The following is a 111864-nucleotide window of genomic DNA, read 5'->3' as shown; positions in this document are numbered from 1 at the left end:
TCGGGAGCGGGCCGAAGCTGACCGAGAACTCCTGGTAGTCGGTGGCCTTGAGCTCGCTGCCCGCCTGGGCGGTCCACGTCACCGCCGTGACGGCTTCGGTGATCTGAGTGCCGTTGTCCTTCGTGATCGGCGTCGGCAGCTTCGACTTGACGACGTCGGCGGTCCAGCCGGGGACCGGCTTGGTCCGCACCGAGCCGATGCCGTAGTCCGCCTTGAAGTCGACGGTGACCTTCGTGGTGGTGAGCGGGGCCTTCTCTTCGCTCGGCACGCGGAACACGATCGCCGCGTAGCCGCCCTTGGTCGGCTGCGGGCCGTAGACGTTCGCGGTGACGTGCGCGGAGGCGACGCCCGCGCCGAGGAGACCGGCGACACCGATGGTGGCGGCGAGGAAACCGGCGCGCTTGATGACGTGCTGGGACATGGGTTCACTCCTGATGAACTCAAGAAAGGGCAGCGAACTCGGGGGTCCGCTGTTCGGGGATGAGCCGGGGTTCAGGAGTGGAGAGGCGGGCCGCGGCGCCCGCGGATCCGGCGCAGGTCGACGCCGACGAGGTGGCCCGGCGAAGTGGTGCGGGCCGGGACGAGCGCGGGAGCTCGGAGTTCCCCCACCGGCAGCGGGGTGAGCAGCCGCGGCAGGATCGCGCGCAGCACGTTGAGCACCGTCAGCAGCGTCGCGTCCGCGCGGGCGAGCAGGAGCGCGGTGACCAGGGTCGCGAACGCGTGCGCGAGCACCATGCCGGGTCCGGTGCCGCCGGCCGTCGTGTGCATGTCCTGGTGGCCGGCGAGCGTGGTGAGCAGCAGGTGCATCACGAGCTGGGCGGCGCCGAGCAGCGTGATCGTGGCGACCGTTCCGCGCGCCTTGCGGGCCAGTGCGCTCGCGGTCCAGCCGAAGAGACCGGTGAGCAGCACGGTCATCGCCGGGTCGGGCAGGCCGCCGTCGGCGAGCCGGTGCGCGGTCACGGAAAGCGCCGCGGCGCACACGGCGAGCAACGCACCACGGGTAGCACCGAGCACGGCGGGACGCCGTGCCGGAACGCTCATGAGGAGCAGCCTAAGGGACCTGCTCCGGCGTGAGCGTGTGATCCCGTGAAGTGAGCACACACCGAGTTCACGGACCGCGCCACGCCGTGGTTCAGGTCATTTCTTGCCGATCACGTCCGGAAAGGCCAAGGTGGGCGGAACCGTAGGCCGAAACGGGGGTTTGGTCCGCCGTCGCGCTGGGTACTGAGCCGTCGGTCAGGAACTAGCCCGATCGGGTGAAGGCCTGCACAAAGGCGGGAGAGCGGACACGGATGAACCTCTTCGACTACATCTCCGACCGGGCGAGCAAGCTCTGGCTGGAGGCCTACCTGCACACCAGCATGGTGGTGCAGTGCACGATCCTCGCGGCGATCCTGGGCGTGCTGATCGGCGTCGCGGTCTACCGCAGCCCGATCGGTTCGGCGGTGGCCACGGCGCTGGCGAGCACGATCCTGACGGTCCCGTCGTTCGCCCTCCTGGGCCTGCTGATCCCGATCTCGGGGCTCGGTCCGACGACGGCCGTGATCGCGCTGGTGCTCTACGGCCTCCTGCCGATCGTCCGGAACACCATCGTCGGGCTCGACGGGGTCGACCCGGCGATCACGGACGCCGCGCGCGGCATCGGGATGAGCCGCTTCGGCGTGCTCACCCGGGTCGAGCTGCGGCTGGCCTGGCCGGCGATCCTCACCGGCATGCGGGTGGCCACCCAGATGCTGATGGGCATCGCCGTGATCGCCGCCTACGCGAAGGGTCCCGGCTTCGGTGCCGAGGTCTTCTCCGGGCTCACGAACGCGGGGAGCACGAACTCCCTGAACCAGGCCGTCACCGGCACGGTCGGGGTGGTCATCCTCGCCCTGCTGCTCGACGGCGTTTACGTCCTGATCAAGCGTTTCACCATTTCTAGGGGTGTCCGTGGCTGAGAACGAGGAAGTCTCCGGCGTCGAGATCGAGCTGGAGCACGTGACCAAGCGGTACCCCGGCACCCGCGAAGCGGCGGTCGACGACTTCTCCATGGTCGTGCCCGCCGGCAAGATCGTGGTCTTCGTCGGCCCGTCCGGCTGTGGCAAGACCACCACGATGCGGATGATCAACCGGCTGGTCCAGCCGTCCTCCGGCAAGATCACCATCGGCGGCGACGACGCGCTGAGCCTCGACGTCGACACGCTGCGCCGCCGGATCGGCTACGCGATCCAGCAGGCCGGCCTGTTCCCGCACTTCACCGTCGCGCAGAACATCGGCGTGGTGCCCGGCCTGCTCGGCTGGGACAAGAAGAAGGTCAACGACCGGGTCGAGGAGATGATGGACCTGGTCGGCCTCGACCCGTCCGACTTCCGCGACCGCTTCCCGCGGCAGCTCTCCGGTGGCCAGCAGCAGCGCGTCGGCGTCGCGCGGGCGCTCGCCGCGGACCCGCCGGTGCTGCTCATGGACGAGCCGTTCGGCGCGGTCGACCCGATCACCCGCGGCAACCTGCAGGACGAGCTCCTGCGGCTGCAGACCGAGCTGAAGAAGACGATCGTCTTCGTCACCCACGACTTCGACGAGGCCGTGAAGCTCGGCGACAAGATCGCGGTGCTCGGCAACCAGTCGTCGATCCTGCAGTACGACACGCCCGAGGCGATCCTGGCCAACCCGGCCGACGACACGGTCGCCGGCTTCGTCGGCGCCGGCGCGTCGCTGAAGCAGCTGACGCTGCTGCGGGTCCGCGACGTCGAGCTGCAGCAGGACGCGCTGACGGCGACGCTCTCCGACGACCCGGCCGAGGTCCGCAAGAAGCTCGAAGACCAGCGCAAGCACTTCGCGCTGGTGCTCGACCAGCGCAACCGGCCGATCCGTTGGGCGCACGTGCGCGACCTGACGTCGGGGTCGTCGCTGGCGACCGTCGGCAGGCCGCTGCGCGACATCGTCAGCCTGCAGTCGACGCTGCAGGACGCGCTCGAGGCGATGCTCGCCGAGGGCGGCTCGGTGCCGGTGACCGGCGCGCGCGGCGAGTACGCGGGCACCATCCAGCTCGACACCGTGATCGCGACCATCCAGCAGCTGCGTCAGGAGCACACCAACGGCGAGGAGGTGTCCGCATGACGGCTGCCGTCGATACCGGTTTCAGTACCGAGTCCGGCTCCAAACGCGCGGAACGCGTCCGGCTGTTCGCGCAGCCCGTCGTGGTGCTGGTGATCGTCGCCGTCACGCTGATCTGGGTGTTCTCGAGCGGGCTGACCGCGACCGAGAAGGCGACGCTCAACGCGACGTCCTTGTTCACGGCGTTGTGGGACCACGTGCTGATGACGCTCGTGGTGACCGCGATCGTCGTGCTGGTCGCCGTGCCGCTCGGGGTGATCGTCACGCGGCCGTGGGCCCGCTTCCTCGCGCCGGTCTTCCTGGCGATCGCGAACATCGGCCAGGCCGCGCCCGCGCTCGGCGTGCTGGTGCTGTGGTTCATCGTCACCGGCGCGGTCGGCGGGCTGTGGGTGGCGGCGCTGCCGCTGGCCTTCTACTCGCTGCTGCCGGTGCTGCGGAACACGATGGTCGGCATCCAGCAGGTCGACGAGTCGCTGATCGACGCGGGCCGCGGCATCGGGATGTCGGCGACGGCGGTGCTGTTCCGCGTCGAGATGCCGCTGGCCGTCCCGCTGATCCTGGCCGGTCTGCGCACCTCCCTGGTGCTGGCGGTCGGCACCGCGACGTTCGGCATGTTCGTCAACGCCGGCGGGTTCGGGCTGCTGATCGACACCGGCTACAAGCTGAACCTGACCTCGGTGCTGGTGACCGGCTCGGTGCTGGCCGTCGCGCTGGCCCTGCTGGTGGACTGGCTGGGCGCGGTCGCCGAACAGTTCTTCGGACCGAAGGGGCTGCGATGAAACTCCGGCGCATTACGGCAGTCCTCGGGGCGGCGGTGCTGGGCGCGACGCTCTCCGCGTGCGGCCTGACGGTCAACCAGGCGGTGCCGTACGACATCCAGCCGGGCTCGATCCAGCCGATCCCGTCGCTGCAGGGCCTGAAGGTGACGGTGGGGTCGAAGGACTTCACCGAGAACATCATCCTGGCGTACTTGTCCGAGATGGCGTTGTCCGCGGCCGGCGCGGACGTCGTCGACCTGTCGGACATCAAGGGGTCCAACTCGTCGCGGCAGGCGCTGCTGTCCGGGCAGACCGACGTCACCTGGGAGTACACCGGCACGGGCTGGATCAACTACCAGGGCAACGAGCTGCCGGTGCCCGGCGGTGAGAAGGCCCAGTACGACGCGACGGCCAAGGCGGACGAAGAGAAGTTCGGCGTCACGTGGCTGAACTACTCGCCGCTCAACGACCAGTACGCGTTCGCCGTCACCGAGGCGTACGGCGCGCAGAACAACCTGAAGACGACGTCGGACCTCGCGGCGTTCATCAAGCAGAAGCCGGACCAGGCGGTGTTCTGCCTGGAGACGGAGTTCACCAGCCGCCAGGACGGCTTCCCGGCCGCGGTGAAGGCCTACGGCTTCCAGAACCCGAAGATCGAGAACTTCGGCATCGGCACGATCTACTCGGCGGTCGCGGGCGGCACGTGCCCGGTCGGCGAGGTGTTCACCACCGACGGCCGGATCTCCGGGCTGAACCTGCGGGTGCTCGAGGACGACAAGAAGGCGTTCCCGCAGTACAACGCGGTCCCGACGCTGCGCACAGAGTTCGTCAAGGCGCACCCGGACATCCGCGGCCCGCTGGAGAAGGTCGGCGCGGCGCTCGACAACGAGCAGATGGTCCAGCTCTGCAAGCAGGTCGACGTCGACGGCCAGGACGCGGGCAAGGTCGCCCACGACTGGATGGTCAAGAAGGGCTTCGTGAAGTAGGCAGGCGCAGAGCGGCCCCCGGTGCGCGCACCGGGGGCCGCTCTCGTTTCCGGGTCAGATCCCGAGCCGGTTGAGCAGCAGGCCTTCCAGCCGCTCCAGCTCGCCGGCCACCGCGCGGTGCACGGCCTTGCGCCGCGCCGCCGGCATCCGCTCCGCCGCCCGCACTGACGCCGACAGCTGCTCCAGCGTGCTCAGCGACTCGCTCACGAACGTCTTGTCCGCCGCCGACGCCTTGTCCGACTTCTCCAGGTCCCGGCAGCCGTCGGCGAGCCCCGCGATCCGGGCGTGCAGCGCCGCACCGCGACCGGTGTACGTGCCCAGCTGGTCGACCGCGACGCCGAGCTTGCGTGCCTGGTAGCGGTCGTACAGCTCCCGGGCGGAGCCCGCCGCGCGCACCGCGAACGGCGCGACCACCGGGATCACGACCGGCCCGAGCACCTTCGCCACCGCGACCGCGTTCTTCGCCTTCTTGGGGGTGAATCGGCCTTCACCCTCGACCTTGGCCTTGCGCGCCATGGCACCTCCTGCGACGTGTGAGGTCGAACTTACTGGTCGCCCGGGTGGCGGGCATGTCGGCTCGGCGGTGGGAATCTAGAGTGATCTCCATGAAGGGCGAGGTGGTACTCGACGCGGGAGCGGTCAGCCGCTGCCGCCGCCGCGTGCACCTGGAGCACGACCCGGCGATGCGCGAGGTCCCGCTGTCCCCGCCGGACCCCACCGCGCAGCAGCGGATCGACGACGCCACCGCCCACCGCGAGGACATCGTCAGCCGGCTGATGGCGGCCAACCCCGGCGACTGGGTCAAGATCGGCCGCGACCTCCCGGCCCACGAGCGCGTCGAGCTCACCGAACGAGCTTTCGCCGCCGAAGCGCCCTACATCTGGGGCGCGCTGCTGCCGGTCGACCCGGCCGGGCACCGGCGCGGCGGCATCGACCTGCTGGTGCGCACCGGCCGCGGGTACGTCCCGGTGCTCGTCGTGCGCCACCGCATCACCGACCGCGGCACCGGCGCGATCGTCACCGCGCCGACCGACCTCGACCCGGCGCACCGCGGCGCCGACGAGAGCCGCAAGGTCCGATCGCAGCCGCGCGACCAGCTCCGGCTCGTGCACATCCGCCGCATGCTGCAGACGCTCGGGCAGGCCGACGAGAGCCTCGCCCTCGGTGGCGTCATCGGCCTCGACGCCGACGTCGTCGTCTGGCACGACCTCACCGCGGGTACCTGGCCGGGCGGCCGCAGCGCGCTCACCGAGTACCAGGTGCGGTTCGCCGACCGGCTCGCCATCGCCACGGCGGCCGCGAACGGCGAGGAGCCGCTGGCCGAGCCGTCGCGCGTGCTGGAGTGCCGCCGCTGCCCGTGGTGGCCGACGTGCGAGGCGGTGCTCACCGAGTCCCGCGACGTCAGCCTGGTGGTCCGCGGCGAGGACGCGCTGGAGCTGCGCCGCGCCGGCGTGTCCACTGTGGACAAGCTGGCCGCGCTCGACCCGGCCGGCGAGGCGCCGGAGGTGAACTGGACCGGCGTGACGTTCCCGGACGCCGTCGTGCTCGCCCGCGCCTGGCTGGCCGACCTGACCCTGGTCCGCCGCGTCGACGAGGTCGACGTGCCGCGCGGCGACGTCGAGGTCGACGTCGACATGGAGAGCTTCGGCGACGCCGGCGCGTACCTCTGGGGCTGCCTGCTGACCGGTGCCGACATCGGGCTGGAGCCCGGCTACCGCGCTTTCGCGACGTGGGACCCGCTGCCGACCGACGACGAGGCCCGGTCCTTCGCCGAGTTCTGGGCCTGGCTCACCGACGTCCGCGAGCGCACCGAAGCGGCCGGGCTGACCTTCCGCGCGTACTGCTACAACGCCCTCGCCGAGAACCGCTGGCTCTTCGGTTCGGTCGAGCGCTTCGGCGACCACCCCGGCATTCCGGCCAAGAAGGAAATCCAGTCCTTTGTGGACTCCGAGGAGTGGGTCGACCTCTTCCGCAGCGTCACCGACCAGTTCCTGTGCTCCCACGGCAAGGGCCTGAAGGTGATCGCCCCGGTCGCCGGGTTCGCCTGGCGGGATCCGGAGGCGGGCGGCGAGGCGTCGATGCGCTGGTACCGCGACGCCGTCGGGATGGACGGCGAGACGCCGGACGGTGAGCAGCGCGAGCGGCTGCTGCGCTACAACGAGGACGACGTCCTGGCGACCCACGCGCTGCGGGAGTGGATCGACGCGCGGGCGCAGGCCGAAGTCCCGTACATGTTCGATCTCTGAGTAGTTCGTCGACTAAGACACTTGCCTACTGGCACGTCTTCCGTATACTCGTCTACGAGTACTCGTGAACGAGGAGTCGACGTGAAGAAGCGGAAGGTCGGCAGCATGCTGGGCCTGGCCGTGCTGTCCGTCGCGCTGGAACGCGCGATGCACCCGTACGAAATGGCGTCCGTGCTGAAGGAACGCGGCAAGGACGCCGACCTGCCGATCAAGTGGGGCTCGCTCTACACGGTCGTCGCGAACCTGGAAAAGCACGGCTTCCTGGAGGCCGTCGAGAGCGTCAAGGACGGCGGACGGCCCGAGCGGACCGTCTACCGGATCACGCCGGCCGGGCGCGAGGAGTTCGAGGACTGGGTCCGCGAGCTCGTCGGCACGGTCGAGAAGGAGCCGCCGCGGTTCCGGTCCGGGCTGTCGATGATCGGCGTGCTCGGCCCCGACCAGGCGATCAGCCTGCTGCGACAGCGGCTCGGGCAGCTCGATGACCACGTCGAGCAGCAGCGGGCGGTCCTGGACCAGCTGCGGCCGCTGATGCCGCGGCTGTTCCTGGTCGAGGTCGAGTACGACATCGCGATGACGGAGGCCGAGGCGCGCTGGGCGCGCGGCTTCCTCGAAGAACTGACCACCGGCGCCCTGCCGGGCATCGATGCCTGGCGGCGCTTTCACGAAACCGGCGAATTCCCGGACGACCTGGGGGAGTTCGTGGAGAGGTAGGAACCGATGGAGACGACCCGCAAGCACCGCGTGCCCGAGATGGAAGGTTTCCAGGCGCGCTGGTACGCCAAGAACCGCGGCACCGAGCCACAGCTCGCGCAGTACCGCCGGCAGGCGGTCGAGGTCACGTCCGGGCTGAAGGAGGGCGCCGACGTCCTGGAGGTGGCGCCCGGGCCGGGCTTCTTCGCCGTGGAGCTGGCGAAGCGCGGCTTCCACGTCACCGGGCTCGACATCAGCCACACGATGGTGGAGATCGCCCTGGGGGAGGCTCAGAAAGCCGGGGTGGACGTCGACTTCAAGCAGGGCGACGTCACGCACGCGCCGTTCGCGGACGAGTCGTTCGACTTCCTGGTCTGCCAAGCCGCGTTCAAGAACTTCCGGCAGCCGGTGGCCGCGCTGAACGAAATGCACCGGGTGCTGCGCCCGGGCGGGTTCGCGGTGATCCACGACCTGAACCACGAGGCCACCGGCGCGGAGATCGGGCGCGAGGTCGCCGGGATGAACGTCGGCGCGGTCAGCGGGTTCACCGTCCGGCAGACGCTGGCGTGGCTGCGGCGCCGGGCGTTCACGCGCGAGCAGTTCGAGGCGCTGGCCGCGGAGAGCGCTTTCGGCGGCTGCTCGGTCACCACCGACGGCATCGGCCTGGAGGTCCGCCTCACCCGCTGACGGCCCAGGGGCGGCACTTCCGGAGGGGAAGTGCCGCCCTCGGCGTCAGCGCGGGGCCATCCGCAGCGAGCCGTCCATGCGGACGACCTCGCCGTTCAGGTAGTCGTGGTCGATGAGCGACAGCGCGAGCTTCGCGTACTCGTCCGGCCGCGCGAGGCGCTTCGGGAACGGGATGCCGGCGGCGAGCGTCGCGCGGAACTCGTCGCTGACCGTGGCGAGCATCGGGGTGTCGACGATGCCGGGGGCGATGGTCAGCACGCGGATGCCGTGCGAGGCCAAATCCCGCGCGGCCGGCAGCGTCATGCCGACGACGCCGCCCTTGGACGACGCGTAGGCGACCTGCCCGATCTGGCCGTCGAAGGCGGCGATGGACGCGGTGTTGATGATGACGCCGCGGGCGTTGTCCTCGAGCGGCTCGGTCTTCGCGATCGCTTCGGACGCAACGGTCAGGACGTTGAAGGTGCCGATCAGGTTGATCTGGATGACCTTCGCGTACAGCGCGAGGTCGTGGCGGCCCTTCTTGGACAGGATCCGCGCGGACGGCCCGATGCCGGCGCAGTTCACCACGGTCCGCAGCGGCACCCCGGAGCCGGCCGCGGTCGCGACGGCCGCCTCGACCTGCTCGACGTCGGTCACGTCGGCCTCGACGTAGGTGATGCCGTCGACCTGCTCGGCCTTCTCGATGGACGGCGCCAGGTCGAGCGCGAACACGCGCGCGCCCTGGGCCGCGAGGGCCTTCGCCGTCGCCCCGCCGAGGCCGGACGCGCCCCCGGTGACGAGCGCCGCGGTGTCGGTGATCTGCATCTGTGCGGTTCCCTTCGCTGCTCTGACTCCGGACCAGGTTAACGCTCGTTCGCAGTGGCGATTCGTGTCTTCGCTCACCGCTTTCGGGTAGGACTGTTTCCGTTAGCGCGGTGGTCACGTCCGGCTGTCACCTTCAGCGGCATGACACCAGCTCGGATCGTGGTGGTAGGTACCGGTTACGTAGGCTTGACCACGGGGGCTTGCCTGGCCAGTCTGGGTCATTACGTCACCTGCGTGGACGTCGACCGCGCGAAGGTGTCCCGGCTGAGCGCGGGGCGCGTCGACATCCTCGAACCGGGGCTGACCGACCTGGTCGCCCGCGGGATTTCGACCGGCCGTCTCCAGTTCGTCGTCGGCGCGCGCGACGCGGTCCGTGACGCTCAGGCGGTGTTCCTCTGTGTACCGACGCCGATGGGGGCGGGCGGTTCCGCGGACCTGCGCGCGGTCGAGGCGGTGGCCGCCGAGATCGGCGACGTCCTGCCCGTCGGCTGCGCGCTGGTCACCAAGTCGACCGTGCCGGTCGGCACGTCGAAGCGGATCGAGGAGATGCTCGGCCGGACCGACGTGCCGGTGGTGTCCAACCCCGAGTTCCTCCGCGAGGGCACCGCGGTCGCGGACTTCCTGGGCCCGGACCGGATCGTCGTCGGCTCGGACGACCGCGCCGCCGCGCACTGGGTCGGCGAGCTGTACGCCGAGCTGGACGCGCCGGTCGTCGTCGCCGATGCCGCCAGCGCCGAATTGGTCAAGTACGCCGCGAACTGCTACCTCGCGCTGAAGCTTTCGTACGTCAACTCGATCGCCGAGCTGTGCGAGCGGCTGGGCGCGGACATCGACCTCGTCACCGAGGGCATGGGCCACGACCGGCGGATCGGCCGGACGTTCCTCAAGCCGGGCCCGGGCTGGGGCGGCTCGTGCCTGCCGAAGGACACCAGCGCGCTGGTCAAGGTCGCCGAGTCGGTCAACTACGACTTCAAGATGCTGACCTCGGCGATCGACGAGAACATCGCCCAGCGCGACCGGATCGTCGCGAAGATCGCCGGCGCGGTCGGCGGCACGCTGGCCGGCGCGCGGATCGGCGTGCTGGGCCTGGCGTTCAAGGCCGGCACGAACGACCTGCGCGACTCGCCCGCGCTCGCCGTGTCGTCGGTGCTGTGCGCGCTGGGCGCCGAGCTGACCGCCTACGACCCGGCCGTCGACGGCGGGCTCGCCGGGATGACCGTCGTCGACGACGCCTACCAGGTCGCGAAGGACGCGGACGCCGTCGTCGTGCTGACCGAATGGGCCGAGTTCAAGCACCTCGACTGGGCGGCGATGGCCGAGCTCATGGACGGCATCGACGTCGTCGACACGCGCAACCTGCTCGACCCGCGGGTGATCGTCGACGCCGGGCTGTCCTGGCAGGGCGTCGGGCGGCCGCGGGCGGCGGCGCGAATCAAGGTTTCCTGACGGCGTCCGGCTGGCTAAGATCGTCGGCACGGCATCGCGTGTCGGTCACCGGCTGGGTGAGACATGGAGGTGGCGGGAGTGCCCCGGAGGCATTTCACTCGTGTCAGTTTCCGTTTCCGTTGAATTGAACCATCTGATCGTCCCGTCCCGGAACAACCGGGAATCCGCCGAATTCCTGGCGAACCTGCTCGGCCTCGAGGTCGGGGAGGAATGGGGTCCGTTCATCCCCGTCGAGACCCGCAACGGCGTCCGGCTGGACTTCGCGACCATCCCTGAGCAGGACCTTCGCCTGCAGCACTACTGCTTCCTGATCCCGGAGGACGACTTCGACGCCGTGTTCGCGCGGCTCGTCGAAACGGGCGTGACCCATCACGCCGATCCGATGGGGAAGCAGGTCGGCGAAATCAACCACAACCACGGCGGCCGTGGCGTCTACTTCCTCGACCCCGGTGGGAACGGGATGGAGATCATCACGCAGCCGTACGAGCCGGAACGGCGTCGCCCGACGTCTTGGTAAAGCGCAGCCTGGTAGAAGTTCCTTAGCAATGCGTACTATCGGGGCATGTTCACGACGAGGCCCGAGCTGGCCGGCACCTTCGGGATGGTGGCATCGACGCACTGGCTGGCTTCGGCCACCGGGATGGCGGTGCTGGAAGACGGCGGCAACGCGTTCGACGCGGCGGTCGCCGCCGGATTCGTCCTGCAGGTCGCCGAGCCGCACCTGTGCGGACCGGCGGGCCAGGTGCCCGGCCTCTTCGTGACGGCGGACGACCCGACCCCGCGGGCACTGGCCAGCCAAGGCCCGTCGCCCGCGGGGGCTACGCCCGAGCACTTCGCGTCGCTGGGCCTGGACCTCATCCCGGGCAGCGGTTTGCTGCCGGCGACCGTCCCGGGCGCTTGGGACGGTTGGCTGTTGCTGCTTCGCGACTACGGCACGAAGTCCCTTCGCGCGGTGCTGTCCTACGCGATCGGCTACGCGCGCAACGGCGTCCCGCTGGTGTCGCGGGTCGGGGACACGATCCGCGCCGTCGAGCGGCTGTTCGTCGAGCACTGGCCGACGTCGGCGTCGCTCTGGCTGCCGGACGGCAAGCCCGCGGCCGGCCTGCACCGGAACCCGACGCTGGCGGACACGTGGGAACGTCTCCTGCGGGAGGCGGAGTCCGTCTCGGGTCGGGAAGCGCAGATCGACGCCGGACGTCGTGCCTGGTCACAGGGCTTCGTCGCCGAAGCGATCGAGAAGTTCAGCCGGACCGCGTTCCGCGACGACTCCGGTCGCGACCACGCGGGCCTCCTCACCGGCGAAGACTTGGCGTCCTGGTCGGCGTCGTACGAAGAACCGGCCTCGGTGGACGTCGGCGACTGGCGCCTGGTCAAGATGGGCGGCTGGACGCAGGGGCCGGCCCTGCTGCAGCAGGCCCTGCTGATGCACGGCTTCCGCGACGAAGTGTCCTTTGTGGACGGCGTGGCGTCGGAGCGCACGGTGCACTTGGCGGTCGAGGCGGCGAAGCTGGCCTTCGCGGACCGCGAGGCGTGGTACGGCGACACCGACGTCCCGCTGGACGTGCTGCTTTCTGCCGGCTACACCGATGCCCGACGTGCTCTGATCACCGACACGGCGTCCGCCGAGCTTCGGCCCGGGGACGCGCGGGGTCCGGCCCGGCTCCCGGCGATCCTGAACTCGCTGCAGGGCGTCCAGGCGGAAGGTGGCGCGACGGGCGAGCCGACCGTCGGCCCCCAGGGCGAGACGCGCGGCGACACGGTCCACCTCGACGTCGTCGACGCGGCGGGCAACCTGGTGTCGCTGACCCCGTCGGGCGGCTGGCTGCAGTCGAGCCCGGCGATCCCGTCGCTGGGCTTCTGCCTCGACTCGCGCGGGCAGATGTTCTGGCTGGAGCAGGGCCTGCCGAACTCCCTGGCCCCGCGCAAGCGCCCGCGCATCACGCTGTCGCCGTCGCTGGCCCTGCGCGACGGCGTCCCGACGCTGGCCTTCGGCACGCCGGGCGGCGACCAGCAGGACCAGTGGCAGCTGTGCTTCTGGCTCGCGCACGTGTACGGCGGCCTGAACCTCCAGGAGTCGATCGACGCCCCGGCCTGGCACACGACGGCGTTCCCGAGCTCGTTCTACCCGCGCTCGTGGAACCCGCGCGAGCTGGTGGTGGAGTCCCGGCTGGGTGCGTCCACTTTGGACGCCCTGCGCGCCCGCGGCCACTCGCTGGTGGACGCGGGAGACTGGGCCCTGGGCCGCTTGGCGGCGGTTTCCCGAGACGGCTCGTTGCTGCGCGCGGCAGCCAACGCCCGAGGCATGCAGGGCTACGCGGCGGGACGTTAGAGCTTCAGCGACGCCCAGCCGCCGCCTTCGGCGAGAAGTGTGCGGATGCCGTCGGCGTGCTCGGCGAAGCCGGCGAGATCGCTGTGCAGCAGGGCAAGCCGCTCCGCGTCGAGCGGTGCGGTATCGCCCTGCCACAGCTCACGGACCCAGCTGGCCGACATGTGCATCGACCCGATGAGCCCGGCGACCGCGGCTTCCTTGTCCCCACCGGCGGTGAGGTAGTCGGCGAGGATCCGGTCGCCGGCCCCGACGAGCTCCCGCAGTCCCCGCACGGCTTCGTCGGGGCTGCCGTCCCAGTCCGGCCGGGGCCAGGCCGACGAGCTGAGTTCGAGCCACAACCGCCAGCCCGCGGTCAGCTCGTCGTGGTCACGTGGCGTCCAGTGCCCGGCCATGCCTTCGAGTGTGCGCCTGCCCGCCCGTCCCGGCGGATGGGATTGCTCACTTCGCGGGCTGCTGCCACAGCCAGAACTCGATGCCCTGGTTGTCCGTGCAGTCGGCCGTCGTGCCGTAGGGGTGGTTTTCGATCTCGCCCGGCCGGCCACCCTGCTCACGGACGCGCGTCAGTGCGGCGTCGAGGTCGTCGACCGCGAACATCAGCTTCCAACCGACCTGGCGGCCCGGACCGCCCCAGAGCCCGCCCGGCTGACCGTCGCCTTCGATGCTCCACGCGCCTTCGACCGAGCCGGGGGAGAACTGCCAGCCGAGCACCGCGCCGTAGAACGTCTTCGCGGGCTCGTCTTCCGGGACCTGGAACGTGAAGTACATGGCCTCGCCCTGCTTCGGCGCCGGCTCCGGCTTCGGTGTCGCCTGCGAAACCAGCCAGCGCTGGCCGTACGGGTCGCGGAACGAGCCGCCCCGCCCGTACGGCGAATCGCTCACCGCGCGGATCAGCGTCCCGCCCAGCTCCAGCGCCCGGGCCACGCTGACGTCCGCGTCCGGCACCTCCACCCGCACCGACGCGCCCCCGCCCTGGGCCGCGACGTGCCCGATCTCCGGGTACTCCTCGGCGAGCATCAGCACCGCATCGCCGATGGCCAGCTCGGCGTGCCCGATGCGGCCGTCGTCCATGAGGATCGGCTCACCGCGGCGGGTCGCGCCGAAGACGTCGACGTAGAAGTCGAGCGCGGCCCGCGCGTCGGACACGGCGAGGTAAGGCGTCAGCGAGCGCAGTTCGGCAGTGCTCGTGGGGGCTTCGGTGGTGGTCATATCGGCTCCGTTCAAGATGACGCGACGCAGGTTGTCGCGCAGTTCGGCGGCGAAGTCCGGGTCGGGCGCGACCCGCTCGGAGGGCCGGCGAAGCGCGTCGAAAGGCTCAGGCATCGCGACCCTCCTTCTCCTCGTAGGCGCGCCGGAACGCGGCGCGGGCCCGCACGAGCAACGCCTCGGTGGCGTGCACGCTGCGCCCCAGGTGGCCGGCGACCTCGGGCACGCCCAAGCCGTCGACGTACCGGAGGGTCAGGGCCGCGCGGTGGTGCGACCCGAGGGATTCGAGCACCTGTCTCGCGCGCAGGGCGTCGAGCTGCTCGTCCCACGGGTCGTCGACGTCCGGCGCGCTGTCGTGCACCAGCCGCAGCCCGCGTTCCTCTCGTTCTTTGCGCCGCCAGTGGTCGGCGAGCTTGTGCCGGGCGACGCCGATCAGCCACCCGGTGCTCACTGGAGGTGCGTATTCCTTGCGACAGGCGGCGACCGCCCCGAGGAAGGTCTCGGAAGTGAGCTCCTCGGCGAGCGTGCGGTCACCACACCGGGACAGCAGGTACCCGTAGACCTCCGGCAGCGCGGTCTCGTAGAGCCCGAGCAGCGCGAAGGCCGGGTCCGGTCGTACCCGAGGTTCCGTCACACCCCCATAGTCGTCCGGCGCGCGACTTTTCCGACGGGTGAACTTTCGTTTTTTTCGGCGGCCAGGTCACCCGGATGGTGACAACGTGGTCTCGCCGTGCCCGGCCGTCACACCCGGGGGTCCGGCAACCGCCGCGCGGTGACGGCCACGATCGCCGCCAGCACCGCCACCAGCCCGATCACCAGCGCGAACGCGTCCCGGCTCCCCAGCGAGCTCGAAAGCGCCGCGTACAGACTCCCCAGCGTCGCCACGCCCAGCGCCAGCGCCGTCTGCTGGTTGGTCGTCATCACGCCCGAACCGACCCCGGCCAGGTCCGTCGGCACGTGCGACAGCACGATCCGGAACAACGTCGTCATCGCCAGCGCGTTCCCCACACCGATCGCCACCATCGACGGCGCCAGATCGAGAATGGTCACGTGCGGCCAGGCCGCCAGCGTCGTGCAGAGCAGTGCCACCATCCCGACCGCCGTGATCGCGCCCCCGATCGGCACCACCTTCTGCCCGTAGCGCGTCACCAGGCGGCTGCTCAGCATCGACACCGTGAAGTACGCGACCGCCAGCGGGGTCAGCGCGCCGCCCGCGCCGAGCGGGCCGAAGTGCAGGCCCTCCTGCAGCGTCATCGCGAACACGAACATGAACGAGCCGAACGCCGCGAAGAACGGCGCCGCCACCATCAACCCGCGTCGCACACTCGGCAGGCGCATCACCGACGGCGGCAGCAACGGCGTTCCGCCGAGCCGCTCCAAGCGCCGTTCGACGTGCACCAAAGCCGCGGCCGAGAACGGCGACAGCGCCAGCAGCACGATCGACCACGCCGGCCAGCCCAAGGCTCGGCCTTCCATCAGCGGGACCAGCAACGACAGCAAGGTGGTCGCCAGCAACAGCGTCCCCAGCCGGTCGACGCCCAGGGGATTGTGCGCGCGGCTCTCCGGCAGGCGGCGGGCCATCAGCAGCACCACCAGGCCGATCGGCACGTTCACCAGGAAGATCGGCCGCCAGCCGGTGCCGAAGAGGTCCGCCGCCACCAGGCCGCCGCCCAGCAACTGGCCGACGACCGTCGACAGGCCGCCCGTCGCTCCGAAGAGCCCCAGCGCTCGCGAACGCTCTTCGCCGGACGTCGCCGCCTGGATGATCGAGAGCACCTGTGGCAGCAGCATCGCCGACGCCGCCCCCTGCGCGGCGCGAGCGATCACCAGCGTCGTCGCCGTCGGGGCGATTCCGCAGGCCAGGGACGTCAGCGTGAACAGCCACAGACCCGCGAAGAACAGCCGCCGCCTGCCGAACGAGTCGCCGAGGCGGCCGCCGACCACCAGCAACACCGCGTACGCGATGCCGTATGCGGCCACCACCAGTTCCAGCGTCGCCGTGGACGCGTGGAGGTCGGCATTGATCGTCGGCAGCGCGACGTTGACGATGAAGAAGTCGATGATGGGCAGCGCCGCCCCCAGCAGCACCGTGACCAGGCCGGCGGGGGTCAATCCCGGCCGAAGTTGGGCGCCGGGGGTGATCGGCGCGAGTTGAGTCGTGGTCATGAGTACTACGATCGACCCACTTCTAAACTGGTACCAGTTGCTGTTCATCCGGGTACCGCCACTACCTGGTACCAGGTTCGGGCGCGTGCGATCCTGGCACCATGACCACCGCCGTCGAATCCGAGCTCCGCCGCCAGGAGCTGGCGAGGTTCCTGCGCAGCCGGCGTGAGCGGATCACGCCCGAGCAGCTCGGCCTCCCGATCATGGGCCGCCGCCGGACGCCGGGGCTGCGCCGCGAAGAGGTCGCGCAGCTCGCCGGGGTCGGGGTCACCTGGTACACGTGGCTCGAGCAGGGCCGCGACATCAACGCGTCCGAGCAGGTGCTGCAGGCGATCGCCCGCACCCTGCGGCTCGACCCGCACGAGCACACCCACCTCTTCCGCCTGGCCGGCGCGCCCGAGCCGGAGAGCGAGAAGGACTGCCAGGTCGTCTCGCCGCAGATGGAACTCATGCTGAAGAAGCTGGAGCCGTACCCGGTCGCGGTGCGCAACGCCCGCTGCGACCTCCTCGGCTACAACCGCGGCTACACCTGGCTGATGGGCGAAGTCGACGCGATCCCGTTCGAGGACCGCAACACCCTGGTCCAGTGCCTGCTCAACCCGCAGTGGCGCGAGCGCATGCTGGACTGGGAGACGAACATCCCCCGCGTGATCGCGTCCTTCCGCGCGGCGATGGCCGAGCACGTCGCGGAGCCGGCGTGGAAGAACCTGGTCAAGCGCCTGAAGGCGGAGTCGCCGCTGTTCGCCGAGCTCTGGCCGCACCACGACGTCAACTCCGAGCCGATCCGCACGAAGCGGTACATGCACCCCGACGTCGGGCTGCTGCGGTTCAACTTCACGTACCTCTACTACGGCCGCCGCTCCGAGATCACGGTCTCGACGTACACCCCGGCCGACGAGGAGACGGCGGCGAAGCTGCCCCGCATGGTCGACTGACGACGTACGCGGACTGTCGCTCTGTGACGGACGCGCGGACCCGCCATGACCGGTAGTTTTCGCGGCATGAGATGGCAACTGGGCTGGTCCCCGTGGGTGGGGCGCGTGGTGCGCACCATCGTGGTCTCGGGGTTCGTGCTCGGGGCGACCAGCGGGGCGTCGCGGTGGGATCCCGGCTCGCCGCAGATGACGGCGGGCGCCGGGCTGTGGCTCGTCGCCACCACGCTGACGCTGCTCGTCGTGCACCGCTTCCCGCTGACGCTGTTCCTGGCGACGGCGGCGTCCGCGTTCGGCTACTACGCCTCGGGGCTGCCCGGCGGACCGATCATCATCGTGCCGACCATCGCGTTGTTCCTGCTCACCCGGCAGCGCGGCCCCCTCACCGCCGGGATCACCGGGGCCGCCGCGCTCACCGTGGCCTACCTCGCGCACGTGGTGCTGTCGGGGTCGTTCGCGCTGGAAGCGGGGGCCGGGTTCGTCGTCGTGTGGCTGGTCGCCGTCATCGGGGTCGGCACCGCCGTCCGCTACCAGCTCGACGCGCTCGCCGCCCGCCGCGAGCAGGCCGACGAGCACCGCCACCGGGTCGCCGAGCAGGAACGGCTGCGGATCGCCCGCGAGGTGCACGACGTCGTCGCGCACAGCCTCGCCATGATCAACGTCCAGGCGGGCGTCGCCGCGCACGTCGCCGATCGGCGGCCGGAGCAGGCGAAAGAGGCGCTGCTCAACATCAAGGCGGCCAGCGCGTCCGCGCTCAAGGACCTGCGCGCGACCCTGGCCGTGCTCCGCTCGGGCGAGGACAAGGCGCCCGCGCCGAGCCTCGCCCAGGCCGCCGAGCTGCTGGAACACGCGCGCGACGCCGGGCTCACGGTCGACGTCCACGGCGAGCCCGGCGACCTCCCGGCCCCGGTGGACGCGGCGGCCTACCGGATCCTGCAGGAGTCGCTGACGAACGTCGTCCGGCACGCCGACCAGCCGAACCACGTCGACGTCCGGTTCGAACGGCAAAGAGGCACCTTCACGCTCCGGGTGCGCGACGACGGCCGCGGCACCACCCAGCCGACGCCGGGCCACGGCCTGCGGGGCATGTGCGAACGCGCCGCCGCGCTCGGCGGGCGGTGCACCGCCGGGCCGGTCGACGGCGGTTTCGAAGTGTGCGTAGCGCTACCGATCGAGGGGGAAGCATGATCCGCGTCCTGCTGGCCGACGACCAGGTCCTGGTCCGCGCCGGGTTCCGCGTGCTGCTGGAGACCGAAGACGGCTTCGACGTCTGCGGCGAGGCGGGCGACGGCGAACAGGCCGTCACGCTGGCGATCGAGCACAAGCCGGACATCGTGGTGATGGACGTCCGGATGCCCGGTGTCGACGGCCTCGAAGCGACTCGCCGGATCACCGCGAACCCCGACCTCGCCGGGACGAAGGTGCTGGTCCTGACCACCTTCGACATCGACGAGTACGTCTACGAAGCCCTGCGTTCGGGCGCCAGCGGGTTCCTGCTCAAGGACACCGAGCCGGTCGAGCTGCTGCGCGCGCTGCGGGTCGTGGTGAGCGGCGAGGCGTTGCTGGCGCCGACCGTGACGCGGCGGCTGATCCAGGAGTTCGTCGGCCGCCCGGAGAACCGGCGCATCGACACGAACGCCGTCCGCGAGATCACCGACCGCGAGCGCGAGGTGCTGGGCCTGGTGGCGGGCGGCATGTCGAACGACGAGATCGCGGCCCACCTGGTGATCTCGACGGCGACGGCGCGCACCCACGTCAGCCGCATCATGACGAAGATCGGCGCCCGCGACCGGGCGCAGCTGGTGGTGCTCGCCTACGAGTCGGGGCTGGTCACCCCACGCCACTCCGCCTGACCCGGCGCACCACGCGGAACGCCCGGACCAGGAACACGACGGCGAGGACGGCGACCAGGCAGATCCAGATCATGGCGCCTCCTTCCCGGGCCGATGCTCTGCTCAGAGGGCGTCCGGGAGGGGGACGGCGTTCATCGACACGGCGGAAGTCACACCTTCGGGCTAAGTGAAGGAGACCTCCCGGCTAAGCTCACCGCGTGCGACGTGCGTTGATCACCGGTATCACCGGTCAGGATGGCCAATATCTCGCCGAGCTGCTCCACGAGCAGCAGTACGAGGTCTTCGGCCTGGTCAAGGGGCAGAACAACCCTCGGATCGACATGGTCCGCACGGAGTACCCCTTCGTCGAGATCGTCGAGGGCGACCTGCAGGACCTGTCGAGCCTGGTCGGGGTGCTGGAGCAGGTGCAGCCGGACGAGGTCTACAACCTCGGCGCGATCTCCTTCGTCGCCCTGAGCTTCAAGCAGGCCGAGCTCACCGCGAACGTCACCGGGCTCGGGGTGCTGCGGCTGCTCGACGCCGTCCGGATGGTCGGCGGGAGCCAGAACAACCCGATCCGCTTCTACCAGGCGTCCAGCTCGGAGATGTTCGGCAAGGTCCGGCAGTCGCCGCAGACCGAGGACACGCCGTTCTACCCGCGCTCGCCCTACGGCGTGGCGAAGGTGTTCGGCCACGACATCACCGTGAACTACCGGGACAGCTACGGCCTCTACGCCTGCTCGGGCATCCTCTTCAACCACGAGAGCCCGCGCCGCGGCATCGAGTTCGTCACGCGCAAGGTGACCAACGCCGTCGCGCGGATCAAGCTCGGGCTGCAGGAAAAGCTGATGCTGGGCAACCTCGACCCGCAGCGCGACTGGGGCTTCGCCGGCGACTACGTCCGCGCGATGTGGCAGATGCTGCAGCAGGACGAGCCGGGCGACTACGTCGTCGCGACCGGGCGCACGCACAGCGTCCGCAACTTCGTGGACCTCGCGTTCAAGCACGCCGGCCTCGACGACTGGGAGCGGTTCGTCGAGCAGGACCAGCGGTTCTTCCGGCCCGCCGAGGTCGACCTCCTGGTCGGCGACGCCACCAAGGCCCACACCGAGCTGGGCTGGAAGCCCGAGGTCGGCTTCGAGGACCTGGTCGCCATGATGGTCGACCACGACCTGCAGCTGGAGGCGCGGAAGGCCGGCATCTCGCTGCCATGATCTCCTACGCGCAGCAGGCCGAGGACGTGGTGCTCGCGCGCGTCTTCGCCGGTCAGGACACCGGTCGCTATGTCGACATCGGTGCGGGTGACCCGCTCGTCGCCTCGGTGACGAAGCACTTCTACGACCTCGGCTGGCGCGGGATCAACATCGAGCCGATCCCGGCGAAGGCCCGTGAGCTGCGCGCGGCCCGGCCGGACGACCTGACCCTGGACGTCGCCGTCGGCGCCCGCCCGGGGACGGCGAAGCTGCACGTCGTCGAGAACGAGTGGGGCTGGTCGACGCTCGACGACGGCCTCGCCGGCCGGTACCGCGAGGACCGCGGCTGGCGCGTGAACACCGTCGAGGTCGAGCTGACGACGCTGGCCGCGATCCTGGACGAACACCCGGGCCCGGTCGACTTCCTCAAGATCGACGTCGAAGGCGCCGAGCGCGTGGTGATCGAGGGCGGCGACTGGACCCGGCACCGCCCGCGGGTGCTCGTCGTCGAGGCCACCGAACCCGGTGCGCAGACGCCGACCCACGCGGAGTGGGAGCCGATGCTGCTCGACGCGGGCTACGAGTGCGGGCTCTTCGACGGCTTGAACCGCTTCTACGCGCAGTCCGACGACGCCGAAGCGCTGTCACGGCTCGGCGCGCCCGCGAACGTCTTCGACGACTTCGAGCGCTACGACGTCCTCCAGCAGGGCAAGGCGCTGGAGGAGCTGCGGACCGGCCGCGCGGCCGAAATCGGCTACGCCCGCCGCATGGAAGCCGAGCTGCGAGAGCTGCAGGAGACGCACCGGCGGGCCGCCGACTACCTCGAGCAGCTCGAACAGACTCGCGTCGAGCAGGAACGGCAGCGGACGAAGTCGGTCCGCTACACGGCGGGGCTGGAGGCGCGGGTCGCCGAGCTCGAGGCGCAGCTCGCCGCCGCGTCGGGCCGCATCGCCGAGCTGGAAGCCCGGCGGGGCTGAGCCCTCACTGTGCCGATCGGTACCAATCCGACCATAGTCACGGCCGAATGGCTTCGTAGCAACGGTTACGTGCCGTGAGGGCGTCGGCCTGCTTTTGGCCGGATTAGTACTTCGGGAGGGCCGCCAGCCTCCTGGTCACGACGTCCGCGACGGCGTCCGGCCCGCACACGGCCTCGACGGCGGCCGCCGCCCGCTCACCCATCGACGTCCGCAGCCCGGGGTTCCCGGCGAGCTTGCGCAACCACTGCGCGGCCTGGTCCACGTCGGGTTCCGCCCACGGGTGCCCGAGCGGGTACGACGTGGTGAAACCGTTGGTGAAGCCGGGTTCGGCGTCCTTCGCGACGTACGTCTCGTAGCCCACGAGCGCGGCCGCGCCCGGCGGCATGAAGTCGAGGTTGCCGCCGTGGCCGGTGGCGACCACCGGCTTGCGCCGGGCCATCGCCTCGGCCAGGTCGAGCCCGAACGTCTCGAACCGGTGCAGCGAAAGGTAGATGTCGCAGGACGCCAGCAGCAGCCCGCGGTCCACTTCGGACAGTTTCCCGCCGAGCAGCGTCCCGCCGGCGGCGGTGACCTCCCGGCCGAGCCACCCGGCCGCCTCGGATTCCGGGTCCAGGTCGATCGCGGCGACGGCCAGGTGTGCGCCGCCTGCCGGGAACGCCCGCCGGAACGCCGTGATCGCGCCCCGGACGTTCTTCCGCTCGGCGTCCGAGGACGCGTGGAACGTCGTGAGCACGACCAGTTCGTCTTCGGGGAGCCGGAACCGCGCGCGGTCGCCGGTGCCGTCGGCGGCCGGGACCACCTTGGGCACCACGGTGATCGGGAGGTCCGTACCGCCGCGCAGCAGGCCGGCGGCGAGCGTCGAGGGCACCCACAGTTCGTCCACATCGGACAGCTGGGGGAGCCCGGTCGCGGGCAGGTCCGGCAGCTCGCCGGTCCACCGCGCGATGGTGTAGCGGTCGAACGAGTGCTTCGGGATCAGCGGGAATCCGGCGGCGTCGACCAGCCACAGGTCGGTCGCGTAGTCCTTGCCGCGGCGCAGGTCGGCCAGCTCCGGTGGCACTTCGTACGGCCGGTCCGGCACGCGGGTGTTGAACTCGGTGAACGTCGTCCGGGGCAGCCTCGCCGCCAGCACGGTCGCCAGGCGCCGGTTCGCTTCGGCCGTCACGCCGGCCGCGCGGACGTCGCCGAACATGTTGACGCCCGGCCGGTCCTTCGACGGCTTCACCGGCGGCGGCAGCGGCCCCCGCACGGCTTCGGCGGCATCGTGGTAGGCCGCGGCGACGACCGGCCAGGAAGCGTGCTGCCGGACGTATTCGCGCGCCTTGCGGCCCGCCTCACGAGCCTCCTCCGGCCAGGACACGATCCGCTCGAGGTGCGCGACGAGCTCCACCGCCTCGCGCCGCGGGTCGATCGGGACCAGCCGGCAGAACTCCCGGTCGTAGTGCCGGTGCTGGGGCAGGTCGCTGGTGACGAACAGCCGGCCGAGGCCGAACGCGCGCATCATCACCGCGCTCGTCTCGCCCGCCGTCGGCCAGCGCAGGCCGATCAGCGCGTCGGTCGCGACGATCAGGTCCTGGAACTCCTCGATGTCCGGGCTCGGGATGATCCGCACCGCGTCGCCGACGCCGAGCTCCGCGATCGTGCGGTGGACGTCGGCCTCGATGTCCTTCTCCCGCGCGTGCCCGACGATCAGCAGCTTCGCCTGCGGCCAGCGCCGCCGGACCTGCGCGAAGGCCAATACGGCGACGCGGATCCGCTTGATCGCGGTGAACCCGCCGAAGACGCCGAACACGACGTCGTCGTCGTTCCAGCCGAGCTGGGCGCGGACCGCCGGGCGCTTGGCGTCGTCCTCGACGACCGGCGCGGCCGACGGCACGGCGAACACCGGCACCTCGGGGTAGCGCTCCCGCAGGTGCCGCGCGCGGAACGGGTCGTGCACCAGCACGCCCCGGCTGGCCGAGACGATCCGCCGTTCCAGGCTCATCGTCTGGCGGTCGAGGTGCTTGACGCCGTCGACGTCGACCGCGGGCCAGCCGAGCACCAGCGCCGGGTCCGCCGGATCGCCCCAGATCGGGCCGTGCGCGTGGGCCAGCTCGTCCTTGAAGGCCGGTGACTCGATCCCGCCGTAGTAGCTCAGCGAGAAGTCCAGCAGCGACGGGTCGTGCAACACCACCAGCCCGGGCACCGCGAGCGCCCGGTGGTAGATCCACTCGTGGAACTCGGTGTTGTTGCCCATCTGGTAGGTGTCGACGGCGTCGCCGGAGTCCTCGACGTCGTCCGGGGTGAGCAGCGGCACCCCGGCGGGGGTGCGGGCTTCGGCCGGGTACCGGCCGACCGCGGACACGTCCGCGAGGCCGGCCATGGTCTCCAGCAGTTCGAAGCTGTAGTCGGCGATGCCGCTGCGCTCGGGCGGCAGCGGCGTCCACATCCGGTGGCGCACGGCCGTCACCGCCACGCGAGCAGGCAGTACCGCTCCCGCCCGCCGGGTGCGCTGACCGGGATGCCGGCCTCGCCCGGCAGGCGGACCTCGACGTGGGAGAACCCGGCCGCCTCGGTGAGGAAGCGGAGGAAGTCCGGGTGCACCGGGCGCAACGCGAAGGGGTCCAGGTGGAAGTCCGCGGACGCGAGCGGCGTCTCGACGACCAGGGGCCCGCCAGGCTGCAGCGCGGCGGCCGCGAGCTCGGCGAACCGGGCCAGCGCCGCCGGTTCGAGCCGTTCGGCGAAGCGGAACGCGGTGATCGCGCCCAGCGAACCGGGAGTCGCCTCTTCGAGCAGCCGCATCGGGTCGGCGTCGGCCACCTGGACGTCCACGGCTTCGCATTGCTTGCGCACCAACGCGTTCCGCGACGCCGTGCGGTACCGGACGCCCGCGGCCGCGAGCACCTCCGGCCAGCCGCCGCGGCCCGGGGCCATGTCCAGCACCGCGCCGGTGGCACCCGACTTCCGGGCGTCTTCGATGATCGGCAGGTACGCGCGCACGGCGTCCCGCGCGCGCTCGGCGGACCCGTCGAGCAGGGCTTCCACAGCGATCTCGAGGAACGAATCGCGGCCCGGCACCGCGTCGGCCGAGGCCGGCTCGTCCGACGTACCGGACTCTCGCCGGGCGCGGTCGAGGAACAGGTCGACCTGCACGTTCCGCAGCCGGACCTGCTCGGCCGCGGCCAGCACCCGGTCGAGCTGCGCTTCCAGCTCCTTGAGCCGGGCCTCGGCGCCGCCGGAACGCTCCGCGGACTCGGTGACCTGCAGCGCCAGGCCGGACAGCTGGGCCTGCAGCCCGCCGACCGCGCTGTAGAGCCGCTGGTTGAGCCCGGCCGAGAGGTTCTGGTCGTTGCGGTAGAGCGATTCCAGCTCCCGGTGCAGCGACTCGGCGCGCACCAGCTCCCCGCGTTCGTCCAGCCAGCGCTGGAAGTGCCCTTCGGCGGCCCGGAGCTCGTCGGACAGCGCGCTGACGGCGTCCCGCGTCGCCAGGTTCGTCTCGACCTGCCACTTCGCCTGGCGCCGCCAGAGGAACCGCAGCGCGAGCCGGCCGAGCAGGTCACCGCGGCGCAGCGGGAGGTGCAGGTTGGCGTGCTGCTCCAGGCGGTCGAGAGCGTCCGCGACACGTGCGTGAGACATGCGGTGGTCCATCGGGTCAGGGGTGGCGAGCCACCCGGTCAGCGGATCGGGCGGGCCGCGAGCTCGGCCAGGATGTTGTCGACGACCTGCGGGGCCAGCAGGCCGAAGTTGCCGGACGCCAGGGTGCGCTCGGCGACCTCGATCGCCACCACGCGGTTGTCGGCGAACAGCTTGCCGACGGACTTGCCGGTGTCGATGAGCAGGGCGCTGTGGTGCTGGGCGGTCATCTCGCCGAAGGTCGCGGCGAGGTAGGGGAGCGCGCGGTAGGTGAAGGAGTCGCCGAGCAGGGCGACCGGGCCCTGGTAGGTGCCGGTGCCGGTGGCCGACTGCAGTTTCAGCGGGGCCTTGAGGTCGCTGAGGACTTCGCGCGTCTGGTCGCGCTTGCCGTCGGTCAGCACTTCGTAGTGCCGGCCGCTGGTCTGCCCGGTGTGGCCGATCAGCGGCGGCAGGTCGGCCGCCATCTGCCACGGGTCGCTCGGCTTGATCACCCAGGACGCCGTGCTGCCCGGGCTCATCGCCTCGGCCAGCGAGCGGGCCATCAGCATGCCGCCCTCGTCGGACCAGTGCGCGTCCTGCGGCCCGTACACCGGCGCCCCGACCGCCCGGCCCTGCGCCTCCAGCCCGCTGCGCAGGTCGATCACGGCGTTGTCGGCGTCGGCGCGCTGCCAGAACTCGGCCGCGGTCCGCTGGCGGCAGTCCTTGCCCACGTAGTTCGCCGGCAGGTACTCCGGCGCGATCGTTGCCTTGTCCGGCGCCACGACCACGACGAACTGGCGGCCGGACGCGCGCACGCCGTCCCGCAGCCGGTCGAGCTCCGCCATGGTCTGGTCCAGCGGCTTGCTGAGGTTGCAGTGGCTGGCGATCTCGTCGCCGAGGTACAGCCAGCCGCTCTTGCCTTCGAGGACCTTCGGGTAGCTGACGACCGGCGCGGGCGTGGAGGGCTGCGCCGGGATCGGGCCCTCGGGCGCCTGCGGCTGCCCGCCCAGCGGCGGGGCTTCGCCGAACAACCCGCGGCTGAGGCCGTCGGCCGCGTGCACGGCCTGCTCGCGGAAGGCCAGGTGGTCGGTCGCCCACTGGCCCAGCTGCGGCAAGAACGACCAGCCCTGCCCGAGGCTCGGGAACTCGGTCAGCGCGCGGTTTTCGAACTGGCCGGGGTGCACCCCGGCGATCGAAGCGAGCACCGGCGTCGCGAAGAACACCGCGGCGCACGCCAGCGCGACGGCTTGGCGGCGGCCGTGGCGCGGCCGGTGCAGGGCGTGTTCGCGGGGCAGGAAGGCCTCGTGCACCGGGGGCAGCGAGCGCGGGGCCGGGGAAGTGTTCTGCTGGGTCATGCCGGCGGCCGGGGGTCGTCGGAACGCCGCGCCTCGAGCCGTTCGATGCGCGCGTTCTGCTGGGCGAACTCGGCCTCGAGGATACCGAGCCGCCGGTCCTGGGCGGTGGCTTTCTCGTCGATGGTGCCGGCCAGCCCGGTGATCGCCTCGCCGGTGCTTTCGGTCAGCGTCCGCAGGATCCGGCGCTGGGTGCCGTCGTAGTGGCTCAGCGCCCGCCGGACCGCGCGGCGGAACACCGGCGCCAGCGGGAACCGGTGCGGGCTGTCCGGGTCGGGCTGCCAGCCCAGCGCGGCTTCGGCCCTGGCCAGCGGGGAGTCCGGGCCTCGCCCGGCCTCGCCGGGATCCCGGCGGCGCCAGGTCGCGTAGGCGGCGCGCAGCTCCGTCTCGACCCAGGCGGCCGCGACGTCCATCGAGCGGCCGCGCAGCACGTGGGTGCGGGCGGCTTCGCCCCGGCGCCGGGCCTCGGCGGGGTTGTCCGCGACCTCTCGCATGGCCTTCGCGGCGGCGTCGACGTCGGGATCGGCCCACCTCCCCTCGGGCTGGTACGGCGGCCAGCCCTCGCCGACCTCGACCAGCCGGTAGGGGATCGGCCAGCCGGTGCCGTCGTGGAAGAACTCCGTGGTGCTGGAGTAGTCGGTCGCGATCACGGCCAGCCCGCGCACCATCGCTTCGGCGACGGTCAGCCCGAAACCCTCGCTGCGGTGCAGGGAGACGTAGGCGTCGCTGGTCGCGTACAGGTTGTTCAGCTCTTCGAGGCTGAGGTAGGTCTCCAGCAGGTCGATGCGCTTGTCGTCCGCGATGACGTACCGCAGCCGCTCGACGGCGGCGGCGTGCAGGTGGCCGTTGGTCGCCTTGATGACCAGGCGGACGTCGTCGCGGCCGGCGAACGCGCGGCGGAACGCCGTCACCACGCCCCACGGGTTCTTGCGCTGGCCGGTGCTGTTGAAGTCGAAGGCGAACAGGAACCGCACGGGGTCGCCCGGCCGGCGCGGGACCCGCTCCGGCGCGCCGGGGTCGAGCACCGGCATCGGGAACGTCTTCACCGGCACCGGCGAGTGCGGCTCGATCGCCCGGCGGGTGAAGTCGCTGATCGCCCACACCTCGTCGACCAGGTCGAAGCCACCCCGCATCGACTTCGGGAAGTCCTCGAGCTCCCAGGCCCACAGCCCGATCCGGTACCGCCGGTGGCCCAGCTCGGGGTGGCTGTCCAGCAGCAGCCCGGTGTAGTCGGAGTTGACGGCGAGGATGCTGACCGGGAACCGCGGCCGGCTCACCGTGTCCGGCGCGGCCAGGCCGGTGCGGACCGCCGCGGACAGCGACCGCGCTTCGACGACCGACACCACGGGGATCCCCGCGGCGGCGACCGTCCGGTGCACGATCCGGCCCATCTCGCCCAGGCCCAGCTCCGCGGTGAGGTACCCGGAGACGTTCACGCCGAACTCGTCGACCGGCCCGGCCACCGGGGGCGGTTCGGCGGGCAGCGCCCAGGCGGGCAGCAGGCCTTCGTCCATGCCGTGCGTCGCGCACCATTGCCGGAACGCCGGGCCGTCGTCGTGCTGCGGCTCGCGGAACGCCGTCTGCAGGTCGATCCGGCCGGCCCAGAGCCACAGCGCGAGCCGGCTGAGCCCGGCCGACCGCGCCATCGGCGAGCCGGGGGCGCGGAGCCAGTCGCGGAAGGCCGCGCCGCGGTCGTCGCCGAACGGCGGGGGCGGGATCTCGTCGACGACCGTGGGCGCGAACTGCGCCGGGGTCGTCGCGGCGCGGTGCGCCCGCAGCCAGGTGTCGCGGTAGAGGGTCCGCATCGGCTTGGTCAGCGAGGTGCCGTCGGGCAGCTTGTCGAAGCCGTACGGGACTTCTTCGCCGGTGTGTCCGGCCTTGACCAGCTCTTCGGCGTACTCGTCGCACAGCTTCCGCAGCGCGGGGTCGGCGGAGAGCACGACCCGCGGGCGCACCGGGCACTGGCTGCTGAGCAGCCACGGCCGCTCGGGGTCGAAGCCGTAGAAGTTGAGGAAGCGCAGCGGTGCGCCGCCGGCCGTCACGGTGCCGTCCGGGCCCTCGGCGAGCTTGCGCTCGTGCAGGTTCCAGAACCCGGCGGCGACGCCCGGGTCGCGGGTGACGACGTTGCGGTACAGCGCGGGGACGCGGTCGAAGAAGTGCTCGACCGGGGGCGCCGGGTGCGAGGGCGGCGGGATCGGCGCGTACCGGCGGCCGTCCGCCCAGGCGATCAGGAACGGCCGGGCCCCCTTGCCGACCGCGACGAAGTCGTCGTGGAAAGCGCTGTCCGTGGCACTGCGGCCGGGTTCGAGGCCGTCCTGCGGGAGCGGGGCGAGCACCCGGGGCGCCAGCACGACGTCGTGCTCGGCGGCCTGCGCGGTGAGCTCGGCGAACGGGGCGAACACCCGGATCTGCGACCCGAGGTAGACCGCGACGTCGGCGTCTTCGAGCAGCTGGTGCAGCAGCAGCGGTTTGACCGCCTCGACCAGCTCGGACGCGGAGAACCAGGTGGCCATCCGGTGGAACTCGTCGAGGTCGAGGTCGAGCCAGTCGCCGCCGACGACCCGGCAGCCGTCCTCGGTGCGGCTGCCCGTCCCGTCGACGACGAGGACCAGGAACTCGTGGCCGGGGTGATGTGCCCGGTACGTCCGGGCGAGGACCCGCGCCGACGGCAGGCCGGCCCGGGTGACCACCGTGCAAGCGGTGGTCACCCGGCCGGCGCGCTCAGCCATTGGCGGGCAGCTCCGCGAGCTGGGCCGCCAGGATGTCGTCGAACACGCTGCTGATCTTGGCGAGGTCCGAGCCGGACACCTCGATGCGGACGAGCGTGCCCTTGTGCACGTAGTGCGCGCGGATCACGGCGGGGAAGTCGGCCGACTTGGCGAACTGCGACGCCTTCACGCCGTCCGGCACGTCCCCGGTGTACGGCTTCATCGTGAACTTGGTCTGCAGCTCGGCCAGGTCGTCGCGGGCCACGTTGGCGGCGCTGGACCCCGACGTCTGCGCGGTGAGCACCAGCGCCTTGACCGTGTCCGGCAGGCCGGCGGCGGCCATCCGCACCTTCGAAGCGCCCGCGGTCTTGTAGACGGCGTTCTCGTCCGGGGTGAGGAACCCGGCCCGCTCGACGTCCGCGAACGTCTGGATGTCGGTCTTCTCGCCGGGGGGAGCCGGGAGCTTGGCGATCTCCAGGTCGTCCTTCGGCCGCACGGTGCTGGTCGGCGCGGGCGGCGCCGAAGAGCTCGCCGCGGGCGGGTTCTGCTGGTCGTCCGATTTATTGCCGAAGAGGAACCAGCCGCCGACGCCGAGCGCGACGACCACCAGCACGACGACGGAGGCGATCACGGCCTTCTTCTTGCCACCGGACGGCGTCGTCTCGAAGGTCTCCGGACCCTGGCTGACCCACTCCGGGCCGGGCGACATCTGCGGGTACTCGCTGGAGCCCCACGGCGGCGCCGCGGCACCGCTGGTGTTCCACGGCTGCTGCTGCGGCGGCTGCTGCATCGGGAACCCGCCGGACGTCGGACCGCCCGGGCGCAGGCCACCGGAGGCCACCGACTGCGGGGGCACGCCCGGCACGGCCTGGGTGCGCTCGGCCGAGTCCGCCGACCACGGCGGCTGGTACGGCGGTGGCTGCTGCTGCATGCCGGACACGACCTGGGTGCGCTCGGCGCCACCGGCGTCGGCGCTGCTCACGATCTGCGTCCGGTCCGCCTCGTTGCCGCCGGGCTGCTGCTGGTGCGGCTGCCCCTGGGGCGGGCTGACGGGCGTGATGATCTGGGTGCTGTCGGCCGATGAGCCACCCTGCGGGGCCTGCTGGGGCTCGCCGTTCACCGCGGAGGACAGCACGGCGTCACGTCGGGCGCGGTAGTCGTCGGCCGAGATCTGGCCGGCGGCCAGCTCCTCGTCCAACCGGCGAAGTTCCTCCTGCCAGGACAAACCTGCCCCCCTTCTTCGTCGCGGACCCGTGCTCGCAGACTCAGTGACATTCTGCACGCAAGGCCGATGGGTGCCGTGGCCGAGGGTCGTTTCGTGACCGCGGCGGGGCGATGTGCGCGCCCTGTCCGGATCACCCGGGCGGGAGGACCGCGCGCAGGTCCTGCAGCACCTGGCCCAGCCGGGCGGTGAGCGCTTCGTCGCCCAGCTTCTCGGTCTGTGAGACGCCGACGTTGACGACCATGCCGCCGGACGTGTACCAGGTCGCCCGGACCTGGGTGTCGCCTGTCTTGGCGACGGCGGTGCGCAGGTCGGACTGCACCGCGTCGAACCCGTTGGAGAGCGCGCTGGTGTACAGCGCTTCCACGGCGGATTCGGCGTTCGCGGGACCCGGCATCGGCACGACCATCACCAGGTTGCTGCCGGCGTCGACGGCCGAGCCGCGGAAGACGACCTCGCTGCCGCCGTTGCGGCGCAGCACGTCGGCGGTCGGCCTGGCGAACACGCCGAGCTCGACCGCGCGGTCGATCGACATCGTCGAGTTCTCGCTGTTCTGGGTGCCCGGCAGCTTCGGGAGCCGGTCCTCGATGCCGCCGAGCAGCCCGGAGGCCGACGTGCTCGGCGGGACGACCGGCGGGCTCGCCTGCCCGGTGGGTTCGTCGTCCGAGCCCAGCCACATCGTGACGCCCACGATCATGACCAGCACGACCAGCACGCCCAGGCCGAGGAACAGCCAGGTGGGCCGGCTGCGGGCGGGGTCGGTCCAGCGGTGCTTCCCGCGCGCGTCCTCCGGCTCCTGGCCCGGGGGCGTCGCGGCGCCCGGGTCGATGGGCGGGAACCGGCTCGCCGCCGCCGCGCCCGACGGGCCGTCCACGGCCAGGTACCGGGTCGGGGTGATGTCGGCCGGGCTCGGCGCGGTCGTCATGTATTCGGGGATCGGCGGCACGGCGTTCGTCGCGGGTGTCTGGAACGAGCGCGGCCCGGCCTGCTTCGGTGGCCGCGCCCACGGGACCTCGACGCGGGCAGGCGGCGCCTGCGCGGGCGTGCGGGCCGGGGTGACCGGGTGGACCGGCGTGATCGGGTGCGCCGGGGCGGCCGAAGCGGCCGGGTTGGCACTGTGCCAGGAGGGACGGCGCAGAGGCGCGGGCACCGGGGACGGCACGGTGGAGCCGGACGCCTGCGCGAGCAGCTCTTCACGCTGCTTGCGGTGCGCCGCGGGCTCGATCCGGCCGGCCGCCAGGTCCGCGTCGAGACGGCGCAGTTCTTCCTGCCAGCTCATGGTTCAGACCCCCATCCACCGTTCGGGGCATCAGTCTGGCACGCACGGCCGACCTGCGAGGTTGCGTTTTGAGGTTGATCGGCAACGTAGCGCACGCGGCGCTGTTTCGGGAGACCTTCCTGTGGGCACCGAAGCGAAGGGTGGAGATCGAGAGGGGACGTTGGTGATCACCGATGAGCATCCGCGGGCCGTTCTGGGCCCCGGGCGCACCGGTCGCGCGCGGGCGGGCGAAGGCGCTTTCGCGGTGCTCACCGGCTTCGTGCTCGCGGCGCTGTTCAACATCCCCGTCCTGCTGCACCCGAAGTCGACGGTCGCGGGCGAGCCCGGCGACCCGCTGCTGCAGGCCTGGCAACTGGCGTGGCAGCACCACTTCCTCACCGCCGGCGGTGACCTGTGGACGGGCAACACGCTGTTCCCGGCGACCGGCAGCTACGCCTTTTCGGACTCCCTGCTCGGTTACCTGCCGCTGAGCTTCTTCGGGGACGGCCCGTACGCCGCGCTCCTGCGCTACAACGCCGCCTACCTCATCGCGGGTGCGCTCGCCTACGCCGGCGCATACGTGCTGGTCCGCCAGCTCGGTGGGAACCGGGCCGCCGCGGCGCTGGCCGGCCTCGCGTTCGCCTGGGCGCCGTGGCGGCTGAGCCACGCCAGCCACCTCAACATCCTGTCCACCGGCGGGATCGCGCTGGCCCTGTTCGCGCTCGCGCGGGGGCACGGCTTCTCGTTGCGCCACGGCTGGCGTCCGGAGCTGTCCCGGCCGTGGTGGGCGTTCGCCGGCTGGCTGGTCGCGGCCTGGCAGGTCACGCTCGGGTTCGCGATCGGGCTGCCGTTCGTCTACCTGCTCGGGGTCCTCGGCGTCGTCCTGCTGGTGACGGCGGTCCGGCACCGGCGGCGGTCCGGTACCCGGGCGGCGGTCGCCGACGGCGCCGGGATCGCCGTGTTCCTCGTCGTCACCTACCTCATGACCATCCCGTACCGGCGGGTCGTCGACCAGTACGGCTTCACCCGCTCCTGGCGCGAGGTGCAGCAGTTCTCGCCGCCCCCGCAGGGGCTCGTCGCCGCCCCGACGGAGACCTGGTTCTGGCAGCGCGGCCCGTTCAACCTCAAGAGCGGGGTGTTCGCCGACCCCGGGTGGCTTTCGGCGACCGGTGCGCCGGAGAAGCTGCTGTTCCCCGGCCTGGCGCTGGTGCTGGTCGCGGTGGCGGGCCTGTTCGTCAGCGCCTGGCCGGTCCGGGTGCGGGTGGGCCTCGGCGTCGGCACCGTCGTCGTGACGGCGTTCGCGCTCGGCTCGCAGTTCTTCGGCGGGCACTTCACCTACTACCTGCTCTGGAACTTCCTGCCGGGCTGGGACGCGCTGCGCACGCCGGGCCGCCTGATGCTGTGGGTGATCCTGCTGCTGGCGCTGCTCGCCGCGGGCGCGATGACGAGGTGGGCCGAGCTGGTCCGCGAGCGCGCCGACGCGCCGTACCTGCGCGCGCTGATCGGCGTCTCGCTGCTCGTGGCGCTGCTCGAAGGCGTGCCGGCCCAGCCCCACTCGTCCCCGGCGGGCATCCCGCCCGACCTGGCCCGGACCTTCGCGGGCTCGCCCCCGCCGACGCTGATCCTGCCGGTGCGGCAGGGACTGGGCGAGTTCAGCGAGTACGTCTACCAGCTCTGGTCGACCGACGGGTTCCCGTCGCTGGTCAACGGCCACAACGGCCTGCTGCCGCCGCAGTACGGCGAGATCGTGCGGGCGACCAAGACGTTCCCGGACGCGCACAGCGTCGCGGTGCTGCGGAAGTACGGCGTCCGCCAGGTCGTGCTGCTGAAGGCCGCGGCGGCCGGCGGCCCGTACGCGCAGGTGCTGGCCCGGCCGCTCGACGGGCTGCCGCTCACCCGCACCGAATCGACGGACCTCGTCACGTTCACCCTCCGCTAGTCACCTCTTCAGCCCCCGAAACTGTCGTACGTATGTTCTAAAATGGGCGTTGTACAGGGGAGATGCCGCCCGCACCCGCGGGCGGTGTGATGGAGGAAGGCAGGGCCATGGCCTACATCACCCTGCCCACATTCGTGGGCTACAGCGCGAGTACCGGTCCGTCGCGGTCGTCGTTCGTCCGGCGGCAGCGCCGGCTGTACGAGGACCCGGCGCGAGCCGCGTTCAACTACTACCGGCGGGCGGCGAACGCCGTGCGGTCCGGGCGGGCGGCGGGGCAGGACGCGACGGCGTTGCGCGCCCTCGTCAACGCCGCCGACGACCGGACGAAACCGCACTACGCCGCGATCGCCGAGGGCTGGCTGCGGTACCTCGGCCGGAAGTCGCCGCGGCTGGTCGAGGTCGGGCGCGGCCGCTGCCGGATCGGGGACCTCGAAATCGGCGTCAGCCCGCAGCTCGGGCTCCGCAAGAGCGACGGCCGCCGGTACGCGACCTGGCTCTACTTCAAGGAGGAACCGCTGACGAAGAACTCGGCGCAGCTGGCGTTGTGGGTGCTGGAGCAGGCGATGCCGGACATCCTGCCGGGCGGTCACGCGCTGGTGATCGACGTCCGCCGGAGCAAGGAGTTCCAGCTCTCCGCCCGTGACCGCGAACGGCTGCGGCCCTGGGCCCGCAGCGAGGCTTCGGCGTTCCTCACGCTCTGGGACGCCGCCTGAGCCGGGGAGGCGCCGGGGCCGCCCGGCGCCTCCCTTAGCATCGCCCCCGAGCGTTCAGGGGGGCGACGATGAGACTGGTCGCGGGACGGTACGCGATCTCGGCCGAGCTGGGTCGCGGCGGCATGGGCGTCGTCTGGCGCGCCGAAGACAGGGTGCTCGGGCGGCCGGTCGCGCTGAAGGAGCTGGCCACCCCGCCGGGCACCAACCTCGAGCGGGTCATGCGCGAGGCGCGGACCGCGGGGCGGCTCAACGACCCCGGTGTCGTCACGGTCTACGACGTCGTCAGCGAGCACGGCGCGACGTTCATCGTCATGGAGCTGGTGGTCGCGCCGACGCTCGCCGACGTCGTCGGGCGGGAGGGACCGCTGGCGAACGACCGCGTCGCCGCGATCGGCCTGCAGGTGCTGGGCGCGCTGGAGAGCGCGCACGCGGCCGGCGTCGTGCACCGGGACGTCAAGCCCAGCAACATCATGGTGCTGCCCGGCGACCGCGTGAAGCTCGCCGACTTCGGCATCGCGCGGGCGATGGACGACCCGTCGCTCACGCAGACCGGCGGCGTCATGGGCTCGCCCGGCTACATGGCGCCCGAGCTGTTCGCCGGGGCCGGCCCGTCGCCCGCGTCGGACCTCTGGTCGCTGGGCGCGACCCTCTTCCACGCAGCCGAAGGCCGCGCGCCGTTCCAGCGCACCACCACGGCCGCGACCCTGCACGCGATCATGTACGACCAGCCGGTGCTGGAGCGCTGCCGCGGCCCGCTCGCCGACGCCGTCCGCGGGCTGCTCACGCAGTCCGCTTCGGACCGGCTGGGCGCGTCCGGACTGCGGCGGCTGCTGGAAACCGCGCGCACCGCGATCACCGACTCGCCGACCCAGGCCGTCGATCCGGCTTCGCTGCCGACGATCGTCTTCGAGCCGGTGACGGCGAAGGTGGCCGCACCGTCATTGACCACAGTGGACTGGGACCGGCGTCGGAAACGGCGTCTCCCGTGGGTGTTGAGCGGGGTCGCGGTCGCGGTGATCGCCGCGCTCGGCGCGGTCTTCCTGCTGAAGCCGGACAGCACCACGCCGGTCGCCGCGGGTTCCCCAGGGCCCGCTTCAACGTCGTCCGCCGCGCCTTCGACCACCAAGAAACCCAGCGCCAAGAAGCCCACGCCGTCTCCGAGCACGTCCGCGTTGCCGGGTGCGAGCGCCACGGTCTCGCCGCCGTCGTCGACTGCCGGCGAGAAGCCGCACCCGGCCGAGGTGCCGCTGATCCGGTACCACCAGCCGGATGGCGGGCACTTCAGCGGCACGAAGAAGGTCGGCCCGCCGGCCGGGTTCACCAAGGAAGGCGTGTTCGGTGCCCTCGTCGCGACGGCCGAGCCGGGCACGCGGAAGCTGTTCGCCTGCAAGGTGAAGGACCAGAAGGACTGGTTCACCTCGACCGACCAGAGCGGCAAGTGCGAGGGCCAGCAGTCGCTCGGCCTGCTCGGCCACGTCTACGCCGACCCGCCGTCCTGGGCGGGCGCGCGGGCGATCTACCGCTGCAACGCGGGCGCGAGCCACTTCGACTCGCTCGACGCCCAGTGCGAGGGCAAGACGAAGGAGTTCCTGATGGGCTACGTCGTCGTCTGAAGCACTTCGGCCACGAGGTCCGGCCGCGTGACGAACGGGTGGTGCGCCACCGGCAGTTCGACGACGTCGGTCGCGCGCGCCGCGTGTTCCCGCTGCTTCTCCGGCGGAGTCGCGCGGTCTTCGGCGCAGACGAGGTAGGTGGACGGGATCTCACGCCACGCGGCGTTCGTCGTCCGCTGGCCGAACACCGACTCGTTCTGGGCCGTGAGCCGGGCCGCGGCGCCGGCGTACGTGGCGTCGTCGAAGTCCTGGGCGAACAGCGGCCGCACCAGCTCCTCGCGGACCCCGGCCGTCCCGTCGCCGTGGCTGACGTGCCACGGCGACGGCTCGGCCCCGCCGAAGTCCGCGAGCGCCTCGCCGGCATCCGGCAGGAACGACGTCACGTAGACGAGCCGGCGGACCGCGGGGTGGTTCCCGGCTTCGGAAATCACCACTCCGCCGTACGAGTGCCCGACGAGCACCGCGGGCTCGCCGGAGGCGTCGAGCAGTGCGCGGACGGCCGCGGCGTCGTCGTGGAGGTCACCTCGCGGATCGCCCTCGCAGCTGGGCAAAACCGCCGCTGAGCTGCGAAGACCGTGCGCGGCAAGCACGTCGGCCGTCGGCTGCCACCACCAGGCGCCATCACGGACGAACGCACCGTGCACGAAGAGGATCCTCATGGTTACAACCTGGCAGAACCCACCCGGTCGAGTGACACAGTTCGCGCGGAGCGGACGAGGACTGGACAAACCGGAGGCCGAACACGAAGCTTTCGCGTGTTCTTCCGTGCCCGGCCAACCTCGAGGTCGAAAAGTGAATGCTGCCTGGGAAGCCGTCTCCCGCGTCGCCGACGAACCCGCCTGGTACTGGGTGTACGACAAGCTGGCGTTCTGGCCGAGCACCTACGCCCACGCCTGGCCGGGCTTCCGCGAGCCGTCGCCGTCGCGGACCTGGGACCTCTCGCCCGGCGACCTGGACCGCGCCTCGGCCGAGTTCCGCCTCGGCCCGTACGCCGTCGAAGAGCGCCAGGTCTCGGCGATCGCGCTGGCCGCGTTCCGCGAGGTCTGCGGCCCCGACGACTGGATGTGGGCGCTGCACTGGCAGCACCAGTCCTACCGCATCCGCCCGCACCGGATGACCGACGGCGCGCGCTGGCCGGTCTCGGTGTTCCCGCGCGCGGACTACCACCTGTTCCTGGCCCCGGACTTCTCGTTCGGCACGCTCGGCCACCCGTGGGAGCGCACGCTCTGCGTGTTCGGCGACAAGCTGGTGCCGGCGTTCGAGCGGCACGGCGAAGGCGTGCTGACGAACGTCCTGCGCCGCGACGGAAGGCCGTCCGAGCTGGCCCGCTGAGCTCGCGGTTGATCTCTTGCTACCGTTCTGCGGGTGTTCGAATATCACGGCTGGGTGACCATCCAGGCGACCGCGAGCGGCGATGACGACGCGGCGCTCCTGGAGCGCCTGGTCGACCGCGTACACCGCGCTGTCCGCGACGCGGGTGACTTCGACCTGGTCGACCTCCGCTGGAGCGCGGGCATGCCGATGCTCCACTTCGCCGGCTTCGACAAGCACGGCGGCCGCCTCGGCCCCGAGCTGCTGGACCTGTTCACCCGGACCGGCGAGCTCGCCCCGGGTTCGTACGGCCTGCTGTACGTCTGGGACGACCAGGACACCGAGCACGACAACGACTTCCGGGTGTACCGCATGGCCCGGGGCCAGGTGTCGGAGCACGAAGACCCGCACCTGACCCCGGTCGCTCCCACGGTTCTCGACGTCTACGAGCTCTAGTGGCGCGGCACCCGCGGCCGTCCGCCCGGCTCCTGCCGCGGCGGCTTCTGGTCGGTGCCTGGGAACGTCGGCGCCGGCAGGTTCGCCGCCTCGTAGCGGGACAGCGTCAGCGGGCCTGAGGTGTCCGGCAAGACCGGCGGCTGGGACTTGTGGTCGCCGAAGCGGAACGCCGACGTCATGTCCCCGAAGGTGCGCCGCCGCCACTGCGAGATGTTCGGCTCCGCCACGCCCGTCACCTTCTCCAGGAACTGGAGCGTCGACGTGTGGTCGAAGTTCTCGCTGCACACCCAGCCGCCCGCGGTCCACGGCGAGATGACGATCGCCGGCACGCGGTAGCCCGCGCCGACCGGGAGGCCGTTGCCCGGGGTGCCGCCCGGCGACGTCTTCGTGACGAACTCGCCCGGCGTGCCGGCCGGCGGGGTCGGCGGGACGACGTGGTCGAACAGGCCGTCGTTCTCGTCGTAGTTGAGGATGAACACCGTCTTGGCCCAGACCTCCGGGTTGGCCGCGATCGCGTCGATCTTCGACGCGACGAACGCGGCGCCCTCGGCCGGCGTGTACTGCGGGTGCTCCGACGCCGTCGAGGTGCAGATGATCCACGAGACCGTCGGCAGCTTGTCGTTGCGCGCGTCGTACTCGAACTGGCCCTCGGGCCGGTGCGTGAGGCCGTTGACCGCCAGCGGCGAGTCGGCGGGGGCGTTCTTGAAGTTCGCGAAGTTCTCCAGCATGTTGCAGCCGTAGGTGTCGCTCTGCTCGTACACCTTCCAGCTGACGCCGGCCGCCTGCAGCCGCTCGGCGTACGTCGTCCAGGTGTAGCCGCCGGCCGGAGCCTTGTTGTCGAGGATCGGGCCGCCGTGCTCGCCGTCCGGGTCGATCGTGCCGGTCATCCACATCATCCGGTTCGGCCAGGTCGGGCCGAACACCGAGCAGTGGTAGCTGTCGCAGATGGTGAACGCCTCGGCCAGCGCGAACTGGAACGGCAGGTCGGCGCGCGTGTGGTAGCCCATCACGTACGGGCCGTTCTTGCCGTCGGCCTTGCGGTGGGCCGGCAGCCAGCTGTCCATCTTGCCGCCGTTCCAGGCGTCGTGCTGGACCTGCCAGGCGTGCGACGTCGACGGGATCTTCTGCGCGTTCGTCGCGTGCGTGTCCAGGTGGAACGGCAGCGCGTAGCCCGCCGGGTTCTCGGCGTCCGGCTGGTAGAAGACCGGCTTGCCGTTCGGCAGCCGCGCGGCGTGCGGGTCACCGAACCCGCGGACGCCCGACAGGGTGCCGAAGTAGTGGTCGAAGGAGCGGTTCTCCTGCATCAGCAGCACGACGTGCTCGATGTCCTTCAGCGAACCGTGCTTGGGGGCGCCCTGGGCGAGCGCCCGCTGGACGTTCGGCGGCATGAGCGTGGCGGCAGCGGCGGTGGCGGCGGCGCCGGCGGCCCCACCGAGGAGACGACGGCGAGTCAGTTCGGTCATGCTCAGCACGATCACGCCCGAGCATCACCCGAAGAGGTGGCATCGCGGGAACGCGGCCGGAACACCAGATGAAAACAGTTGCCGAACCGGCACGAATCCGGCCAGAAGGTAACAACGCCCTGGTGGCGGTATTCACCAGGCGTGGCCACCCGCGAAGTCTGGCTGCCGCACCGTGGGGGTCCGGGGGCTCGGCCCCCGGGTGAAATGGCGAAGGGGCCGAGGTCGACGCGTTACGTCGACACACGGCCCCTGTCCCTGAGCGGATGACGGGATTCGAACCCGCGACCCTCACCTTGGCAAGGTGATGCGCTACCAGCTGCGCTACATCCGCACTGCGTTGCTGTTGAGGAGAACTCTATACCAACTGAAAACTGCTCCGATGAGCGGGTCCCCGCGTGCTCCTGACCCGGTACTTCGGTGTCACAGCTGGCGTACAAGGGGTGACGACGGCTGATTCCCTCCGTATGGTGTCCCCATTCGACCGAACGGGGAGAACCTTCGGGGAGGAGGTGCCGGGCCGGGATGACCGAGCTGGGCACGGTGCCGCCACCAGCGGCCTCGGAATCCGACGAGCAGGCACTGCTGCAACGACTGCGAAACGGCGAAGACGCCGCGTTCGGAGAGCTGTTCGAGCTGCACGCCGCCGCGGTCCGCCGGCTCGCGCAGAGCCTCGCGGCCGACCGGTCCGAGGCCGAGGACATCACCGCGGAGACGTTCTTCCGCGTTTTGCAGGCCCTGCGCCGTGGCGCCGGCCCGAGAGACTACGTCCGCGCCTACCTGCTCACCGTCGCCCGCCGGGTCTCCTGGGAGTGGCACGGTGCCCGCCGCGACGTCCCCGTCTCGGACGACGAGCTGACCTTCCGCGCCGGCGCGGGCGCCGACACGCACGCCCGCACGGCCGAGCACACCCTGATCACGACGGCGTTCACCAGCCTGCCCGAGCGCTGGCGGACCGTCCTGTGGCAGACCGAGGTCGAGGGCGAGCAGCCCGCCATCGTCGCCACGCACTTCGGGCTGAGCGCGAACGCCACCGCCGCACTGGCCCGGCGTGCCCGTCAGGGCCTCCGCGCGGCGTACTTACAGGCACACCTTTCGGTGAATCGCGGACCGGATTCGTGCCGCGCGGTCGTCGAGAAGCTCGGCGTGTTCACCGCGGGCAGCGTCACCGGCGCCGAAGCCGAGCGGATCAAGGCGCACCTGCACGGCTGCCCCTCATGCCGCGCGACGCAGGACGAGCTGCGCGACGTCTGCTCGTCGCTGCGCGCGCACGCCGGGGTGCTGGTGCTGCTGGTGCCGGCGGCGGGCGCCGCCGCGAGCGGCAGCGGGGTACTGGCCGGGCTGGGCGCGACGCTCAAGGGCGTGCTGGTCGGCTCGAAGGTGAAGATCGGGCTCGCGCTGGCGTCGACCGCGGCCGTGGGTGCCGTCGGGGTCGCGGCCGGACCCGTCCTGTTCGGGACGACGCCGGTGCAGGACGTCGGGCTGACCGGCGGCGCGCCGGAGCTCGTGGTGGTGCCGCCGACCGAGACGCACCACCAGCCGCCCCCGCAGCCGCAGCAGGACCCGCGGATCGGCATCGGCGTGCTCAACGGCCGGGGCACCGGGATCGCCGTCCCGGCGCGGCAGCGCACCGGCGGCGGCCAGGTGGCGGCGAACGAGGTGCCCGGCCTGCCGGCGGGCGACGTCCCGGCCGGGGACGTCGGCACCGGGACGAACCCGGGCACGAGCGGCGAAACCCCGCGCGACGACCTGTCGTCCTCGACCTTCAGCACGCCCGACGACTCGGAGACGTCGCCGCGGCTGGACTCGACGAGCACGGACATGACCGAGTCCAGCGACGGGACGGTGCCGGAGAGCGTCGACGCCCCCGAGCTGTCGCCGTCCGGCCGCCCGGAGAGCACGACGACGGCGCCGACCAAGCCGGAGCCGACCGGCAGTGAACCGTCGTCCACCGAGTCCTCGACGACGGTGACGCCGACGTCCGGGAAGCCGTGGCCGACCAGGGCGACCGGCGTCACTGGTTCGGGCGAACCGGCGGATTCGGCCTTGACCGGCTCACCGGCTCCCTGAACTGCGGTGATCAACTTCGCCGGGTGGGATGTCCGATTCCTCCCTCGCGCGGGCGAGCCCGGGCACGGTACCGTTGTGGGGCTCACCCTGCGGGCGCCCCGGGAGGCAACTGAATGAACCGGCTGGTACGCGGCGAAGACGGCCGCGACTGGGTGGTCCGTGCCCAGATGGAATGGCGCGCTCCGGCGACGGCCGACGACTTCGAGCACGACGTCGCCGGCAGCTACGGTCCCGGCATCGCGATGATCGTGGTCACCGCGCTGCTGGCCGTGATCCTCGTCGTGTGGACACCGAACGAGGTCAACATCCCCGCGTGGGTGCTGCTGGCGTTGCTGCTCATAGTCCTGTTCTTCCCCCTGCGCTGGATCCTGCGCCGGCCGTGGACGGTCGTCGCGGAGACCGAGGGCGACCTGACCGGCGACCGGCCGTCCGAGCGCTGGGTCGGCACCATCCGCGGCATGTTCACCGTGCAGGGTGAGGTCAAGAAGATCTCCAAGACGATCCAGCGCCACTCGCTGCCGGACTTCGACGGGCCGCTGCACCCGGTCGAGTAGCCGCTACCGGATTTCGGCCGAAGGGGTGAAACTGGGGCATGCCCGAACTGCCCGAGGTCGAAGCCCTGGCGCACCACCTGCGCGAGAACGCCGTCGGCCGGACGATCTTCCGCATCGATGTCGCATCGTTGAGCGTCCTGAAGACGGCGACCCCGCCGTGGACCGACCTGCACGGCCGCGAGATCACCGGCGCGACCCGGCACGGCAAGCACCTCGACGTCGTCGCGGGTGACCTGCACCTGGTCGTCCACCTGGCCCGCGCGGGCTGGCTGCGCTGGTCCGACGGCCTGGCCGCGGCGCCGCTCAAGCCGGGCAAGGGCCCGATCTCGCTGCGCGTGCACCTCGAGTCCGCCACCGGGTCCGGCTTCGACCTCACCGAAGCGGGCACGAAGAAGGGCCTCGCGGTGTGGGTCGTGAAGGACCCGCAGGAGATCGCGAGCGTGGCGCGCCTCGGCCCGGACGCCCTCTCGGTGGACGCCGGCCTGCTGCGTGAGCTGTTCGCCGGGAAGAACACCCGGCTGAAGTGGGCGCTCACCGACCAGTCGCTGATCGCCGGCATCGGCAACGCCTACTCCGACGAGATCATGCACCGCGCGAAGCTCTCCCCGTACGCGACGATCGGCAAGCTCGACGACGGCGCACTGGAGACGTTGGCCGAGGCGATCGTCGAGATCGAGGCCGACGCGGTCGGGCGCTCGGTGGGCCAGAAGGCCGCGCGCCTGAAGGGCGAGAAGCGCTCGGGCCTCCGGGTCCACGCCCGCACCGGGCTGCCGTGCCCGGTCTGCGGCGACACGATCCGCGAGATCTCGTTCGCCGACAAGTCGTTCCAGTACTGCCCGACCTGCCAGACGGGCGGCAAGCCCCTGGCCGACCGCCGGATGTCGCGCCTGCTGAAGTAGCGGTGACATCTGTGGTCGCCACGTCACGCACCGGGATTCCCCCGTTCGGCCGCACGTGCTGCGCCGTCGCCTGATCAGGCCTTCGGACCACCGTGATCGCCGACCTCGAAACCGCCCTCTTCCTGCCGCTTTCCCCGGATCCGGTGGAACAGGGCGCCCCTCCCGCGTGTTGCGGACAGTGACCGGTCGGTAAGTCGACCGACTCTGAGTAGGGTCACTCCAACCCTCGGTCATCACAGTTGGACAGAAAGTGGGATCAGGCCTTGCACCCGGTTGGTCGAGCGCAGAGCATGGACGCCGTGTCCGGGTTTCCGCTTGCGCAGATCGTTCCGTGGGGTCTCGCGGTGCTGCTCGGCATCGTGGTGATCGTGCTGCTCGTGAAACAGCGCAAACCGGCCAGTGTGGTGGAGGACGCCATGCTGCAGGCGGTCCACCGGATGTCGAAGGCCGCGCCGAACCTCCGGTCCGGGCTGGACGAGGACGCCGCCGACAAGATCACCACCCAGCTGCTGCAGATGCTCGACTGCGTTGCCGTCGGCATCACCGACAGCGAGGGGACCCTGCTGTCCTGGGACGGCGAGGCGAACGAGCACTACGTCGATCTCGTCGACGCGATCGGCGCGGCCATCCGCAAGCACCGCCGTGAGGTCGTCGCGCACGACCGGATGCCGTGCAACCACCGCGGCACCTGCCGGATGAAGACCGCCGTCATCGTGCCGCTGCTGGTCGAGGGCGAGACCGAGGCGGCGCTGATCGTCGTCGGCCGGACCCGCGGGCGCCTGGTGCAGATGGCCGACGCCGTCGCCCAGTTCGTCTGCACGCAGTTCGAGCTGTCCCGCCTCGACGAGTCGAAGCAGCAGCTCCAGCAGGCCGAGATCAAGGCGCTGCGCGCGCAGATCTCGCCGCACTTCGTCTACAACGCGCTCAACACGATCTCCGCGCTGATCCGCACGGACCCCGAAGAGGCGCGAGAGCTGCTTCAGGACTTCGCCGACTTCACGCGCTACTCGTTCCGGACGTCGGGCATGTTCACCTCGCTCGCCGAGGAGCTGCGCAACATCGACCGCTACCTGACGATCGAGAACGCCCGCTTCGGCGGCCGGCTCGAGGTGCGGATGAAGATCGCGCCCGAGGTGCTCAGCGTCGTCGTGCCGTTCCTGATCATCCAGCCGCTGGTGGAGAACGCCGTCAAGCACGGCCTGGCCAGCAAGCCGAGCGGCGGCTGCGTCACGGTGATCGCGCAGGACTACGGCACCGAAGCGCTGATCAGCGTCGAGGACGACGGCATCGGCATGGACCCGCGGCGGCTGAAGGACGTCAAGAACGCGCACAGCACCGGCGCGCACGTCGGGCTCGGCAACATCAGCCAGCGCATGCAGCAGGTCTTCGGCAGCGACTACGCGGTGATGGTCGAGACCGCGCCCGGCGCCGGCATGAAGGTGACGCTGCGGGTGCCCAAGTTCGTCCCGGGCGTCCGGCCGAACATGCCGGACTACAGCTCCGAAACCGACACCGCCGATGCCGACGTCCCGTCGCAGGGCGGCCCGGCCCAGCTGAACGGCGCCGACCCGAGCGGCGTCAACGGCACGCGCTCCGGCATCCTCCCCATGGGCTGACTCCGGCTAGCCTGGCGTTATGAGCGTTACGGACAAACTGGCTTCGCGGATCCCGGGTCTCGCCGACCGCGTGGAGCGCAAGGACGTCGTGGCCGTGGTGAAGCTGCACGGCGTGATCACGCCGTCGCCGTCCCCGCTGGCCAGGGGCGCGATCAACCTCGCCGCCGTCGAGACGGCGCTGACCAGGGCGTTCGGCCACGAGCGGCTGAAGGCGGTCGCGCTGCTGATCAACTCGCCGGGCGGCGCGCCGACGCAGTCCGGGCTGGTCGCGGAGCGGATCCGGCAGTTGGCCGACGAGAAGGGCGTGCCGGTACTGGCGTTCTGCGAGGACGTCGCCGCGTCCGGCGGGTACTGGCTGGCCTGCGCGGCCGACGAGATCTTCGCGCACCGGACGTCGATGGTCGGCTCGATCGGCGTGATCAGCGGCGGCTTCGGCTTCACCGGGCTGCTGGAGCGCTTCGGCATCGAGCGCCGGCTGCACACGGCGGGCGCGAACAAGTCGCGGCTCGACCCGTTCTCGCCGGAGAAGCCCGAAGACGTCGAGTGGCTGAAGAAGATGCACACCCAGCTCCACGACCTGTTCGTGAGCTGGGTGAAGGAGCGCCGCGGCGACCGGCTGAACGGCACCGAGGACCTCTTCACCGGCGACGTCTGGCTCGGCGCGAAGGCCCAGGAGCTGGGCCTGATCGACGGTCTCGGCAGCCTCCGGCAGATCGTCACCGAGCGGTACCCGGACGCGGACATCTCGGTCGCCGAGCCGAAGCGCCCGCTGCTCGCCCGCCTCGGCGTCGGTGCCCCGGCCGCCGCGTCCGCGGTGCTCGACGCCGTGACGCAGAAGGCGGCCTGGTCCCGCTTCGGTCTCTGATCCGTTCCCCTCGACAGCTGACAGCCGTCGAGGTCTGGCCTCCTAAGTGAATCAACGCTAGGCTATGTGAATCAGCGCTAGGGTACCGGACCGCAAAGGAGCGGTGGATGCACCTCACGCAGACCCTCCACCAGGCTGTGCAGCAGGGGCCGGACCGGCCGATGACCGTGTTCGGCGACCGGGTCCGGACCGTCGGCGAGGTCGCCGGGCGGGTCGCCCGGTTCGCCGGGGCGCTCAAGGAGCTCGGCGTCGGCGCCGGTGACCGCGTCGGCATCCTCGCCCTCAACTCCGACCGCTACCACGAGTACCTGCTGGCCACGCCGTGGGCGAACGCCGTCCTCAACCCGATCAACATCCGCTGGAGCCCGGCGGAGATCGCCTACTCGCTGACCGAATCCGACACGCGCGTGCTGCTCGTCGACGACGCCTTCGTCCCGATGATCCCGAAGCTGCGCGAGGCCGGCGTGACCACGGTCGTCCACATCGGCGAAGCGCCGACGCCGGACGGGATGCTCGGCTACGAGGACCTCGTCGCCGGTGCCGACCCGGTCGGCGACGCGCGCCGCGGTGGGGACGACCTGCTCGGCGTCTACTACACCGGCGGCACCACGGGCACGCCCAAGGGCGTCATGCTCAGCCACCGCAACCTGCTGACGTCGGCGCTGGGCAGTCTCGCCACCGGCCGGTTCCTCGCCGCCCGCGGGAAGCTGCTGCACGCCGCGCCGATGTTCCACCTGGCCGACGGCGCGGCCTGGGCGGCCGGGCAGCTCGTCGGCTCGACCCACGTGATCGTCCCGATGTTCACCCCGGCCGGCGTGCTCGACGCGATCAGCGGCCAGGGCGTCACGGACACGCTGCTGGTGCCGACGATGATCCAGCTGCTCGTCGACCACCCGGACGTCGGGAAGCACGACCTCACGTCGATGCAGCACGTCGTCTACGGCGCTTCGCCGATCTCCGAGTCCGTGCTCGAGCGCGCGCGGAAGACGTTCCCCGGCGCGGGTTTCGTGCAGGCGTACGGCATGACGGAGTTGTCGCCGGTCGCGACGCTGCTGTCCACGGAGGACCACGACGACCCCGCGTTGCGCCGCGCCGCCGGCCGGGCCGCGCCGCACGCCGAGGTCCGGATCGTCGACCCCGAGGACGCCGAGGTACCGCGGCACACCGTCGGCGAGATCGTCTGCCGCGGCGACCACGTGATGCTCGGCTACTGGAAGCGGCCCGAGGAGACGGCGACCGCGTTGCGCGGCGGCTGGATGCACACCGGCGACGGCGGCTACATGGACGAGCGCGGGTACGTCTTCGTCGTCGACCGGATCAAGGACATGATCGTGTCCGGCGGCGAGAACGTGTACTCGGCCGAGGTGGAGAACGCGCTCGCGAAGCACCCGTCGGTGGCCGCGTGCGCGGTGATCGGCGTGCCGGACGAGCGGTGGGGCGAGCGGGTGCACGCCGTCGTCGTCCTGCTGGACGGCCAGGAAGCGACCGGCGACGAGCTGCGCGACTTCTGCCGCGAAGCGATCGCGGGCTACAAGGTGCCGCGCACGTTCGAGTTCACCGACGCGCTCCCGATGTCCGGCGCGGGCAAGATCCTCAAGCGGGAGCTGCGGAAGCGGCACTGGACCGACGGCGCCCGCGGGGTCCACTGAGTGTCCGCACCCCCTCGCGGCACCCGGCCGCGCAACCGCCGCGCGCTGATCGTGGCCGCGGCCGCCGAGCTGTTCGTCCGCCGCGGCTACCCGCACGTCTCGATGGGCGACATCGCCGAGGCCGTCGCGATCGGGCCGTCTGCGCTGTACCGGCACTTCCGCGGCAAGCAGGAGCTGCTGGCCGCGGTGGTCGAGGACGCGCTGACCGCGCTCGCCGTCACCGACCTCGCCGAACTGGCGACCGGTGCGCTCGACCGGCGCGACGTCGGGGTCCTCTGGCAACGCGAGTCCCGCCACCTCGAGCCGGCCGAACGCCACCGCGTCGGCGAAGCACTACGGCGGCTGGCGCGGCAGCTCGCCGGGCACCTGGGGGACCGGCGCCGGGAGCTGACCGCCGACCAGGCCGGGCTGCTGGCCTGGGCGGTGCTCGCGGTGCTGGTCAGCGTCTCCTTCCAGCGCGTCGACCTGCCGCGCCCGGCCTACGACGAGCTGATGACGTCCCTGGCCACGGCGGTCGCGTCGGTGCCCCTCCCGGACCTGGGAAAACGCGCTGCCGCCCCGGTCGTCGAGCCCGCGAACCGGCGCGAGCTGCTGCTGACGACCGCGACCCGGCTCTTCGCCGAGCGCGGCTTCCACAGCGTCGCCATCGAGGAGGTCGGCGCGGCGGCCGGGATCGCCGGGCCGAGCGTGTACCACCACTTCGAGAGCAAGGCCGAGCTGCTGATGACGGCCTTGAGCACCGGCGCCGACGCGCTCGGCGAAGGGCTGCGGACGGCGTCGTTGCCCACGCTGCTGCGGTCCTACACGGGGTATTCGCTGGCCCACCACGACGTCGTCGACCTGCTGATCACCGAGGTCGGGCTGCTGCCGGAACCCGGGCGGCACGACCTGCGCCGCACCCAGCGCGAGTACGTCGGGGCGTGGGTCGGCCTGCTGCTCGACGCCCACCCGGACCTGGGCGCCGGTCCGGCGCGGGTGCGCGTCCAAGCCGTCCTCACGGTGGTCAACGACGTCGCGCGGACCCCGCACCTGCGTACGCTGCCGGGTATCGAAGACGCGCTGCACGTCATCGGGTCGGCTTTGCTCGGGTTGTCCGGTTCGAGTAGTTCCGGGCAGACTTTGTGACCCAGATCACTCTTCCCTCGTAACGGCCCCTGGCGATCTTCCCGGGTCGAGAGGTCCCCTTGTCGACGGGCTTTGTTGCGACCGGCAACAAATCCGGACGACGAGGAGGTCGTACCCGATGCCCCACTTCTCCCGCTCCCGAAGACTCACCCTCGGTGCCGTGCTGGGCGCCGCGCTCATCGCGATCCCGCTGACCATGCCCGCCGCGGCGTCGATCCCGCCGCCCGAATCGGGCTGGACCACGGTGTTCGCCGACGACTTCACCGGCGGCTCCGGTTCGCTGCCGTCCGGCTCGAACTGGATCATCGACACCGGCCACGCCTACCCCGGCGGCCCCGGCAACTGGGGCACCGGCGAGATCCAGAACTACACGTCGAGCACCAGCAACCTCTCTCAGGACGGCGCCGGCAACCTCCGCATCACGCCGTTGCGCGACGGCTCCGGCAACTGGACGTCGGCGCGGATCGAAACCCAGCGCACCGACTTCAAGCCCCCGGCCGGCGGCGTCCTGCGCATCGAAAGCCGGATCCAGATGCCGAACGTCACCGGCGCGGCGGCGCTCGGCTACTGGCCGGCGTTCTGGGCCCTCGGCGGCCCCTACCGCGGCAACTGGTGGAACTGGCCGGCCGTCGGCGAGTTCGACATCATGGAGAACGTCAACGGGATCAACTCCGTCTGGGGGGTCCTGCACTGCGGCGTCAACCCGGGCGGCCCGTGCAACGAGACCACCGGCATCGTCGCCAACCGGGCGTGCCCCGGCAGCAGCTGCCAGTCGGCCTTCCACACCTACCGCTTCGAATGGGACGCCAGCAGCAGCCCGCAGGTGTTCCGCTGGTTCGTCGACGGGCAGCAGTTCCACTCGGTCAGCCAGAACCAGGTCGACGCGACGACGTGGGCGAACATGACCACCCACCAGGGCTACTTCGTGCTGCTGAACGTGGCGATCGGCGGCGCGTTCCCGAACAACAACTCCGGCACGACCACGCCGGGGCCGGGGATCGTGCCGGGCCGCCCGATGGTCGTCGACTACGTGACGGTCACCACGCGCGGCTCGGGTGGCGGCGGGACCACGACCCCGCCGACCACGACCACCACGCCGCCGTCCGGCGGTGGCAGCGCGTACAGCACCATCCAGGCCGAGTCGTACAGCCAGCAGAACGGCCTGGCCAAGCAGACGACCAGCGACACCGGCGGCGGCCAGAACATCGGTCCCGCGGGCAACGGCGACTGGGCGCTCTACCCGAACGTCGACTTCGGGAGCAGCGCGGCGACCAACTTCCAGGCGCGCGTGGCCTCCGGCGCGGGCAGCGGGGTCAGCGGGCTGGTCGAGGTGCGGCTCGACAGCCTCTCGAACGCACCCATCGGCAGCTTCGCGGTCGGCAACACCGGCGGCTGGCAGAGCTGGCGGACCGTCCCCGCGAACATCAGCGGGGTGACCGGGACGCACAACGTGTACGTGACGTTCACGAGCGGTCAGTCCGCCGACTTCGTGAACCTGAACTGGTTCACGTTCGTGCATTGATAGCGAGGGACTCCGCCGACGGGCGGCTCGTCGGCGGAGCCCCTCTCACTTCAGGCAGACGGGGGCTGGACATTGCACTCGGCAATGGGCAGGATGCGTTTCACTGTGAGTGCTCACGATGACACCCGGAAGCTCGTGGTCCTGGCTGTGGACGACGAGCCTCGAGGTCTGGACGAACTAGTCCACTGCCTGCGAAACAGCCCGCACGTCGCGAAGGTGTTCCCGGCGATCGACGCGTCGGAGGCACTGCGGCTGCTGTCGACCGACGACCCGAGGCTACGCGACCGCAAGGAGCGTGGCCTGCCGATCGTCGACGCCGTCTTCGCCGACATCGACATGCCCGGGTTGTCCGGGATGGAGATGTCGCGCGTGTTCGCCGCGCTCCGGCCCTCGCCCGCGCTCGTGTTCGTCACGGGGCACGCCGAAGAGGCGGTCAACGCCTTCGACCTCGGCGCCCTCGACTACGTGCTGAAGCCGTACCAGCAGGACAGGCTGGACCGCGCGATCTCGCGCGTGATCGAGAAGCTGGCCGCGGCCGCGGCGCCGGCCCCTGGGGCCCTCGGCGGCGAGCCGGGCGTGAAGAACGACGACGAGGTCATCCCGGTCGAGCTGGCGGGCACCACCAAGCTCATCCCGCGCTCCTCGGTCCGCTGGGTCGAGGCGCAGGGCGACTACGCACGGTTGTTCACCACCGAAGGCAGCCACCTGGTCCGCATCCCGCTGGCCCAGCTCGAGGAACGCTGGGAGAAGGCCGGGTTCGTCCGGATCCACCGGTCGTTCCTGGTCGCGCTGCCGCTCATCACCGAGCTGCGGATGGGCCAGGGCGGCTACCAGGTCGTGATCGGCAACGAGGAGAAGGTGCTGCCGGTCAGCCGGCGGCACACCCGCGCGCTGAAGGACCGGCTGGTCGGTTCGGGCCGGAACGGCTGAGCCGGGCCCGGGCATGACCGACGACTTCTACGAGCGCCGCGCGAACGGCGTGCGCGAGCCCGATCCGACGCTCGGCCGGCGCACCCGCCAGCAGCGGCCGCTGCCGCAGCCGACGGACCAGGCCGTCGTCGAGCCGCTCCCGCCGGCGCCGGAGGACGAGCCGCCGAAGCCGGACCACCACGCCAGGCCCAAGCGGGAACGAGTGATCCTCAACGACCCGCGGCGCGGCGCCGGCACCCTGCGCGCCCGAGTCGAGCTGGAAGAGCAGACCAGCTGGGGAAAGCTGCTGGTGAAGGACCACCTGGTGAAGGTCCAGCTGCGGACGGCGATGCTGCTGGCCGGCCTCGTCGTCGTCGTGTTCGGCTCGTTGCCGGTGCTGTTCTACCTGGTTCCCGGGTTCTCCCGGTTGAGCCTGGCGGGCATTCCGGTGGCCTGGCTGATCCTCGGCGTCCTGCCGTTCCCGTTCCTGTTCGGCGTGGGCATCTGGTACAACCGGCTGGCCGAACGCAACGAACGCGCGTTCGTGGACATGATCGAAAACTAGTTTCGCACCCACTCGTGCGAGGATTCCCCCGTGCAGCTGAACCCGTGGGCCTTGACCGGCATCGTGCTGGTCGCCGTGGTGACGTTCTTCCTCGGGCACCGCTCTTCGCGTTCGGCCACGAGCACGCACGACTTCCTGGTCGCCCGGCGGACCGTGCGGTCCCGCCGCAACGCCGCCGCGATCTCCGGTGAGTACCTGTCCGCGGCGTCGTTCCTCGGCATCGCGGGGATCGTGCTCAAGGACGGCGCCGACGCGCTGTGGTTCCCGATCGGCTTCACCGCGGGCTACCTCGCCCTGATGCTCTTCGTCGCGGCGCCGCTGCGGCGCTCCGGCGCGTACACGCTGCCCGACTTCGTCGAGATGCGGCTCGGCTCGACGGGCCTGCGCCGGTTCTCCACGGCGTTCGTCGTGTTCATCGGGATCCTCTACATGGTCCCGCAGCTGCAGGGCGCGGGCCTGACGCTGGCGACCATCCTGCCGGTGCCGGTCTGGGCCGGCGCGGTCGTGGTGATGGTCCTGGTGGCGTTCAACGTGATCGCCGGCGGCATGCGCGCGATCACCGTCGTCCAGGCCTTCCAGTACTGGCTCAAGCTGTTCGCGATCTCGGTGCCCGCCTTCGTGCTGTGCATGGTCTTCTTCGCCGGCGGCGGCCCGGACGGCTTCCGGCCGCTCGGCGCGCCCGCGCCGCCGGTGTTCACCAGCGACACCACAGTGGACGTCCAAACCGACGTCACCCTCCACGTCCGGAGCGACACCTACCTCTGGGCGTACGGCCGCACCGACAACGGCCCGGCCGCCGGGCCGACGCACTGGACCCCGCTGGCGCCGCACACGGTTTCCGAGGGCACCACGCTGAAGTTCCTGGCCGGCACGCCGGTGCCGGTGGTCAGCGACTCCGTCGCGGACAACGCGAACTGGCTGCACCCGGCGTCGGGCAGCCTCACCGACCTGCTCCAGACGTACTCGCTGATGTTCGCGACGTTCCTGGGCACGATGGGCCTGCCGCACGTGCTGGTCCGCTTCTACACCAACCCCGACGGCAAGGCCGCGCGCCGCACCACCGTGCACGTCCTGCTGCTGCTCGGTCTCTTCTACCTGTTCCCGACGCTGCTGGGCGCGCTGTCCCGGATGTACGTCCCGGAGCTGCTGGTCACCGGCAAGACGGACGCGGCGATCCTGCGGTTGCCCTCGGCGATGCTGCCGGGGGTCGGCGGCCAGATCCTCGGCGCGGTCACCGCGGCCGGCGCGTTTGCCGCGTTCCTGTCCAGCACGTCCGGGCTGCTGGTCAGCGTCGCCGGCGTGGTGTCGACCGACCTGCTGCCCGGCCGGGTCCGCGACTTCCGCGTCGCGACCGGGCTGGTCGCGCTGTTCCCGATCGCGCTGGCGGTCGCGCTGCGGCCGGAGGACATCTCGCTGTCGATCGGGCTGACGTTCGCGCTCGCCGCGTCGACGTTCAGCCCGTTGCTGGTGCTGGGCATCTGGTGGCGCAAGCTGTCCTGGCCGGGTGCGCTGGCCGGGATGTTCGTCGGCGGTGGGCTGGTGCTGGCCGCGCTGATCGTCAACGTCGTGAGCGGGTACACCGGCGGCTGGGCGCCGTGGTTCGTCAACCAGCCGGCGCTGATCACCGTGCCGGTCGCGTTCGTGACGACGTACTTCGTCAGCCGTGCCACCGGGTACGGGCGTCCGGAGCACGTGCACGACATCATGCTGCGGCTGCATGCTCCCGACCCGCTCGGCTTCATGCGGGACAGGGCGGTCGCGCGGTTCGGTCAGGCCGAGGAGAAGACGCGCATCGCGGGCCGGGGCCGGCACCGCAAGTGATTTATTGACCGTCGGTCAGGAATTCTTTACCCGATCGAGTGAATGCCGGTCCGGCAACCGGACATCGTGCGCGAATCTCTCAGTGGGTTTCTACTCAAGGTCAAGCGCCCGATTGGGGGCTTACCAACTACGCCGTTAACTCTTTACGGTCCGTTGGCTTCAAACAGTACGGCCAGTACGAGAACGGGAAGGTGGAGATCCGCTGTGAGCAGCACCGAACACGACGTCGGTGGCGCGGGGCCGCAGACCGACTGGGAGAGCGTCCAGGGGAGTCCCGAATTCACGGACCTGCGCCGCCGGTTGCGGGTGTTCGTGTTCCCGATGACCGCGCTGTTCCTGCTTTGGTACCTGCTGTACGTGCTCCTCGCCGACTACGCGCACGGCTTCATGAGCACGAAGCTGGCCGGCAACATCAACGTCGGCCTGGTGTTCGGCCTGCTGCAGTTCGTCTCGACGTTCGTCATCACGGGCCTGTATGTGCGCTACGCCAACCGGAAGCTCGACCCGGTCGCCGACGAGATCCGCGCCGAGATCGAAGGGGACCCGGTCAAATGAACCTCGCGGCGGGCGTGGAGGGCAGCAACTCCACCCTCAACATCATCATCTTCCTGGTCTTCGTCGCGATCACGCTGGTGATCGTGTTCCGGGCCAGCCGGAACACGAAGACGGCGTCGGACTACTACGCCGCCGGCCGGGCGTTCACCGGCCCGCAGAACGGCATCGCGATTTCCGGTGACTACCTTTCCGCGGCGTCGTTCCTCGGCATCGCGGGCGCGATCGCCGTCAACGGCTACGACGGTTTCCTCTATTCGGTCGGTTTCCTGGTCGCGTGGCTCGTCGCGCTGCTGCTCGTCGCGGAACTGCTCCGCAACACCGGCAAGTTCACGATGGGCGACGTCCTCGCGTTCCGCATGAAACAGCGGCCGGTGCGCGCGGCCGCGGCGGTTTCGACGCTGGCCGTCTCGTTCTTCTACCTGCTCGCGCAGATGGCGGGCGCCGGTGGCCTGGTCAACCTGCTGCTCGGCATCTCGGGCGAGGCGGGGCAGGACATCGTGATCGCCGTCGTCGGCGTGATCATGATCCTGTACGTCTTGATCGGCGGGATGAAGGGCACCACCTGGGTGCAGATCATCAAGGCGGCCCTGCTGATCGTGGGCGCGTTCGCGATGACGCTGTGGGTGCTCGGCAAGTACGGCTTCAACCTCTCCAGCCTGTTCCAGGCCGCCGTCGACAAGGGCGGCGCGGGCCTGCTCGACCCGGGCAAGCAATACGGCAAGACGGGCACGACGAAGCTCGACTTCCTGTCGCTGGGCATCGCGCTGGTGCTCGGCACGGCGGGCCTGCCGCACGTCCTGATGCGCTTCTACACGGTCCCGACCGCGAAGGACGCGCGTCGCTCGGTGGTCTGGGCCATCGTGCTGATCGGTGTGTTCTACCTGTTCACGCTGGTGCTCGGCTACGGCGCGGGTGCGATCGTCGGGCCGGACAAGATCGCGAAGGCGCCCGGCACGACGAACGCGGCGGCGCCGCTGCTGGCTTTGGAGCTCGGCGGACCGGTCCTGCTCGGGTTCATCTCCGCGGTGGCGTTCGCGACGATCCTCGCGGTGGTCGCCGGCCTGACGATCACGGCGTCCGCGTCCTTCGCCCACGACGTCTACGCGAACGTGATCAAGAAGGGCCGGGTCTCCACCGGCGGCGAGGTCCGCGTCGCGCGGATCACGGCGCTGGTGATCGGCGCGGTGGCCATCGCGGGCGGCATCCTGGCGAAGAGCCAGAACGTCGCGTTCCTGGTGGCACTGGCGTTCGCGGTGGCGGCGTCGGCGAACCTGCCGACGATCCTGTATTCGCTGTTCTGGAAGCGGTTCAACACCCAGGGCGCGCTGTGGTCGATCTACGGCGGCCTGCTCGTCACGATCGTGCTGATCGTCTTCTCGCCGGCGGTCTCGGGCAAGCCGGTGGACCCGAAGACGGGCAAGAGCGCGTCGATGATCCAGGGCGTCGACTTCCACTGGTTCCCGCTCGACAACCCGGGCCTGGTCTCGATCCCGGCGGCGTTCCTGCTCGGCTGGCTCGGCACGGTCCTGTCGAAGGAGCGCAACAAGGCCAAATACGCCGAGATGGAGGTCCGCGCACTGACCGGCGCGGGCGCGGAGAAGGCCGTCACGCATTGACCAACCGCTTTCGGGGGTTCCGGGTGGGGGAGCCCCCGGCCCGGGGCGGAGCCCCGGTTGTCACTGGCGTTGCCCGCGCACGTCGGACCTCACGCGCGGGCAACGCCCCCGCATGGCAGCATGGAGATCGTGGTGAGCCCTGCTGAACTGCCGACCGCCGAGGTCCGCGACCTGCCCAAGGACGGCCTCGTGCTGCTCGACGTCCGCGAAGACGACGAGTGGGCCGCCGGGCACGCGCCCGGCGCGGTGCACATCCCGATGGGGGAGCTGCCCGCCCGCGTCGGCGAGCTGACCGACCTGCCCGACGACCAGCCGATCCACGTGATCTGCCGCAGCGGCGGCCGGTCCGCGCGGGCGACCGCGTGGCTCAACCAGAGCGGCTGGGACGCGGTGAACGTCGCCGGCGGCATGGGCGCGTGGCAGCGCGAAGGCCGGCCGATGGTCGGCGAGCACCCCGGCATCGATCCCGAAGTGATCTAGCCTTGCAGCCGGGTCAGCCTCCGCAGTACCCCCCTGGGTACTGGCCGCGTCAGGCGCCGCCGCCGAACGCCCAGCAGCTGCAGGGCCGGACGCTGGCCGCCCGGCCGGAGCAGTACCCGTACCACCGCCGTCCCGGGCCCCGGCCGAAGCTGCGCTGGGTGGCGACCCCGCCGCCGGGCGCGTGGCCGCGTCGCCGGGTCGCGCCTCCTGAGCGGTACTTCGGGCCGCCGTCGTACCCGGTGCCGCCCCGCTGGGGCTTCCCCAACCTGGTCTGGCGCCGCCCGACTTCGGTGCCCGGCACGGCGTCGGACGAGGTCCGCCCGATCGACCGGATGCCGGTGCTCAGCCGCAGCCTGGTCGGTGTCCTCTTCGCGTTCGCCGTCCTCGCCGTGGTCGCCGCCGGCGCGGAGATCTGGCGGTACGTGCTGCTCGTCCAGGGCCGCGAGTCCGCGCTGAACCGGTCGGTGGTGGCGTTCTCCGACGGCTTCGTGCTCACCGCGGGCCTGCTGGCCTCGATCCTCGCGTTGCTGCCCGCCGGGCTCTCGCTCTGGTGGCTGCTGGTCGCCCGTCGCGCGGCGGCCGACGTCTCGGGCGACGACCCGCCGCGTCCGGTCTGGCAGGTGCTGGTCGGTGTTCTCGTCCCGATCGCGAACCTGCCGATGGCGCTGTCGATCGCCGGCGAGCTGGAGCACGCGGTGCTGAGCCGCCCGCGCGACGTCCGGCCGAAGCCGTCGCGGCAGGTGCTCGTGTGGTGGGGCGCCTGGCTGCTGAACTGGGTGCTGCTGGGCGTGACGATCGTCTGGCGCTTCCGCGACGACGTCCAGTCGATGGCCGACAGCGTCGTGCTGGTCGCGCTGACCGACCTGGCGGCGGCCGGCCTGGCGGTGGTGACCGCGCTCGTCGTGCGGCGGTTCACGGCGTTGCTGGCACCGTCGGACGCGCGGGCCGTGCGCTCGATGCGCGTGCTGAAGGTGGCGGGGGCCCCCGAGCCCGAGCTGCGCAACGCGCGGCCGGCCGGCGCCGCGCGCTAGTACCGGCCGAGCACCGGTTCCAGCTGGTCGAAGGCCTGTTCGGCGGCGGGCCACAGCGCGTCGGAGATCTGTTTCTCGTCCTCGAGGGTCCGGTCGAAGACCTCCTGGAACAGCACGCGCAGCACCGTGGCGAGGTGGGCGGCGGCGAGCACCGGCTCGAGCCCCTGCTCGGGGTGGCGCCGGATCAGCAGGTGCGTGAGGGCGGCCTCGCGCTCGCGGTGCATCTCGTGCAGGGCGTTCGTCAGGATCGGGCTCTCCTTGATCATCCGCACGAAGCCCGGGCCCGAGAAGCCGACCAGCGCGTGCTCGGCGCCCAGGGCTTCGAAGTAGAGCTCGCGGGTGTCGTGGAAGACGCTGTCGCGGACCAGGGTGGCCGGCCAGGACGTGAAGTCCGCGCGGATGTCGAAGACCAGGTCCTCCTTGCGTGGGAAGTGGTTGGTCACGGTCATCTTGGCGACCCGTGCCTCGGTGGCGATCTCCGCGATCGTCACGTCCTCGAAGCCGTTGCGGATGAACAGCTTCGTCGCCACGTCCGAGATCGTCTTCCTGGTCTCGTGCTTCTTCTGGGCCCGGAGTCCCTCGCTCATGGGCGTCACTCTACTGGGTCGGACCCAAGTTTGTGCTTGACCCAGCGAGTAGGTCGGACCTAATCTGAGGTTCGACCTAATTAGAGGGGGTGGATGGTGACGACAGCGATAGCCCGTCCCGACGCTGCGCTGTGGAAGCTCGGCGGCGTCCTGATCATGGGCGCGGTGCTGTCGATCCTCGACGCGACGATCGTGACCGTCGGGATCGACTCGATCGCCCGTGACCTGGGCAGTCCGGTCACGACGGTGCAGTGGGTGGCGAGCGCGTACCTGCTCGCGGCGTCGGCGGCGATCCCGCTGTCGGGCTGGCTGACCGACCGCTTCGGCGGCCGCGCGGTGTGGCTGACGGCGGTGGCGATCTTCACGGCGGGCACGTTGCTGTGCGGCTTCGCCTGGTCGGCGCCGGCGCTGATCGCGTTCCGGGTGCTCCACGGCCTGGGCGGCGGGCTGATGCAGCCGGTCGGGCAGGCGGTGTTCGCGCAGTCGGCGGGGCCCGCGCTGGGGCGCATGATCGGGGTGATCACCCTGCCCGCCACGGTGGCCCCCGCCCTGGGCCCGCTACTCGGCGGCGCCCTGGTGGCGGACTTCGGCTGGCGCTGGATGTTCTTCGGCGTCGTCCCGCTGGGCCTGGCGACGTTCGTGGTTGCCCGCCGGCTGCTGCCGGCCCCTTCACCTTCCGGTGCTCGGTCGCCGCTGGACGTTCGCGGGATTCTGCTGCTGTCGCCGGGGCTCGCGGCGTTCGTCTACGGCCTGGCCGAAGGTGTGGTCGTCGCTTGGGTGGCCGGAGCTGTGCTGCTGGCCGCGTACGGCATCCGGGCGTCCCGGACGCCGTCGCCGGTGCTCGACCTGAAGCTGTTCCGGGACAAGGGTTTCACGGTGGCTTCGGTCAGCACCTTTCTGCTGGGTGCGTCGCTGTACAGCTCGATGTTGCTGCTGCCGCTGTACTACGAGCAGGTGGAGCACGCGAGCCCGTGGGAGGCGGGGCTGCTGCTGGCTCCCCAAGCCCTCGGCTCGGCAGCGGTCCTGCTGGCGGGCGGCCGCCTGCTGGCCCGCTTCGGGCCCCGCCGGATGATGCTGGCCGGCATCGGCTTGTCCCTGCTGGGAACGGTCGCGTTCACCCAGCTCGGCTCGGCGCCCGGCGGAGTCCTGCTGACGGTCTCGCTCCTGATCCGCGGAGCCGGGTTGGGTGCGGCGACCGCCCCGGGAATGACCACGCTGTACGGCTCCCTGGAGCGGTCCCGCATCCCCCGAGCGGCCAGCGCGTTCAACGTGGTCAACCGAGTCGGCGGCTCGCTCGGCACGGCCCTCTTGGCCGCGATCCTCCACAGTGCACTGACTTCGTCCTCCCCGGCTACGGCGTTCGGCACCACGTTCACCTGGGCGCTGGCCCTGTCCGCCCTCACTCTGGTTCCCGCGGCTTTCTTCCCTCGAAGGAGCATCCGATGACCTTCCGCCTCCTGAGCGTCCACGCCCACCCCGACGACGAGTCCAGCAAGGGCGCGGCCACCCTGGCCCGTTACGCGGCCGAAGGCGTCGACGTCCTGGTCGCCACCTGCACCGGCGGCGAACGCGGCGACATCCTCAACCCGGCCGTGGACACCACCGAAGCCCGCGCTGACCTCCCGGCGATCCGTCGCCGTGAGATGGCCGCCGCGGCCGAGATCCTGGGTGTCCGCCAGCGCTTCCTCGGCCTGGTCGACTCCGGCCTGCCCGGCGAAGGCGAGCCCCTGCCCGAAGGCTGCTTCGCGGCCCTTCCGCTGTCCGAAGCGGCCGCTCCGCTGGTCGCGCTGATCCGCGAGTTCCGCCCTCACGTCGTGATCACCTACGACGAGACCGGCGGCTACCCCCACCCGGACCACATCCGCACCCACGAGGTGACGCTCGAAGCCTTCACCGCGGCCGCCGACCCCGCCCGCTACCCGGGCACCGGCGAACCCTGGCGACCACAAAAGCTGTACTACCAAGCAACCCTGAGCCGCGCGTGGTTCCAAACCTTGCACGATGCGACCTTGGCCGCCGGCCTGGAGTCCGCCATGGCCGACGTCCTCTCCGAACTCCCGCTCGAAGACCCTTCGACGGTCACCACCCGAATCCGCTGCGAGTCCCACTTCGCCACGCGCGACCGTGCCCTCCTGGCCCACAAGACCCAGGTCGACCCGGCCCACCCGTTCTTCGCCCACTCACGCGAAATCGAACGAAAAGCCTGGCCCCACGAGGACTACCACCTGGCCAACCCGACCCCAGGCCCCAACCTGGAGGAGGACCTCTTCACCGGAGTAACCCCATGAAACGCCGTGTCGCCCCGCCAATCACGCGTGATGCCTCCCCAATCACGCGAGATGCCCTTCCCATCACGCGAGATCCGCCTTCAATCACGTGAGTTCCGCGTCCGGTCACGCGAGATCCGCCCCGGATCACGCCGAACCGGGCTCACACCGTGACCCGAAGCTCCCGCAGTCCCCGGATCACGAACTCGGGCCGTCGCCGCGGAGCCGCGGCGATCCGCAGACCCGGCAGCTTCGCGGCCAGCGCACTCAACGCCGCGGCGATCTCCACCCGAGCGAGAGGAGCTCCCACGCAGTAGTGAATCCCCAGGCCGAACCCGAGGTGCGCGTTCGGTGTCCGTCCGATGTCGAGGGTGTCCGGCGCGTCGAACACCTTCGGGTCGCGGGCCGCCGCACCCAGCAGCGCGCCGATCTTCTGCCCCCGCGAAACGACATGACCGCAGATCGACACATCCTCGGTCGCCGTCCGCTCGAACAGCTGGAGCGGCGCGTCGAACCGGATCAGCTCTTCGACGCACGAATCCAGCAAGGAAGGAGCCGCCAGCAAGCGCTCCCACTGGTCCCGGTGGGTAAGCAGCGCCGTGATGCCGTTGCCGAGCACGTTGACCGTCGCTTCGTGGCCGGCCATCAGCAACAGCACCGCGGTCGCGACCAGCTCGTCCGGCGTCAGTTCGCTGCGCAGGAGGTCGCTGATGATGTCGTCTCCCGGGGCGTCGGCGCGGGCCGAAGCCACGGACCGGACGTACTCGACGAACTCGGCGGCCGCTCGCTCGGCGGCGTCGCGACCGTCCTCGGGCAGGCCGTACTCGTACATCTTGACGATCGCGTTGGACAGCTCGACCATTCGCGGCCCGTCGGTGCCGGGGACGCCCAGCAGCTCGGCGATCACCGCGACCGGCAGTGGCTGGGCCAGGTGCTCCAGGAGGTCCGCGCTGCCGTCGCGGGCGATCGCGGCCGCGAGGTCGTCGACCATCCGGTCGGCGAGCGTCGCGACCATCGGCTGCAGCCGTTGCACGTGGCCGCGGCCGAACGCGCCCGCGATCAGGCGGCGCAGGCGGGTGTGGGCCGGCGGCTCGTTCTCCAGCAGGGAGTTGCGGTGCAGCAGGTTGAACGACGCGAACCGTTCGAGCGGCTGCGCGTCCTGCCAGATCCGGCCCAGCCCGCGATGCCGCAGCACCGCCGACGACGCGGCGTGCGACACCGCCACGGCCAAGCCGAGCCTGTCGTGAAAATGGACGTCGCCCTGCTCGCGCAGGGCGGCGAACGCCGGGTACGGGTCTTCCAGGAACGCGAGATCGCGGGGGTCGAACACGTCGCGAGACTAACCCTTCGATAGCGTTCCAAGCCGAGCCAGAGGAGGCAGCAGTGGGCAAAGGCGCGCGCAAGAAGGGTCCCAAGCAGGCGTCGGACCGCAAGCCGAAGGTGCGCGACGTCTTCGTCGGTCAGCCGTTCGAGGGGCTGGCGGCGGAGCCCGAGCTGATCGCGCTGCGCGAGTTCGTGCCGTCCGCGACGGCGAAGCTGACCCTCGCCGACGGTGGCGACGTCACCCTCGGCACCGTGCTGCCGATGGCCGCGGCCGCGTTCGTCCGCTCGGACGGCGAGCGCTACCTCGGCCTGCAGGTGCAGACCCGCTCCTCCGACATCAGCCGCGACCTCGGCCGCTCGCTGAAGTGGCTGCTGGACGCCAAGGAGGGCGACGTCCTCGGCGTGCCGGACACGACGACCCCGCCGTCCGCCGACGAGCACGCCCGCCTCCAGGACCTGCTCGCCCCCGGCGCCGAGCTCGACGTCACGCTGCACAAGGACTTCGCCTGGTGGCTGCCGGAGGACGCGGACGCCACCGGCGACGTCGCGGTGTCCCTCGAGCGCGCCAACGCCGCGATCATGCCGACCGAGCGTCTCGGCCACGGTGCCTACTGGGTCTTGGCCGGCGAGAAGGCGCACCTGCGCTGGGTCCGCCCGGAGCCGGAGAACCTGCTGCTCCAGGCGCTGGCCCGGCTGTCCGCGGCCGGCGAGCTCGGCCTCGGCGAAAACTCGCGCTACGCCGGTTCGTTCCGGGCGCACGGCCTGCTGGTCCCGGTCTGGGACCTCGACTCGGAGGCCCACGCCCGCGAGTGGGCCGAGGCGAAGGACGCCCTCGGCACCCGCCTCGAGACGGCCCTGAAGTCCCTCGACGCCGAACCGCTGAACGCGGCGGAGCGCCGCGCGCGCGACGGCTTGATCGGCCGCCAGCTCACCCTGCGCTGACCCCGCACCGGACCAACGACCCGCCGTCGAGCACCGCGCTCGGCGGCGGTTTTCGTCCGGGCCTCGCTGCGACGGGCCCCCGGCTCGAAGGTGCGCCGTCGGAAAGCACCGGACCACCGGTCCGTACCGGTGACCGGAAACTGCTCGGTGAGCGTTCAACCAGGCGTTATGTGGCGTACGAGACACCGCCGCCGGATCGTCGTGGTGGGACTATTCTCCGCGTGATACTCCACATCTGCGGGGCGGCCGAATGGGCCGAAGTGGGCGAAGGCGGCGAGTACCGGCCGTCTTCACTGGGGGAAGTCGGGTTCGTCCACTGTTCCGACTTCGGCACGGCGCACCTGCCGGCCAACGCGCTCTACCGGGGCCGTACCGACCTGGTGCTGCTCGAGATCGACCCGGCCAAAACAGGCGCGCCCGTCCGGTGGGAAGACGGCGCGCCGCCGCATCCGGCCGGGGTGTGGTTTCCGCACGTCTACGGGCCGATTCCGCACGCCGCGGTCGTCGGCGTGCACGCGTTCACCGAGACGACCGGCGGCGGTTTCCGGCTGCCGGACTCGCTCGCGCACCGCTGACGTGGACAACTCATCACCCGCCCGGACGTCTACGAATCCGGGCGGGAACGCGGGCAACCTGAGGGGGCTGTGATGCGTGTGCAGGGGGAAAGCGACTGTCCGACCCCGTTGGGAGGCGATACGGTGACGGCTGCGGCACCCGTCTTCACCGGGGGAGATACCTGGGTGACCAGCGCAGGCCGAGGGAGGGCCGCGACGTTGCCGGGTGAGCTGGTCGACTTCGGCGATTTCGTGCAGGCCACCCTGCCGGGACTGCTGCGGTACGGCCACGCGCTCACCGGCAACCCGCACGACGCGGCCGACCTGGTGCAGACCGTGCTGGAGAAGATCGGTTCGCGCTGGACCTACGTGCACGAGAAGACGGGCGACCCGCTCGCCTACGTCCGCCGGTCGATGGCGAACGCGCACGTCAGCCGCTGGCGCCGCACGCGCCGCGAGAACCTCGTGGCCGATCTGCCGGACACCAGCCCGCACGTGCCGGACGACCCGTTCGAGCACGAGCCGCTGTGGCGCGCGTTACGAACGCTGCCGCCGAGACAACGGGCCGTCATGGTCCTGCGTTACTACGAAGGTCTCTCGGAAGCGGAGATCGCCGGTGCCCTCGGTGTCACGCAGGGCACCGTGAAGAGCCAGGCCAGCAAGGCGATCGCGTCGCTGCGGGTGAAACTGACGGTGGCCGACATCCACGGCGAAGGGAGTGACGCGGGTTGAACATCTCCGAGGACGAGCTCGAGCAGCGCCTGCGAGAGCTGTTCGCCGACGAACGGCTGGACCTGCCGCCACCACCGGAGGCCGGCACGACCATCGTCGCCGGTGCGCGACGACGTCGACGGCGTCGTCAGGGCGTGCTGGCCGCGACCGGTGTCGCGGCGGCCGTGGTGGTCGTCTCGGGTGGGCTTACGATGCTGCGCTTCCACGCCGAGGACGGCACCGCGGTGATGACCGCCGACGGATCTTCGATCAGCGTCAAGCCGCCCGAGAACCTCACGGCCGGGCGGCAGCCCCAAACCTCGGTCCCGGGACCGACCAGCACCCGGGACATCGAGGTCTCGGCGCCCCCGGCTTCGCCGCCGTCGAAGGCTTCGCGGCCGTCGTCGGCCCAGCCGCCGTCGAAGCTCCCGCCCGTGCTGAGCGGGCCGCTGCTCGACGCGGACGGCTTCGGCGCCGTCAAGCTCGGCATGTCCGAGACGCAGGTCGCCGCGCAGGGCGTCACGCTCACCGAGGCGCAGGCCGGCGCGAGCTGCACCGTCTACAGCGTGCAGGGGAGCGGCGTGCCCGCTTCGGCGAGCGTGGTGATTTCGAAGACCGTCGGGCTGGTCGTCGTCACCCCGGACCAGGCGGCGCACACCGCCGAGGGCGTCGGCGCCGGCTCGACCAAGGAGCAGGTGTTCGCGACCTACCCCGCGGCGAAGGACGAGTCGGGTGGCGTCGTCGCCCCGATCACCACCGGTGCCGCGTACCACTTCCGGCTCGACGACTCCGGGGTCGTGCAGACCAGCCTCGCGAGCGTCAACCAGGACTGCGCCGGCTGAGCGCCGGCGACATGCGAAAACCCGGGCTGTCCACAGGGGGAGAGCCCGGGTTTCGGCTTTTCGACGAGTTACAGCGCTCCGCCGGCCACCGGCGGCATCCCGGAGTCGCGGCCGCCGTCGCCGACGGACTCGCGGTGCAGGTGGTTCTCGACCTCGAACAGGTTGCCGTTCGCGCGCTTGACGACGTTCAGCAGCGTGTTCATCTGGGAGATCTCTTCGACCTGCTCCTTGAGGAACCACTGCGTGAACTGCTCGCTGATGTAGTCCTCTTCGGCGCGGGCGGCCTTGGCCATCGCGGAGATGTCGGTGGCGACTTCCTTCTCCTGCTCGAGCGCGAGCTCGATGATCTCGGTGACGCCGGAGAACTCGGTGCGCACCTCGCCGGTGCCGGGGATCTCGACGTGGTGGTCGCGGTCCAGCATGTACTGCACGAGCGCCATCGCGTGGTTGCGCTCTTCGACCGACTGCTTGTAGAAGTGCTTCGCCAGCTGCGGGAGGTCCTCGGCGTCGAACCACACCGCGAGCGCGATGTACTGCTGGGACGCGTTGAACTCGTTGTGGATCTGCGCCTGCAGCAGTTCGTAGAACTTGGAGCGCGGTTCTTTCTTCTTGGTGAGGGCCATGCAGATCAGAATAGGTCAAGATTGGCGGAAAGGCCACTTGGGGGTAGTGATCTCTCCCCTATTAGGGTTACCATTCCTAAAGAAGACCACCCTAATTTAAGTAAGCCTTCCCTAAATTGTCGAACGCATTTAGGGAAGGCTTACTTAAATCAATGCAACGGTTCCCGGCGGATCGGGCAGGACATGCACCGCGGCCCGCCCCGGCCGGAGCCCAGCTCGGACCCGGCGATCGGCAGCACCTCGATGCCGGCCGCTTCCAGGCGCTCGTTCGTCTCGACGTTCCGCTCGTAGCCGACGACGACGCCGGGTGCCAGTGCGAGCGTGTTGTTGCCGTCGTCCCACTGCTCGCGTTCGGCCGTCACCGGGTCGAGGCCGGTGTCGATGACGCGCAGCCGGTCGATCTCCATCGCCTCGGCCGCGGCGGCCAGGAACGGCGTCGGGCCGGCGACCTTGACGCCGCCGTCGCCGGTCGGGCGGATCGTGAACGCCGTCAGCGAGTCGCGCGCCAGCGGGTACATCACCACCGCGTCGGCGTCGACCATCGTGCACACCGTGTCCAGGTGCATCGTCGCGCGGGACTGCTCGATCGGGACCGCCAGCACGGTGTGCGCGATGCCGTCGGCGAACACCGACCGCGCGAGCGACTCCGCGCCGGCCGCGGTCGTCCGCTCGCCGACGCCGATGGCCAGCACGCCCGGCGCCAGCAGCATCACGTCGCCGCCTTCGATCGGCGCCGAATGCGCGCCGTACGCGCGGGCCGCGTGCCGGAAGTACGGGTGGTAGGCGTAGATCAGGTCCAGCACGGCGGTCTCGCGGCGGCGCGCGGGCATCGTCAGCGACGAGATCGCCACCCGGTCGGCGATCCACGCCGACGAGTCGCGCGTGAACAGCAGGTTCGGCAGCGGGTCGACGGCGAAGTCGTGCGGGTGGTTCATCATCCGCACCAGCGACGCGCCCTCCGCGGACGGCAGCTCCTCGAACGTCATCCCGGCCATCAGCACCTCGGCGAGGCCGGCCGCGCCGACGCCGGACAGGTGCGACCGCAGCGAGTCGGCGAGGTCGCCGCCGAGCCGCCGGTCGTCGACCGCCGCGTGGACGCCGGCCGCGTGGGCCCGGCTGTCTTCGAGGGCCGTCCGGAGCGCGTCGGCCAGCAGCAGCACTTCGACGCCGCGGCCGCGCAGCACGTCGGCGAACGCGTCGTGCTCGGCCTGGGCCCGGTCGACCCACGGGATCGAGTCGAACAGGAGCTGGTCGTTGTTGCGGGGCGTCAGCCTTTTGAGCTCGTTGCCGGGCCGGTGCAGCAGCACCGCGCGCAGGGGTCCGACTTCGCTGTCCACCCGGGGAGGTGCCGTTTCGTCGATCACCCCTCGAGCTTAGTCAGGGCAACCAGGAAACGTGCCCCTTCAACAGGGCATACCCGACGAAAGAAACGAAGTCGAACAGCGTGTGCGCGGCGACCAGCGGCCACAGCCGGTTCGTTTTCTGCCACAGCCGCCCGAACACCAGGCCCATGATGAAGTTGCCGACGAACCCGCCGAAGCCCTGGTACAGGTGGTACGACCCGCGCAGCACGGCGGCGCCGAACACCGCGGTGTTCTCCCGGACGCCGAGCTGGCGCAGTCGCGTCAGCAGGTAGCCGATGACCAGGACCTCTTCGGCGAAGGCGTTGCCGAACGCGGAAAGCGTCAGCGTGACCGGCCGCCACCACGTGTCGTTCAAAGTGGACGGTTGCACCGCCAGGCTGAAGCCAAGGTGGTAGGAGATGAAGTACAGCGCGAGGCCGGGGATCCCGATCAGCGCGGCCAGCCCGAGGGTCAGCAGCGCGTCGCGGCCGGGGGCGCGGCGGTCCAGCCCGACCTGGGCGATCTTGATCCCGGCGCGCCACAGGAAGTACAGCCCGAGCGCGCCCCAGCCGACCAGCTGGGCGGCCGAGAGCAGCTGCTTGAGCAGGTCGATCAGGCTCGCCGCGGCCTGGGGCACGTTGAGCTGGACCTGCTGCTGGGCCAGCGGCGCCGGCTGCAGCAGCGAGTCCACAAGGGACAGCAGGCTGCGCACCCCGGACAGCCCGAGCGTGATGCCGAAGACGATCAGCAGCTCGATCTTGATCGCCTTGCGTTCCCGCGGGTCCTCGATCGTCCCGGGAAACTCCGGCCGGGCCGGGGCCAGCCACGATCGCGCGGTGAACGTCATGTGCGCACGCTACCTTCGGGGTATGCCGAGGAGCATCGCCACCAACGAAACCGTCGACCGCGCCGAGCTGGTCGAGTTCCTGTCCACCCGCCACCGCGCGATCCTGCTGACCACGAAGGCCGACGGCGGCCCGCAGCTCTCGCCCGTCACCTGCGGTGTCGACGCCGAGGGCCGGCTGGTCATCTCGACCTACCCGAAGCGCGCGAAGATCGTGAACATCAAGCGCAACCCGAACGTCTCGGCCTGCATCCTGTCCGACGAGTGGAACGACAAGTGGGTCCAGCTCAACGGCACCGCCGAGGTGCTGGACATCCCCGATTCCGTCGAACCGCTCGTGGACTACTTCCGCAGCATTTCGGGCGAACACCCGGACTGGGACGAATACCGCGAAGCCATGGTCAAGCAGGGCAAGAGCATCATCCGCGTGACGATCGAGAGCTGGGGCCCGCTGGCCAAGGGCGGCTTCCCCGCCGAACTAGCCTGACGCACCCCGCAGGAACGGGCAGCCGACCAGCCGCCGCAGCTCCATCGCGAGCTGCGGCGGGCTGTCGACGGACTTCGAGAACGCCAGCCGGACGTCGTGGTCGCCCGCGTCGGACTCGACGCGCAGCCGCAGCCCGAACCGGTCGAGCCCGAGCGGGCGGATCCGGCCGCCGCGCAGCTCCGCGGGCAGGTGCTTGGCCAGCTGCTCGACGACGTCGGAGTGGTCGCTCTCCAGGTGTCGCAGCCACTGGGCCTCGTAGTCGTGGAACGGGTCGGGCGGCGCCGCGCTGAACATGTGCGGGCGCAGCGAGTGCGTGCCTTCGGCGTCGGCGAGCACGAGCGACGCCGGGGTGAGCCGCAGCAGTGTCACGCCGTGGCCGACGTCGAGGAGCCGTTCGTCCGGCCGCGACTCGGCGATCGACATCGCCCGTGCGCGGGCCGAAACCGGCGTGAGCGGTCGCAGCCAGCCGGTGATCCACAGCAGGCCGCGGATCGGTTCCCGCAGTTCGACCGGCGCCTGGTCGGCGAGCTCGACCATCACGGCCAGCTCGCCGCGCTGGGTCTGCTTGGCCGCGCGGACCATCGCGTGGTCGTCGGGCAGCAGCACGCTGACGCTGCCGCTGTGGTGCACGTGGTGCAGGACCGGGACGACGCGCTCGCCGTCCAGACCGGCGCGTTCGCAGGTGGGCATCAAGGTCGCGGGACCGTTGCGGGTCGCGATCGTCTTGGCGCGCTCGGCGGGGTTCGGCGCCGGCGGGCGGCGGATGGATGTCGGGGCTTCGGTCACGGCTCACCTCCTACTTAGGTGAGCCTAACCTGAATCTGGCGGTCTGGATAGTCGCTCGATTGCGGGCCGGGTCACGTGGCCGTTCCGCCGAACGGAGTATCCGTAACGCCGATGTGCAAAATTCCGAAAAGACCGGTGACCAGTGTCGACACGGTGGGGGCTCCGCGTGCAGATCGTCCCGGTTCCCGAACGCGTGCTCGCGTTCGAACTCGATCCCGCCATGCCGTCCGGCGCGCTGCCGATCTTCGGCGAGTACGTCGACCGGATCGGCCGCGACCTCGCGAACCGGCGGCTGCTGGCCTGGTTCTTCCTGGTGTTCGGGGTCGCCCAGTTCTTCACCGGGGCCGGGGTGGCGCTGACGGTCGGCACGATCGCCCTGGCCGGCTCGGTCGAGGCGTGGTGGCTCTACCGCGCGTACGTCCAGGTGCCCGAAACGCGGCTGAAGCGGGAAGCGTTCCGGCGGGTGGACATCACCGCCGACGGCCTGGTCGCGGCCGGGCGGACGGTCGGCGTGCGCCTGCCGGACGGCCGGTGGCTGCGCGTCCGGCTCGACGAGGCGCACCGGCTGCTGGTGGCCGGGCACCGGCGGGTCTGGCTGCTGGGGCGGGGCCCGAAGGTGTTCGTCGGCTTCTCCGGGGTGGTGCGGCTGCGCCGCGCCCGGATCCTCGACGCGCCGCCGTGGGCTGCCGTCGCGGTGCCGGAACCGGCCGGGTCCTGGTCCCCGAGGCTCGATCCCGTGCTGACCGCGCACCGCCGCCAGATCGCCCGCGAGCTGCGCGCGACGGCCGTGTTCCTGCTGGTCCTGGCGGGTTTCGCGGGGTGGGTCCGGCTCGACTTCCCGGTCATGGGGTGGATCGCGTGGGCGTTCGCCGCCGGCGCCTTGCTGGGTGCGCTCGTGACCGCGCTGCGATCGGTCACCTACCAGCGTCCGCTGCCGGCGGACCACTGGACGGAGCTGCGCGCGGTCCTGGACGGCCCGGTCCGCATGGGCCGCCACGGCGCCGCCCGGCTCAGCGGCTTGACCATGCTGGCCGACGGCCAGGTGATCGGGTTCCGCCTGCCCAAGGCGGACCCCTCGATGGCGGCGAACATCGCGGCGACGGGCCGGCTGTGGATCGCTGGGGTGCCCAGGCCGGGCGCGGCCAAGACAGGCGTGCCCGGTTACCCGGTGCTGGGCACGGTCTGGCTCGGCTGAGCCCAGCTCGGCCGCCAAGCGCCGGCGGCCCGTTCGCCCTTCTTGAGGTGCGTCCGCAGCGCGGCCAGCGCCGGGTGCGCGTTGCCCCGTCGCCAGACCAGCGAATGCGGGTACACCGGCGCCGGATCCTGGATCGCGACCCGGCGCAGGTCGTGGCCGGCCGGCCACGACAGCCGCACGCCGGCCCCGACCAGCGTCGCCACCTCGCCCGATCCGGCCAGCTCGTCCAGCACCACCTCGGTCCCGAAGTTCGGCCCGGCGGCATCGATCGACAACCCGAACACGTCCGCGAGCTCGGCGTAGTACGCGCCCCATTCCGTGCCGGGCACGATCCCCGGCATCCGGATCCGATGACCGCGCAGGTCCCCGGGCGTGACCGCGGCCGTGCTCGACAGGACGTGCCCGGGTCCGCACAGCAGCTCGAGCGGCTCGTCGAACACCCAGGCCGACTCCACGTCGTCGGGCAGCACGTCCACCGCGCGGAAGGAGGCATCGACGCTGCCTTCCCGGACGGCCGCGAACGCCGAGGCGGCGTCGAAGAGTGTCACGACCTGCAGCGCGAACTCAGGATGAGCCTCGTGGAATCCGCGGAGCAGCGTCGCCGGGCACAGCCGCCGGCCGATGACGTCGACCCGGAGCGGGCCGGTGCGGACCGACGCGAGCGCTCGCGCTTCGGCCGACAACAGCGAACGGGCGTGCGGCAGGAAGGCCTGCCCGTCACCGGTGAGCACGGCTCCGCGCGCGGTGCGCGTGAACAACCGCGTCCCGAGTGACTTCTCCAGCACGGCGATGCGCTTCGAGACGGCTTGCTGGGTGATCGAGAGATCCGCCGCGGCGTCCTGGAACCGGCCCGCCTCCACGGCGGCGACGAACGTGCGCACGGCATCGAGGTCCACAGCGGACGACTCTAGGTTCACAACGCGGTGTTGTGGCTCGCCGCCGCGTCGGTTGTTTGCTTCGCCGGGCCGTTCCCGGCTTTGATCCTCCGGTGATGCGCGGAAGGTCGCTCGGGCGGCGGTTCAGGTTGCTGTGGACGGCTTACGCCGTGAGCGCGTTCGGGACCTGGCTCGGTTTCGGCGCCTTTCCCATGCTGGCGATCCTCGTGCTGCACGCGGGACCCGCGGCCGTCTCGGCGCTCGCCGCGGTCGGCCCGGCCGTGGGCGCGCTCGTGGCCGTGCCGCTGGGGCCGTGGGTCGACCGGCAGCGCAAGCGCCCGGTGCTGGTGGCCATGGACCTCGTCCGGTTCGCCGCGCTGGTCAGCGTGCCCGCCCTCTACGCCATCGGGTCGCTGGGTTTCGCCCAGCTCCTCGTCGTCTCGGTCGTCGTCGCCGCGGCGGACATCACCTTCACGTCGGCGAGCGGCGCCTACCTGAAGGGGCTCGTGCCGCCCGAAGACCTGCTCGTCGCGAACGGGCGGTTCGAGTCGACGAACTGGACGGCCACCGCGCTCGGCCCGCCGCTCGGCGGGGCGGCGTTCGCGCTCTTCGGCCCGGTGACGTCGATCGCGGCCAACGCCGTCAGCTTCCTGCTCTCCGCGCTCGGGATCCGGGCGATCGGCGGGGACGAGCCGCGGCCGCGGCAGACCGCCCGGCCGCGTGTGCGTGACCTCGCCGGCGGCTGGCGCACGATCCTGACGCACCCCGGGCTGCGGCCGCTGTACTTCAACGTCCTGCTGTTCAACGGCCTGATCATGGGAACCGAGCCGCTGCTGGCCGTGCTGATGCTGAACCAGCTCGGCTTCACGCCGTGGCAGTACGGGCTCGCGTTCGCGGTCCCGTGCCTCGGCGGGCTCGCCGGGTCGCGGCTGACCCCGCGGCTCGTCGCGCGGTTCGGGCGCCACCCCGTGCTGCTGACGTCGGGGACGCTGCGCGCGTGCTGGCTGCTCGCGCTGGCCTTCCTGCCGACCGGCGCCGGCGGGCTCGCCTTCGTCATGGTCGTCGAACTCGGCTTGATCGTCTGCTGCAGCGTGTTCAACCCGGTGCTCGCGACCTACCGGCTCGAGCAGCTCCCGGCGGACCGCGTCGCGAGCACGCTCTCGGCGTGGTCGGTCAGCACCAAGGCGTCGATCGCCGCGCTGACCGCGCTCTGGGGTGTCCTCGCGAGCTTCACCGGTATCCGGGTCGCGATCGGCGCCGCCGGGGTACTGGTGCTGGTGACGCCGTTGCTGCTGCCCCGCCGGGACCGGACGCCGGTGGCCGCCTAACCCAGCGACTTCCGCGTCGCCTGCTCGGTCTCGAGCACGCCCTGCCGGATGCCCTCCAGCTGGTCGCTCAGTTCCCGCACCGCCCCGGTGTCGACCGCGAAGTCCGTCGTCGCGGCCGTCAGCTCCGCGACGCGCGCCACCAGGCTGTCCAACCCGAGCGCGCCCGACTGCAGCTGCGCCAGCAGCTTGTCGCGCGCGCCGGAAAGCCGTGCGTGCACGTCCTCCTGGGCCTTCACCGCCGTCAACGCCTGTTCGAGATCACCGCGGACCTCCTCGCGCGCCGATCCCATCGACTGCTCCAGCCGGCGCCGCTCCCGCGTCACGACGTCGAGGTCGACGCGGGACAGGGCCTTTCCGGTCGCCGACGCGCGTCCCGCGAGACGCCGGAGCGTCGCCAGCGTCTCCTGGACCACCGGCTCCATGTCCGCGACGCGGTCGGCGAGCGGGCCGGTGTCGAGGGATTCGCTGAGCGAGGCGAACCCGTCGGCCGCGCCTTCGGCCCGGCGCAGCCAGTTCTCCTCGGCGGAACCCGCGGCGACGTCGAGGATCCGCGCTTCGCGGGGCGCAGGTTCCTTCTCGCGGGTCGCGACGGCCACGCCCGCCCAGGCCGCGAGCACGGCGACGCCCACCCCGAGCGACGCGACGACCGGCAGCTGGACGGCCCACGCCACCCCGGCCGACGTGGCGGCCAGCAGCAGCCCCCACGGTTCGGCGAGCTCACGGGCGAACTTCATGTCAGAAATTCGAAATCACGGAGGTGAACACCTGGTTGATCGAGTCCGGTTTGGACGAATCGTACTCCGATCCCTCGGTCGCTTCCGCGATCTGCTTCAGCACGTCCTGGTCGGCGTCCGAGCCGTAGGCGATGGTGAACAGCCGGACCGTCTCCGCGTTGCCCTCCGGCCGCAGCTGCGGCAGCAGGTGTTCGAGGTCGACGCCGCCGGAGTCCTCGTTGCGGCCGTCGGTCAGCACCACGACCGCGTTGATCGCCGCCGGGTCGATGTGCGCCTTCATGTACTCGTACGCGGCCTGCGAAGAGTCGTAGAGCCCGGTGCCCGCCTGCGGCGTCAGCCCGCCCAGCCGGTTGGCGAGGAGCTCCTTGCCGCCGGTCCCGAGCGCCTGCACCGGCACCAGCTCCTGGTAGTCCTTGTCGCCATCGAGGTGGGTGGAGAACTGCCAGAGCCCGACCTGGTCGCGCGGCACGAACTGGCCGAGCGCGTCGATCGCGGCCTGCTTGGCCAGGTCGATCTTGCTCTTGCCGGTGCCCTTGACCTCGTCGCCCATCGAGCCCGAGACGTCCACGACCAGCAGCACGTTCGCCTTCTTGCGCAGCTCGGTCCACGTGGTCAGCAGCTTCGTGAGCACCGTCGGCGACGGCGGCCGCAGGAAGCTGATCTTCGCGTCCGGCTGGGCGCCGTTCGCCGTCGTCACCTGCGGGCCCGGCTTGCCGTCGAAGGACCGGAAGCCCAGCGCGGCGAACTTCGGCTGCGTCTCCGGCCCGCGCAGGTAGCCCAGGAAGTCCGTGGCGATCTGCTTGCGGGTCGCGTCGGCCCAGTTCAGCGTGACGAACGGGTGGTCGGAGTTGAGCGTGCCGTCCGCCGGGTAGATCGCGACGATCGGCACCTTCGGCGGCGCGTGCTGGCCGACCTTGGCCGGGTCGTTCGTCGGGTTGCCCTGGTTGTAGCCGATCAGCGAGCTCTCCTCGACGGTCACCGCCGAGATGTAGGACAGCGCCGCGCCGCGGTCGTCGGCCTTCTGCAGGTTCGTCAGGAAGGTCAGCGTGTTGTCGCCGTAGTGCACGATCGCCTGCTCGATGTTCGTGACGAACTGCTTGGCCTCGGGCTTCTCGAGCGCGGCGGCGGTGAGGTCGGACGACGTGCCGGTGGCCGCGTAGTACGCGCCGATGGTGGCGTTCAGGCCGGCGGTGGAGATGTTCGGGTTCGTCTTGCCGAGCCGGAACTTGCCCCACTCCGGGTGGCCGTACTTCGCCCAGCCGGCCGGGTCGGTCGCCAGCGTGGCGAGGTCCTTCCAGCCGATCGGCTTCGCCGGCCAGCCCAGTGCCTCGGCCATCGGCTTCGGCATGGCGACGGTCAGCGGCGAGTTCGCGACCGACTGCGGGTCGCCGTCCGGCACGATCGACGCCGAGTCGCCCTTCGCGTTGACGCGCAGCAGGTTGACCCAGCCGCTCGCGGCCGGCGTCCAGACGTCGGGGCGCGGCCCGTCGGTCGCCTCGTTCCAGCCGTTCGCCAGCGCCTGCATCGCGATGCCCGACGACTTCGATTTCACGATGACGTCGACGCAATGCCCGGCGACCGACCGTCCGGAGTAGGCCTTGGCGGCTTCTTGGACTATTCCGACCTTTTCCGGGGACGACGCGACGTTGAGGGCGACGGCGTCCGAGCCGGTGCATTTCACCTCGTCCGCCTCATCGCCCGAGCCACTGGTCCAGGCGCGGATCCCGATGATCAGCGCGGCCGCCACCACGATCGCGGCCACGAACGGGAGAATCTTTCTCTTTCGCCGTGCTGGTTGGGAATTGATCATCGAACCCTCCCCGTGCCACCGCCGAAATACCATTATCGGGCAGCGGAACAGGAAGGGGACGGTAATTCCGAAACTTGACTATCCCTTAGGGCCGCGGCGCGACCACGTCCACGCGTAACCGGGGTCCTCGGACGCCTCGGCGGCCTCGCCGAGCTCCAGTGGCGCGAAGGTGTCGACCATGACGGCGGTCTCGTCGAAGAACTCCGCGCCGATCGACGCCTCCGCCGCGCCCGGCTGCGGGCCGTGCGTGAAGCCGGACGGGTGCAGCGACAGCGAGCCGATCCCGATCCCCGACCCCTTGCGGGCCTCGTAGTTGCCGCGCACGTAGAACATCAGCTCGTCGGAGTCGACGTTCGCGTGGTTGTACGGCACCGGGATCGAGTCCTCGTGGTAGTCGACCTTCCGCGGGCAGAAGGAGCAGACGACGAAGTTCGGGCCCTCGAACGTCTGGTGCACGGGCGGCGGCTGGTGGACGCGGCCGGTGATGGGCTCGAAGTCGTCGATGGTGAACGCCCACGGGTAGAGGCAGCCGTCCCAGCCGACGACGTCGAAGGGGTGCGTCGCGTACGTGTAGCGCGTCAGGCCCGCGCGGTGGCGCACGAGGACCTCGACGTCCTCGCCGTCTTCCAGCAGCGGCTCGGCCGGCCCGCGGACGTCGCGCTCGCAGTACGGCGAGTGCTCCAGGAACTGGCCCTTCGCCGACAGGTACCGCTTCGGCGGCCCGATGTGCCCGCGCGCCTCCAGGATGAAGAGGCCGACCTCGCCGTGGGGGAGGACGCGGTAGGTGCACGACGTCGGGAGCACGAGGTAGTCGCCGTCGCCGACCTCGAGGCTGCCGTAGATCGTCTCGACGGTCGCGGAGCCGCCCTGGACGTAGAACAGCTCGTCGCCGGCCGCGTTGCGGTACAGCGGGCTGGGGGCGGTCGCCGTGACGAACCCGATGGTGACGTCGTTGTTGCCGAACAGCCGGCGCCGATCGGTCACCGCGTCGGCCTCGCCGCCGAACTTGAGGTCCTTCGTCTGGTAGGCCCGCGGCTTGAGCGGGTGGTTCGGCGTCAGCGCCCCGCGGTCCTCCTCGACGGCCACGGCGTCGACGATCGCCGTCGGCAGGCCGCGGTGGTAGAGCAGGGCGGAGTCGGCGGAGAAGCCCTCGACGCCCATCAGCTCCTCGGCGTAGAGCCCGCCGTCCGGCTTCCGGAACGCGGTGTGCCGCTTGTGCGGGATCTCACCTACTCGCCGGTAGTAAGGCATCGACAACCCCTTCTGACGTGTCCGTTGTGCGAACGATTTTGTCCTCATGTCGTACGCTACTAGCGTGTCATTCGTGTCAAGCGCTGTGGAACTCACTCCCCCCGGCCCCCGTGGAATTCCTCCCCTGTTCGCGAGGCTCGTCGACGACTCGGCGCTGTTCCCTCCGGGCGATGCGGCCATGCCCGAAGCCCTGCGCGAGCACTTCGCGAGCCGGGACTCCGAGCACGCCGGTGTACTGGGGGTTTTCCTCTGTCAGGCCTCCCGGCTGCCGGAGCTGATCACCGAGTTGATCAAGATCAAGCCCAAGCAGCCGTTGCCGCTTTCGCTGATCATCGACACCGGCCTCGGCGGGGTGCCGAAGGCGATCTCGATCGTCGAGTCGCGCAGCGAGCTGCTGGCGCTGCGGATGGTCGAGATGCCGGCGCCGTCGGACGTCGACGAGGTCTGGCTGGAGCGCGTCTCGGAGTTCGTCCCGGAGGACGTCATCCGCGTGGTCGAGCCGCGGCGCGGTGTCGGCTGGCTGGACGGCGTGCGGAAGGTCATCGAGCACGGCAGCTGGCCGAAGATCCGCTGCGGCGGCAAGGCGGGCGAGAACTTCCCGAGCGTCGACGAGGTGGCGGACTTCCTCGCCGTCGTCAGCGGGTCCAGCGGGGCGTCGTTCAAGGCGACGAACAGCCTGCATCGCGCGGTCCGGCACGCCGACCCCGGCACCGGCTTCGTGCACCACGGCTTCCTCAACCTGCTCGTGGCCTCCGCGCGCAGCCTCTCCGGCGGCGACGTCCGGGCGGCGCTGGAGTCAACCGACGCCGAGGCCCTGGCCGAGGAGGCCCGCGGGTTGTCCGAGCAGGCCGCGAAGGCCGTTCGGGCGCTCTTCGCGTCGTACGCGGCGGCCTCGTTCGCGCAGCCCGTCGCCGACATGGGCGAACTCGGCTTGCTGTGACCAGCCGGGAGGGGTCGCTGACGCTCGACCGGGGCCTCGCGCTGCTGCAGGCAGTGGCCGACGCCGGCGGCGACGCGGCGACCATCTCCGAGCTGGCCGTGGCCATCGGGGCGAGCCGCGCGGCCGTCTACCGGCTGCTCGTGCCGCTCTCGGAACGCGGGCTGGTCTGGCGGGACGGCACCAAGGTCCGGCTCGGCGTCGGCCTGCTCCGGCTGGCCGGGCAGGTGCTCCCGCAGCTGCGGGACGCGGCCGGCCCGGTGCTGCGCGAGCTGGCCGAGAAGGTCGGCGCGACCGCGCACCTGTCGGTCGCGCAGGGGACGCAAGCGCTTGCGGTCGCCGTCGTCGAGCCGTCGTGGACGAGCTTCCACGTCGCCTACCGCGTCGGGAGCCGGCACTCGCTGACGTCGGGCGCGGCCGGCAAGGCGATGTCCCTGCGCCCGGGCGGCGACGGCTGGGTGACGTCGACGGGTGAGCTCGAGGCGGGCGCGTCCGGTGTCGCGGCGCCGGTCCGCGGGGTGCCGGGGCTGAAGGCGAGCGTCGGAGTGGTCTCGCTGGAACCGCTCAAGGCCGCCGAAGTGGGTCCGCAGGTCGTCGCGGCCGCCGTCCGGCTGGCCGACATCCTGCGTACTTAGCGGCGCGAAACCGCCAGCAGCGGCCGGACCATGGTCAGCAGCAGAGCGACGTCGACGGAGAACAGCAGCCGCTCGAACAGACCCAGCGTGACGTCCTGCTGCGCGGGGCCGACGACGAGCGTCACGACGAACCCGCCGAGCACCACGGCGATGCTGGCGAAGCTCGCCGTGGCGAGCCGCCGGATCGTCGTCCGGCGCGGCTCCCAGGGGCAGCGCTCGCGGCCGCGCTTGGTCAGCACGAACGCGGCGGCGGGCAGCGCGACGAACGCCGTGAGCGCGGCGAGGTTGTGGACCTGCCCGGACAGCGTCCGCGCCTGGCCGTCGGGGTCCACGGGCACGAGCCCGCACACGAGCAGCCCGGCCGACCAGACGCCGACCAGCAGGCAGACGGCCGTGGTGCCCGGCCGGTGCGCCTTCGCGATGCCGGCGAGCAGGGCGACCGAGCCGAGCGAAAGGGCCAGGCACATCACGCTGAACAGGGGAGCGGCCGACGACGAGCCGAGCTTGCCGTAGACGTACTCCGACAGCGTCTGCCAGATCGGGCTGACCTGGCCGGAGAGCCGCAGGTGCAGGTCGATCGAGATGGCCACGGCGAGGCCGATGCCGCCGAGCGCGATCCGGCCGTGCAGCGGCGAGACCGCGGGCAGGGGCTTGTTCACCTGGCTTCCACCCTTTCGTTTCCGAAAGGTTACCGGGTGAACCTGTGAGCCGGCGGTCAGAAGGCCAGCTGGAGCAGGGCGAACGCCGCGAAACCGGCGAACGCGAACCCGGCGCAGCGCTGGATCAGCTTCGGCCGGATCCGGTTGCGGATCTTCCCGCCGATGAACACCGCGAGCCCGGCCACGACGATGAGCGCGGCGAACGCGCCGACACCGACGGCGACGGGGTTGCCGATCCGGGCGGCGAGGCTGGCCGTCGCGAGCTGGGAGGCGTCGCCCCACTCGGCGGCGAAGAGCACGCCGAACGACGTCATCGCGGAGCGCAGGAAGGACACCGGAGCGGAACCGACGCGCGAAGCGTCATCGCCTGCTTCGTCCGCTTCGCTGAATCCTTCGCGAAGGAGCATGAAAGCGCCGAGGCCGAACATCGAGGCGACGACCAGCGAAAGGACGACGTCCGGCAACAGCGTCAGCACGCTGCCGAACGCGACCGCGATGACGCATTGCACGGCGAACGCCGCGCAGACCCCGGCGAATACCGGGCCACCGCGGAAACGGGTGGTCAGCACCAGGGTCGCGACCAGCGTCTTGTCCGGCAGCTCCACGGCGAGGACCAGGCCGAACGCGCTGATCAGCGCCACCATCGCGGAAGTCATATGTATTTCTCGCCCCTTTCACTGCAACGATAAAGGGGAGATTCGGAACCTCGCAAGCTGATGGCTTCCGCGAAATTGCTGGATCGGTGGTCATGAATTTGTCATCCAGTCGCGTCACACAAATTTCTTCGGCATACCGAAAATTCGATTGTGGCCTGGGGTAGGTTGACCACCATGGGGTCTGAAGCGCGTGGTGCGCAGGTCGACGAGGTCATCCGCCGGTTGGAAGCTCACTACGTCTTCCCGGACGTCGCGACGAAGCTCGCGGAGGTGCTTCGCCAGCGTCTCGGCGAAGGCGCGTACGGCGGACTCGGCGACGCGGAATTCGCGGCGCTGGTCACGACCGACCTGCAGTCGGTGAACGGCGACAAGCACCTGCGCTTGCGCCACCACGTCGACCCGGTCGCCGAAGACGGCGACGCGGCGGTGAACTCCGACAGCTTCCGGCTCGAGGCCGAGCTGGAGGGCTTCGGCATCGCCGAGGTCAAGAGACTCGCCGGCAACGTCGGCTACCTCGACACGACGATGCTCTACCCGCCCGAGCTGGCCGGCCCCGCGATCGCGGCGGCGATGACGCTGCTCGCGCCCACCGACGCCCTCCTGCTGGACGTGCGCCGCAACCGCGGCGGTACCCCCGGAACGAGCGCGCTGCTGCAGACCTACCTCGTCGACGAGCAGGTCCACTACCTCGACATCTACGAGCGCGAAGGCCACAAGACGCTCCAGATGTGGACGCTGCCGTACGTCCCGGGCCTCCGGTTCGGCGGCACCAAGCCGGTCTGGGTGCTCACCGGGCCGCGGACCTTCTCCGGCGGCGAGGACCTCGCCTTCTCCCTCCAGCAGCAGGGCCGGGCGAAGACCGTGGGGGAGGCGAGCCGCGGCGGCGCCCACCCGCGTGAGCAGTACAAAGTGGACACCTACCTCGACGTGACGGTGTCGATCGCGCGCTCGTTCCACCCGGAGACCGGGGAAAACTGGGAAGGCACCGGCGTCCGGCCGGACCTCCCGGTGGACGCGGACAAGGCGTTCGGCACGGCGTACGCGCTGGCGCTGAAGCACGTGCTGGAGCTCGGCGACACGGGGCCGCGGCGCGCGGTGGCGGACGAGGCGCGGCAGGCGCTCGACCAGCTGTAGTCACCCAGGACGTTGGTCCTGGGCCGGACAGGACCACTTGATCTGGCTGTGGCCCCGGCCCCGGAGCACGCTGGACCACGTGGAGGTCCTTGAGCTAGCGCGGTGGCAGTTCGGCATCACCACCGTCTACCACTTCCTGATGGTCCCGTTGACCATCGGGTTGTCGATCCTGGTCGCGGCGATGCAGACCCGCTGGGTCCGCACCGGCGAGCTGCGGCACCTGAAGATGACCAAGTTCTGGGGCAAGCTGCTGCTGGTCAACTTCGCCATGGGCGTGGTGACCGGGATCGTGCAGGAGTTCCAGTTCGGGATGAACTGGAGCGCGTACTCGCGCTTCGTCGGCGACGTCTTCGGCGCGCCGCTCGCGATGGAAGGGCTCGTCGCGTTCTTCGTCGAGTCGACCTTCCTCGGCCTGTGGATCTTCGGCTGGGACCGGCTGCCGAAGAAGGTGCACCTGGCGTGCGCCTGGGCGTTTTCGCTGGCCACGATGGCGTCGGCGTACTTCATCCTGGCGGCGAACTCGTGGATGCAGCACCCGGTCGGCGTGACGTTCGAGGACGGCAAGCCGACGATGAACTCGATCTGGGCGGTGCTGACGAACAACACGGCGCTGGCCGCGATCCCGCACACCCTGGCCGGCGCGTTCTCGGTGGCGGCGGCGTTCCTGGTGGGCGTCGCGGGCTGGCACCTCTGGCGGCGCGGTGACCACGAGGACGTCTGGCGGACTTCACTGCGTCTCGGCGGCTGGGTCGGCGTGGCGGCCTTCGCGGTCCTCGCGATCACGGGTGACACGCAGGGCAAGCTGATGTTCGAGCAGCAGCCGATGAAGATGGCGTCGGCGGAAGCGTTGTGCCACACGGAGCAGCCGGCGAGCTTCTCGATCATCGCGATCGGCGACGTCGCGGGTTCGAACTGCGAGGACGTCAAGACGTTCACCGTTCCGGCGCTGCTCTCCTTCTTGGCGCACAACGACTTCAAGACCGAGGTCAAGGGCGTCGAGGACCTGATCACCGAGTACCAGGCGAAGTACGGCACGAACTACCCGGACGACCCCGAGCTGGGCTCGCTGGCGGGCAAGCCGATCGACTACGTGCCCAACCTGCCGGTGACGTACTGGGGCTTCCGCATGATGATCGGCTTCGGCGCGGTGTCGGCGGGCATCGGCCTGCTGGCCCTGTGGCTGACGCGCAAGAACCGGCTCCCGAGCGGCCGCTGGTTCCCGCTGCTGGTCCTCGGCGGCATCGCGACGCCGTTCCTGGGCAACAGCGCGGGCTGGATCTTCACGGAGATGGGCCGTCAGCCGTTCGTGGTCGTCCCGAACCCCTCGGGTGTCGACGGGGTGTGGATGTTCACGGCCCAGGCGGTCTCGCGTCTGACGACGGGCGAAGTGTGGACGTCGCTGATCGCGCTGACCACGGTTTACGCGGTGCTCGGCGTGGTGGAGCTGTACCTGATGCGCAAGTACATCCGCGGCGGCGTCGACGCGGTGATGCCGCCTCCGAAGGACTCCGACAAGACCGAGGGCGACGCGCTCGCCTTCGCGTACTGAGGTGGTGGACTCGATGGACACCCACAGTGCTGGTGTCTTCACTCTCGTGAGTTACCCACAGCCGACCTGTGGACAACTCGGCAGGTTGTGGATAACTCACGGCTACCGCGCTGGAGGAGGGGCCCGATGACGCTCGCCACGGTCTGGTTCGTCGTCATCGCCTTCTTCTGGCTCGGCTACCTCTTCCTCGAAGGCTTCGACTTCGGTGTCGGCATGCTGCTGCCGGTCCTCGCGCGCGACAACACCGAGCGTCGCGTCATGGTCAACACCATCGGGCCCGTCTGGGACGGCAACGAGGTCTGGCTCATCGTCGCCGGCGGCGCCATGTTCGCCGCCTTCCCCGGGTGGTACGCCAGCCTCTTTTCCGCCGCCTACCTGCCGCTCCTGCTCGTGCTGGTCGCCCTCATCGGCCGCGGCGTCGCGTTCGAGTACCGCGGCAAGGTCGACTCCGACCGCTGGCGCCGCACCTGGGACCGCGTGATCGTGGCCGGCTCGTGGATCCCGCCGCTCGGCGTCGGGCTCATCCTCGCGACGACCGTCCTCGGCCTGCCCCTGGACGCCGACGGCAACCGCGTCGGCGGTGCGTTCGCCGCCTTCCGCTGGGACACCCTGCTCGGCGCGGTCGCCGTCGCCGCCTTCTCCATCACCCACGGCGCGGCGTTCCTCGCCCTCAAAACCACCGGTGAACTGCGGGAACGGGCACGGACCCTGGCTGTTCGGCTACTGCCGTTCGCGATGGTGCCGATCGTCGCGTTCCTCTCGGTCGTCCAGTGGCGCAGCGGCACGCTGTGGACGCTGCTCGCGTTCGGGATCAGCGCCGTCGCCGCGGTCCTCGCCTGGCTGCGGCTGCGCGCCGACCGCGACGGGCAGGCGTTCGCCGCGCTCGGCGTGGTCATCGCCGGGGCCGCCGTCACGATGTTCGGTGCGCTCTTCCCGAACGTCCTGCCGTCGACCGCCGACGTCGCCAACACGCTGACCATCGCCGGCACGGCGTCGAGCCCGTACACGCTGACGGTGATGACCTGGGTCGCCGTCTTCGGGGCCCCCGCGGTGCTGATCTACCAGGGCTGGACGTACTGGGTGTTCCGCAAGCGCATCGGCACCCAGCACATTCCGGCGGTCCACGCGCCATGAACAAACTTCCCGGCCGTGCTCCCCTTTCCGCCTCGGAGTCCACAGTGGACTCGGCGCGGCCGGGAAAGGGCCCGCTCGGCGCATTGCCGGCCCTCGTGCCGGAAGTGCGCCGAGCGCTGGCCCTGGTGGGGTTCCTGTCGTTCCTCAACGCCGCCGCCCTGGTGGCCCAGGCATTCCTGCTCGCCGACGTCCTCGCGACGATCGTCGGAGCGGGATCCGGGGGACGCACCGCCCAGCTGGCCGCGCTGCTCGCGCTCGTCGCGACGCGCGCATTGATCGGCTGGGCGGTGCGCACGGTCTCCGCCCGCGCGGCCGCGACCGCGCAACGCGAGCTGCGCGCGAAAGCCGTCGACCACGCGTTGCGCCTCGGCCCCGAGTGGATCGCCCGCCGCGGCCACGGCGAGCTGACGGCGCTGACGACCCGCGGCCTCGACGCGCTCGACGCGTACTTCCGCGAGTACCTGCCCGCGCTGGTGACGGCGGCGGTCGTGCCGCTCGGCGCCGGCGCGGCGATCCTGTTCGCCGACTGGCCGTCCGGCGTGATCGTCGTCCTGACGGTGCCACTGCTCCCGGTGTTCGCGATCCTCGTCGGCAAGTTCACGGCCGGGCGCGTCGCCGGCGCGACCGACGCGACCCACCGGATGTCCGAACGGCTCCTCGAGCTCGTGCGCGTGCTGCCGGTGCTGACCGCGTTCCGCCGCGCCGCCGCGCAGGGCGAGACGGTCCGGCGGCTGTCCGAACGCCACCGCCGCGCGACGCTCAAGACGTTGAAGGTCGCGTTCTCCTCGGCGTTCGTGCTCGAACTGATCGCGACGCTGTCGGTCGCGCTCGTCGCGGTGGTGATCGGCGTCCGGCTCGTCGGCGGGAACCTGCCGCTGGCCATCGGCCTGGGCGTGCTGATCCTCGCGCCGGAGTGCTACCAGCCGCTGCGCGCGGTGGGCGCCGCGTTCCACGCGAGCGAGGACGGCGTCGAAGCGGTCCGGCGCGTCGCGGACCTGCTGGCCGAGCCGGCACCCACGACGGGGACCGCGGTCCCTTCGCGTGGCTCACTTCGGGTGTCGTCCCTGCGCATCGCACGACGCGGCGGGTTCGCACCCGACGGCGAGACGTTCACGGTCCGCCCGGGCGAGACGGTCTGGCTCCGCGCCCCGAGCGGCGGCGGCAAGTCGACGACGCTCTCGGCGCTGCTCGGTTTCGTCCCGGTCCACGACGGCGTCATCACGGTCGGTTCGACGGACCTGGCCGACGCCGACCTCGCGCGCTGGCGCGAGCAGGTCGCGTGGGTTCCTCAGTCGCCGGTGTTCGCCGGCGGCACGGTCCGCGACGAGCTGGGTTCGGACGTCTTCCTCGCCGAGCTCGGGCTGAGCGGGCTCGCGGACCGTCCGGTGGCTCAGCTTTCGCTGGGGCAACGGCAGCGCGTCGCGGTCGCCCGGGCGCTGGGCCGGATCCGCGACGGCGCGTGGCTGCTCCTGCTCGACGAGCCGACGGCCCACCTGGACGAGGCCAACGCGCGGCTGGTGCTCGACGCGGTCCAGCGAGCGGTCGACGCCGGCGCCGCGGCGATCATCGCGGCCCACGAGCACACGGCGGCGGTCGACTTACCGCCCGACGTCTTGCCGTCTGCGGCGGAGTCCACTGTGGACGCTGCTCGGCCGCCGCTGCCGTGGCGCGCGTTGCTCGACGGCCGGCTCTTCGGCGGCGCGGCACTGGGGGCGCTGGCGCTGCTGGCGGGGGTGGCGCTGACGGCGACGTCGGGCTGGCTGATCGCCAAGGCGTCGCAGCAGCCGCCGATCCTGACGCTGACGGTCGCGGTGGTCGGCGTCCGCGCGTTCGGGCTGGGCCGCGCCGGGCTGAGGTACGTGGAACGGCTGGTCACGCACGACGCGGCGTTCCGCATCGCCGGCCGCCTCCGGGTGCGGCTGTGGAATTCGCTGGTCCGGCTCGGGCCGGCCAGGAGCCTGCGCGCGGGCGAGGGACAGCGTCGCCTGGTCGCCGACGTCGACACAGTGCGCGACTTGCTGCCGCGGGTGGTGTCGCCACCGCTGGTGGTCGCGCTGGTCGCGGCGGGGGCGATCGCGGTGCAGACGTGGGTCCTGCCCGCCGCGGGGCTGGCGCTGACGGTCGCGGTGGCGCTCGGACTGTGCGCGCCCTGGGTGGCATTGCGCGCCGAACGCCGCGCGACAACGGCCCTGGCGGACGGCCGTCGCGAAGTGGCATCGCGAGTCTTGGTGCTGTTCGAGGCGGCGGCGGAGTTGCTGGCGTTTGGCACGGACCGCGACCACCGCCTCGCGCTCACGGAGGCGGACACGCACCTGGTGGGGCAGGCCCGCCGCCAGGCGTTCGGCGCGGGCGCGGCGGAAGCCCTGATCACGTTGGCCTGTGGAGCGGGTGCGGTGGTCAGCACGGCGCTGGCCGCCGAGGCGGTCGCGGCGGGAAGCCTCGACGCGGTGCTGGCGCCATTGCTGGCGTTGGTACCGCTGGCACTGGCGGAGGTCCTGGCGCTGCTCCCACCGGCCGCACAGCACTGGGACACCCTCCAGCGCGCCCGGCAGCGCCTGGCCGACACACCGGCCCCGGCCGAGCCCGCGCGCGTCGTACTGGAGGAAGTCGGGGGCGAGCGCTCTGGCGCGGCGGGCGACGCTGGGCAGCGCGGTGTGCCGGATGAGGCTGAGGCCCGGTTCCGCGGCGAGTCGGTCGGGGGCGCGCGCCTTGGCACGCCGGGTGACGCTAGGCAGCGCGGCGAGCCGGTCGAGGCTGGGGCCGGGAGCCGTGTACTGCTGCGTGGAGCCGATCTCGGGTGGCCCGGCGGGCCGGTGGTCCTGCGCGATGTCGACCTCGACCTCGCGCCCGGCACGTACGTCGCGGTCGTGGGGCCGAGCGGTGCCGGCAAGTCGACTCTCGTTGCCGCGCTGCTGGGCTTCCTCGCTCCTCGGCGTGGCCTGGTCGCCGTCCCGGGGCGGGTTGTGTGGGCGCCTCAGGAGCCGATGCTCGCGGGCACCACGGTGGCCGAGAACCTCCGGCTCGCGCAGCCGACGGCCACGCCGGACGACCTCCGCGAGGCTTTGCGGCAGGCCGCGCTGGCCGACCTGGACCCGTCGACGTTGCTGGGCAGCGGCGGCAGCGGACTGTCGGGCGGCCAGGCACACCGCGTCGCGCTGGCGCGGGCGTTGCTAGGGGCGCCGTCGGCGGGGCTCGTGCTGCTCGACGAGCCGACCGCCCACCTCGACGAGCCGACAGCGCAGGTCGTGCGCGCGCACCTGCGGGAGGCGCTGGCCGGCCGGACGGTCGTGCACGTGACCCACCGCGCGGAAGAAGCCGACGGCGCGGACGTGGTCCTCGAGGTCCGCGACGGCCGGGTCGTGGCGCGGGTGCCGGTGTCGTGATCGATTCTCGAAGCGTGCTTGCCGCGCCGCCGCAGCGTCGCGCGATAATGACGGAACTCATGGATCCGACGCTTGCCGCGCGGGCACTGTCCGCCGCCACCGAGATCACGAGCACCGCCCTGTCCGGCGACGACCCGGGAGCGGTGCTCGACACGGTCGTCGCCCGGGCGGCCGAACTGGCCGACGCGGACCTGGGCCTGGCCATGGTCAGCGCCGAAGACGGCCGGGTGATGGTCGAAGCAGCCCACTACGCCACCGCCCACCCTGCGACACCCGGAGCCGAGACCGCCACTCCGCTCGGTGAGCGAAGCGCCGGGCCAGCGGCCGCAGAGTCCGCCGGTGAGCCAGTCACCTCGCTCGGCGACCCGGCCGCGGACATCGCAGCAAGCCTCGTGAGCGCCGGGGAGGCTTTGCGGGGACTTTCCCTCCCCGCCGACTCCGCTGCCGGGCGGGTGGCCCGGGGTGGTGAGCCCGTGGCCAGCGCCGACTTCGTCGTCGATCCGCGGACCGCGCCCTACGTGCCCGCCGAGCTCCATGGCTACGGGCCGTTCGCTGCCGCGCCGTTCGGGTCCGGGGGGCGGGTTCTCGGGGCGCTCACCGTCTACCGGAAGCGGGGGCGGGAGCCGTTCTCCGCTGGGACCGTCGAGATGCTCGTCGCCTTCGCCGCGCAGGCCGGGGTGGTGCTCGCGCTTGCCGAAGGCGCCAACGCTCGCCACCGCGTCGCGCTCTACGAAGAGCGGGAACGGATCGCTCGCGAACTCCACGACGTCATCGTCCAGCGGCTCTACGGCGCCGGGATGCAGCTCGACCGGGTTCGGCGCAACATGCGCAAGCGGTTCGCCCAGGCCGATGGCGCGCGGCTATCCGACGCGATCGACCAGCTGGACCAGACCATCGAGGAGATCCGGGGCACCGTGCGCGCGCTGAGGTCACCGGAGCCTCGCCACGACACCGGCACGCCCACCGACCTCGCCGAGTCGGCGCGCGGCGAGGTCCGTATCGCCGGCGAGCTGCTCGGGTACCCGCCGACCCTGGAGCTGTCCGGCGAATTCGCCGACATCCCCGCGGAAAGCGCCGACCACATCCGGGCCGCCCTGCGCGAAGCTCTGTCCAATGTGGTCAGACACTCCGGTGCGAGCGAAACCCGCGTGACCCTGGCCAGGGACTCAGACGGCGTGAAACTCCGTGTCCGGGACAACGGTTCCGGCGTCCCCCAAGGCGTCGCCACCCGTGGCCTGCGTCATCTCGCCGAACGCGCGGACGCCGCGGGCGGAAAGTTCTTCCTGAACTCCTCGCCCAGTCTCGGCACGCTCGTCGCGTTCGACCTCCCACTTGACTGACCGCGACCTATCCTTCTCGGGTCATCCAGCCTCCCTTCATCGCCCTCACCGAAGATCGTACCGGCCCATCGAACATATATTCGACTCACATTCGAGTGAATGTGGCGCGGTGAAACCGCTGATGGACGTGGCGGACCGTGACGACAGGTGAAAAGGACGCAGCGAACGGCGGCTTGCGGACGAGACGGCTGCGCGGAGTTACTTCTCCCGGCGCGCGATCCAGGCGGCGGCCTGCGTCCGGCGCTGCATGCCGAGCTTCGCCAGCACCGACGTGACGTAGTTCTTGACCGTCTTCTCGGCGAGGAACAGCCGCTCGGCGATCTCGCGGTTCGACAGGCCCTGGCCGATCAGTTCGAGCACGTCGCGCTCGCGCTCGGTCAGCGTCGCCAGGTCGTCCGTCGGCGGGTGCCGCATCTTGTCCAGCACCCGCGCGGTGCTCACCGGGTCCAGCAGCGACCGCCCGGCCGCGACCTCGCGCACCGCGTACACCACGTCCTGCCCGCGCACCTGCTTCAGCAGGTAACCCGCGGCGCCGGCCATGATCGCGCCGACCATCGCCTCTTCGTCGTCGAACGCGGTCAGCATCAGGCAGGCCGGCGGGTTCGGCTTGGACCGCAGCTCGCGGCAGAGCGTGATGCCGTCGCCGTCGCCGAGGCGGACGTCGACCACCGCGACCTCCGGCTCGACGTGCATCGCCACCGCGAGCGCCTCTTCGACGCTGCCCGCTTCGGCGACGACCTCGATGTCGGGCTCGTCGCCGAGAAGGTCGCGAAGCCCGCGGCGGACCAGTTCGTGGTCGTCGACGAGCAGTACCTGGATCGGCATATCCCCAGGTTACGGGGTACGAGCGCGCCGCGGTGACGGCTGGTCCGCACGTCACACCGGCCGAGCCCGGGCAATTACCCCCAAAGTGTGACCGCGAATCTCGTAACAAACCCTTCGGTATGCATTCTTGTCGCTGATTCCGCTGGTCAGAGGCGAATGGCGAAGAATCACCAGCCTCCCGGATTTTGGTGGGCTGCTGGCATTTCCGGAATTCCGGAATAGTCCGTAACAGCCCCGCCGGGGCCGCGATAGTAACCACGCAATCACCCCGATTCTCCCTGAAAGGACCTTCCGGTGTCCTTGTTTCGTCGTGTCCTGACGACCGCTACGGCTGTCGCCGGGCTCGCTCTTCTCGGCCCCGTTTCCCTCGCGTCCGCGCAGCTCGCGACGCCGCTCGCCGCGGACGTCGACTGCCCTGACTTCAAATACCAAGAAGAGGCACAAGCGGTCCTCGACGCAACGCCGGGCGACCCGAACAATCTGGACGCGGATCACGACGGCATCGCCTGCGACACATTGCCCCACCGTCCGCAGCAGAACACGTCGACGCCCACGGCCGAGCGGCCGTCGACGACGAAGACCCACACCGCACCGAAATCCACCAGCACCAAGAAGTCCACGACGGGCGGCCAGGTGAAGGTGAAGCCGGTCGGCGGCGTGGCCACCGGCGGCGGTGAACCGGACGAAGGCGCCCCCGCGTTCCTGGTGCTGAGCGGCGCACTGCTCGCCGCCGCGACGTCCGGCGGCATGGTGCTCTACCTGCGCCGGCGCGCGAGTTGAGGCACCCGCGCCTGTGGCCGGCGGTCACGGCGGTCGTCTCCGCGCTCGGCGCGATCCTGGTGGTGGCCTTCGTCCTCGCCTTCTCGCCGCACGCGCCGGAGCAGGTCGCCCCACCGTCCGCCACGCCTGTCGGGATCGCGCCGTCGACCACCACCACGCCGTCGGGTGACGGGCTCCCGGCGGCGAAACCGGCCTCCCTGAGCATCCCGGCGATCGGGGTGCGGGCCGACGGGATCAAGGACCTCGGGCTGACCTCGGGCGGTGAGCTCGAGGTCCCCGGCGACGCCACGACGGTCGGCTGGTTCACCGGCGCGCCGTCGCCCGGGGAGGCCGGCCCGGCGGTGCTGGCGGCGCACGTCGACTACAAGCACGTCCCCGGCGCCTTCTCCCGGCTCAAGGACCTGCACCCGGGTGAGCAGGCGAAGGTCGGCCGCACCGACGGCCGGACGGCGGTCTTCACCGTCTACCGCGTCGAGCGCTACGCCAAGGCGGACTTCCCGACGGACCAGGTCTACGGCGACACGGCCGACGCCGAGCTGCGGCTCATCACCTGCGGCGGGGCGTTCGACCGGTCGAGCGGCAACTACCTCGACAACGTCGTGGTTTTCGCGCGGCTCACCGCCGTCGAGGCTTAGCCCAGGTCGATCCGCGCCAGCTCGAGCCGCCGGTATGCGTGGTCGCCGAGCGACCAGACGTCCAGGACGTCGCCGTCGAGCTCCGGGTACGCGATCACCAGCCGGGTCGGACCGTTGTCCGCTTGATACACGACGTCCGCTGGGATCCCGGCTTCGAGCTGCCAGCAGAGTTGTTGCTGCTTCGTCGTGAGACGGCCTGCGTAGCGGTCGCTCATCGCCCGCGCGAGCTGCCCGCGCAGCAGGTTCGGGCCGGTCAGCGGCGCCGCGAGCAGCCGCTCGGCGTGGTCGAGGGGATCGGGCGGCCGTTCGCCGGGGCCGGCGTCGCGGACGACGGCCTTGGGCTCGGTCGGTTCGCGGGCGGGCAGCACGATGCTGCCGTCGGCGGCGTGGTGGGTCGGCGCGTACCCGGCGTCGCGCAACGCGTCGAGCGTGCCGGAAAAGTCCACAGTGGACGTCAGGACGGTCGGCGCCACCGCGCGCAGGCCGAGTTTCGCGAGCTTGCGGTGCGCGGCGAGCTCGGCGAGGACGGCGGGTTCGCCGACGACGACGCTCGCGACGTCGAGCACCTGTGCCTCGCCGTGGCGCCGCGCGACGTCGTTGACCAGGTACACCAGCGGTTGCGGCAGCTCGCCCGCGGCGATCGCGCCCAGCTCGTCGAGCAGTTCGGCGGCCGTCGCGCCCTGGTCGAACGCCCGCCGGACGGTCGCGGGGGAGAACCGCCAGCTGGTCGCGGTGCCCTGGGCCTCGCGGTCGGCGACGCGGTCGAGCGACGCGGCGAGCCGGGCGTCGGGTGAGCCGGGCACGATCGCGGTCAGGTCGGTGCCGAACAACGCCGTCGTCCGCGCGCGGGCGACCAGTTCGTCGGTGACTTCGACGAGCCCGGCGCCGCCGAGGAGGGCGCGGCCGGTGGCGGTGACGGCGCCGTGCGCGACGACGCCGAGCAGCTCCGACTCGGCGAGCGCGTCCCGGACCTGGGCGGCGAACTCCTCGGTCGGCAGCATCGGCGCGTGCCACTCGGCGAGGCGGGCCAGCGCGTCGGCGTCGGCGATCGCGGCACCGGGCTCGAGCCGTGCCAGCAGCCGCACGATCACACGCCGCACCAGCGCGTCGACATCGATCTCGTCCTCCGGCGGCGGCGCCGGCTCCCACCAGGTCGTCAGCAGCAGGCGGTAGAGCAGCGCCGGCGTGGGGCGCGCGAGGTCGGGGTCCGGCGCCAGCGTGGGCGGCGGCGCCTTCTGACCACGGCGCGGCGGCGGTGGCTCGTCGGCCAGCAGCAGGCCGGCCTGCGCCGCGAGGTCGATGGCCAGCTCGATTTCCGCAGGTGACGCGCCGGTTTCCTTGGCGACCTTCTTGACGAGCCGCGAGCCGATCGTGCCGTCCTTGAGCAGCGGAAACGGCTCCGCGCCGGCGAGTTCGAGGATGGCCGAGACGCGGTCGAGCAGCCGCAGCGCGGCGGCCGACGACGTCGCCTCGGCCGACTCGGCACCGATGTGGACGACGGCGTACTCGGGTTCGTCGGGCGCGAACGGCAGCTGGTGGTCCGGGCCGCGCAGGGCGAGCGACACCTCGATCGGCATGGCCGCGCTGCCGTGGTAGGTGCCGAACAGGAAACCGTGCTCGAACGCCCAACCCTCGACGGTGTGGAAGGGCAGCACCCCGTCGGCCTCGGGAACGCCGTCGGCCATGTCCTGCAACAGCTTCCGGGTGGGTTCGGGGGCGGTGCCGAACAGTTCGCGCACGCGGTCACCGTCGCGGAAGAAGTGGACGAGCTCCTTCAGGCCCTCGGGCAGCCCGAGGGTTCGGGACAGGTGCGCCGCGCGGCTCCGGCCGATCTCGGCGAGCAGGTCCGCGACGGGCTGGCCGAGGCCTTCGGCGCTGAAGCTCCTCCGGTGCAGGAGTTCCGGGAGCCGGACGCCGTCGGAGTCACGCCACAGCAGGGCCCGCTCGGCGAGGTCGTCTACAAAGGACTCCACGGTGGTCGTGCCGAGGAGCCGGCCGATCTCGGCGATCGGCGTAGGTCGCCGCCCCAGCGCGTAACACAGCTGAACGGCGCGCACGACCTGCACCTGCGGCAACGACAACCCGAGCACGGCATCGTCGACCGACCGCGCGGACGCGAGCCGGGCCGCGACGACGTCGAGCCGCCGCGGCCACGGTTCGTGCAGCACGTCCGGCCGGTGGGCCAGCACTTTCGCCAGGCCTTCACGGTCAAGGGCGGCGAGCCTGCCGAGCAGCTCGTCGGCGGTCGTCATCGGTCCAGGTTAGATCACGATTCGCAGGCCACGCCGTCGCCATCACGGTCGAGGCCGGCTCGGTAGCCGGGTTCGCCGCGGTGCAATGGTGCGGCTCCGGCGGCCTTCGCCGCGGCGCAGTTCTTGTAGTACGCGGAGGAATCGGGCTCCGGGGTGGGCTCTCGCTCGGTGGTCCGCACGGGCGGGGCCACCGGCGGCGCCTTCGTGACCACCGGCTCCGGGGTCGGCGTCGGCGTGGGTGTGGGCGTCGGCGCCGGGACGTCGATGGTCCCGTTGCACGGCGGTCCCCACAGACCGCTGGTCGCCAGTTTCGCCGCGGTCTCGGCGGCCGCGAGCGCGGGCAATGCGGCGTCCGTCGCGTACTTCAGATAACCCCTTTGAATCGCGAGAGCCGCGTAGTCCTGGCCGCCGGCCAAGGTCACGGCGATGCCCTGCGCCGTTTCCGCGCCGAGCGTCACGGCTTTCCCGGAAAGCGTCGTGGTCGCCCAAGCGAGTGATTCCGCCGAGTAGCACCCGGTGGTGACGACCGGCGCCGTGACACCGAGGACGCGCACCGTTTTGCTGGTGCCGTCGGTGCCGTTCACCACCACGGTCGCGGCGTCCGTCACGGACCCGATCGTGTAGGTGACAGGAGCGGGTGGCGTGCTGCTCGACGCGGTCGTCGTGGGTGCCGGCGCCGCGACGGCCGCGGGCTTCGGCTCCGGGGCCTTCCCGAAGATCGCGCCCAGTACGAACAGGACGGCGAAGGCGGCCAAGACGATCTTCAGCCAGTTCGGAAAACGCTTCATGCCGGGATTCCTCGTTCCTCGAACGCGACGTGCCGACGGTGTACTCGCGAAATCTCCCGCCCTTGTTACGGATCGGCTGGTGATCGCCCACCAGTCGTTATCCGGCGGATTGTTGCCGTCACGATCGCGTCACGAACAACGGCCGCGCGCCGAAAAGCTGTCACAAGGTGCGGCCGGGAAACGACCAGCGGGCGTGATCGAATCCCTCTCGCTGCTCGGCGCGGGTGGCCACCCCGCGCACGGAACCGACTTCACCGCGGTGGACATCCGGACGACCGGCTTGCGCCCCGGGCGCGTCGTCGAGCTCGCCGCGGTGCGGGTCCACGCCGACGGCTCGATCGTGGGTGAGCTGACGACGCTGGTGAACCCCGGCGCCGGGGTTCCGCCCGGTCCGGCGGTCGTCCACGGCATCACGCGCGCCGAACTCGACGACGCGCCGTCGTTCGGCGACGTGCTGGGGCCGCTGCTCGACCTGTGCGCCGGCAGCGTGGTCGTGGCCCACGACCTGGCCTCCGTCACGGCTTTCCTGGACTTCGAGATCAGGTCCCTCGGCGTCCGGATGCCCGTGCTGCCGGGCGTCTCGACGCTGGCGGCCGCGCAGTCGGTGGTGCGGCTGCCCAACTACCGGCTCGCGACGGTGGCCCACGCCCTGGCGGTGCCCACCGGGCCCGGACGGTCGGCGTTGTCCGGCGCGCGGACGGTCGCCCAGCTGGTCACCGGCCTGTTCGGGCGGTACGGGTTCACGTTCGCGTCGCCACCGGTCTTTCCCGGTCTGCCGCGGTTCGCCGGCGGACGGCTGCTCCCGCGCGCCGAGGCGCTGCCGGTCGAGCCGGGGTGGATGGCCGAGGCGCTCGAGCGGGTCGCGGCCGGCCGGAGCGGGGACGCCTACCTGGACCTGCTCGCCGAAGTCCTCGCGGACCAGCACCTGTCCTATGAGGAAGTGGCCACCTTGGCCGCGACGGCGACCGAGGCCGGGTTGTCCGAACGGCGGGTGCGGTCGACGCACGAGCAGCTCGTGACGGCCCTGCGGGAAATCGCGGAAAGGGACGGCGTCGTGACCGCGGCCGAAGCGCGCGAGCTGCGCGAGGTGGCGACCGCCCTCGGGGTGGCCGGCGCCGACCTGCAGCCCTCGGCCGGCGGCAAGGCGACCCGGGTGCTGGTGCTCGGCACCACCGTGGCGGCGGACCGGATGCGGGCCCGGGTGCTCGCCGAAGGCGTCCAGCTGGCCAAGAAGCTGACCGCGAGCGTCACGCACCTCGTGGCCGACGCGACCGTATCGGCCAACGAACCCCGGCTGGCCCGGGCGGCCGAGCTGGGCGCCGAAGTGGTCGACGTCCGCGTCGCACCGGTGGCGCTCGGCTTCGAACCACCGCCCGCGGTGCGAGCCACGGCCGCCCCGTCCGCTCGGGTGACGAAGGTGCTCGGGGGACGGGTGCTCATGGGAGTCGGCCTGCTGCTGATGTTCATCGTGGTCATCGGCATGTTCGGCGGCACACCCCTGGCCGGCGGGATCTTCCTCGCGGTGCTGGGCGTCGGCGCCCTGCTCGGCGGCTGGTGGATCGCCGAGCCGACACCGCGGTGACCCTCGCTGACCCGGGGGTGGGGCGGCGGCCGACCGCGGGCTCGGGTTCACTGTGACCATGGCGGGAATTCCGGAACTCGCGCTCCGGCAGATCGAACGGTGGTGCGCGCAACGCGTCCCCGAGCACCTGCACGACCAGGTTCGCGTCGAGTGCCGGACCCGGGGCCGGGCGGTCACGATCGTCGAGTGCCGTGCGCCTTGGTCGCCGCAGGCCGGGCCCGAGTGGACCGAACAGAAGATCGCGCAGCTGCGCCTCGACGAGTTCGGGATCTGGTCGGTGCGCTGGTCCGATCGGAACGGCCGGTGGCTGACCCACCCGGACGCTCCCGTCGCGAGCACGCCCACGCCGTTGCTGGCCGAGGTCGAGCGCAACCCGGACGGGATCTTCTGGGGCTAGCTCGCAGGCGGCGGGAAGCGGACCTCGTTGCGGTCGATCTTCGCGTGGGCCGCGGCCGTCAGGTCCACGCCCAGCCGGTCGGCCAGCTGGAGCAGGTACAGCGTGACGTCCGCGATCTCGTCCAGGACGTTCGCTTCCAGCGCGGGGTCTTCGCGCCACGCGTCGGACTCCTCCGGCGTCAGCCACTGGAACAGCGAGGTCAGCTCGCCGACCTCGCCGGACAACGCCATCACGAGGTTCTTCGGGGTGTGGTACGGCTCCCAGGCGCGGGCCGCCGCGAAGCCGCGGAGGCGCTGGGTCACGTCGTCGAAGGTCACTCGGTGATTGTCCTAGGTGGTCACGGTGAGCTAGCAGCCGTATGGCGGACTGCCGTTGACCGGTGAATCTCTCACTCAATAGGTTGAACTTGGTCGGGATGCTTGCGGGGCTTGGAGCACGGGAAGGAACGTCTTGAAGTACCTGCGATCCGTCCGCGGACGCATGCTGTGCATCGCGTTCGTGCCCGGCGGCGCGCTCGTCGTCGTGGCTCTCGTGATCGCGTTCTTGCTGGTCCACCAAGCGAACCGGACGCGCGACAGCGCCATGGACACGGCGGAGGCCGCAGGCCGGACCGCCCGCGCCGTGGTCGCCCTGCAGGGCCAGCGCAGCGAAGCGATGTCCGCGCCCGACCAACGGACCGCCGCGTACGCGAATTTCACCCAGCGGATCGACGTCGCCATCGCCGGGCTGCGCGACTACGCCCGCCGCGCGCCCGACGCCGAATCCGCGTACCAGCAGACCACCGCCGTCGACCTGCTTTCCGTCGCCGAAGGCATGGATCGCTCCGATTCCCTCGCCCTGGCCGGGATCGACGGCGTGACGCGGCGGCCGTTCACCGCGGCCGTGGCCGCCTACCGGGCCGACCTGGACCGGATCGCCCCGCAGCTCACGGAAAGTGGCCGGGTGGCGTACGAGTCGCTCACCCGCAGCGCCGATTGGAGCAGGCTGGCCGCCGCCGAGGACGCGTTCGCGGCCGGAGAACCCTTGCCCATCCCCGAGTCCACGTGGCGCGGCGCCGCGTACAGCGTCTCCCAGCAGCTCGGCCTCCTGTACTCGCAGCAGAGCCAGTACGCCGTGCAGCTCACCCTCGACGACGGCCGCCGCACCCTCGCCGCCGCGATCGCCGCGGGCGCGGCCCTGCTGCTGGGCGCCGCGCTCCTGCTCGTCGTCGTGCGCCGGCTCGTCGCACGGGTGCCCGTGCCGGTCGTCCCGATCATGGTGCCGACGATGCAGTCCGCGATCCCGCGACCCCGGCACGCACGGTCACGACGGCCGCGCGTCCCGGAACCGTGGCCGATGAAAGCCGTGCTCGACGACTTGCGGCGCCGATGAAGACCTCACGCAAAGTCACTGACTATGCCGAAAAGAGCACGCGGTTGGCCCACACGCGCACCGGCCGGGCTCGGGCAGACTGGTCCGCGTGAGTCCCCACTCGGATCTTCGCCCCTACCTGCGCACGTTGGACGCGGAGACGCTGGCGGACCTGCTGCACGCCCAGGCCGAGCGTGACCCTGAGTTGCGGCATTCGCTCGAACTGCGCGCCGCCACCCAATCCGGTGACGTCAGCGAGGCGCACCGGCTGCTCGACACCGCGGTGACCGACGGGAACGGCGAGTACACCGCGAAAGTCGGCGCCGTCCTCGACACGCTGCAGCGGATGCTCGACCTCGGGAGCCGCGCCGACCTGGCCCCGCTGGCCCGCCGCACGGTCGACGACATCAGCGAGGTCCTCGAACTGTCCGGCGACCACGCCGGCGACCTCGGCGACCGGCTGGACCGCGCCGTGGAGCTGTACGCCCGCGCGTGCGCCGCCCGGCCGCCCGACCCGGAGAAGCTGGCCGACTGGATCCTCGAGGTCGAGTTCGACGGCCCGGGCCGGCCGTCGATCGACCTCGCCGACTTCGCGACGGCGCTGGGCGAACCCGGCCTGCGCCGGATCAAGTCCACTGTGGACGACGTGCTGACGGCGAGCGGGCCGGGACACCGCCGGGACGTCGCCGAACGGCTGCGGGAGCAGCTGGCCGAGGTCCACGGCGACGTCGACGAGCTGGTCGCGATCCTGTCCGCCAAGCCGCCGAGGCGTGACGTCAGCCTCAAGATCGTCCGGGTGCTGCGGGCCGCCGGGCGGCACAGCGAGGCCATCGCGCACGCCGCCCGCGCGCTCACCCACGACAAGAACGGGCACGCGCCGGAGCCGGTGCCGGACGACGAGACCTCCCGTCGTCGCAAGGAGTTCGACGCCGGGCCGGACCGCGAGACGTTCGCCGCGCTGCGCGAAGCCGCGATGGCCGACGGCAAGTGGACGACGCAGCGCCGGGCCGCGCTGGCCCGCCTGCGCGAGCTGGCCGCCGAGGACGTCCGGCACGCCGACGAACTGGCCCGCGTCCTGCTCGACGACGGCCGTCCGGACGAAGCCTGGCGCGCGTGCGTGCGGTTCGGGGCGTCACCGGAGCTGAAGCTCGAACTGGCCGAGCGGCGGGCCGCCGAGCACCCGGCCGAGACGATCCCGGTCTTCCGCGAGCACGTCGAAGAGCTCATCGAGCGCAAGGACCCGCAGGCCTACCAGGAAGCCGCGCGCCGGCTGAAGCTGTTGCGCACCTTGCACAAGCGGGCCGACACCTCGGACGAATTCACCGCTCACCTCGCCACCCTGGTGGAAACCCACCGCCGGAAAACCCGGCTGATCACGGAAATCCGTGCCGCGCGCATTGCCTTGCCCAAAGCCGTATCCTCGCCGCGCGCACCTCGTTGACCGAGGTGAACCGGTGTTTCACGTGCACCGGGACATCGAAGGTTCCGCCAAGGCGGCGACGCTCTTGGCCAGCGATGTCGCGGTGGCCCTGTTCCGCCGTCCGGCTCGGCGCCTCCCCGCCGAGCCCGCGGCGGGACCCGCGCCAGGGCCACCGCGACCAGCTCTGAAAGCATGGGCGTATGAGTCCGGTCAGCCGCGCCCGCAAGAAAGCCCCGCAGCCCGTCACCCACAGCGTGACCGGCTTGTTCAAGGACATCCTGAACGACTTTTCGGCGCTGGGCGCCGACCCCGCGCCGGTCGACGTCGAGCTGCTCGCCTCCGAGGTTCTCGGCCAGTTCCACGACGTGCCGGTCGAGGACGGCGAAGACTCGCTCGGCCTCGAGCTGATCGCCTTCGCGCAGCGCAAGATCACGCCGGGCGCCGCCGCACTGCTGGCCGCGCTGAGGGTCGTCGCGGAGACCGACGTCGAGCGCAAGGCCGCCGAAGACGGGCTGCAGGTCGTCCTCGGCCGCGGCATCCCCGCGCCGGACTGGGCCGGCGACCTGGGCCAGGTCACCGCCGGCGAGTGCTGGCGGACCGGCGACGTCTTCGGCGACGAGTCGTCCCTGCTCTGCGTCTTCACCCACGGCGACCAGGCGCACGGCCTGCTCGCGCTGCTCGACTTCACCGAGGGCGGCCGGGTGCGGGACCTCGTCGTGATCGAGCAGCCCGGCGAGGTCCTCGCCGAGATGCGGGCGCAGGCCGACGCCGACCCCGAGCTGGTCGTGCTGGAGGCCGTCGCCCCCGCCGAGGCGCACCGCCTGCTCTCCGACGGCCTCGCCGTGACCGACCACCTCGACGAAGCCGACGTCAGCGAGGACTACGCGCGCTTCCACGCGGTCGCGCTCACGTGGTCCCGCGCGCTGCCGGAACCCGCGCTCGTCCCCGAGGTCGCCGAGTGGTCCGAGACCGAGCGCGCCGCCGTCGTCGAGCAGTTCGTCGCGGCGAGCGGCGAGGACGCCGGCGCCGCCCGCGCGATCGGGCGCCTGCTGCTGGAGCACGGCCTGGCCACCGACCCCGCGAACCCGCTGCGCGTCGGGCCGGAGAAGATCGCGCGGTTCCTCGAAGGCCTGCTCAGCGAAGAGTTCGAGCTCGATGCCGACCACGAGGAGGCCGTGGAGCCGGTCGTGCTGGCCTGGGTGCAGTGGGCGGCCGGTCGGGCCGGGCTGACCGAGACCGCGGTCGCCACGCTCGACGAGGCCGTCGCCGACTACCTGAGCGAGTACGCCGACGAAGACGACTCCCCGCTGGAGCGTTACTTCGGCGACGTCGGCGATCTGTCGCCGACCGAGCTGGCGGACGCGCTGGAACGCCGGATGTTCGCGGTGCCGTCGCTGACCACGGAGATCGAGGACGAAGAGGTCGACCTCGACCCCGCCGACCCCGAGCAGCGCCGGGCGCTGGTCATCGCCGAGGCCGACGAGGACGAGGAAGAGCAGCGGCTGGTGCTGCGCGCGACCATCGTCGACCAGCTGTGGGACGACGAGCCCGTCGAAGCCTGGCAGGCCGCGCAGCGCCTCCAGGAAGGCGAACTCGACCGCGACGAGGTCTTCGAGCAGCTGATCGACGCGCTGGAAGGCAGCCTGCTGGACACCGAGACGCTCGAATACGACGCCGACGGGTACGTGGAGGCGCTGGCGGAGCTCTGACGTCTAGTGGAGGGGGCTCGCCGGTTCGGCGGGCTTCGCCTTGCGCCGGCGCTCCTGCAGCCGGTCGTCGAAGTCCACGGCGAACGTGCCGGCGGCCATCGCGATCAGCAGGACCAGACCGAGCACCGCACCGACCCACGTGAGGATCATGACGAACACGGTGGGCCTCCTCCCCAGCTCAGAGCCGTTTTCCTGACTCCTTCAGGGTCGCTTTCGCGGGAGGCCACCGGTATCGGCCAACCGGTTACGGCACCTCGGCCGTTCGGCCGGATTCCGGCGCGGAGAGTCGCGGGTACACGACGAAGAGTGCTCGGCTGTTCGCCCAGGGTGGGAATGCCCGGCATGTGGGTGACGGGCCGGGTAACCCGTCCGACGAATCGGGCCGGCGTCAGAGCTTGCGCAGGCGGACCCGGTTGATGGCGTGGTCGCAGTCCTTGCGCAGCACCAGCGTGGCCCGCGGCCGCGTCGGCTTGATGTTCTCCATCAGGTTCGGCTCGTTGATCGACCGCCAGAGGTGCCGCGCCTCGGCGCGGGCCTCGTCGTCCGGCAGGTCGGCGAAGTGGTGGAAGTGCGACGCCGGGTCGGCGAACGCCGTGTGCCGCAGCTTGAGGAACCGCTCGATGTACCAGCGCTGGATGTCGTCGGTGTGCGCGTCGACGTAGATCGAGAAGTCGAAGAGGTCGGACACCATCAGCCGCGGGCCCGGCTGCAGCACGTTCAGGCCCTCGACGATGAGGATGTCCGGCTGCTGCACGACCTGCTCCTGGCCGGGCAGGATGTCGTAGGCCAGGTGCGAGTACACCGGCGCGGCGACCCGCTCGGCGCCCGACTTGACCTCGGTGACGAACCGCAGCAGCGCACGCCGGTCGTAGCTCTCCGGGAAGCCCTTGCGGTGCATGATCCCGCGGCGCATCAGCTCGGCGCGCGGGTACAGGAACCCGTCGGTGGTGACCAGGTCGACGCGGGGGTGGTCCGGCCAGCGGGCGAGCAGCGTGCGCAGGATGCGGGCGGTGGTCGACTTGCCGACCGCCACGCTCCCGGCGATGCCGATCACGTACGGGACCTTCGTGCCGCGGGAGTCGTCACCGAGGAACGTCGTGGTCGCTTCGTAGAGCCGCTGGCGGGCGGCGACCTGCAGGTTGATCAGGCGGGAGAGCGGCAGGTAGACGTCGGCCACCTCGGCCAGGTCGACCTGCTCGCCGAGCCCGCGCAGCCGCAGCAGCTCGGCCGCGGTCAGCGGCAACGGGGTCGAACTTCGTAGTTCTTTCCATTGTTCCCGGTGCAGCTCGACATACGGGCTGAGTTCGCGGACCCGGGTCATCGCACACTCCTCCGGCCGTCGCCTGCACTGGCGGACGTTTCACCTGCGTGATTAACGGTAGGGCTTACGGCCGGTGAACGCGCTGTGATGTAGTCCACCCCGGGTTCGGGTTGATCACCGCGAGTTACGGAAAACCTCGTCCCACGCCGCCGCGACCTGACGCGCGCAGGTCGCCGGGTCGACGCCGCCGACACCGGTGCCGAGCCCCGGCATCGCGATCGTGTCGACGAACTCCCGCACCGGTCCGTGGTCGAGCCGGCCGTCGCGCCACTGCAGGAACACCGCGCGCGCCGCGAGGTACGGGTGCACGGTGTCGGCGGGCAGCCGCTCGCCGGGCTCGCGCATGGTCGGCGCGCTGATCAGCCACGCCGGCTCGGCCTCGCCGGTCGGCACGATCACGGCGTCGCCGATGGGCAGTTCACCGCCGTGAAAGGCCAAAACGGCACTTCGGACACTCTGCTCGACCCCGGGGAACGCCCGCGCGTAGACGGCGTCGATGCCCCCGCGCATCCAGCCGTAGGAGTTGGCCGGGCTGACCACGGCCTGGGCGACGACGTCGAGCACCGACCCGCGGTGCACCCGGACCCGGCCGGTCGCGTTTTCGGCCGCGGTGGTCCATGCGGTGGCGAGTGGTTCATCGACGGCGCACAGCACCAGCTCCGGTGTGCGAGGGGAGACCGGCGGGTGCGTGCCCTCACGGCCGGTGTGCGTGCCCGAGTCGGCGGTCACGCCCCTAGCATCGCAAAAAATGCCACCCGGCGTAACCGGTTCTGGTACCGGCTGTCCGAGTGAAAGTCGCCACGCCCGGGCCCCGTAACCTGGTTGTTGTGTCACGGATCGCATACTTCGGCCCCCAGGGGACCTTCACCGAACAGGCCGCGCGGGCTCTCGCCGTCGGCGAAGAACTGATTCCGGTCGAGACCGTCCGGCTGGCGATGACGGCCGTCCGCGAGGGCGAAGCGGACGCCGCGTGCGTCCCCATCGAGAACTCGGTCGAGGGCGTGGTGCCCACCACGCTCGACGCGCTCAGCGAGTCGACCCCGCTGGTCGCCGTCGCCGAACACATCCTGCCGATCCACTTCAGCGTGCTGACGCGGCGCGGCGGCGGGGACATCAAGACCGTCGCCAGCCACCCGCACGCGCTCGCCCAGGTCCGCGAGTGGGTCGAGGCGAACCTGCCGGACGCGCACCCGGTGGCGTCGTCGTCGACGTCGGCGGCCGCGGTCGGCGTGCTGGAAGGCCAGTTCGACGCCGCGGTCTGCGCGCCGGTCGCCATCGAGCACTACGACCTCGAGGTGCTGGCCACCGAGGTCGCCGACGTCAGCGACGCCGCGACGCGCTTCCTGCTGGTTCGCCCGCCGGGCGAGCTGCCGGAGCCGACGGGTGCCGACCGGACGTCCGTGGTCGCCGCGGCCGTGAACCGCACCGGCACGCTTGCCGAGCTGCTCACCGCGCTGGCCGACCGCGGGATCAACCTCACCCGGCTCGACGCCCGCCCGACGCGCAGCAACTTCGGCGAGTACCGCTTCTTCATCGACTTCGAGGGGCACGTGGCCGAGCCACGGATCCTCGACGCGCTGACGGCGTTGCGCCGGCACTGCCGCAACCTGCGGTTCCTCGGTTCGCACCCGCGCGCCGACGGGACACGCACCACGATCGAGCCCGGGGCCGGCAACGACGACTTCGTCGACGCGGCCGTGTGGGCCGACGCCGTCCGCAAGGGGGACCTGGCGTGAGGCTGCTGCTCATCCGCCACGGTCAGACCGACGGGAACGTCCGCGGCGCGCTCGACACCGCCCTGCCCGGCCCGCCGCTCACCGAGCTCGGCCGCGCCCAGGCCGAAGACCTCGCGGTCCGGCTGGCGGGGGAGCCGATCGCCGCGGTCTACGCGTCGCAGGCGACCCGTGCCCAGCAGACGGCGGCGCCGCTGGCCGCGCGGTTCGACCTGGACGTCCAGGTCGTCGACGGCGTCCACGAAGTCGGCGCGGGTGACCTCGAAGGGGCCACCGACCACGAGTCGATCCGGGTCTACATGGACGTCGTGAAGCGGTGGACCCTCGGCGAGCTGACGCCGTCGCTGCCCGGCGGCGAGAGCGGCACGAGCGTGCGCACCCGCATGCTCGACGCGGTCGGCCGGCTGCGCGCCAAGCACGAGCAGGCGGACCCGGACAGCGTGATCGCGCTGGTCAGCCACGGTGGCGCGATCCGGCTGTCCGCCGAGTGGCTGGCGCCGAACGTCCACGCCGACATCGCCAACGCGGCGCTGATCCCGAACACCGGCCTAGTGGAGCTGGACGTCCGTCCGGACGGCCGGTGGCACTGCCTGACCTGGGTCGACACCCCGCTCTGACCGTCACGAAAGTGTGATCCCGTCACGTTTAAGACACGTTTGGTGGGGAATTAACGGTTCGAACCAACCTGCCGAAGATCCGTACGTCTACCCAGAAGCACCACACCAGGGAGGCGATAGACATGGTTCGGACGAAGCTTTCACGGTTGTTCCCCGTCATCGCGGCTTCGGCGGGCGTTCTCGCGCTCGCCGCCTGCGGGAGCGGCGGAACCACGAACGCGGCGAGCAGCTCGACGCCCTCGACCACGGCGCCGCCCACCTCCACCGCCGCCACCACGGCCTCGCCGAGCCCGAGCAGCTCGACGCCGGCCTCGTCGCCGCCCGCCCAGCCGGCGGACAACGGCCTCTGCAAGGCCGGCGACGTCGGGCTGTCGCTCGGCCAGGGTGACGCCGGCGCCGGCTCGGTGTACCGGCCGCTGCTCATCAAGAACACCAGCTCGAAGCCGTGCGAGATCCAGGGCTTCCCCGGGGTCTCCTACGTGGCGGGCACCGACGGGCACCAGGTCGGCAAGGACGCGTTCCGCGAAGGCACCAAGGGCAACGCGGTGAAGCTGAACCCCGGCCAGAGCGCGGTCGCCGACATCCAGTTCGTCAACGTGCGGAACTTCGACGCGGGCACCTGCCAGCCGACGGCGGTGAAGGGCCTGCGCATCTACCTGCCGCAGGAGACGGCGTCGAACTTCGTGCCGACCGACGGCACGGCCTGCGCGAGCACGAAGATCCCGGGCAACCAGCTTTCGGTGAAGACGGTCCACACGTCCTAGATGCGGCCGCAGATTTCTTGGGCTTGGACCAGGTGCCGCTGGCCGGAGATGTCGTTGAAGTGCAGGCTGAGCACCATGCGGCTGACGCCGTCGATGTGGTCGGCCAGCGGCTGGTAGGCCGCGTTGACCTGGGCGGCGGCCGCGGACAGCTCGCGCGCCGCCGTCATCCGGTGCAGCCGTTCGGGCGTGAGGCCGGGCGTCAGCTTCGGCTGCGCGTCCCGGCTCGTGTCCGGCAGCTGGCCGACGCGGTCGAGGGACTGGCACGCGGCCAGCGCGTCGTCGAGCGCGCCCGCGTGCACGCCGGACAGGCCCCACAGCAGCCCGAGCACGCCGCCGCCGAGCACGAACCCGGCGACCGCGCACAGCACGAGCAGCCGGCGTGATGGCGGTGGTGTCGCCTTGACCTCCTCGGACTCGGTCGAAGGCTCCTCGAAGTCGGGCCCGGCGTCGGTGCCGGTCTCGGTGTCCACGGTGCGCATAGCCGCCTCCCACCACCTGGGTGATGAGACATTTCAGCTCACAAATGCGGATCCTGGTGCTGAAGCGCCCCGGCTGAGTCCGATTCGTCATCCAGCGGGAAGCGCCGCAGCGCGACGGAAGCGAACGCGGCGATCACCACCATCGCCAGCCCGGACACGGCGAACGTGTCCGCCGCGGTGCCGAGCGCCTCGGTCAGCACCCCGCCGAGCAGGGCGCCGAGCGGGATCGCGCCCCAGACGACCGTGCGCCACACCCCGAGCACCCGGCCGAGCAGCCCGCCGGGCACCAGTGTGTGCCGCGCGGTGGCGAGCACGACGTTGACCGCGACCACAGCGGCCGCGAACAGGCCGAACAGCGCCGCGCTCGCGACCGGCGAGCGCACCAGGCCCATCCCGCCGAACCCGGCACCGCAGCAGAGGATCCCGCCGAGCACGACCACGCGCCGGCCGGTCGCGCGCACGAGCCGTGGGGCGACGCCGGCGCCGAGCAGCCCGCCGATGCCGCCGACGAACGCGAAGAACCCGAAGGTCGCGTCGGACAGGTGGAGGTCGTCGAGCGCGTAGAGCACCAGCTGTGCCTGCGCGAGCTCGCTGACCAGGCTGAGCAGCCCGGCGATCACGACCAGGCGCCTGAGCAGCGCGTTCCCGCGCAGCCAGCGCAGGCCGTCGGCCAGTTCGGTGCGCAGCCGCGTGGGCTGGCGCACCTCGGCCTGGCCGCGGTAGGTGCCGGCGAGCCCGAGCAGCACGGCGGCCGCGATCGCGAAGCCCGCGGAGTTGAGGATGAAGGGGAAGGCGGCGAAGAGCGCGAAGGTCAGGCTGCCGATCGGGCCACCGAGGAACGTCTGGCCGACGATCTCGCACGCCTGCAGCTTGCTGTTGGCCGCGTCGAGCGAGCCGTCGCCGACGACCGCCGGGACCAGGGCGTTGGCCGCGCTGTCCGCGATCGTTTCGGCGGTCCCGATGACCAGCGCCGTCAGGTAGATCAGCCAGATCGTCATCCCGCCGGCGGCGACGAGCACGGCCAGGGCGCCGACCGCGACGGCGCGGGCGGTGTTCGCGACGATCATCGCGCGCCGGCGGTCGATCCGGTCGACCAGCGCGCCGGCGACGGCGGCGAACAGCAGCCAGGGCAGGAACTGGGTGGCGGACAGCCCGGCGATGAGCACGGGATCGCGGGTCAGCGTCGTGGCCAGCAGGGGCAGCGCCACCTTGCCCATGCCGTCGCCCAGGTGGGACGCCGCACTCGACGTCAGCAGCCACGTGAGTCTTCGAGCAGGGTTCATCGGGGCCCCCACACCGATCGCAGTCACCCAATGACTTCGGGTAACAGGATAAAGGCGGTGTCACCCGATGGTGGTCACGGTGTCACTACTAGTGCGCGTTCAGCCCCAGCCGAGCTCGTGCAACCGGGCGTCGTCGATCCCGAAGTGGTGACCCAGCTCGTGCACGACGGTGATGAGGACCTCCTCGACGACCTCGTCCTCGTCTTCGCACATCGAGAGGATCGGCTGCCGGTAGATCGAGATCCGGTCGGGCAGCACCCCGCCGTACGACGACGTCCGCTCGGTCAGCGCGATCCCGTGGTAGAGCCCGAGGATGTCCGGCGCCTCGTCGTTGAACTCCTCGACCAGCACCACGACGTTGTCCATCGCCTTCGCGAACTCGGCCGGCACCTCGTCCAGGGCTTCCGAGACCAGCTCCTCGAACCGCTCCCGGCTCATCTCGACGGGCATCAGCCGTTCTGCTTCGACGTCGGCGGCGCGGAGCTCGACGTCGCGGGGCCGCCGCCCCCGTCCGAAGGCGGGCCGCCGTCCTGAGGCTGTCCGCCGTCTTGGGGCGCTCCGCCGTCCTGCGGCTGGCCACCGTCGGTGCCCGGCGGGGCCGCCTTGATGCTGCCGGTCACCGCCTGCAGGCCGCTCTTGTCCGGCAGGAGCGCCGCGACCTTGCAGTTGACCTTGGTCGAACCGGCGTCCCAGCTCTCCTGCTCGCGCAGGTCCCAGGTCAGGACCAGTTTCTTCGCGTCCAGGTCGGCGCCGCCCGTGTAGTCCGACGCCTGCTTGGTGCACTCGGTGTCGAGCCAGGCCTTCTGGTCGTCCTGCGCCGGGTAGGCGTCCTTGAACTTCGCCTTGAGGTCGAGGGTCGCGATGATCTCGTAGGAGTGCGGCTTCGTGCACTCGACCGGGTCGCCGACGCCCTTGCCCTGCAGCGCGAGGCAGGTGCCCGGCTCGAACACGAGCGACTGGTCCTGCTCCTTCGCCGGCCCGGTGGTCGTCAGCAGCGTCCCGCCGGGGCCCGCCCACTGCAGGCCGCACCGCAGCTGGCGGTCGCCGTCGTCCCACTGCGACGGCGTCGGGCGCAGCAGGTTCGTCGTGAGCTTGCCGTACGGGTCCAGGTTGTGGCCGAGGTACGGCTTCACGTCCGAGGTGCACTTCTGCTGCGCGATCTGCTGCCACTGCTCCAGCGACGGCACCGGCGCGCCCTCCGGGAACTGCGCGCCGATGTCCACGAGCGTGGTCACCTCGAACTTGTGCGGCTCGGTGCAGGCCACCTTGCGCGCGTCGCTCGCGTCCGGGTTCGTCCAGGTCAGGCAGCTGCCGGGCGGGGAGTGGAAGGCCGCCTCGGCCTCCTCGGAGAGCTTGCCGGCACCGCCGCCGGACCCGCCGGTGATGCCGTCGCTCCAGGAAAAGACGACGCTGAGGGCGAGCGCGATGAGCGCGCCCGCGAAGATCCCGCCCATCACGACGCGGGTGCGCAGCGTCTGCGTGGCGGTGGGGAACCGATCGGCGCTGGGAGACATCGCAGTCCATGATGCCCGCGCCGCGCGAGACGTGCGCGACCTGGGTGGTTAGGGTGGGTCACGGTTTCGTGGTGGCCGGGATTACGGAGCGCACATGACGCAGGACAGCAACACTGGGGACCAGCCGCCCCCCGAGCCGCCGAAGCGCGGTTCGATGAGATTCCAGGACTCGAACACACAGGCGAAGCAGCCTTCGGTCGCGGAGCAGCGAGCGCGTCAGCAGGCGCTCGCGCAGGAAGAACGCGACGAGGAGCTGGCCCGTCAGGCGGACGCCAAGGCGGCCACCCGGCGCAAGATCCTGATCGGCAGCGGCGTGACCGTCGGTCTCGTCGGCCTGGTCGCGACGTTCTACGCGGTCGCGAAGCCGGCCGGCGAGGTCACCGCGGTCTGCACCGACTCGAACGGCATCGTCCAGGGCGACGACAACTGCGACGAGACCTACGTGACCAGTCACGGCGGGTACTCCCAGGGTGGCTTCCTGTTCCTGCCGATCGGCGGTGGCGGGTACAACAGCTACCGCTACAACTACGGCGGCAGCGGCAACATCGGCCAGCGCGTGTCCGGTGGCTCGTTCGACGCGCCGTCGTCGCGGACCAACGTCAACACGAAGTCCGGCAAGTCCGTCCAGCGCGGCGGCTTCGGCATCAGCGGGAAGAGCGGCGGCACCGGGGGCTCCGGCACCGACGGCAAGAGCGGGGGATCTTAGGTGTACCGGGACCGGCGTGAGCCGCGGCGTGACTGGCAGCGGATCGTCGAGGAGCAGGGGCTCGTCTACGGCACGCCGGCCCGTGACAGCAGCGGCCGGATGCGGCCGTACTGGGACGAGTCGGTGCACTACGTCTTCGACATGGACGAGGTGCTCTCGCTCGAAGCCGACGTCGAACTGCTGCACTCGATGTGCCTGGAGGCCGTCGACAACGTCGTGACGACCGAGGGCTACCAGCGCTTCGGCATCCCGGAGTGGGTCTGGCCGCACATCGCCGAGTCGTGGAAGCGGCAGGACCCGCACGTCTACGGCCGGTTCGACCTGCGCTACGACGGCAAGTCGCCGGCGAAGCTGCTGGAGTACAACGCCGACACGCCGACCACGCTGCTGGAAGCGTCGCTGCTGCAGTGGCACTGGAAGACCGACGTCTTCCCGGACGACGACCAGTGGAACTCGATCCACGAGAAGCTCGTCGAGCGCTGGTCGTTCCTCCAGGACAAGCTGCCGTCGAACGAGCTGCACTTCACCTGGTCGGCGGCCGACCCGTCCGGCGAGGACAACGTCACCACGGCGTACCTGCAGGAGACGGCGGCCGAGGCCGGGCTGGACACGGTGGGGCTGGCGATCGAGGAGATCGGCTGGGACCCGGTGCTCAAGCGGTTCGTCGACCTCGAAGAGTCGCAGATGGCGACCGTGCTGAAGCTGTACCCGTGGGAGTGGGTGGTCGACGAGGAGTTCGGCCGCAACGCCGTCGAGTCGCTGCCGCGGACGCTGTGGATCGAGCCGCTCTGGAAGATGATCCTCTCCAACAAGACGCTGCTGGCGATCCTGTGGGAGAACTACCCGGGGCACCCGAACCTGCTGCCCGCGTTCGCCGACGACCCGGGCCTGCTCACCGAGTACGTCCGCAAGCCGAAACTGGGCCGCGAGGGCGCGAACGTCCAGATCGTCGCCACCGGTTACGAGACCCAGACCGACGGTGTCTACGGCGCCGAAGGGTTCGTCTACCAGGCGTTCGACCCGCTGCCCGAGTTCGACGGCTACCGGCCGGCGCTCGGCGCGTGGATCGTCGGCGACAGCTCCGCCGGCCTGGGCATCCGGGAGACCGGCGGCCTGGTCACCGACGACGGTGCCGCATTCGTCCCACATCGCATCCCCGAGTCGTGATACAACACCGCTGCTGATCAGCTCTTTTCACTGGGAGACAACTCGTGAACACGACCCTTGCGCTGTCCGACACGTTCGGCTCCGACCTCGTGCGGGGGATCGGCGCGATCCTGCTCTACGGCGTCATCGGCCTGCTGCTGATGTTCGCCGGCTTCTACGCCATCGACTGGACCACGCCCGGCAAGCTGTCGAAGCTGGTCACGCAGGGCCTGCCGAACGCGGTGATCGTGACCGCGTCCGGGATGCTCTCGATGGCGTTCATCGTCGTCGTGGCGATCTTCAACTCGGCGAGCGACCTCACCGAGGGCCTGATCACGTCGCTGGTCTACGGCCTGCTCGGGATCATCGTCCAGGTGGTCGCGGTCCGGCTGCTGGAGTGGGCGACCCGCATCGACGTGGCGTCGACCATCGAGAGCGAGAAGTTCGCCCCGGTGAGCATCGTCGTCGCGGCCGCGCACATCGGCTTGGGCCTCGTGGTGGCGGTCGGCATCTCCTGACCCAGCCGTCGTGGGCCATCCGGTGGGGATGGCCCACGGGCGTGGCCGCGTTCGTCCGTTCGCACTAGCGTGGGCTTCGTGCGCCTGCTGAGGACACCGGACGACCGGTTCACGGACCTGCCCGACTTCCCCTTCGAGCCGAAGTACGTCGAACTCGACGACCCCCACGGCGGCGTGATCAGAGTCGGCTACGTGGAGGCCGGTCCGGCCGACGGCCGGCCGGTGCTGCTCCTGCACGGCGAGCCCAGCTGGTCGTTCCTCTACCGCAAGATGCTGCCGGTGCTGGCGACGGCCGGGCTCCGGGCGATCGCGCCCGACCTGGTCGGGTTCGGGCGTTCGGACAAGCCGGGCGACCAGGTCGACCACACGTACGCGCGGCACGTCGAGTGGATGCGCGGCTTCGCGTTCGACGCGCTGGACCTGCGGGACGTGACGCTGGTCGGCCAGGACTGGGGCGGCCTGATCGGGCTGCGGCTGGTCGCCGAGAACCCCTCCCGGTTTTCCCGGGTCGTGGCGGCCAACACGGGCCTGCCCACGGGAGACATCGACATGCCGGCGGTCTGGCACTCGTTCCGCGAGGCGGTCGAGAAGGCCCAGGTGCTGGACGTCGCACGGTTCGTCCAGTCGGGATGCCGCTCGACGCTGACCGAGCCCGAGCGCGCGGCTTACGACGCACCGTTCCCGAACGAGATGTACAAGGCCGGCCCGCGGGCGATGCCGTCTCTGGTGCCGTACCGGCCGGACGACCCGGCGTCGGAGGCGAACCGCGCGGCGTGGAAGACGTTGACGGAGCTGGACATCCCGTTCCTGGTGGCGTTTTCCGACGGCGACCCGATCACCGGCGGAATGGCCCCGATCCTGCAGCGCTCGATGAGGGGGGCGCAGGGGGTGGAGCACCCGGTGCTCGGCGGAGCTGGGCACTTCCTCCAGGAGGACGCGGGCGCGGAGCTGGCCGAGCACGTGGTGCGCTTCATCCGGGGCTGAGCAGCCCACGATTTCCACGCCGACGAGGGGCGCCGACAGAATCGGCGCCCCTCGTTCGTCTGTCCGTGCGAAGTCGGTATCTCATGGTGATCGATCGGCTACAGTCGGGTCGGCGAACCGGGGACCGAGGGGGAAACATGGTTCATCAAGGTAAAGAGTTCGGCGTCGACCTGTACGAACTGGAAAAAGTCGCGAAGGTGGATTTCCCGACCATCTCAGCGGATTACGGCGACGCGATCGGCAGTTGCGATCGCGCCCGTGGCGACCTGGCCCAGGCGATGCGACGCCCGGAGCAGTTCGGGGGCGACGCGCTCGGGCCGGTGTACCAGGCCTATCTCGACCTGCACGACACCGTATTGGGGTTCATCCGGGATACCAAGACCAACCTGGACGACACGGCGACGGTATTGGACAAGGCGGCGCGGCATTACGCGTCGACCGATCAAGCGGCACGCGATGAGCTTTATCGCCGTGCGCAGAACGACCCGGAACTGGGCGGGAAGCTGTGAGCTTCGACCAGCTCATGGAGCACGCCAGGGACATCACGGACAAGGCCGTCGACCTGACGGCGAAGGAGATCGCCCAGAAGAAGGCGACACAGTCCGGGGCGAACCCCGACCGCAACGCCATCCGGCAGTCCTACGCCTTCATCGAAGGGATGTTCGAGCCGTTCTCCAGGTTGCCCGACCCGGTGCGGTATGACCCACTGATCGCCGATGTGAACGCGGCCATGGCGAAGCTGAACACCGGTTCCGTTCGCACGACCGAACTCAGCAACGATGTGAGCTTGACGAACCCTCACCTCGACAAGATGACGACAGATGGTGGTTATCTGCAGGGCTGGACCGGCGATGCCGCAATGGCGTTCAAGGCCAACTTCGTAGACACCTTCAAGTCGATCGCCGGAAACCAGTTCACGGTGCTGTCCATCCTCAAGGGCGTCCTGCAGGCGCACCGGGCAATGTGGCTGAAGGCGCGCGATGACATCGACAAGATCGCGGAAAACACCAAGAACGCGCTCGACAATGCCGGTGGTTGTGGCAAGAACCAGTGGAGTTTCGACTTCTCGGTGCTCTCCGCGGTCGGTGCGGTCGGCGGAGTGGTCGTCGCGGTCGCGACCGGGGGTGTCGTTCCTCTCGCCGCCATCGGGGCGCTCGCGTCGGTGGGCAGCGCGGGTGTGGCCGGCCTCACGGCGGCCGGGGATTCGGCCGAGAAGATCGTCAACTCGATGAAGCAGGCGATCGACGAGCTCACGAGGCATGTTCAGGAGGTCGAGACGCAGCAGATCGCTGAAAAGGTGCGTGCGTTGACCGAAGCTGTGCAGGGGAACAAGGACAAGCTCGTCTCCGCTCGCCCGAACCTGGCCGGCATGAACGACCGCGATCTCGTCGGCGACAGCGGTATGGGGAAGTCGGACTGAGGGGAGGGGCGTTGTGACGGACTTGGCCGAAAGGCTGGACGGCATCCGCGTGCGAGTGCAGGCTCCTGGTGCGGATATCGAAGCGGAGCTGCGCCGGCGCACCGGGATCACGCTGTCGTTCGGGGAAAGTGTCTACGAGTTCATCAATGAATCCGCACTCGAACGAGTGTTGGTCGCTCTGGCGCGTTTGCTGTGGGCCGGTTGGCAGCGCCAATACCGCGCTGCGATCGAAGAGACCGACCTCCACATCGACGCCGATGACCTGCGGGATGCGAACTTCTTCGCCGACCGCGCCAAGGTCGAAGCCGTCGGCACGTCGAGCGACGAGCGGATCACGATAACCGCGGTCGGCATGGCGGACTTCTCCGTTCGGATCGCGGCGGGAACGACCCGGGACATACCTGAAGACCGGTTCGCCGCGAACGCCGCCGAAGCGGCCATGAAGGTGATCCAGAACTTTCAGGCCCAGGTGGATGAGCTCAAGAAGCGGTACTACGAATGACGAAACGTAAGCTCGTCCTGGCGGCGATCGCCGTGGTGGTGGTCGCTGCCGGTGGAGTCACGGCGGTGGTGCTGGCGACGCGCGGCGAGCCGTCGGCGGAGCCGTGTGACATCCCTGGCTCGGTTCGGGAGCAGGCGACCTCGGCGAAGACCGCGCCGGGGGGAGGCGGGGTCGAAGTCGAGGACAAGGGGGTCTCCTCCTCGGGTCTGGCGAGCATGGGCGCCGTCCTGCGCAACACCAGCGACCGGATCGCCTACCGGACCAAAGTGTCACTCGACGTGATCGTCTCCGTCGACGGGCTGCCCCCAGGGCCCGTTCAGGGACCCCTGATGACCATGGAGATCCCGGTGATGCTGCCCGGGCAGCGAATGGGCGTGGGCCGGCCGCTCATCACCGTCAATGCGACGAACAAGGTGCTCTCGGCGGACGTCGACGTGCAGACGACCACCTGGCTGCCCACCGGCGCCCTCGGCGGGTTGAGCCCGGTGACCGACACCTACGAGTCCACCAGCCGGGTCAAAGCCTCGCTGCCGGCCGATGTCGTCCGGTACACCGAACGCTCAGCCAACTGCCGGGCACTGGCCGGCCGCCGGACCGCGGTCGTGTTCCGGGACGCGGGCGGGAAGATCGTCGGCGGTGGTCTGCTCCCACCCGACGGCCAGGGCAATCCGGCCGGCAGCCCGCAGCAACGCCCGGCGAGCCCATCGTGCTCGCCGGGCGAACGCAGTACCTGGGTCGTGCCGTTGCAGGACATCCCGCCCGACGCGGAGGACAGCCGCACCGAGCTGTACTCCTACTGCGACCTGAACCTGCCGCGGCCGGACGTCAACGACGTGGACTGAGACCTCAGGACAAAGCCGCGTGGGTTGCCGCCAGAGAGTCGACCAGGATGTCCAGCCCCTCCTGGGCCTCATCAGCCGTCAGCGTCATCGGCGGGCCCAGGCGCAGCACGTTCCCGTGCAACC

The 111864-nt window shown here is 71.2% G+C and carries 109 protein-coding genes and 1 tRNA gene (2 of these 110 cut by a window edge); 69 read left to right on the top strand and 41 right to left on the bottom strand.

The annotated features are described in order from the left end of the window. Window positions 1-421, bottom strand: the 5' portion of a protein-coding gene (locus AB0C38_RS01710) for a YcnI family protein (protein WP_360664857.1). 344 nt of this gene lie to the left of the window's left edge; only the first 421 of its 765 coding nucleotides appear in the window; its start codon is at window positions 419-421; its stop codon lies off the left edge, out of view. A 71-nt stretch (window positions 422-492) separates the two neighbouring features. Further along, the gene (locus AB0C38_RS01705; protein ID WP_360667428.1) at window positions 493-990 is read right to left on the bottom strand and encodes a hypothetical protein; all 498 of its coding nucleotides are present in this window, start codon (window positions 988-990) and stop codon (window positions 493-495) included. Window positions 991-1292: 302 nt separating this feature from the next. Here AB0C38_RS01705 and AB0C38_RS01700 point away from each other — a divergent pair, with 302 nt between their 5' ends. The 4 genes from AB0C38_RS01700 to AB0C38_RS01685 are packed head-to-tail and all read left to right on the top strand — an operon-like array spanning window position 1293 to window position 4840. Beyond that, window positions 1293-1940, top strand: coding sequence for an ABC transporter permease (locus AB0C38_RS01700; RefSeq protein ID WP_360664854.1), 648 nt, complete (start codon window positions 1293-1295; stop codon window positions 1938-1940). Next, on the top strand, window positions 1933-3099 hold the full coding sequence (locus tag AB0C38_RS01695) for an ABC transporter ATP-binding protein (protein ID WP_360664851.1): 1167 nt from the start codon (window positions 1933-1935) through the stop codon (window positions 3097-3099). The genes AB0C38_RS01700 and AB0C38_RS01695 overlap by 8 nt, the downstream gene beginning before the upstream one ends. After that, window positions 3096-3875 carry an ABC transporter permease gene (locus tag AB0C38_RS01690; RefSeq protein WP_360664849.1) on the top strand — a complete coding sequence of 260 codons (780 nt, stop codon included), beginning with the start codon at window positions 3096-3098 and terminating at the stop codon, window positions 3873-3875. The genes AB0C38_RS01695 and AB0C38_RS01690 overlap by 4 nt, the downstream gene beginning before the upstream one ends. Beyond that, the gene (locus AB0C38_RS01685; RefSeq protein WP_360664847.1) at window positions 3872-4840 is read left to right on the top strand and encodes a glycine betaine ABC transporter substrate-binding protein; all 969 of its coding nucleotides are present in this window, start codon (window positions 3872-3874) and stop codon (window positions 4838-4840) included. Before AB0C38_RS01690 ends, AB0C38_RS01685 begins: the two co-directional genes overlap by 4 nt. 54 nt (window positions 4841-4894) lie before the next feature. Here the strand turns inward: AB0C38_RS01685 and AB0C38_RS01680 are convergent, their stop codons facing one another. Next, complete coding sequence (locus AB0C38_RS01680) at window positions 4895-5356, bottom strand: DUF6474 family protein (RefSeq protein WP_360664844.1); 462 nt, start codon at window positions 5354-5356, stop codon at window positions 4895-4897. 89 nt (window positions 5357-5445) lie between these two features. Between AB0C38_RS01680 and AB0C38_RS01675 the strand changes: the two genes are divergently transcribed. The 3 genes from AB0C38_RS01675 (at window position 5446) to AB0C38_RS01665 (ending at window position 8463) form a co-directional block, all read left to right on the top strand. Then, complete coding sequence (locus AB0C38_RS01675) at window positions 5446-7086, top strand: TM0106 family RecB-like putative nuclease (protein WP_360664841.1); 1641 nt, start codon at window positions 5446-5448, stop codon at window positions 7084-7086. An 81-nt stretch (window positions 7087-7167) separates the two neighbouring features. After that, a complete protein-coding gene (locus AB0C38_RS01670) occupies window positions 7168-7797 on the top strand; it encodes a PadR family transcriptional regulator (RefSeq protein WP_360664838.1) in 630 nt (209 codons plus the stop codon). A gap of 6 nt (window positions 7798-7803) precedes the next feature. After that, entirely contained in the window at window positions 7804-8463 is a 660-nt protein-coding gene (locus AB0C38_RS01665; protein WP_360664836.1) for a class I SAM-dependent methyltransferase, read from the top strand. A 45-nt stretch (window positions 8464-8508) separates the two neighbouring features. On the opposite strand, the gene AB0C38_RS01660 is transcribed toward AB0C38_RS01665, so the two are convergent. Further along, a complete protein-coding gene (locus AB0C38_RS01660; protein ID WP_360664833.1) occupies window positions 8509-9267 on the bottom strand; it encodes an SDR family NAD(P)-dependent oxidoreductase in 759 nt (252 codons plus the stop codon). Window positions 9268-9408: 141 nt separating this feature from the next. On the opposite strand from AB0C38_RS01660, the gene AB0C38_RS01655 reads away from it, so the two are divergent. The 3 genes from AB0C38_RS01655 to AB0C38_RS01645 all read left to right on the top strand — a co-directional run bounded on the left by AB0C38_RS01655 (window position 9409) and on the right by AB0C38_RS01645 (window position 13042). Then, a complete protein-coding gene (locus AB0C38_RS01655; RefSeq protein WP_360664830.1) occupies window positions 9409-10713 on the top strand; it encodes a UDP-glucose/GDP-mannose dehydrogenase family protein in 1305 nt (434 codons plus the stop codon). A 124-nt stretch (window positions 10714-10837) separates the two neighbouring features. Beyond that, on the top strand, window positions 10838-11230 hold the full coding sequence (locus AB0C38_RS01650) for a VOC family protein (RefSeq protein WP_360664827.1): 393 nt from the start codon (window positions 10838-10840) through the stop codon (window positions 11228-11230). Between the two features lie 45 nt (window positions 11231-11275). After that, window positions 11276-13042, top strand: coding sequence for a gamma-glutamyltransferase (locus AB0C38_RS01645; RefSeq protein WP_360664824.1), 1767 nt, complete (start codon window positions 11276-11278; stop codon window positions 13040-13042). Here AB0C38_RS01645 and AB0C38_RS01640 read toward each other — a convergent pair. The 4 genes from AB0C38_RS01640 to AB0C38_RS01625 form a co-directional block, all read right to left on the bottom strand. After that, entirely contained in the window at window positions 13039-13434 is a 396-nt protein-coding gene (locus AB0C38_RS01640) for a hypothetical protein (RefSeq protein ID WP_360664821.1), read from the bottom strand. The two genes, AB0C38_RS01645 and AB0C38_RS01640, sit on opposite strands and share 4 nt — an antisense overlap. Window positions 13435-13480: 46 nt before the next feature. Then, window positions 13481-14362 (bottom strand): VOC family protein, encoded by an 882-nt coding sequence (locus AB0C38_RS01635; protein ID WP_360664818.1) that lies wholly within the window; start codon window positions 14360-14362, stop codon window positions 13481-13483. Continuing rightward, a complete protein-coding gene (locus AB0C38_RS01630) occupies window positions 14355-14879 on the bottom strand; it encodes a sigma-70 family RNA polymerase sigma factor (RefSeq protein WP_360664815.1) in 525 nt (174 codons plus the stop codon). Before AB0C38_RS01630 ends, AB0C38_RS01635 begins: the two co-directional genes overlap by 8 nt. 107 nt (window positions 14880-14986) lie before the next feature. Next, on the bottom strand, window positions 14987-16411 hold the full coding sequence (locus tag AB0C38_RS01625; protein ID WP_360664812.1) for an MFS transporter: 1425 nt from the start codon (window positions 16409-16411) through the stop codon (window positions 14987-14989). A 101-nt stretch (window positions 16412-16512) separates the two neighbouring features. Here AB0C38_RS01625 and AB0C38_RS01620 point away from each other — a divergent pair, with 101 nt between their 5' ends. From AB0C38_RS01620 to AB0C38_RS01600, 5 genes are all read left to right on the top strand, one after another. Then, a complete protein-coding gene (locus AB0C38_RS01620) occupies window positions 16513-17346 on the top strand; it encodes a helix-turn-helix transcriptional regulator (protein ID WP_360664809.1) in 834 nt (277 codons plus the stop codon). A 66-nt stretch (window positions 17347-17412) separates the two neighbouring features. Next, window positions 17413-18531 carry a sensor histidine kinase gene (locus AB0C38_RS01615; RefSeq protein ID WP_360664806.1) on the top strand — a complete coding sequence of 373 codons (1119 nt, stop codon included), beginning with the start codon at window positions 17413-17415 and terminating at the stop codon, window positions 18529-18531. Continuing rightward, complete coding sequence (locus tag AB0C38_RS01610; RefSeq protein WP_360664803.1) at window positions 18528-19196, top strand: response regulator transcription factor; 669 nt, start codon at window positions 18528-18530, stop codon at window positions 19194-19196. Before AB0C38_RS01615 ends, AB0C38_RS01610 begins: the two co-directional genes overlap by 4 nt. A 197-nt stretch (window positions 19197-19393) precedes the next feature. Continuing rightward, the gene (gmd, locus tag AB0C38_RS01605; protein ID WP_360664801.1) at window positions 19394-20389 is read left to right on the top strand and encodes a GDP-mannose 4,6-dehydratase; all 996 of its coding nucleotides are present in this window, start codon (window positions 19394-19396) and stop codon (window positions 20387-20389) included. Continuing rightward, complete coding sequence (locus AB0C38_RS01600) at window positions 20386-21345, top strand: FkbM family methyltransferase (RefSeq protein WP_360664798.1); 960 nt, start codon at window positions 20386-20388, stop codon at window positions 21343-21345. The genes gmd and AB0C38_RS01600 overlap by 4 nt, the downstream gene beginning before the upstream one ends. Before the next feature lie 103 nt (window positions 21346-21448). On the opposite strand, the gene AB0C38_RS01595 is transcribed toward AB0C38_RS01600, so the two are convergent. The 6 genes from AB0C38_RS01595 to AB0C38_RS01570 form a co-directional block, all read right to left on the bottom strand. Then, window positions 21449-23800 carry a glycosyltransferase gene (locus AB0C38_RS01595; protein WP_360664795.1) on the bottom strand — a complete coding sequence of 784 codons (2352 nt, stop codon included), beginning with the start codon at window positions 23798-23800 and terminating at the stop codon, window positions 21449-21451. Beyond that, a complete protein-coding gene (locus tag AB0C38_RS01590) occupies window positions 23791-24960 on the bottom strand; it encodes a hypothetical protein (RefSeq protein ID WP_360664792.1) in 1170 nt (389 codons plus the stop codon). Before AB0C38_RS01590 ends, AB0C38_RS01595 begins: the two co-directional genes overlap by 10 nt. A 38-nt stretch (window positions 24961-24998) precedes the next feature. Then, window positions 24999-26291, bottom strand: a complete 1293-nt coding sequence (locus AB0C38_RS01585) for a hypothetical protein (RefSeq protein WP_360664789.1) — start codon at window positions 26289-26291, stop codon at window positions 24999-25001. Beyond that, complete coding sequence (locus tag AB0C38_RS01580) at window positions 26288-29017, bottom strand: glycosyltransferase family 4 protein (RefSeq protein WP_360664786.1); 2730 nt, start codon at window positions 29015-29017, stop codon at window positions 26288-26290. The genes AB0C38_RS01585 and AB0C38_RS01580 overlap by 4 nt, the downstream gene beginning before the upstream one ends. Next, window positions 29010-30221, bottom strand: coding sequence for a hypothetical protein (locus AB0C38_RS01575; protein WP_360664783.1), 1212 nt, complete (start codon window positions 30219-30221; stop codon window positions 29010-29012). The genes AB0C38_RS01580 and AB0C38_RS01575 overlap by 8 nt, the downstream gene beginning before the upstream one ends. A gap of 130 nt (window positions 30222-30351) precedes the next feature. After that, the gene (locus AB0C38_RS01570; protein ID WP_360664780.1) at window positions 30352-31497 is read right to left on the bottom strand and encodes a hypothetical protein; all 1146 of its coding nucleotides are present in this window, start codon (window positions 31495-31497) and stop codon (window positions 30352-30354) included. 163 nt (window positions 31498-31660) lie between these two features. Here AB0C38_RS01570 and AB0C38_RS01565 point away from each other — a divergent pair, with 163 nt between their 5' ends. The 3 genes from AB0C38_RS01565 to AB0C38_RS01555 all read left to right on the top strand — a co-directional run bounded on the left by AB0C38_RS01565 (window position 31661) and on the right by AB0C38_RS01555 (window position 35741). Then, a complete protein-coding gene (locus AB0C38_RS01565) occupies window positions 31661-33415 on the top strand; it encodes a hypothetical protein (protein WP_360664777.1) in 1755 nt (584 codons plus the stop codon). A 107-nt stretch (window positions 33416-33522) separates the two neighbouring features. Continuing rightward, complete coding sequence (locus AB0C38_RS01560; protein WP_360664774.1) at window positions 33523-34128, top strand: hypothetical protein; 606 nt, start codon at window positions 33523-33525, stop codon at window positions 34126-34128. Window positions 34129-34196: 68 nt separating this feature from the next. Next, complete coding sequence (locus tag AB0C38_RS01555) at window positions 34197-35741, top strand: protein kinase (RefSeq protein ID WP_360664771.1); 1545 nt, start codon at window positions 34197-34199, stop codon at window positions 35739-35741. Here AB0C38_RS01555 and AB0C38_RS01550 read toward each other — a convergent pair. Continuing rightward, the gene (locus AB0C38_RS01550; protein WP_360664768.1) at window positions 35726-36400 is read right to left on the bottom strand and encodes an alpha/beta hydrolase; all 675 of its coding nucleotides are present in this window, start codon (window positions 36398-36400) and stop codon (window positions 35726-35728) included. The two genes, AB0C38_RS01555 and AB0C38_RS01550, sit on opposite strands and share 16 nt — an antisense overlap. Window positions 36401-36533: 133 nt before the next feature. Here AB0C38_RS01550 and AB0C38_RS01545 point away from each other — a divergent pair, with 133 nt between their 5' ends. Both AB0C38_RS01545 and AB0C38_RS01540 read left to right on the top strand, forming a co-directional pair. Beyond that, entirely contained in the window at window positions 36534-37073 is a 540-nt protein-coding gene (locus AB0C38_RS01545; protein ID WP_360664765.1) for a DUF2716 domain-containing protein, read from the top strand. Between the two features lie 33 nt (window positions 37074-37106). Then, the gene (locus tag AB0C38_RS01540) at window positions 37107-37508 is read left to right on the top strand and encodes an immunity 7 family protein (protein ID WP_360664762.1); all 402 of its coding nucleotides are present in this window, start codon (window positions 37107-37109) and stop codon (window positions 37506-37508) included. On the opposite strand, the gene AB0C38_RS01535 is transcribed toward AB0C38_RS01540, so the two are convergent. Beyond that, on the bottom strand, window positions 37505-38971 hold the full coding sequence (locus AB0C38_RS01535) for a phosphocholine-specific phospholipase C (RefSeq protein ID WP_360664759.1): 1467 nt from the start codon (window positions 38969-38971) through the stop codon (window positions 37505-37507). The two genes, AB0C38_RS01540 and AB0C38_RS01535, sit on opposite strands and share 4 nt — an antisense overlap. 258 nt (window positions 38972-39229) lie before the next feature. Next, a tRNA-Gly gene (locus AB0C38_RS01530) sits at window positions 39230-39302 on the bottom strand. A gap of 191 nt (window positions 39303-39493) precedes the next feature. Between AB0C38_RS01530 and AB0C38_RS01525 the strand changes: the two genes are divergently transcribed. The 15 genes from AB0C38_RS01525 (at window position 39494) to AB0C38_RS01455 (ending at window position 56245) form a co-directional block, all read left to right on the top strand. Next, window positions 39494-41038 carry a sigma-70 family RNA polymerase sigma factor gene (locus AB0C38_RS01525; protein WP_360664756.1) on the top strand — a complete coding sequence of 515 codons (1545 nt, stop codon included), beginning with the start codon at window positions 39494-39496 and terminating at the stop codon, window positions 41036-41038. 113 nt (window positions 41039-41151) lie between these two features. Next, window positions 41152-41592, top strand: a complete 441-nt coding sequence (locus tag AB0C38_RS01520; protein WP_360664753.1) for a DUF983 domain-containing protein — start codon at window positions 41152-41154, stop codon at window positions 41590-41592. Between the two features lie 38 nt (window positions 41593-41630). Next, on the top strand, window positions 41631-42491 hold the full coding sequence (locus AB0C38_RS01515; RefSeq protein WP_360664751.1) for a DNA-formamidopyrimidine glycosylase family protein: 861 nt from the start codon (window positions 41631-41633) through the stop codon (window positions 42489-42491). Window positions 42492-42781: 290 nt separating this feature from the next. Continuing rightward, window positions 42782-44107, top strand: a complete 1326-nt coding sequence (locus tag AB0C38_RS01510) for a histidine kinase (protein WP_360664748.1) — start codon at window positions 42782-42784, stop codon at window positions 44105-44107. Window positions 44108-44126: 19 nt separating this feature from the next. After that, window positions 44127-44972 (top strand): S49 family peptidase, encoded by an 846-nt coding sequence (locus AB0C38_RS01505; protein WP_360664745.1) that lies wholly within the window; start codon window positions 44127-44129, stop codon window positions 44970-44972. Between the two features lie 107 nt (window positions 44973-45079). Further along, window positions 45080-46621 (top strand): long-chain-fatty-acid--CoA ligase, encoded by a 1542-nt coding sequence (locus AB0C38_RS01500; RefSeq protein ID WP_360664742.1) that lies wholly within the window; start codon window positions 45080-45082, stop codon window positions 46619-46621. Then, the gene (locus AB0C38_RS01495; RefSeq protein WP_360664739.1) at window positions 46622-47746 is read left to right on the top strand and encodes a TetR family transcriptional regulator; all 1125 of its coding nucleotides are present in this window, start codon (window positions 46622-46624) and stop codon (window positions 47744-47746) included. Between the two features lie 118 nt (window positions 47747-47864). Continuing rightward, window positions 47865-49268, top strand: coding sequence for a carbohydrate-binding protein (locus AB0C38_RS01490; protein ID WP_360664736.1), 1404 nt, complete (start codon window positions 47865-47867; stop codon window positions 49266-49268). A 93-nt stretch (window positions 49269-49361) separates the two neighbouring features. Continuing rightward, the gene (locus AB0C38_RS01485; RefSeq protein ID WP_360664733.1) at window positions 49362-50198 is read left to right on the top strand and encodes a LytTR family DNA-binding domain-containing protein; all 837 of its coding nucleotides are present in this window, start codon (window positions 49362-49364) and stop codon (window positions 50196-50198) included. Window positions 50199-50211: 13 nt separating this feature from the next. Next, window positions 50212-50742 carry a hypothetical protein gene (locus AB0C38_RS01480; protein ID WP_360664730.1) on the top strand — a complete coding sequence of 177 codons (531 nt, stop codon included), beginning with the start codon at window positions 50212-50214 and terminating at the stop codon, window positions 50740-50742. A 30-nt stretch (window positions 50743-50772) separates the two neighbouring features. After that, window positions 50773-52563, top strand: a complete 1791-nt coding sequence (locus AB0C38_RS01475; RefSeq protein ID WP_360664727.1) for a cation acetate symporter — start codon at window positions 50773-50775, stop codon at window positions 52561-52563. Between the two features lie 204 nt (window positions 52564-52767). Further along, window positions 52768-53118, top strand: coding sequence for a DUF485 domain-containing protein (locus AB0C38_RS01470; protein ID WP_360664725.1), 351 nt, complete (start codon window positions 52768-52770; stop codon window positions 53116-53118). Beyond that, on the top strand, window positions 53115-54734 hold the full coding sequence (locus tag AB0C38_RS01465) for a cation acetate symporter (RefSeq protein WP_360664722.1): 1620 nt from the start codon (window positions 53115-53117) through the stop codon (window positions 54732-54734). The genes AB0C38_RS01470 and AB0C38_RS01465 overlap by 4 nt, the downstream gene beginning before the upstream one ends. 120 nt (window positions 54735-54854) lie before the next feature. Beyond that, window positions 54855-55214: a rhodanese-like domain-containing protein gene (locus AB0C38_RS01460; protein ID WP_247016004.1), complete on the top strand. Its 360-nt coding sequence runs from the start codon at window positions 54855-54857 to the stop codon at window positions 55212-55214. 2 nt (window positions 55215-55216) lie between these two features. Then, on the top strand, window positions 55217-56245 hold the full coding sequence (locus AB0C38_RS01455) for a DUF4328 domain-containing protein (RefSeq protein ID WP_360664719.1): 1029 nt from the start codon (window positions 55217-55219) through the stop codon (window positions 56243-56245). Here AB0C38_RS01455 and AB0C38_RS01450 read toward each other — a convergent pair. Next, the gene (locus AB0C38_RS01450) at window positions 56242-56832 is read right to left on the bottom strand and encodes a TetR/AcrR family transcriptional regulator (protein WP_360664716.1); all 591 of its coding nucleotides are present in this window, start codon (window positions 56830-56832) and stop codon (window positions 56242-56244) included. The two genes, AB0C38_RS01455 and AB0C38_RS01450, sit on opposite strands and share 4 nt — an antisense overlap. A gap of 96 nt (window positions 56833-56928) precedes the next feature. On the opposite strand from AB0C38_RS01450, the gene AB0C38_RS01445 reads away from it, so the two are divergent. After that, window positions 56929-58278, top strand: a complete 1350-nt coding sequence (locus AB0C38_RS01445; RefSeq protein ID WP_360664713.1) for a DHA2 family efflux MFS transporter permease subunit — start codon at window positions 56929-56931, stop codon at window positions 58276-58278. Further along, a complete protein-coding gene (gene mca / locus AB0C38_RS01440) occupies window positions 58275-59120 on the top strand; it encodes a mycothiol conjugate amidase Mca (protein ID WP_360664710.1) in 846 nt (281 codons plus the stop codon). Before AB0C38_RS01445 ends, mca begins: the two co-directional genes overlap by 4 nt. Before the next feature lie 142 nt (window positions 59121-59262). On the opposite strand, the gene AB0C38_RS01435 is transcribed toward mca, so the two are convergent. Then, window positions 59263-60429 (bottom strand): cytochrome P450, encoded by a 1167-nt coding sequence (locus tag AB0C38_RS01435; protein ID WP_360664708.1) that lies wholly within the window; start codon window positions 60427-60429, stop codon window positions 59263-59265. Window positions 60430-60482: 53 nt separating this feature from the next. Here AB0C38_RS01435 and AB0C38_RS01430 point away from each other — a divergent pair, with 53 nt between their 5' ends. From AB0C38_RS01430 to AB0C38_RS01415, 4 genes are all read left to right on the top strand, one after another. Continuing rightward, a complete protein-coding gene (locus AB0C38_RS01430; protein WP_360664705.1) occupies window positions 60483-61364 on the top strand; it encodes a DUF5926 family protein in 882 nt (293 codons plus the stop codon). A 221-nt stretch (window positions 61365-61585) separates the two neighbouring features. Next, window positions 61586-61939: a DUF952 domain-containing protein gene (locus tag AB0C38_RS01425; protein WP_360664703.1), complete on the top strand. Its 354-nt coding sequence runs from the start codon at window positions 61586-61588 to the stop codon at window positions 61937-61939. A 198-nt stretch (window positions 61940-62137) separates the two neighbouring features. Continuing rightward, on the top strand, window positions 62138-62650 hold the full coding sequence (locus AB0C38_RS01420) for a SigE family RNA polymerase sigma factor (RefSeq protein WP_360667425.1): 513 nt from the start codon (window positions 62138-62140) through the stop codon (window positions 62648-62650). After that, on the top strand, window positions 62647-63471 hold the full coding sequence (locus AB0C38_RS01415) for a hypothetical protein (protein ID WP_360664701.1): 825 nt from the start codon (window positions 62647-62649) through the stop codon (window positions 63469-63471). Before AB0C38_RS01420 ends, AB0C38_RS01415 begins: the two co-directional genes overlap by 4 nt. A 68-nt stretch (window positions 63472-63539) precedes the next feature. Here AB0C38_RS01415 and AB0C38_RS01410 read toward each other — a convergent pair whose 3' ends face one another. The 3 genes from AB0C38_RS01410 to AB0C38_RS01400 form a co-directional block, all read right to left on the bottom strand. Then, entirely contained in the window at window positions 63540-64094 is a 555-nt protein-coding gene (locus tag AB0C38_RS01410) for a ferritin (protein WP_360664698.1), read from the bottom strand. 149 nt (window positions 64095-64243) lie between these two features. Further along, window positions 64244-65431, bottom strand: a complete 1188-nt coding sequence (locus AB0C38_RS01405) for an arginine deiminase (RefSeq protein ID WP_360667422.1) — start codon at window positions 65429-65431, stop codon at window positions 64244-64246. Between the two features lie 40 nt (window positions 65432-65471). After that, complete coding sequence (locus AB0C38_RS01400) at window positions 65472-66284, bottom strand: type II CAAX endopeptidase family protein (protein WP_360664696.1); 813 nt, start codon at window positions 66282-66284, stop codon at window positions 65472-65474. Between the two features lie 22 nt (window positions 66285-66306). Here AB0C38_RS01400 and AB0C38_RS01395 point away from each other — a divergent pair, with 22 nt between their 5' ends. Further along, window positions 66307-66768 carry a PPOX class F420-dependent oxidoreductase gene (locus AB0C38_RS01395; protein ID WP_360664693.1) on the top strand — a complete coding sequence of 154 codons (462 nt, stop codon included), beginning with the start codon at window positions 66307-66309 and terminating at the stop codon, window positions 66766-66768. On the opposite strand, the gene AB0C38_RS01390 is transcribed toward AB0C38_RS01395, so the two are convergent. Next, window positions 66760-67554, bottom strand: coding sequence for a DUF2470 domain-containing protein (locus AB0C38_RS01390; protein ID WP_360664689.1), 795 nt, complete (start codon window positions 67552-67554; stop codon window positions 66760-66762). The two genes, AB0C38_RS01395 and AB0C38_RS01390, sit on opposite strands and share 9 nt — an antisense overlap. Window positions 67555-67720: 166 nt before the next feature. On the opposite strand from AB0C38_RS01390, the gene AB0C38_RS01385 reads away from it, so the two are divergent. Next, on the top strand, window positions 67721-68749 hold the full coding sequence (locus AB0C38_RS01385; protein WP_360664687.1) for a hypothetical protein: 1029 nt from the start codon (window positions 67721-67723) through the stop codon (window positions 68747-68749). Here the strand turns inward: AB0C38_RS01385 and AB0C38_RS01380 are convergent. Then, window positions 68716-69645, bottom strand: coding sequence for a LysR family transcriptional regulator (locus AB0C38_RS01380; protein WP_360664684.1), 930 nt, complete (start codon window positions 69643-69645; stop codon window positions 68716-68718). The genes AB0C38_RS01385 and AB0C38_RS01380 overlap by 34 nt on opposite strands. A gap of 92 nt (window positions 69646-69737) precedes the next feature. On the opposite strand from AB0C38_RS01380, the gene AB0C38_RS01375 reads away from it, so the two are divergent. Then, window positions 69738-70952, top strand: a complete 1215-nt coding sequence (locus tag AB0C38_RS01375; RefSeq protein WP_360664681.1) for an MFS transporter — start codon at window positions 69738-69740, stop codon at window positions 70950-70952. Here AB0C38_RS01375 and AB0C38_RS01370 read toward each other — a convergent pair. From AB0C38_RS01370 to AB0C38_RS01360, 3 genes are all read right to left on the bottom strand, one after another. After that, a complete protein-coding gene (locus AB0C38_RS01370) occupies window positions 70949-71686 on the bottom strand; it encodes a hypothetical protein (RefSeq protein ID WP_360664678.1) in 738 nt (245 codons plus the stop codon). The two genes, AB0C38_RS01375 and AB0C38_RS01370, sit on opposite strands and share 4 nt — an antisense overlap. 1 nt (window position 71687) lies before the next feature. Then, the gene (locus tag AB0C38_RS01365; protein WP_360664675.1) at window positions 71688-73496 is read right to left on the bottom strand and encodes a substrate-binding and VWA domain-containing protein; all 1809 of its coding nucleotides are present in this window, start codon (window positions 73494-73496) and stop codon (window positions 71688-71690) included. 78 nt (window positions 73497-73574) lie between these two features. After that, window positions 73575-74747 carry a homogentisate 1,2-dioxygenase domain-containing protein gene (locus AB0C38_RS01360; protein WP_360664672.1) on the bottom strand — a complete coding sequence of 391 codons (1173 nt, stop codon included), beginning with the start codon at window positions 74745-74747 and terminating at the stop codon, window positions 73575-73577. An 85-nt stretch (window positions 74748-74832) separates the two neighbouring features. Here AB0C38_RS01360 and AB0C38_RS01355 point away from each other — a divergent pair, with 85 nt between their 5' ends. Next, on the top strand, window positions 74833-75687 hold the full coding sequence (locus tag AB0C38_RS01355; RefSeq protein WP_360667419.1) for a hypothetical protein: 855 nt from the start codon (window positions 74833-74835) through the stop codon (window positions 75685-75687). Then, window positions 75684-76319 (top strand): helix-turn-helix domain-containing protein, encoded by a 636-nt coding sequence (locus tag AB0C38_RS01350; protein WP_360664669.1) that lies wholly within the window; start codon window positions 75684-75686, stop codon window positions 76317-76319. Before AB0C38_RS01355 ends, AB0C38_RS01350 begins: the two co-directional genes overlap by 4 nt. Here the strand turns inward: AB0C38_RS01350 and AB0C38_RS01345 are convergent. Together AB0C38_RS01345 and AB0C38_RS01340 are read right to left on the bottom strand one after the other, a co-directional pair. Further along, the gene (locus AB0C38_RS01345) at window positions 76316-76978 is read right to left on the bottom strand and encodes a DUF998 domain-containing protein (RefSeq protein ID WP_360664666.1); all 663 of its coding nucleotides are present in this window, start codon (window positions 76976-76978) and stop codon (window positions 76316-76318) included. The two genes, AB0C38_RS01350 and AB0C38_RS01345, sit on opposite strands and share 4 nt — an antisense overlap. A gap of 56 nt (window positions 76979-77034) precedes the next feature. Next, on the bottom strand, window positions 77035-77622 hold the full coding sequence (locus AB0C38_RS01340) for a TMEM165/GDT1 family protein (RefSeq protein WP_360667416.1): 588 nt from the start codon (window positions 77620-77622) through the stop codon (window positions 77035-77037). 186 nt (window positions 77623-77808) lie between these two features. Between AB0C38_RS01340 and AB0C38_RS01335 the strand changes: the two genes are divergently transcribed. From AB0C38_RS01335 to AB0C38_RS01315, 5 genes are all read left to right on the top strand, one after another. After that, window positions 77809-78768 (top strand): S41 family peptidase, encoded by a 960-nt coding sequence (locus tag AB0C38_RS01335; RefSeq protein ID WP_360664663.1) that lies wholly within the window; start codon window positions 77809-77811, stop codon window positions 78766-78768. 79 nt (window positions 78769-78847) lie between these two features. Continuing rightward, complete coding sequence (locus tag AB0C38_RS01330) at window positions 78848-80317, top strand: cytochrome ubiquinol oxidase subunit I (RefSeq protein WP_360664660.1); 1470 nt, start codon at window positions 78848-78850, stop codon at window positions 80315-80317. A gap of 126 nt (window positions 80318-80443) precedes the next feature. Next, a complete protein-coding gene (gene cydB / locus AB0C38_RS01325; protein ID WP_360664657.1) occupies window positions 80444-81451 on the top strand; it encodes a cytochrome d ubiquinol oxidase subunit II in 1008 nt (335 codons plus the stop codon). Further along, window positions 81448-84834: a thiol reductant ABC exporter subunit CydC gene (gene cydC, locus AB0C38_RS01320; protein ID WP_360664654.1), complete on the top strand. Its 3387-nt coding sequence runs from the start codon at window positions 81448-81450 to the stop codon at window positions 84832-84834. Before cydB ends, cydC begins: the two co-directional genes overlap by 4 nt. A 59-nt stretch (window positions 84835-84893) precedes the next feature. After that, window positions 84894-86174 carry a GAF domain-containing protein gene (locus AB0C38_RS01315; protein ID WP_360664651.1) on the top strand — a complete coding sequence of 427 codons (1281 nt, stop codon included), beginning with the start codon at window positions 84894-84896 and terminating at the stop codon, window positions 86172-86174. Window positions 86175-86372: 198 nt separating this feature from the next. Here AB0C38_RS01315 and AB0C38_RS01310 read toward each other — a convergent pair whose 3' ends face one another. Then, window positions 86373-86999: a response regulator transcription factor gene (locus tag AB0C38_RS01310; protein WP_360664648.1), complete on the bottom strand. Its 627-nt coding sequence runs from the start codon at window positions 86997-86999 to the stop codon at window positions 86373-86375. Between the two features lie 294 nt (window positions 87000-87293). On the opposite strand from AB0C38_RS01310, the gene AB0C38_RS01305 reads away from it, so the two are divergent. Continuing rightward, a complete protein-coding gene (locus AB0C38_RS01305) occupies window positions 87294-87779 on the top strand; it encodes an excalibur calcium-binding domain-containing protein (protein ID WP_360664645.1) in 486 nt (161 codons plus the stop codon). Further along, entirely contained in the window at window positions 87776-88414 is a 639-nt protein-coding gene (locus tag AB0C38_RS01300) for a class F sortase (RefSeq protein WP_360664642.1), read from the top strand. Before AB0C38_RS01305 ends, AB0C38_RS01300 begins: the two co-directional genes overlap by 4 nt. Here the strand turns inward: AB0C38_RS01300 and AB0C38_RS01295 are convergent. Next, the gene (locus AB0C38_RS01295) at window positions 88411-90666 is read right to left on the bottom strand and encodes a helicase-associated domain-containing protein (protein WP_360664640.1); all 2256 of its coding nucleotides are present in this window, start codon (window positions 90664-90666) and stop codon (window positions 88411-88413) included. The two genes, AB0C38_RS01300 and AB0C38_RS01295, sit on opposite strands and share 4 nt — an antisense overlap. 14 nt (window positions 90667-90680) lie before the next feature. Then, window positions 90681-91454, bottom strand: coding sequence for an excalibur calcium-binding domain-containing protein (locus AB0C38_RS01290; RefSeq protein WP_360664637.1), 774 nt, complete (start codon window positions 91452-91454; stop codon window positions 90681-90683). 193 nt (window positions 91455-91647) lie between these two features. Between AB0C38_RS01290 and AB0C38_RS01285 the strand changes: the two genes are divergently transcribed. Together AB0C38_RS01285 and AB0C38_RS01280 are read left to right on the top strand one after the other, a co-directional pair. Further along, window positions 91648-93036: a 3'-5' exonuclease gene (locus tag AB0C38_RS01285; protein WP_360664634.1), complete on the top strand. Its 1389-nt coding sequence runs from the start codon at window positions 91648-91650 to the stop codon at window positions 93034-93036. Window positions 93037-93094: 58 nt separating this feature from the next. After that, window positions 93095-93433 carry a DUF3024 domain-containing protein gene (locus AB0C38_RS01280; RefSeq protein ID WP_360664632.1) on the top strand — a complete coding sequence of 113 codons (339 nt, stop codon included), beginning with the start codon at window positions 93095-93097 and terminating at the stop codon, window positions 93431-93433. Here the strand turns inward: AB0C38_RS01280 and AB0C38_RS01275 are convergent. Beyond that, window positions 93430-93750, bottom strand: coding sequence for a nucleotide pyrophosphohydrolase (locus AB0C38_RS01275; RefSeq protein WP_360664629.1), 321 nt, complete (start codon window positions 93748-93750; stop codon window positions 93430-93432). The genes AB0C38_RS01280 and AB0C38_RS01275 overlap by 4 nt on opposite strands. A gap of 133 nt (window positions 93751-93883) precedes the next feature. On the opposite strand from AB0C38_RS01275, the gene AB0C38_RS01270 reads away from it, so the two are divergent. The 3 genes from AB0C38_RS01270 (at window position 93884) to AB0C38_RS01260 (ending at window position 97912) form a co-directional block, all read left to right on the top strand. Further along, on the top strand, window positions 93884-94804 hold the full coding sequence (locus AB0C38_RS01270; RefSeq protein ID WP_360664627.1) for a nitrate- and nitrite sensing domain-containing protein: 921 nt from the start codon (window positions 93884-93886) through the stop codon (window positions 94802-94804). 88 nt (window positions 94805-94892) lie between these two features. Continuing rightward, on the top strand, window positions 94893-96224 hold the full coding sequence (locus tag AB0C38_RS01265; RefSeq protein ID WP_360664624.1) for a hypothetical protein: 1332 nt from the start codon (window positions 94893-94895) through the stop codon (window positions 96222-96224). 179 nt (window positions 96225-96403) lie between these two features. Then, on the top strand, window positions 96404-97912 hold the full coding sequence (locus tag AB0C38_RS01260) for a hypothetical protein (protein WP_360664622.1): 1509 nt from the start codon (window positions 96404-96406) through the stop codon (window positions 97910-97912). A 3-nt stretch (window positions 97913-97915) separates the two neighbouring features. Here AB0C38_RS01260 and AB0C38_RS01255 read toward each other — a convergent pair whose 3' ends face one another. The 3 genes from AB0C38_RS01255 to AB0C38_RS01245 form a co-directional block, all read right to left on the bottom strand. Continuing rightward, window positions 97916-98062, bottom strand: coding sequence for a hypothetical protein (locus AB0C38_RS01255; RefSeq protein ID WP_360667558.1), 147 nt, complete (start codon window positions 98060-98062; stop codon window positions 97916-97918). A gap of 238 nt (window positions 98063-98300) precedes the next feature. Next, window positions 98301-99233, bottom strand: coding sequence for a type I pantothenate kinase (gene coaA / locus AB0C38_RS01250; RefSeq protein WP_360664619.1), 933 nt, complete (start codon window positions 99231-99233; stop codon window positions 98301-98303). A 114-nt stretch (window positions 99234-99347) separates the two neighbouring features. Next, a complete protein-coding gene (locus AB0C38_RS01245; protein WP_360664616.1) occupies window positions 99348-99962 on the bottom strand; it encodes a macro domain-containing protein in 615 nt (204 codons plus the stop codon). Window positions 99963-100060: 98 nt separating this feature from the next. Here AB0C38_RS01245 and pheA point away from each other — a divergent pair, with 98 nt between their 5' ends. The 3 genes from pheA (at window position 100061) to AB0C38_RS01230 (ending at window position 102347) form a co-directional block, all read left to right on the top strand. Further along, window positions 100061-100969, top strand: a complete 909-nt coding sequence (gene pheA, locus AB0C38_RS01240) for a prephenate dehydratase (RefSeq protein WP_360664613.1) — start codon at window positions 100061-100063, stop codon at window positions 100967-100969. Continuing rightward, the gene (locus AB0C38_RS01235) at window positions 100966-101583 is read left to right on the top strand and encodes a histidine phosphatase family protein (protein WP_360664610.1); all 618 of its coding nucleotides are present in this window, start codon (window positions 100966-100968) and stop codon (window positions 101581-101583) included. Before pheA ends, AB0C38_RS01235 begins: the two co-directional genes overlap by 4 nt. Window positions 101584-101699: 116 nt before the next feature. Beyond that, window positions 101700-102347, top strand: a complete 648-nt coding sequence (locus AB0C38_RS01230) for a DUF4232 domain-containing protein (protein WP_360667413.1) — start codon at window positions 101700-101702, stop codon at window positions 102345-102347. On the opposite strand, the gene AB0C38_RS01225 is transcribed toward AB0C38_RS01230, so the two are convergent. From AB0C38_RS01225 to AB0C38_RS01210, 4 genes are all read right to left on the bottom strand, one after another. Continuing rightward, entirely contained in the window at window positions 102344-102826 is a 483-nt protein-coding gene (locus tag AB0C38_RS01225; RefSeq protein WP_360664607.1) for a hypothetical protein, read from the bottom strand. The two genes, AB0C38_RS01230 and AB0C38_RS01225, sit on opposite strands and share 4 nt — an antisense overlap. A gap of 38 nt (window positions 102827-102864) precedes the next feature. After that, window positions 102865-104109: an MFS transporter gene (locus AB0C38_RS01220; RefSeq protein ID WP_360664604.1), complete on the bottom strand. Its 1245-nt coding sequence runs from the start codon at window positions 104107-104109 to the stop codon at window positions 102865-102867. Window positions 104110-104208: 99 nt separating this feature from the next. Then, window positions 104209-104559, bottom strand: a complete 351-nt coding sequence (locus AB0C38_RS01215; protein ID WP_155548455.1) for a metallopeptidase family protein — start codon at window positions 104557-104559, stop codon at window positions 104209-104211. Beyond that, on the bottom strand, window positions 104559-105623 hold the full coding sequence (locus tag AB0C38_RS01210) for a septum formation family protein (RefSeq protein WP_360664601.1): 1065 nt from the start codon (window positions 105621-105623) through the stop codon (window positions 104559-104561). The genes AB0C38_RS01215 and AB0C38_RS01210 overlap by 1 nt, the downstream gene beginning before the upstream one ends. Window positions 105624-105777: 154 nt before the next feature. Between AB0C38_RS01210 and AB0C38_RS01205 the strand changes: the two genes are divergently transcribed. From AB0C38_RS01205 to AB0C38_RS01170, 8 genes are all read left to right on the top strand, one after another. Beyond that, the gene (locus AB0C38_RS01205; RefSeq protein WP_360664598.1) at window positions 105778-106329 is read left to right on the top strand and encodes a hypothetical protein; all 552 of its coding nucleotides are present in this window, start codon (window positions 105778-105780) and stop codon (window positions 106327-106329) included. After that, complete coding sequence (locus tag AB0C38_RS01200) at window positions 106330-107496, top strand: glutathionylspermidine synthase family protein (protein WP_360664595.1); 1167 nt, start codon at window positions 106330-106332, stop codon at window positions 107494-107496. It begins immediately after the preceding gene. Window positions 107497-107540: 44 nt separating this feature from the next. After that, complete coding sequence (locus tag AB0C38_RS01195) at window positions 107541-107993, top strand: DUF350 domain-containing protein (RefSeq protein WP_360664592.1); 453 nt, start codon at window positions 107541-107543, stop codon at window positions 107991-107993. 69 nt (window positions 107994-108062) lie between these two features. Then, window positions 108063-108977: a haloalkane dehalogenase gene (locus tag AB0C38_RS01190; RefSeq protein ID WP_360664589.1), complete on the top strand. Its 915-nt coding sequence runs from the start codon at window positions 108063-108065 to the stop codon at window positions 108975-108977. A 137-nt stretch (window positions 108978-109114) separates the two neighbouring features. Further along, window positions 109115-109486, top strand: coding sequence for a hypothetical protein (locus tag AB0C38_RS01185; protein WP_360664586.1), 372 nt, complete (start codon window positions 109115-109117; stop codon window positions 109484-109486). Continuing rightward, window positions 109483-110397: a hypothetical protein gene (locus tag AB0C38_RS01180; RefSeq protein WP_360664583.1), complete on the top strand. Its 915-nt coding sequence runs from the start codon at window positions 109483-109485 to the stop codon at window positions 110395-110397. The genes AB0C38_RS01185 and AB0C38_RS01180 overlap by 4 nt, the downstream gene beginning before the upstream one ends. Window positions 110398-110410: 13 nt before the next feature. Beyond that, on the top strand, window positions 110411-110899 hold the full coding sequence (locus AB0C38_RS01175; RefSeq protein WP_360664580.1) for a hypothetical protein: 489 nt from the start codon (window positions 110411-110413) through the stop codon (window positions 110897-110899). Beyond that, complete coding sequence (locus AB0C38_RS01170) at window positions 110896-111741, top strand: hypothetical protein (protein WP_360664577.1); 846 nt, start codon at window positions 110896-110898, stop codon at window positions 111739-111741. The genes AB0C38_RS01175 and AB0C38_RS01170 overlap by 4 nt, the downstream gene beginning before the upstream one ends. A gap of 4 nt (window positions 111742-111745) precedes the next feature. On the opposite strand, the gene AB0C38_RS01165 is transcribed toward AB0C38_RS01170, so the two are convergent. Further along, window positions 111746-111864 carry the 3' portion of an aspartate aminotransferase family protein gene (locus tag AB0C38_RS01165; protein WP_360664574.1) on the bottom strand. 1174 nt of this gene lie beyond the right edge of the window, so 119 of the gene's 1293 nt are visible here — the last part of the coding sequence; the start codon falls outside the window, past its right edge — the gene reads right to left on this strand; it ends in the stop codon at window positions 111746-111748.

The sequence above is a fragment of the Amycolatopsis sp. NPDC048633 genome (genome assembly GCF_040650695.1).
GTDB lineage: Bacteria > Actinomycetota > Actinomycetes > Mycobacteriales > Pseudonocardiaceae > Amycolatopsis.
The sequence above is the reverse complement of the archived record's forward strand: the minus strand, read 5'-3'. Positions and strand labels throughout refer to the sequence as shown.

What these genes read in the sequence shown, in the direction of transcription:
- AB0C38_RS01295 (WP_360664640.1), bottom strand. Translation starts at nt 90,666, where the DNA reads ATGACGACCGCCGACGAGCTGCTCGGCAGGCTCGCCGCCCTTGACCGT.
- mca (WP_360664710.1), top strand. Translation starts at nt 58,275, where the DNA reads ATGACCTTCCGCCTCCTGAGCGTCCACGCCCACCCCGACGACGAGTCC.
- AB0C38_RS01465 (WP_360664722.1), top strand. Translation starts at nt 53,115, where the DNA reads ATGAACCTCGCGGCGGGCGTGGAGGGCAGCAACTCCACCCTCAACATC.
- AB0C38_RS01525 (WP_360664756.1), top strand. Translation starts at nt 39,494, where the DNA reads ATGACCGAGCTGGGCACGGTGCCGCCACCAGCGGCCTCGGAATCCGAC.
- AB0C38_RS01460 (WP_247016004.1), top strand. Translation starts at nt 54,855, where the DNA reads ATGGAGATCGTGGTGAGCCCTGCTGAACTGCCGACCGCCGAGGTCCGC.
- cydB (WP_360664657.1), top strand. Translation starts at nt 80,444, where the DNA reads ATGACGCTCGCCACGGTCTGGTTCGTCGTCATCGCCTTCTTCTGGCTC.
- AB0C38_RS01310 (WP_360664648.1), bottom strand. Translation starts at nt 86,999, where the DNA reads ATGCCGATCCAGGTACTGCTCGTCGACGACCACGAACTGGTCCGCCGC.
- AB0C38_RS01360 (WP_360664672.1), bottom strand. Translation starts at nt 74,747, where the DNA reads ATGCCTTACTACCGGCGAGTAGGTGAGATCCCGCACAAGCGGCACACC.
- AB0C38_RS01170 (WP_360664577.1), top strand. Translation starts at nt 110,896, where the DNA reads ATGACGAAACGTAAGCTCGTCCTGGCGGCGATCGCCGTGGTGGTGGTC.
- AB0C38_RS01255 (WP_360667558.1), bottom strand. Translation starts at nt 98,062, where the DNA reads ATGATCCTCACGTGGGTCGGTGCGGTGCTCGGTCTGGTCCTGCTGATC.
- AB0C38_RS01215 (WP_155548455.1), bottom strand. Translation starts at nt 104,559, where the DNA reads ATGCCCGTCGAGATGAGCCGGGAGCGGTTCGAGGAGCTGGTCTCGGAA.
- AB0C38_RS01510 (WP_360664748.1), top strand. Translation starts at nt 42,782, where the DNA reads ATGGACGCCGTGTCCGGGTTTCCGCTTGCGCAGATCGTTCCGTGGGGT.
- AB0C38_RS01680 (WP_360664844.1), bottom strand. Translation starts at nt 5,356, where the DNA reads ATGGCGCGCAAGGCCAAGGTCGAGGGTGAAGGCCGATTCACCCCCAAG.
- AB0C38_RS01450 (WP_360664716.1), bottom strand. Translation starts at nt 56,832, where the DNA reads ATGAGCGAGGGACTCCGGGCCCAGAAGAAGCACGAGACCAGGAAGACG.
- AB0C38_RS01480 (WP_360664730.1), top strand. Translation starts at nt 50,212, where the DNA reads ATGACCGACGACTTCTACGAGCGCCGCGCGAACGGCGTGCGCGAGCCC.
- AB0C38_RS01505 (WP_360664745.1), top strand. Translation starts at nt 44,127, where the DNA reads ATGAGCGTTACGGACAAACTGGCTTCGCGGATCCCGGGTCTCGCCGAC.
- AB0C38_RS01315 (WP_360664651.1), top strand. Translation starts at nt 84,894, where the DNA reads ATGGATCCGACGCTTGCCGCGCGGGCACTGTCCGCCGCCACCGAGATC.
- AB0C38_RS01490 (WP_360664736.1), top strand. Translation starts at nt 47,865, where the DNA reads ATGCCCCACTTCTCCCGCTCCCGAAGACTCACCCTCGGTGCCGTGCTG.
- AB0C38_RS01550 (WP_360664768.1), bottom strand. Translation starts at nt 36,400, where the DNA reads ATGAGGATCCTCTTCGTGCACGGTGCGTTCGTCCGTGATGGCGCCTGG.
- AB0C38_RS01210 (WP_360664601.1), bottom strand. Translation starts at nt 105,623, where the DNA reads ATGTCTCCCAGCGCCGATCGGTTCCCCACCGCCACGCAGACGCTGCGC.
- AB0C38_RS01260 (WP_360664622.1), top strand. Translation starts at nt 96,404, where the DNA reads ATGAGTCCGGTCAGCCGCGCCCGCAAGAAAGCCCCGCAGCCCGTCACC.
- AB0C38_RS01205 (WP_360664598.1), top strand. Translation starts at nt 105,778, where the DNA reads ATGAGATTCCAGGACTCGAACACACAGGCGAAGCAGCCTTCGGTCGCG.
- AB0C38_RS01335 (WP_360664663.1), top strand. Translation starts at nt 77,809, where the DNA reads ATGGGGTCTGAAGCGCGTGGTGCGCAGGTCGACGAGGTCATCCGCCGG.
- AB0C38_RS01560 (WP_360664774.1), top strand. Translation starts at nt 33,523, where the DNA reads ATGGCCTACATCACCCTGCCCACATTCGTGGGCTACAGCGCGAGTACC.
- coaA (WP_360664619.1), bottom strand. Translation starts at nt 99,233, where the DNA reads ATGACCCGGGTCCGCGAACTCAGCCCGTATGTCGAGCTGCACCGGGAA.
- AB0C38_RS01225 (WP_360664607.1), bottom strand. Translation starts at nt 102,826, where the DNA reads ATGCGCACCGTGGACACCGAGACCGGCACCGACGCCGGGCCCGACTTC.
- AB0C38_RS01665 (WP_360664836.1), top strand. Translation starts at nt 7,804, where the DNA reads ATGGAGACGACCCGCAAGCACCGCGTGCCCGAGATGGAAGGTTTCCAG.
- AB0C38_RS01660 (WP_360664833.1), bottom strand. Translation starts at nt 9,267, where the DNA reads ATGCAGATCACCGACACCGCGGCGCTCGTCACCGGGGGCGCGTCCGGC.
- AB0C38_RS01395 (WP_360664693.1), top strand. Translation starts at nt 66,307, where the DNA reads ATGCCGAGGAGCATCGCCACCAACGAAACCGTCGACCGCGCCGAGCTG.
- AB0C38_RS01410 (WP_360664698.1), bottom strand. Translation starts at nt 64,094, where the DNA reads ATGGCCCTCACCAAGAAGAAAGAACCGCGCTCCAAGTTCTACGAACTG.
- AB0C38_RS01585 (WP_360664789.1), bottom strand. Translation starts at nt 26,291, where the DNA reads ATGACCCAGCAGAACACTTCCCCGGCCCCGCGCTCGCTGCCCCCGGTG.
- AB0C38_RS01535 (WP_360664759.1), bottom strand. Translation starts at nt 38,971, where the DNA reads ATGACCGAACTGACTCGCCGTCGTCTCCTCGGTGGGGCCGCCGGCGCC.
- AB0C38_RS01400 (WP_360664696.1), bottom strand. Translation starts at nt 66,284, where the DNA reads ATGACGTTCACCGCGCGATCGTGGCTGGCCCCGGCCCGGCCGGAGTTT.
- AB0C38_RS01615 (WP_360664806.1), top strand. Translation starts at nt 17,413, where the DNA reads ATGAGATGGCAACTGGGCTGGTCCCCGTGGGTGGGGCGCGTGGTGCGC.
- AB0C38_RS01555 (WP_360664771.1), top strand. Translation starts at nt 34,197, where the DNA reads ATGAGACTGGTCGCGGGACGGTACGCGATCTCGGCCGAGCTGGGTCGC.
- AB0C38_RS01590 (WP_360664792.1), bottom strand. Translation starts at nt 24,960, where the DNA reads ATGTCTCACGCACGTGTCGCGGACGCTCTCGACCGCCTGGAGCAGCAC.
- AB0C38_RS01185 (WP_360664586.1), top strand. Translation starts at nt 109,115, where the DNA reads ATGGTTCATCAAGGTAAAGAGTTCGGCGTCGACCTGTACGAACTGGAA.
- AB0C38_RS01655 (WP_360664830.1), top strand. Translation starts at nt 9,409, where the DNA reads ATGACACCAGCTCGGATCGTGGTGGTAGGTACCGGTTACGTAGGCTTG.
- AB0C38_RS01340 (WP_360667416.1), bottom strand. Translation starts at nt 77,622, where the DNA reads ATGGTGGCGCTGATCAGCGCGTTCGGCCTGGTCCTCGCCGTGGAGCTG.
- AB0C38_RS01580 (WP_360664786.1), bottom strand. Translation starts at nt 29,017, where the DNA reads ATGGCTGAGCGCGCCGGCCGGGTGACCACCGCTTGCACGGTGGTCACC.
- AB0C38_RS01290 (WP_360664637.1), bottom strand. Translation starts at nt 91,454, where the DNA reads ATGAAGCGTTTTCCGAACTGGCTGAAGATCGTCTTGGCCGCCTTCGCC.
- AB0C38_RS01365 (WP_360664675.1), bottom strand. Translation starts at nt 73,496, where the DNA reads ATGATCAATTCCCAACCAGCACGGCGAAAGAGAAAGATTCTCCCGTTC.
- AB0C38_RS01370 (WP_360664678.1), bottom strand. Translation starts at nt 71,686, where the DNA reads ATGAAGTTCGCCCGTGAGCTCGCCGAACCGTGGGGGCTGCTGCTGGCC.
- AB0C38_RS01675 (WP_360664841.1), top strand. Translation starts at nt 5,446, where the DNA reads ATGAAGGGCGAGGTGGTACTCGACGCGGGAGCGGTCAGCCGCTGCCGC.
- AB0C38_RS01280 (WP_360664632.1), top strand. Translation starts at nt 93,095, where the DNA reads ATGGCGGGAATTCCGGAACTCGCGCTCCGGCAGATCGAACGGTGGTGC.
- AB0C38_RS01600 (WP_360664798.1), top strand. Translation starts at nt 20,386, where the DNA reads ATGATCTCCTACGCGCAGCAGGCCGAGGACGTGGTGCTCGCGCGCGTC.
- AB0C38_RS01700 (WP_360664854.1), top strand. Translation starts at nt 1,293, where the DNA reads ATGAACCTCTTCGACTACATCTCCGACCGGGCGAGCAAGCTCTGGCTG.
- AB0C38_RS01635 (WP_360664818.1), bottom strand. Translation starts at nt 14,362, where the DNA reads ATGCCTGAGCCTTTCGACGCGCTTCGCCGGCCCTCCGAGCGGGTCGCG.
- AB0C38_RS01625 (WP_360664812.1), bottom strand. Translation starts at nt 16,411, where the DNA reads ATGACCACGACTCAACTCGCGCCGATCACCCCCGGCGCCCAACTTCGG.
- AB0C38_RS01620 (WP_360664809.1), top strand. Translation starts at nt 16,513, where the DNA reads ATGACCACCGCCGTCGAATCCGAGCTCCGCCGCCAGGAGCTGGCGAGG.
- AB0C38_RS01690 (WP_360664849.1), top strand. Translation starts at nt 3,096, where the DNA reads ATGACGGCTGCCGTCGATACCGGTTTCAGTACCGAGTCCGGCTCCAAA.
- AB0C38_RS01520 (WP_360664753.1), top strand. Translation starts at nt 41,152, where the DNA reads ATGAACCGGCTGGTACGCGGCGAAGACGGCCGCGACTGGGTGGTCCGT.
- AB0C38_RS01485 (WP_360664733.1), top strand. Translation starts at nt 49,362, where the DNA reads ATGCGTTTCACTGTGAGTGCTCACGATGACACCCGGAAGCTCGTGGTC.
- AB0C38_RS01640 (WP_360664821.1), bottom strand. Translation starts at nt 13,434, where the DNA reads ATGGCCGGGCACTGGACGCCACGTGACCACGACGAGCTGACCGCGGGC.
- cydC (WP_360664654.1), top strand. Translation starts at nt 81,448, where the DNA reads ATGAACAAACTTCCCGGCCGTGCTCCCCTTTCCGCCTCGGAGTCCACA.
- AB0C38_RS01500 (WP_360664742.1), top strand. Translation starts at nt 45,080, where the DNA reads ATGCACCTCACGCAGACCCTCCACCAGGCTGTGCAGCAGGGGCCGGAC.
- AB0C38_RS01515 (WP_360664751.1), top strand. Translation starts at nt 41,631, where the DNA reads ATGCCCGAACTGCCCGAGGTCGAAGCCCTGGCGCACCACCTGCGCGAG.
- AB0C38_RS01685 (WP_360664847.1), top strand. Translation starts at nt 3,872, where the DNA reads ATGAAACTCCGGCGCATTACGGCAGTCCTCGGGGCGGCGGTGCTGGGC.
- AB0C38_RS01645 (WP_360664824.1), top strand. Translation starts at nt 11,276, where the DNA reads ATGTTCACGACGAGGCCCGAGCTGGCCGGCACCTTCGGGATGGTGGCA.
- AB0C38_RS01610 (WP_360664803.1), top strand. Translation starts at nt 18,528, where the DNA reads ATGATCCGCGTCCTGCTGGCCGACGACCAGGTCCTGGTCCGCGCCGGG.
- AB0C38_RS01570 (WP_360664780.1), bottom strand. Translation starts at nt 31,497, where the DNA reads ATGAGCTGGCAGGAAGAACTGCGCCGTCTCGACGCGGACCTGGCGGCC.
- AB0C38_RS01220 (WP_360664604.1), bottom strand. Translation starts at nt 104,109, where the DNA reads ATGAACCCTGCTCGAAGACTCACGTGGCTGCTGACGTCGAGTGCGGCG.